Origin of the sequence: Phyllobacterium sp. 1468, from assembly GCF_031455525.1 — a bacterium.
Classification (GTDB): Bacteria; Pseudomonadota; Alphaproteobacteria; order Rhizobiales; family Rhizobiaceae; genus Phyllobacterium.
Genome location: NZ_JAVDSX010000003.1, coordinates 345,621 through 460,963 on the forward strand (window position 1 = coordinate 345,621; position 115,343 = coordinate 460,963).

The window sequence follows — 115,343 nt, forward strand, 5'->3', positions numbered from 1 at the left end:
GTTTCACCTCCGGGCCGGGCGCGACCACGCTGCCAATGCGTATTTACTCGCAGGTCCGGCTTGGCGTAACGCCAGAAATCAACGCCGCCTGTACCATCCTGATTGCTATCGTCGCCGTCGGAGTGATCATTGCTTCCATCGCCAACAAACGCCGCGAGGTTCAGAAGGCACGCGACGAACAGGCCGCTGCACGGAACTGACAACTTAAGCGCCTGATATCTACTGGGAAATGATTGGCGAGATGAACGGATTGTCCCAGGAACCGCCTATGAAAAAGCGCGTGTGATTAACCGTCGGCTCCGGCTTGGGGGCGTCCGGTGCAGCGCCCGCCGCCGGTGCAGGAGCGGAAACCGGGGCGGCGAAATCACCTGTGAGCGCAAGGCTCTTGCCGATCAGCGTCACGATCCCGGCAAAACTCAGCGTGCCCGACTTGGTCTGGATTTGCGCCGTCTCCAATGCCGCCACCCCATCCATGATATTCGCCTTGGCCTCGAATTTGTCGAAGGCGAGCCAGGCATCTGTCTTTTCGTTGAGGCTGAAGAAACGGTCCGTCTTGGCCTTGCCCAGGAGGCCGTTGAAATCCAGGCTGCGGATTTGCCCGCTGCCGAAGCGCATGGAAAGTGTTCCCCTGGCATTGCCGAGTGCTGTCGACCAACGCGATATCGGACCCTTCAAGACAAGGGACATCGTCCCTCTGCCCAATTGGAAGCGGTCGCCAAATCCGAGCAGGGAGGCAATCGAAGCACTGTTCACGTCGGTGCCGTTGAGGCGCAATTCACCGGTCGTTGCGCCATCCCCCTCATCTGCAAGCTGGAAACTGGCGGCAACCGAACCATCGAACGCCGAGGCCTCGCCGATATCGAATATGGCTCGCCCATTGCGGATTTGTGCCGTTGCCGCGACCTTCGAGAGATCGATCGCTCCGATGGTCGCTCTCTGCGTGGAGACGCGCAGATCGAGATTGAGCAGCTTCAGGAAACCACTGTCGATAACCGCATCAGCGTTCGTGGAACCATCCGGCAGGGGCATGAAACCCGAGAACACCGAATGAATGTCGAGCGTTTCGAAGGCAAGCGTACCGGTAACGCTGGGTGTTCCCTGATTAAGCACGACTTCGATGACACCCTTGGCGGGATTGTCGTTCAGTGTTGCCGTCAGCCCGTCCAGTTTCATGCGGGTAGCGGAACCCGAGACGGATGCATCCAGTGCGAAGCTGCCGATGGGCGCACCGGGAATTGTCGCCATTCTTGACCATTCAAGCGTGCGTCGCAGGGATGGTGAGGTCAGTGAAAGCGTGCCTTCGAAAAACTGGTCCTTGGAGACGTTCGCCGATCCGTTGAATGACAGGGTCAGGGGTGTGGAGCTGAGATTGATTTGTACAGGACTGGTGCCGCCAGCCAGAAGCAACAACGCCCGCGTCGCAGAACTGTCGATCTCCGTTTCTTCGCCGTGCCAGATGGCCTTGCCCTGGAAACTGGCAACACCCGAAGTCTGCGGCCAGTCGAAAACGCCGGTGATACTTGAGATCTGTTCTTCGGCGCCGTTGATCGGCCGCTTGAAGGTGACTGCCGCATCTTCGAGCCGCACACGTCCGAACGGTTGTGAGGATACGGTGCTCATATCCGGCTTGGCGGGATTGGCTTCAACCGCAACGCGCGCTTCCCGGACGACATCGCCGATCCGGCCGTCACTCCTGGCGAGGGCTTCACCGATCTCCGACAGACTTTTGATCGGTTCGTCGATAACAAACCTTGGCCGGACAATTTTCGTTTCGGTAAATTCGATATTGCCCATCAGCGCAGAAAGTAACGACAGATCGACTTCGATGCGTTCCGCCTGCATGAATGGTGCGCCTTCGCCCTGCCAGGGATTGCGGATGGTCACATCACCCAGCGAGGCGGCGAATACGGGGAAAAACGATATCTGCGGCGATTGGCGCGACTCGACGCTATAGCCGGTCCAGTTGCTGATTTCCTGAATGAGCCTCGCCCGGATAAGATCCGTGCTGACGAGGTAGGGCAAGGCAGCCAGAACTCCCACGGCGACGAGAGCCAACATCACGATCGTGGCGAGAAGGTTCCTTGGCCTGTACCAGGACATGAGCGTTTCCGATTTCGGTCCTTCCAGTTGCCTGGTGGAAAGATTTTTGCACTGCCATCCACGGTTTAGCGATCATGCAGGGCAATTCAAGCCGGTATAGACCTTTTACGATCGATTTGTTGGAAATGACCTGTTTGTGACTTGGCCGTCTATTCGGCAAGAACACGCGTGGACGGAAATGTTATCTCGACCATTGTCCCGCGACCGGGATTGGAGTCGATCGTGAAATTGGCGCGGTTGGCTTCGGCCATCGCCTTGGTCAGCGGCAGGCCAAGACCGGTGCCATCGCTCCGGGAATGCTTCGGCGTGGTGATCTGCTTGTAGGGCCGCAGGGCCTGTTCGACCTCCTGTCGCGTCATGCCGATGCCCGTGTCGCGCACGCGCAAGAGCACGTCGCCGTTCGCCTCATAACTCGTGGAAACGATAACCTGTCCACCGGGTCCCGTAAATCGGATCGCATTTGACAAAAGATTCAGGGCTATCTGGGTGATTGAACGATGGTCTGCAACGATGTCGGGCAGCCGCGACGTCAAGCTGGAACGGATAATGACCCGTTCGCGGTTCGCCTGCGGCTGCATGATCGCGACGGCTTCAGTCAGCGCCTCATTGAGCGAAACCGCCTCGAAATCCATCTCTACGGCCCCGGCCTCGATCTTCGAAATATCGAGAAGGTCGTTGACCAGCGACAGGACATGATTGCCGGAGCGGCTGATATCATTCAGATAGTCGCGATAGCGTTCGCTGCCGATAGGGCCGAACTTCTCATCCGCCATCAATTCGGAAAAGCCGATGATGGCATTGAGCGGTGTGCGGATTTCATGGCTGATGCGTGCCAGAAATTCGCTCTTCTGGGCTGACGTGCGTTCGGCCTCGCGCCGGGCGTTGACCAGCTCTTCTTCGGCGCGCTTCCAGTGGGTGATGTCGCGCAGGACCACACAGTATCCTTTGGAGGCGTCGAGCTTGCCGATGGTCATGAACAGGGGAATGAAACGGCCTTGTGCTTCGCGGCCGATCACCTCGCGCCCGTCATTGAGCAGGCTGGCAACGCCATTTTCCGAAAGACTGTGCAGATAATCCATCGCCGCGCGCTGGCTTTCGATGGCGAAGAGCATGGAGAAGGCTTTACCGGTCAATTCCTCCGGCTCGTAGCCGAAGAGCGCAGCGGCGGAATGGTTGACGGAGCGGATCGAACCGGCCGAGTCGAGCAGGATCACGCCGTCTGTCGCCGTATCGAGAATGGCGCTGAGCTCATCGATGCGCGTCTGCAAAAGCTGGCGTTCGCTCACCTCGAAATGATCGGCAGCCGGGGGTTGTGGCGACAATGCAAGCAGCAGCGCGCGTTCGCCATTCTCGGTTGCCTCGTCCCAGCGGACCGCCTGCAGATGCGCTTGAACCCGCGTCACCGAGCCATCGCTGCGCCGCAGGTTCATGCCGGCTTCGTCGTCATCGCTGCTCTCGCCGGTTTCATCGGCGAAGAGGATGCTCAAGCCGCCCGCATCATTTATCGCTTCGGCAGACGGATACAATATGCTCTCCAAAAGCGCCGGGTTTGCATAAAGTATCTGGCCCTGGCGGTGAATCAGGACTGGCAAGGGCAGGGCGGCAAGAATGGACGTGTCGACGCCCTGCCGCGCTTGTTCGCGGATGTTGACAGCAAAATCCTCAGGGCGAGCGGGTCCGTTCTTGCTATCGCCATCCGCAACGGCATAGCCCGGACCGACCACCTCCGCATCCGGAACCCTGGGCGTCGCCTTTGGAGGTGGAGCTGCAGCCGGTAGGGGTTCCGCGTTGCCATAGCTTTTCGAGCCGTCGCCCAGCACTTCGCGACGCAGCCTTTCGGCAATTTCGCGAAATGCATTGCGTTCCGCATCGTTGAGCCGTCCGTCGTCGCGTAAAGGCCGCTGCGTCTTGAGCGGAATGATGTTGTCTGCTGTCTCCGGTGTGATCTCCAGCGCGGGCTTTTCGCCGTTGAACACGTCTACGTCCGCCGCCTCATGCACTACCGCTTGTACGTCGTTCAATGTCCTGCCGGCGGCTTTCGGATCGGCTGTGACATCGCCCATGCGGGCTACGCCAAACCCCCGGAAACCAAGGAATGCCCGGTCACGCGAATAAATCGGCAGTGCCGCAAGCTCGATCGGCACGCGCAGATCCGTGCCTTGGATCGGCCATAGCACCGTCCGTCCCGACCATGTGTCCCGGCGCTCGAGAAGCGCGGCGATTTCCTCGTTGTCGTCGAACCCATGGCTCGCAGCCACGGCCCGGAAGGATCTGCCGATGATCGACGCCGATTGCGGTCCGACAGCGGCCGAGAATTCCGGTGATATCTCGCTGAAATTCGCCTGCGCGTCGACCTTCCAGACAAAGCGTACAGGCGCCTTGGATGGCGTGTACTGGAATACGCCCGAGGGCATATTCGTGTCATTGAACGATGGCTCGAGCGCAAGGGATGCCTGAGGCTCTACCGCTGCATGATGCACCTGCGCATCGGGAATGGGCGCCTCGGGCACAACGGCAAGTTCTGGCTGCGCTGCAATCTCGCTTGTCTGCCTGTCCACAATCTCCGGCTCGATCGCAAACAGCAGATGCATTGCGGGGCTGTCCGTCAGTCTCGCAATACCCGCCGGTACAGCGCCCTTCGCTGTCTGTACAGGGCGCTTGACCAGGCGGTTGCGCTCGAGCCGCACCTCCCGTACGAGATCGCCGAGGATCTTGTCATTGAACTCCAGCCTGCCAAAATGCTGCGATGCGGAGATCACGCCACCATTGGCGTCGATCATGGCTGCATGCGTTGTCCGGTCGCCAAAGCCCTTGATAGCCAATGCTGCGACCTGCTTCCCGGAACTTGTCCGATCAGCATTGGCGATGGAGAGAAGAATGGCCTCTTCGCCGCGCGGCAGGGTCAGATCGCTCGCCTGGAACGTCAGGATGCGGCTGGAAAGCCCGAAGGCAACGCGTAACGAAACAGTACGTCCGTGCCCGATGGTTGGAAAACCATCCAGCGCCATGAGCTGCCGCCGCGCCTGTATGCCGAGCACCGCTCCGCCGCCGAGTATCTCGTCGATGGACGCATAGCCAAGCATCGACGCGCCCTGGCCGTTGGCCCAGATGACGTTCTGCAGATCCTGCGATATCACGACCAGCGCATCGCCGTTGGCAAAGTGCTCGCGGATCTCGTCGAGGACGGCGATGTCGATGAATGGATAAGTTCCAGACGCCATATGTTGACCAGCATGCTCCGATAGAACAGTCGCATCCTCGCGATGTTCTTAAGACTTTGTTAATAATGATCCAGCCGTCACTCGTCCACTCGCAGCCCTCTATCTTACATGTCTTTCTCTTGGTTTAGTTAACTTCCGTCGCGCCAATACAACCATCCACATAATAATTTTGATTTAGAACAGGCGTACGATTGTGCACTGCAAAATAAATGTTGCAACGCACCATATTTTGAATTATATAGGGGGCATGAAATCAGCTGCAGAGGCAAATGACCATCTGCACCAAGGAAGGAACCTGTTATGAGCAAGACCACCAAACAGACTGCCGATGCGTTCTCGATCCCTACTTTCGATGCAACCGCTGTAACCGACCAGGTTCGCGAATTCACCGAAAAGGGCGTTGCTCAGTCCAAGGAAGCTTATGCCAAGATCAAGGATCAGGCAGAAGCTGCCCAGAAGACGCTGGAAACCACTTTTGAAACTGCTCAGTCGAATGGCGCCGCTCTCTCGCTCAAGGCATTGGCTGCATTTCGCGCCAACACCGAAGCCGGCTTCGCTCATATCGAAGCGCTGATCGGCGTGAAGTCCTTTGGTGAAGTGATCGAACTGCAGAGCGCGTTCGTTCGCAAGCAGGCTGAAGCCATCTCCGGTCAAGCCAAGGAACTACAGGCTGTTGCTTCGAAGGCCGTTGAAGAAATCTCCGCACCGGTCAAGTCGGCTGTCGAGAAGGCAATCAAGGACGTCAAGGTCGCTTAATCGGCGATTTGACGCTAGCAATACCCCGACGGCACTCCTCCTCCCGGCCGTAGGGGAAGCAAGACTTCACGGCTCCTCCCGCCTGGTCTTGCACTGATGGAAAAAGGCCGGATCCTCCCCCGGCCTTTTTCTTTTTTCGATTTGGGTCTGTCTTTGTTGCATCCAACACTTGCAAAAAGCGTCAATCCTTCGTATGTGACGCCTGTCAAAAATATGACGGTACGCGGTCGTAGCTCAGTTGGTTAGAGCGCAGGATTGTGGCTCCTGAGGTCGGTGGTTCGAATCCACCCGTCCGTACCATTTTTCAGCAATAATCGCCGTCCCATTTGCTCCAGATCCTACCATCCAGGCATGAAAGGCTCTAGCTCCCATGGCCTGTTCGCTTTGCGATGAAGCGGGCAATGGCGGGGCCCGTCAAAAGCACGATGATGAAACGCGATGTTTGCATCGCCATGACGAATGCCACGTCGACATCGCTGGATGCCGCAATGATCGCAACGGAATCGGCCCCGCCGGGACTGGTCGCCAGATAAGCGGTCAGCGGGTCCACGTCGGCGAGCCATACGAGAGTGGCGGCGATTCCTCCGCAAATCGCGATCAAGGTCAGGATGGAGGCGACAACACGCGGCAGAGCACGCGCTGCATGAACAAGAATGGGTCGTGTGAAGCGCGAGCCGATATTCCAGCCAACGAACGCGTAGCTCGCGGCAAGCAGCCAGGGCGGCAATACGATTTCCATCATGCCCGTATTCTGCAGAACCACACCCAGGACAAGCGGCACCAGAAGCGGCCCCGCGGGGATACGCAGCCGAACGGCGAGCAAACTTCCAAGCACTATCAGTATCAAGGTCTGTGCGAGACCAAGCCAGGGAACGGACGGGAACCAGACGATTTCCGGCACCCGAGCCGCTGGAGCTGTGACCCATATGCCGGACACGGCCGAGGCGACGATGGCTACAAAGACCACACGGAGATATTGCATGAATGCTACCAGCCGGATGTCCGCACCAAAAGCCTCGGCCATCAGCGTCATCGCCGAAGCTGCACCGGGAGATGAGCCCCAGATGGCGGTCGTTCCGGGCAAGACCTGCCAGCGTGTCAGCAACCAGCCGAGCGCGTTGCTTGCTATAAGAACAGACGCGATGATCACCAGGAAGAGGGGCCAGTCGTGCAGCATCTCGGCAAGCGCTGCGGGCCGAATACTGAGCGCGATGAGGCAGCCGATCACCCCTTGAGCGATAATGAAGGGGCGCATCGGCAGGCGGATCGAACCGCCCGCTGCAGCCACGACAATGGCCGCGGCCATCGGCCCAAGCAGGAGCGCTGCCGGCAGATGAGTCGCGTGCAAAATCAAGAAGAACAGGATCGACAATCCGAGCAAAATCGCCCATTGCAACCCAATGCCGCGACTGGTCAATCCGCCGCGAAGAATGCCGCCGATCCATTCACGAACATTCATCGGGAACCGTTGGAGAGCCGGGAGAGGCGCTGCGTATTGAGACGACGTTGCCGAAGCGGCATGCATGAGCAGAGCTTTTCGCCTTTGTGGAAGCCATTTGGAAAAGCATCACTAACTATCATCGCGCCAATGTCCCGCCAGCCTCAACAAAGTTGGCCGCAGGATAATCTTCTGTTGCGCGCCGTCCACCCCTGTTTAGCGTATTTGAACCTTGGAAAAATCCGCAGAACTGCTATGTTTGAGCTTGGAGCGGGGACGAACTTTCGTCCGCCCCCATTCCTCATTTCATAAAATGAACCCGGAACGAGACTTGCCAGCCTGTCCGGGTTCTTTTTACGATGAGGGTAACGCTACATGGTCTGAACCACATCGCTTTACCTCCAAGTTGGAAGCAAGGCCGTTGCCGCGGTCGAAGTGGCCGATCGCCTTCGATGCACCGGCTGGCTCGGTGCAGACTGCTTCTGCGTCCAAACTGAATCCTGCCAATTCATCGCTTGGTTGAAGCAACGGCGCCACGAACGCCCGGTTGAAACGCTTCGCAAACAATCGGTTGAGTAGTTGCGTTCGGTATATTGGCAAGGGGCATCAGAAGCATCAAAGCATTTCCAACCTTGGAAAAATCCGCGGAACTGCTATGTTTGAGCTTGGAGCGGGGACGAACTTTTGTCCGCCCCATTCCTCATTTCGTAAAGTGAACCCGGAAAGACATTGACCAGCCTGTCCGGGTTCTTTTTACGATTTCATAAAACGAACCCGGAGGACAACTTGCCAGCTGTTCCGGGTTCTTTTTATGATGAGGGTAACGCTATATGGTCTGAACCACATCGCTTTACCTCCAAGTTGGAAGCAAGGCCGTTGCCGCGATCGAAGTGGCCAATCGCCTTCGATGCACCGGCTGGCTCGGTGCAGACTGCTTCTGCCTCCAAACTGACGCCGTCAATTCATCGCTTTGTTGAAGTGGTCGCGCCACGAACGCCCGGTTGAAACGCATCGCTATTAGTCGGTTGCGCAGTTGTATGAACGGCTGACGCTGTGCCGTTTTTTACTGTTTGCGGCCCTTGATGTTTCATGCGAATGAAACGCCATGCGCATATTGCTCGTAGAAGACACGCACGATGTGGGAGAGGCAATCGCCAGGCGTTTCGAGGCGACAGGGCATGCCGTGGACTGGGAAACCAATGGGCGGGACGCAGCGGAAATCATCGATTTCACCGAATATGCGCTGATCATCCTCGATGTCATGCTGCCAGGCATGGATGGCTTTGAGATCCTCAAACGCATCCGTAAATCCGGCAATGCCGTTCCCGTCCTTATCCTGACCGCGCGTTCTGAAATTGACGACCGGGTAGGGGCGCTTGATCTCGGGGCAGACGACTATTTGGTAAAGCCGTTTGACTTCCGCGAATTGGAGGCGAGGGCCCGCGTCCTGATGCGCCGCCACACGGGTGGCGAGGCGACCAACCTGATCAAATGCGGTGATATTGCCGTCGATCGCGGAACGCGATCCGTGCACGTCGGCAAGCGCGAGGTGCAGTTGAAGCGGCGTGAACTGACCCTGCTCGAAGTTCTCGTTGCACGGCCGGGCCGCGTCTTCAGCAAAGACGAACTGCTCGACCAGATTTTCGGTTTCGACGAAGCGGCGAACGCCAATGCGATCGAACTTTATATAGGCCGCTTGCGCAAGAAGCTGGAGGGCGCTAAAGCGCATATCGTCACCGTGCGCGGGCTCGGTTATCAGCTGGTACCTGGCGATGCGCCCTGAAGCCCTGCAACATGGCCCGTCTCTATTCGGGCGTCTCGCCCGGCGCATTTCATTTGTCCTTTTCATCGGCGCCGCCCTGCTGGTCAGTGCCGCCTGGTATTATGCCGAGACTGCCGCAAACAAGGCCTATGATCGCCTGCTCGTCGGTGCGGCGTTACAGATGGCCGAAAGTCTTTCGGTCGAAGATGGAACACTGACGGCACGTCTGCCGACCTCGGCGTTCGAGCTGCTCGGCCTGGCGGATCGCGACCGGATTTTCTACCGCGTCGTCGATACGCATGGCCAGACTCTGACCGGGTATGACGATCTCAAGACACCAACCCCGCTGGAGCGCGTGCAAGATCCTCTGAGCGTCGAAGAGGGCGTCTACAAGGGTGAGCCTGTTCGCATCGCCCATGCGACCCGGATTCTCGCCGATCCTGCAGTCTCTGGTCGTGCCTATATCATCGTGGCCCAGACGAATGAGGCGCGATTGGCTTTGACCCGTGAGCTCACGCTGCGTGCGACGATCCTCGTCTTGATCATGAGTCTGTTGGCATTCGCTGGTGCCATGCTGGCGATCCGCTATGCGCTGCAGCCGGTGGAACAGTTGGGGACGGAGGTTCGGGGCCGCGATCCGCATGATCTGACGCCGGTCACAGTTGACGTGCCGCGTGAGCTTGATCCCTTTGTCAGCTCGATCAACCATTTCATGGGAAGGCTCAATGAACGTGTCGATCTGTTGCAGCGTTTCATTGCCGATGCCGCACATCAGATACGCACGCCATTGACTGCACTGACGGCCCAGATCGATCTTCTGGGGACCGGCAAGCTCGACAAGGCGGGCCGCCAGCATTTCAATCGGGTCAAGGAAAGGACGAGCGAACTCTCCCGGTTGACCAATCAGTTGCTAAGCCATGCGATGGTGATTCATCGCGCCGATTCCATTCAGCTGGAGCCGATCAGCCTTGTCGATGTGGCGAGGCGCGCCTATCGGGTCGCTATTCCGGTAACGGTCGATCCGGACATCGTCATTTCGTTTGAAGCGCCGGATGATAGGCCTTTCGTTCTCGGCGATGCAGTCAGCCTGCGCGAAGCTATTGTCAATGTCATCGACAACGCGTTGCGGCATGGCACGGATCAGCGCCTGGAGGTGCGCGTACGCGCCAGCGGCACGCAAGCCTTTGTCGAGGTCGAGGATGATGGTCCCGGCATTCCGCCTGAAAGCTGGGAAAAGGCGACACAGCGATTTGCGACGTCGAAATCGCATGAAGGCAGCTCCGGTCTTGGCTTCGCCATTGCCCAGGAAGTGGCAAATGCCCATGGCGGCTCATTGAGCTTTCGGGCGCGCGACGAAAAGGGCTTTACCGTGGTTCTGTCCTTGCCGCTCTACAAGGGAGTGGCGAAATGATCCGGATCAGTTTCGTACTCATGATGCTTGGTTTCAACGCCGTACAAGCTTTGGCTGCCGAGAACAACAAAACGCTGTTTCCGGCCGTCCAGCCGGGCGCAGGCACGCTGACGATCTACTCGACGACAGATCTGGTCGCGATAAAGCCGCTGATCGAGGATTTTCAGAAATCGTCGCCGGATGTGTCGATTGACTATAATGAATATCTGACCAACGAACTCAATGCCCTGGCCAGCGAGGCCTGCCGCAACGGCGAACCGCTTGGCGATCTGCTCTTGTCGTCATCGGTCGACCAACTGCTCAAGCTCGCCAATGACGGTTGCGCCGCGGCGCATACGTCGCCCGAAACCCTCCGCGTTGCAGAGTGGGCCAATTGGCGCGACGAGGTCTTCGGCTTCACCTATGAGCCGGCGGTTTTCGTTTACAACAGGAGCAAGGTTCCGCCCGCTGAAGTACCGCGCACCCATGTCGAACTCGCAGACCTCTTGCGTGAGCGGCTCGACTATTATCGTGGCCGTGTCGGCACCTATGATATCCGCCTGTCCGGGATCGGTTATCTTCTCGCCTTCAATGATGCACGGCAAACCACGACTGTCTTCGGCCGCCTGCTGGAGAGCATGGCGCGTGCCTCCGCCGTTGCCCGTTGCTGCACAGGCGAAATCCTCGAGGAGGTTGCCAAGGGCAATCTCTACATCGGTTACAATATGCTCGGTTCCTATGCCTACGATGCCGCCCAGCGTCACCCGGAATTAGGCGTGGTGGTGCCGCGCGATTATACGCTCGTCCTGAGCCGTGGAGCGCTCATCCCGAAAGGCGCACAACAAGCAGATCTCGGCGCACGGTTCCTCGATTATCTCCTGTCAGAGCGGGGCCAATCCGTGGCCCGCACCAATGCCTTCTATTTCACGGAAAGTGGTGAATTGCCGCCCGGTGTCGATGGTCCGCAAAATTTAAAAGAGTCCGGTGTTGCCCAGCCGATCCGCATTGGCCCAGCCCTCCTCGCGGTGCAGGACAGAGCACAACGTCAACGCTTCATCGAAGACTGGTCACAATCTCTGATTGAATTGAACAGTCCAGCGTGGACGCGAGAATAGCAAACCCGATTTTGACCGGCGGATCGCGACACCAGAACAATTTCTCTGCAAGAATATTCGAATCTCACATAAGAAACCCGGATTCTCTCGCATGAATCATCGAATCTGGAGCGGATTTTTCAACGCTGGCGAGAAAAATGGTTGTGGCGACGCGAACAATCAGAAGAGCGAGCCTTGCGATCCAGCCGGAACAGGAGGCTTTTTGGCAGGAGCTGGACGCTCTGTTTTCGGCTGCGACCGACGTTCTTCTCCATCTTTTGCGACCGCTTGTACGTCACCGTCCTGGAACTTAAGCGTAAGCTCATCGCCGCTTGCAACAGCTCGCGCTCGCTTGATCGGCGTGCCTGAGGGGTCGAGGACAACGGCGAAGCCCCGTTCCAGAACTCCTTGATATGACAGGGTTTTCAGCAGACGCTCAAGTTCGCCGCTGCGCCGTTTCACACTGTCGATCAACAGATTGACCGCTTGGACCTGACGCCGCTCCAGCTGTTGCAGATGTTGCCGGTCTCTTTGTGCCAACCGTGCCGCGGGTTCGATGGAAAGCCGTGCGGCTTGCCTGTCGAAAACTGCGCGTCTTTTGTCTAGAAAAGCCGAAAGACAACGCGGCAGCTGGCCGTCCAAGCGCTTGATTTCAATCCGCTTTTCGCGAATCTTCTGCTGAAGAAGCCGCGGCGATAACTGCCTCGCGCAGCCGTCGAATTCGCCGCGTTTCTTCTGCGTGTTCGCCTGCAGGGCGCGGCCCAGACGACCTGCGGTTTCGTCGAAACGGCGGCGTGGAAGTGCAAGCAACTGGTCCGCCGAGGGCAGGGCGCGGGCAAGTGCCCGCTGCGTCTGGCGACGGCGGTCGAGGTAGCGCGACATGCCGGAGGCAAGCCGGGCGCCAAGCGTCGCGACCTGTGCCCGGAGGTCCGCCTTGACCGGCACAGCCATCTCTGCAGCGCCGGTTGGCGTTGGCGCGCGAACGTCGGCGGCAAGATCGATCAGCGTCCAGTCGGTCTCGTGACCGACAGCAGAAATGATGGGAATTTGCGATGCGGCGACGGCGCGCACAACGGCTTCGTCGTTGAAACCCCAAAGGTCTTCAAGGCTCCCACCGCCACGCGCCACAATCAGGACATCGGGACGAGGAAGAACGCCACCCCGTTCTAACCCATTGAAACCATTGATCGCATTGGCGACTTCAGCGCCGCAGGTCTCGCCCTGCACCCGTACCGGCCAGACCAGAACATGCAGCGGGAAACGGTCGGTGATGCGGTGGATGATGTCGCGGATGACGGCGCCGGTCGGCGATGTGACAACGCCGATAATGCGCGGCATGAAGGGCAGCCGTCGCTTGGCCGCAGGGTCGAAGAGCCCCTCTGAACCCAGCTTTCGCTTGCGTTCCTCCAAGAGCGCCATCAGCGCGCCGGCGCCGGCAGGTTCCATCTGCTCGATGACGATCTGGTATTTGGAAGAGCCAGGATAAGTCGTCAATTTGCCCGTGGCGATGACTTCCATTCCTTCTTCCGGCTGGAAGCGCAAACGGCTCATGGAACTGCGCCAGATTACCGCCTCCATGCGTGCCTTGTCGTCCTTCAGCGAGAAATAGGCATGGCCGGACGAATGCGGGCCGCGATACCCGGAAATCTCGCCGCGGACCCTCACGTGCCCGAAAGTGTCCTCGACCGTGCGCTTCAATGCGCCGGATATTTCAGAGACGGTATATTCGGTAACATTCGATGCAGATTCGGGCTTTTCGCTCATGCGCTATTCCTAGTCCCCCTGCCGTCAGGGTCAAGCCTCGGCAATCCTTGATTGCACCATTGCAAGCTTCAAGAATATCGCCTATCCGCAAGAGTTGGAAAAAGGGGAAATCCATATGCCAACAGATGTTGCTGCCACTTCTAAAGGTTTGAAATTACATCATTATCTGCTGATAGGGGCTCTTTTGATCGCTGTCGCTGCAGCGATCTTGCTATGGATGGGCCGCAACCCGATATGTACCTGCGGGACAATAAAGCTATGGGTTGGCGAGACGAATTCTTCAGACAATTCACAGCATATCGCCGACTGGTACACGCTTTCCCATATTATTCACGGCTTCCTGTTCTACGGTATTTTCTGGCTTGTCGCCCGCAGATTGCCTGTCGGTCAGCGGCTGCTGATGGCCATTGTCGTCGAGGCAGCCTGGGAGATTTTTGAAAACACCGACATGGTCATCAATCGTTACCGCGAAGCCACGATTGCGCTCGGCTACACCGGCGATAGTGTTCTGAATTCCGTCAGCGACATAATATTCATGGTACTAGGCTTCTTCTTCGCCGCCAGGGCTCCTCTGTGGCTGACGATCGCGCTGGCGATCTTTTTCGAGCTGCTGGCTGGCTGGGTCATTCGCGACAACCTAACTCTGAACATCGTCATGTTGCTCTATCCCCTGGACGCAGTGAAGGCATGGCAAGGGGGAATGTGATCACCAGCCAGGAACGAGTTCCGCAGCTCGGACTTGGCGGAGGCGCTGGTTAGCCATGATCGGCGCTGCAGCTTGGCTCACGCTGACAGGAGAGGGCATCGACAGATTGTCGAGACTTTCGACAATGTGTTGGGCCAGCGCATCGACGATCGCGGAGGGCTTGGTATGGCCGCGCATGATGCCGATGCCGAATTCCGGCAAGCGACCAAAACCGTCGGCCTCCGTCAAAACGCGCATTCCCGGGCGTAAAGCACACTCTGGCAGGATCGAGACAGCAAGGCCCGCCAGCACCGCCGCTGCCAAAACGGTGGCCGACCAGCTTGTGAAGAGAATGCGGTAGTCATGGTGCATGCTGTCCAGTACATCCACTGCAGCAGCACGCCAGATACAGGTCGGGCGGCCAACTGCCAGCGGAAGTACTTGTTCTTCATGCACATTATGGTGGGCAGAGGTAACCCAAAGCAGCTGTTCGCTACGCACGACTTCCGAGCGCCGTTGCTCGTCGCACTGCGTGACAAGTGCAATATCGAGTTGCCCTTTGCGGATCATTTCGTCGAGATTGACGGTGGGCTCGCAGACGACCGACAACTCGACGCGGGGATTGGAACGGGAAAATCGCGCCATGATTTCCGGTAAAAACCGGTCGGCATAATCATCTGGTGTGCCGATGCGGATGTGTCCCTGCAGTTGTGTATCATCAAAAGCTGCAATGGTTTCGTTGTTGAGCTGGAGCATCCGCCGTGCATAGGCCAGCAGGCGTTCGCCATCTTCCGTCAGTCGATTGGTGCGGCCATCGCGCTCAAAAAGCGATTTTGAAACGCGCTCTTCCAGCCGGCGCATCTGCATCGAAACGGCGGATTGCGTCTTGTTCACCTTGTCGGCAGCCCTCGTAAAACTGCCCAGGTCGGCAATAGCCGTGAATGTTTGCAACTGGTCGAGATCAAGCGGTGCGTTCATTGCAATGTTCCCGGAATGGTTGATCCATCACTATTATTGAACGTTTACATTAAAAACATTCGTTTGAATAATCAATTATTATGGATCATCCTGCAAATGTTCAGGAAGCGTCGGTGTCCTACGAGTGGTTCAAGGGATAACGCGGCGTGGTGCGCGGAAAATGGTTTTCGCGCGATTTAACTTTCTTGATCGCCCTTCAAAAGGAGTAACGGCGATGACGACGACAACGAGAATGACTGAAGTAACTGGTTTCACCCGCTTGATCGCAGCATTTGCGTCGCAGGCCGCCAACTTTGTCAGGCAAGTAATCGTCGCGCGTCGTAATCGTAAAACGATCATGAGTCTTGGCGAGTGGAATGACGAAATGCTGCATGATATCGGCGTCACCCGTGCCGATCTTCATTCGGCAATTGGCACCTCGCTTCTCGATGACCCGAGTGAACGATTGGGCGCCTTGGCCGATGTAAGGTCGCGTGTTCGCGCTGCCCGCTCTATCATCTAAGACTGACGATTTGACTGTTTAGCAGGCGCCCATTCACGCCGGAATCCCCTCCCGGCGTCCCGCCTGCCTCCTGCCCGGCCCACATTGCATGTGCAAGTGGCCGGGCTTTTTCTTGCCGGTGTCAGCGATAGCGATCCATGCCGCGCTTATACTGGTCAAAAATGGAATCCAGGCCTTTTTGATACTGATCGTTCGCCTGTTTACCCGTATCGAACATCTGGCCGAGAATATCTTTCAGAGGGTTCTCCGAAGGTGCGGAAGGGGCCGTTCTCTGCTGCGCTTGCGGCTGTGGTTGAGGTGACTGCTGCGCACCGCCACCGAATATTTCTCCGAAAATCTGGCCCAAGGGGTTGTCGCCAAACGGATTTTGCCCCTGAGCCGTCTCTTGAGGTGCACTGTCCTGAGGCATGCCACGCGGCGTTGGTGTTTGTGGTGCTGCGGACCCGCCTGCGCCCTTCATCATTTCCTCGAATATTTTCCCCAGCGGATTATCACCGAACGGGTTTTGTCCCTGGGCCGTATCTTGCGGCGCTGCGTCCTGGGGTGCTCTGCCACGCGGGGCCGGAGCTTGTTGCGCCGCGCCGCCAGCACCTTTCATCATCTCCTCGAATATTTTGCCGAGCGGATTGTTTCCCATCGGATTGCCCTGGCCTTGCGGCTGCGTCTGCCCTCCGGTACCTCCGCCGAGCATGCTTTCCAATATCTGTCCCCACGGATTGCCGCCTGCGCCAGGTGCGCTTGGCTGCGGGGCGGACGGTTGACCGCCGCTCTGCCGCATCATCTGCTCGATGAGGTCGCCGATAACATTGCCGCCGCCAAGTCCGGCCGCAGCAAACTGGCCTGTCGATTTCTTGTACAGACCACCCATCATCATGGAGGCAACGACCGGCAGCATCTGTTTCAATGTATCCGCGCCGACCCCGGAGACAGCCGCTGCATGATCGGCGACGGCTCGCGACAGGTCTTTCGACCCGAAGAGCTGGTCGAGAACATTCTTGCCATTGGCGACGCCCATGGGGTCGAAAGCTGCTTGCGGGTTATCAAAATAATTGACCTGTCGGCCCGATGAGAGCGATTGAACAAAGCCGCCAAAGCCCATTGGATCGGCGGCGTTTCTCTGCAAACCTTGGGAAAATGCGGGCATCAACGCCTCAAGGGCGGCGACTGTCTGCTGCTGGGAGAGATTGAACTGATTTGAAAGGGCGTCGACTGCTTGTCCGCCCTGTGCTTTCAAAAACATGTCTACGAGATTCATGGCGCCGATCCTCCTCCGGGCTGATGCGCGAAGGAAGATTAGCGCTGTAGTAACGCCGACATCAATGCTTTTCTGGCGTTAGAAGTATTTCGCCAGATTGTTGCGAATGCGCTGCAGCGGATCGACTGCAGGATCACCGGCCTCGAATTTGCGGTCGGTGATTTTCTCGTAGGCCTGAATGTAGACCTGTGTCGTTGCGTCGATCACGTCTTCCGGAATCTCAGGGATATCGTCCTTATAAGGATCGCAACGTTCCACGACCCAGTTGCGCACGAAATCCTTGTCAAAACTGACCGGCCGCTTCCCTGGTGCATAGCTATCGGCAAACCAATAGCGGCTGGAATCCGGTGTATGGATTTCGTCGGCCAGCACGATGTTGCCTTCGTCGTCAGTGCCGAATTCATACTTCGTATCGGCGAGGATCAAACCACGGCTTGCGGCGATCTCCTGACCCCGCGCGAAAAGTTTCAGCGCGTAGCCGGCGATCGTTTCCCACTGCTCTTCAGTGAGAAGCCGTTGTTTCAGGATATCCTCAACGGTCAGTGGTTCGTCGTGGCCGCCGTCGAAGGCCTTTGAGGTCGGGGTGATAATCGGCGATGGCAGCTTTTCATTGTCCTGCATGCCGTCGGGCAGGGTGAAGCCGTACATTTCACGCTTACCCGCCTTGTAGAGCGTCAGTATCGACGTCCCGGTGGTTCCGGCAAGATAACCGCGCACGACGATTTCGACCGGCAGGATGGTCAGCTTGCGGCAAACCAGAACGTTGGGATCTGGATACTCGATGACGTGATTGGGGCAGATATCCCGCGTCTGTTCAAACTGGAAACGCGCCGCTTGCGTCAGCACCTGGCCCTTCAGTGGTATGGATGCGAGAATGCGGTCAAACGCGCTGATACGGTCCGTGGCGATGATGATGCGCCTACCATCCGGCAGATCGTAATTCTCCCGAACCTTGCCTTTGTAGTAGTTCGGCAATTCTGGAATATAGGCTTCGGACAGCGCTTTGTATTTCGGCATGGTCGAGAAATCCGCGTGAATGATATAGCTCCCGCATAACACAGATAAGGAGCGGCGGGAGTCACAATTGTTAGGCTTGGCTCAACGACCGCCGGTTACGTCAAGGATGGCACCGGTCACATAGGATGACTCGTCACTCAAGAGCCAGACAATGGATTGGCCGACTTCATCCGCAGTACCAGCACGACCGAGTGGAGCGGTAACTCCAAGACGCTGTGCCCGGTCCGGTTGGCCGCCGCTGGCATGAATATCGGTCTCGATCAGTCCCGGCCGGATAGCGTTGACGCGGATACCCTCCGCTCCGACTTCCTTGGACAGGCCGATCGTCAGCGTATCCATGGCACCTTTCGATCCGGCATAATCGACATATTCCCCCGGCCCGCCGAGCCGTGCCGCAGCTGAAGACAAAAGAACGATCGAACCGCCCTTGCCACCACGTGAACGGGCAAGATGGCGTACGCCCTCGCGTGCGCAGACATAGGCGCCAAGCACGTTCACGTCGAAGATGCGGCGCATACGGTCAATATCCATATCCATCAGTCGCGAGCCAGGAGCAACAATACCTGCATTCACCACGACACCGTCGAGTGTGCCGAGCTCGGCGGTCTGTTCGAACATGGAGATGACATCGGTTTCGACAGCAACATCGCCTTGAATGGCTTTTGCCTTGCCACCCGCGGCAATGATGGCCTCAACCACTTCGTCTGCAGCGGCCTTGTTGCCAACATAGTTGACGCCGACCGACCAGCCCCTCTGACCGGCCAGAATTGCCGATGAGCGGCCAATGCCGCGGCTGGCGCCGGTAATCAGAATGGTTTTGGTCATGGCAGATCCTCGCGTTGACTAATAAGCATATTCCAGAAATGCCGGCTCAACGGAACTGCCCCATGCAGTATTATACTGCGACAGCATCTGCTCAGCCGACGTTGTACCACGCGCAACAACTTCGTCCAGCGACGAGAGATAGTGTGTCTCGTCGAAGCCTTCGCTGTTGAGCTTTGCCCGGTTCTTCAGGCCGAGCCGCGAAATCGCCAGCACGTCACGGGATATTTCATGCACAGACCGATTGCGCAGGGTGGCGCGCAGGCCTTGCGCCGGAACCTCGTCGCGCAGCGCCTGTACTTCCGGGTAGGTCCAGTCATAGGTCATGGCTTCTGCTGCATCCAACGCCTCGGCATCGTAGAGCAAACCAACCCAGAAAGCCGGAAGAGCGCAGATACGGCGCCAAGGTCCGCCGTCGGCGCCACGCATTTCCAAGAAGCGCTTGAGCCGCACTTCCGGGAACAGGGTGGACAGGTGATTTGTCCAGTCGCCCATGTTCGGCGTGCCTTCCGGGATGCTATCCTTCAGTGCGCCGTTCATGAATTGACGGAAAGTCACGTGGGTACAATCATGATAGCGGCCGTGACGCATGACGAAATACATGGGTACGTCGAGTGCCCACTCGACATAGTCGGCAAAGCCGAAATTCTCGTTGAAGATAAACGGCAGAACGCCCGAGCGATTGTTGTCCGTATCCCGCCAGATGTTGGAACGCCATGACAGAAGGCCGTTTGGCCTGCCCTCGGTAAACGGCGACATTGCGAAAAGGGCCGTCGCGATAGACTGCAACTTCACCGAAACCTGCATCTTGCGGCGCATATCCGTTTCGGACGAGAAGTCGAGATTTACCTGGATCGTGCAGGTGCGATACATCATGTTCAATCCGTCCTTGCCGACTTTCGGCATATAGTTGGACATGATGTTGTAGCGCGATTTCGGCATGCGCGGCGTTTCGGCGAGCGTCCATTTGGGGCTACCGCCAAGGCCAAGGAAACGAATGCCAAGTGGCTCGGCAATTTCGCGCACCTGCGCCAGATGGGCGTTGGATTCACGGCAGGTCTGGTGAATGGTGAGAAGCGGCGCGCCGGAAAGCTCGAACTGTCCGCCTGGCTCCAGCGAGATTGCGCCTTGGCCGGTAGGCTCCACGAGGCCGATGATATTGCCTTCGTCGATGATCGGCTCCCAGCCAAGCTTGGACTTCATGCCTTCGAGGATCGCGCGAATTCCGCGCGGTCCTTCATAGGGAACCGGGCTGTTGTCTTCCGTGTAAAATGGGAACTTCTCATGCTCCGTGCCGATGCGCCAGTCGGCCTCTGGCCTCGATCCCTGTGCGAGATAGGCAGCCAGTTCTTCGGTGCCGGTGATCGGCGTTTCGTCTGTCGTATCGCGCGCCATGGATGGTGCTTTCCGAGATGATGAGATCGTCGCGCGTGATTGACCGTTTTCGTGCAGGAGCGCAAGCAAATTTCGCTTATGGTCTCATCAAGAGTATTTGTAACTCACCAATCGCCTATCGTCGCCTGAATCAAGGCGAGGGCCGCAACGGCGGCTGTATCTGCACGCAGGATGCGCGGACCCAGTGGAATTGCGGTCACAAACGGCAGCTTTCGCAAGGTCTCGCGTTCCTGGTCGGAAAAGCCTCCTTCCGGACCGATGAGGACACCCAGCGGGCCGCGCGGGAGCGATTGCAGCAGCGGCAGCGGATTATGTGTTTCATGTCCCTCATCACAGAAAATGAGCCGGCGCTGGTCGTCCCAGCCCTCAAGCAGCTTTTCAAGTTTTACAGGCTCCCGCGTTTGCGGGATGGCAAGCACGCCGCACTGTTCTGCTGCTTCGATCGCATTGGCCTCGATTCGCTCGGTCCCTATGCGGGTGACTTGCGTATGCTGGGTTATCACCGGCTGCAGAACGCCTGCGCCAAGCTCCACCGCCTTCTGCACCAGATAGTCGAGTCGGCCCTGTTTCAACAGCGCGAAGCAATAGAGGAGATTGGGCGCGGCGGGCTGTTGGCGGACCTGTTCCAGCGGTTCAAGGAACAGCTTTTTCCTGCTCTCAAACCGCAAGGCCGCACGCCATTCGCCATCCCGCCCGTTGAAGACGAGGATTTCATCGCCGTCCTTCATCCGCAATACATTGGACAGATAATTGACGGCTTCCGGACCCGTCTCCGCGCGCCGCCCGGCAGCAAGATTTGCGGGGACGTATAGCCGCTGCATTTTGTAATTTGCGCGCATCGAATAACCGAAGGTTGGATTTAGCTCAGCGGAGGCAGGCGGCGTTTGACCGGCGACGACTTGACAATGGAAGTGTTTGTCTCGGCCCTTTCCGATAAACGGTCAAGTATCATGTCGAGTTGTTCCATCGTCCTGAATTGTAATTTGCCAACGAAACAATCCTCACCTGTGACCTTGTCGCACTCAGTTATTTCCGGCGTTTCCTGTATCAGCTTTTCGACGATGTGCAGCATGCCCGGCAATGGCCTGACGCGTACGATGGCCGAGAGGCTGTAACCGAGGGCGACGGGATCGATGTCGATCGTAAAGGAGCGGATCACTTTTTTCTCTTCCAGGCGGCGTAAGCGCTCGGAAACGCTGGGCGAAGACAGGCCCACCTGATTGCTAAGTTCCTTAAGCGATATACGCGCATCATGAACAAGAATCTCGATGATAGTTCGGTCAAGATCATCAAGCATAATTTTCTCCTAAGGCCGCTCATTTGTTTCGCCTCAAATAAGAAGGTAAAGAGCGAGTTTTGCCTTTCGTGACATATATCAAATTCGTCGCTTGGCGCATACCCTAGGCAAATCAACAAAAGGTGTTCGACATGGAAAAAGATGTGGTGAGGGGCAGCGCTGAAATGACTGCCGCCATGCTCATTTCGGGGACAATCGGCTGGTTTGTATTGATGTCGGGTCAACCCGTTCTGTCGGTGGTGTTCTGGCGCTGCGCCATTGGTGCTGTGACGTTGCTTGCTATCTGCTGTGCACTCGGGCTGCTGCGGCGAGATGCCATTTCGCTGAAACTCTTCGGGCTTGCCGTTGTTGGCGGAATAGCGATCGTGTTGAACTGGGTTCTACTTTTTGCCGCTTATTCACGAGCATCCATTGCCATCGCCACCACGGTGTATAACGTCCAACCCTTCATGCTGGTTGGTCTGGGAGCGTTGATCTTTAAGGAGAAACTCACAGCCACAAAGCTCTTGTGGCTGGGTTTTGCCTTTGCGGGAATGCTGATGATCGTCCAGGCCAAACCTGGAGGCGCTTATAACGGCTCCGACTATATGGAAGGCATAGCGCTGTCGCTCGGTGCAGCCTTTCTCTATGCAATAGCCGCCATAGTGGCCAAACGCCTGAAAGGCATTCCATCACACCTCATTGCCCTCATTCAGGTCTGCGTTGGCATGCTGATGCTTGCCCCATTCGCCGATTTTGCTCACTTGCCGCAAAGCACGGGCGAATGGAGCAGTCTCGTAACGATAGGCGTGGTTCACACCGGCTTGATGTATATCCTGCTCTACAGCGCCATTCAGAAACTGCCGACGCACATTACGGGCTCGCTTTCCTTCATCTATCCTATTGCTGCGATCTTGGTGGACTACATTGCCTTCGGACACGCCTTGCAGCCAAGCCAGTTGGTCGGGTCTGCTGTCATTCTGCTGGCTGCCGCGGGCACAAGCCTCGGCTGGACGTTGCGCAGGTCGATTCCGGTGAGTGTCAAGGCTTGATTTATAGGCGCACGAGCGGGCTATAGCCCGCGCTCAGCGCCAGGACGGTTGAAGGCGGTGTGAGGAGCATGACATTGCGGCTGGGCGGATCAGATGGTGTGTACCCTTGCCAAGACCACAGATACGTCACTTCTTCTTTTACAACATAGGCATCTTGGCCACTGGCAATCATCGTTCCGTTCGGTAGATCCCTTATTTGACCTTCGATGGGATGTAGCCGTTTGCCACCCTTGGCATCTAGCCGTTCCCGGTGCAGGGCCGCGTCCATTGCAGGCGCAGGCTGGATCGATGTCTTGCTGCCGTCAGCCCATGCTGCCTGAAAGGCTTTCGCCCGTTGCCGCTGGCAATAGAAGCATGGCCGGTGTCCCGCTGCGAGCGCTGTCGCCTCGTCAAAAAAGAACAACTCGGTCCAGCTTCGCCGCGCCATGACTTCGCGCCGCGCACCTTTGAATTCGCAGACGCAGATGATCCAGGCCCGTGTCGTCCATTGACGCTTCAGCAAGGTACGTGTCGCGGGGTCATGGATGATGCCGCGATTCCCCATCAGCGCGCCACGATATGGCGCAGCGACAATATCGCCAAAAGGTGTGACGCGGTTTTGCAGGGTCATTTGACGGCTTTCGACTCTCGAGAGCACATGCTATCCGGGAACTCCCGTTATTGCGATCATCAGGCAGGCTGCATGCACGTTCTCGTCGTTCAGAATTATCAGAATACAGGCCTTGGCCAGGTCGGACGCGCATTGGAGGAAGCAGGGGCCGAAATCGATCTGCGCCAGCCTTATCTTGGGGAAACACTGCCAAAGGACGATTTGGGTCATGATGCGCTGGTCGTGCTCGGTGGAGACCAGAGCGCGCTCGATGATGACGCTTATCCCTATCTCCCAGAACTGGCACGGCTCACCAAACGTTTTGGCGATGCCCGCAAAGCCGTTCTGGGCATTTGTCTCGGCAGTCAGCTCGTTGCGCGTGGCTACGGCGCCGAGAATATTCTTGGCCGTCAAACCGAGTTCGGATGGCATGAGGTAACGAGAAACCTGGAAGCCGCGTCCGACCCCGTGTTGTCTGCTGCCACGCATGCTTTCCCGATCTTTCACTGGCACAGCGATACCTTTACGCTTCCCGAAGGCGCCGTGCATCTTGCCTCAAGTCAGATGACCCGGAACCAGGCATTTCGTATCGGTCGTGCTGTCTATGGCATTCAGTTTCATTTCGAGGCTGACACCAAGCTCGTTGACGAGTGGAAACGGGTTTTTCATCACCAGATCGAAGATATCGATCCTCATTGGCTCGTCAATTACCGTACCTATCTGGAGCGTGACGGTGCTGAAGCAGATGCGGCCGGCCTTGCGCTCGCTCGCGCTTGGGTGGCACTGATTTAGGCGTGCATCGGGATTTCGTTGCAACTTGGCAACAGCCTAATTCCGAATCCAAATGGATGTCGGGATTCAGGTGAAGCGTGTCTCCAATTCACTAGTTGGTAATAATTGCGTCCTTTATTGGCCACACTGGTTAACTGGCATGAAGCCAGAGCCATACAAACCGATGGAAACGCCCGAAATGACCACCAAGAGTGCTGCACTTTTAACTGCCGTGATGCTCTCAGCCATCCTCTTCATGGGCGCAGGTCTGTTCTCGGTAGATGCCGGCGGCCATACCGTTTCCAGCGACGGTTACGGTGTAAGCACCTCTTCCCGCTGACAGCCGGAGTCCTTCACACGGCCTCCAGGAAAAATTTGTTCTCGGCGTCGATTGCGATGGCGCTGAGACGACCGCTGAACACCGCCCCGGTATCGAGGTTGATGCGGTTTGGCCTGATTTCCACGTCAGTGACGGGCGTATGGCCATGGATGATGACTTTCGAATAGAGCCGCGGCTCCCCAAGGAATTTTTCCCTGATCCAGACAAGATCTTCCGGATCCTGACGATCAAGATCGACGCCCGGACGTATCCCCGCATGGCAAAAGAAAAAATCGCCAAAAATCATCGAACGCTTGAGGCCGCGAAGAAACGCTATATGTCCCGGGGGAACGGCGTGTAGGAGCGCCTCCCGTCCTGCTGCTACAGAGCCAAGATCGTTGAAATCGATGACAACGCCATAGGAAAGCGCAGTCTGGCGGCCGCCATTGTGCGCGAACATTCCATTGGGGGCGCCGGTCGCCAGAAACTCCAGAAAGCCGATATCGTGATTTCCTGCGATGGCCAGCATCCGGTGCGTCCTCTTCTGTGCGCTGACCAGAAGATCAAGCACGCCTTTTGAATCGGGCCCGCGATCGACGTAGTCGCCAAGATGAACTATCAGCCAATCGAAAGGTGGTGATTTCTCGTTCGCCGCCTGAATGCGCCGATGCATTTCCTGCAAAAGATCGAGCCGGCCATGCACATCGCCAATAGCGTAGATGCGCAGCCTGTCGGGTCCTCGTGCATGTTTGAAATCGACTGTTTTCATTGCGCAATTGTCTTTCGCGTCGTAGTTGTGCGATATCTCGTCCAAGCGGATAATGTCATAGCGAGACGTGCTGGAATAGCTGTAGCAAGGGAAAGTTCATGTCCGGACTACTGATGCCGAAAGCCGACGACGCAACCATGTCGCGCCGTTCGGACATCGTGACAGCGCTGCGGGCAATAGTTCCGGGCGAGGGCGTCGTCGATGCCACCAATGCGATGAGGGTATTTGAGTCGGATGCTCTGACGGCCTATCGCCAACTGCCGCTGGTGGTGGTCCTGCCGCAAACCGTGGCACAGGTTTCGCGCGTCCTCAAATATTGCCACGAGAACAATGTAAAGGTGGTACCACGCGGCTCCGGAACGTCACTGTCTGGTGGCGCTCTGCCGCTCGAAGACGCGGTATTGCTGGTCATGTCGCGCTTCAATCAGATATTGGAAATCGACTATCCCAATCGGGTCGCTGTCGTGCAGCCCGGTGTAACCAATCTCGGCATCACCAAGGCGGTCGAACATGAGGGCTTCTACTACGCGCCAGACCCTTCGTCGCAAATTGCCTGCTCGATCGGCGGCAATGTTGCCGAAAACTCAGGTGGCGTGCATTGCCTGAAATACGGGCTCACCGCCAACAACGTCCTTGGCCTCGAAATGGTGCTGATCACCGGCGAAGTTGTCCGGCTTGGCGGTAAGCATCTTGATGCGGAAGGCTACGATCTTCTCGGGCTAATGACTGGCTCCGAGGGATTGCTTGGCGTCGTCACTGAAGTCACCGTGCGTATATTGCAGAAACCAGCGACAGCGCGCGCGTTGATGGTAGGCTTTCCGACAAGTGAGCAAGCTGGTAAATGCGTCGCTGACATCATCGCTGGCGGGATCATTCCAGGCGGTATGGAAATGATGGACCGGCCGGCGATTCACGCGGCCGAAGATTTCGTCCATGCCGGTTATCCGCTTGATGTGGAAGCGCTGCTGATCATCGAGCTCGATGGTCCAGTGGTAGAGGTCGATCACCTGATCAGCATGGTCGAGGCCATTTCTTACAAGAATGGTGCTTCGACGTGCGTGATTTCGCAAAGCGAAGAGGAACGCATGGCGTTCTGGGCCGGCCGCAAGGCGGCGTTCCCCGCGGTTGGGCGCATTTCGCCAGACTATCTCTGCATGGACGGTACGATCCCACGTAAGGAGCTGCCGAAAGTGCTGGCCGGTATGCGCGAACTTTCGGAAAAATACGGCCTTCGCGTTGCCAACGTCTTTCATGCTGGCGACGGCAACTTGCATCCGCTCATTCTCTACGATGCCAATATTCCGGAAGAACTGCACAAGGCGGAGGATTTTGGCGCCGATATCCTGCGGTTGTGCGTCAAAGTTGGCGGCGTGTTGACGGGCGAGCACGGCGTGGGTGTCGAGAAACGTGAACTGATGCCGGAAATGTTCAACGAAATAGATCTCAACCAGCAGATCAGGGTCAAATGTGCTTTTGATGACAAGCATCTGCTCAATCCCGGCAAAGTGTTTCCGCAATTGCATCGCTGTGCCGAACTTGGCCGCATGCATGTACATCGGGGGCAGGTGCCATTCCCCGAAATTCCGAGATTCTGAGTGACCATATTTACGCCCAAGACCGAAGACGAGATTGCTGAGGCTGTCCAATGGGCGCTTTCCGAAAACGCGCCGGTTGAAGTCGTCGGCCATGGCTCCAAACGCAACCTCGGCCGTCCACTGCAGACGGAGCATACCATCGCGCTGTCGGAATACTCTGGCGTAACACTCTACGAGCCCGACGAACTCGTGCTGAGCGCAAAAGCAGGCACGTCGATTGCCGAGCTCGAGACACTGCTTGCGGAGAATGGCCAGGCATTTCAGTTCGAACCGATGGATTATGGGCGGCTTCTCGGACAATCCGCGGGACAGGGCAGTCTCGGTGGATTGCTTGCCACGAATTTGTGCGGACCCCGTCGTCTGAAATCAGGTTCGGCACGCGACCATGTTTTGGGAGTGCGCGTCGTTTCAGGCCGCGGCGAACTGTTCAAATCTGGGGGGCGCGTCGTCAAGAACGTGACCGGCTATGACTTGTCGAAAGGCATGGCCAATTCATGGGGTACGCTTGGCATAGCCACTGAAATAACCTTTAAGGTCCTGCCAGCTCCGGAAACCGAAACCACGCTAGTGGTGCGTGGTCTCGCCGATGACGAAGCGGCGCGCGCTATGGCAATTGCCATGGGATCGAGCGGTGAAGTGGCTTCCGCAGCGCATCTTCCTGTCAATGTATCCGGACGCGTCGTCGAGGGCGCTCTCAAGGGTGACGCATCGACGTTGCTACGGCTTGAAGGTTTTGCGCCCTCGGTCAACGATCGCGCGGCAATGCTCAAAGGCTTATTGGCGTCGGCCGGCGCGATTGAGGACCTTTCGGCCGATATTTCGCGTAAGCTCTGGCAGGAGATCCGCGACGTTACACCTTTCGCGGACGGCACGGAGCAACCTGTATGGCGCGTGTCGATGGTGCCGATGGAGGCTTATAAACTCGTCGCATCCTTACGCATGGGCGCCGCTGTCGATGCCTTTTATGATTGGCAGGGCGGGCTCGTGTGGTTGCGCATGGAAGGCGAACCCGAAGCGGAGGCTGTACGTGCTCTTATCAAGAAATATGGCGGAGGTCATGCAACGCTCGTTCGCGCATCGACCAGCGTGCGCGCGGCATTGCCGGTGTTCGAACCGCAACCTGCGCCCTTGGCGGCGTTGTCGAAGCGGCTCAAGCAGCAATTTGACCCGAGCGGAATACTAAACCCGGGCCGCATGGTCGCAGGAGTATAAACGTGCAAACAAATTTCACTCCCGAGCAGTTGCAGGATCCCGGTGTCGAAGAATCCGAGAAGATCCTGCGCAAATGTGTCCATTGTGGCTTCTGCACCGCAACTTGCCCGACTTATGTGACCCTCGGCAACGAACTCGACAGCCCGCGCGGGCGCATCTACTTGATTAAGGACATGCTGGAAAACGGCCGTGCGGCGGATGAGCAGGTTGTCAAGCATATCGACCGCTGCCTGTCATGCCTTGCCTGCATGACAACCTGTCCTTCCGGCGTAAACTACATGCATCTGGTCGATAACGCCCGCGCGCATATCGAGAAGACTTATAAACGCCCGATGATGAACAGGCTGACGCGTGCGCTCCTGGCGTTTGTCTTGCCTTATCCGGGACGCTTTCGCCTTGCTCTCACCGTAGCGAAACTAGGCAGGCCTCTGGTGCCATTGTTCAAATCGATCGCCGCATTGAAGCCAATAGCCGCGATGCTCGAACTCGCCCCCAAATCTGTCCCGGCGAAATCGCGCTTTGCCGCCCCGGGTTCGCATATGCCTGAGACATCGAAAAAGGGCAGGGTTGCCATACTCACTGGCTGCGCTCAGCCGGTGCTGAGGCCCGGTATAAACGAGGCGACAATCCGACTTTTGACCCGGCTTGGTATCGAAGTCGTGGTGCCACGAGGCGAAGGATGCTGCGGCTCGCTTGTGCACCATATGGGCCGTGAAGAAGCGGCACTTGAGAGTGCCCGTCGCAATGTTGATGTGTGGATCCGCGAGCTTGATACAGCTGGCCTCGATGCCATCGTGATTACTGCGTCCGGTTGCGGCACGACGATCAAGGATTATGGCTACATGCTGCGCCTCGATCCCGATTACAAGGTCAAGGCAGCCCGTGTATCAGCCCTGACCAAGGACGTTACCGAATATTTGGCGACCTTGACCCTGCCTGCACCAGAAGAGCCTGCTGGTCTTAGCGTTGCCTATCATTCCGCATGCTCCATGCAGCACGGGCAGAAGATCACGCGCCAACCCAAGGACTTGCTGAGAACCGCCGGCTTTGTCGTCAGGGATCCGGCCGAAGGGCATCTTTGCTGCGGTTCGGCCGGGACGTACAATATCATGCAGCCAGAGATCGCCCGCACGCTGCGGGACCGCAAGGTCAAGAACATTGAAGCGACCGGCGCCAGCATCATTGCTACCGGAAATATCGGGTGCATCACCCAGATTGCCAGCGGTTCGAAATTGCCGATCGTCCACACTGTCGAGTTGCTGGACTGGGCCTATGGCGGACCCCGGCCCGAGGGTGTGCCGGCGCCAAAATCATTCCTCCAAGCGGCAGAATAAATAAAGAGGGCAGGGATTCGAGCGAACCCCTGCCCAATTCCCGGCACCGCCCCCGGTGCCGGCCCCCATAACTCGTTATCTGACAATGACCTTGGTACCGACGTTTACCCGTTCATAGAGTTCGGTGACGTCTTCGTTGCGCATGCGGATGCAACCGCTAGAAACGGAATGACCGATTGTCCAGGGCGCATTGGTGCCATGAATGCGGTAAAGCGTCGAGCCGAGATAGAGCGCGCGTGCTCCGAGTGGATTGGCAACGCCGCCTTCCATGTGCGCCGGGATTATGCGTCCCTTCAATCTCTCGCGCTCGATCATCTGAGCGGGCGGATACCAATCGGGCCATTCGGCCTTGCGGCTGATCGCGTTGGTGCCAGACCAGCCAAAACCTTCCTTGCCGACGCCGACGCCATAGCGCTGAGCGGTTCCACCGGCCTCTACCAGATACAGAAATCGCTGCGATGTATCGATGACGATGGTGCCAGGCTTTTCCGGTCCGTCATAGGCAACCGTTTGCGGCAAAAACTTCGGGTCCATGCCCCGCTGCTTTGGCGGGGTGTCGGAAGCCAGCGGTTCAGGGCGTTGAAACGAGACTTCACGAACGGCCGGATTTGCATCGACGTCCCGGCGAACCGCGCGGCGGTCTCGTTGCTTGACTGCGCGTACTGGTGGGTCGCTAAAGACCACATAACCGCGAGGATTGACTGGTGTGCCGACGGGCCTTTGGCGCAGTTGCATGACCCAGGGCGCCGTGAGGTCGGGGCTCATGACCACAGGCGGCCTTGTTGCGTAGCGCTCGCTGGCTATCGCACCGGGGACCACGGCCACGACCAGGCAGGATGTCAGAAGCAGTAAGGCAGTTCTCATCTTGATTGTTCTCAAAACTCTGCTGACAGGATTTGTCAGCTTTCGGGTTGAGTTTGCCCGCGCGGAGGTAGAAAAAAGTGAATCGCGATCGATAAAATGCGATTTTCTGTCGAAACTATTTGCTGTGGTTACCAGCTGGTTTTCAAAACCGGTTAACGTCCAATGAAACATTCGAAGGGTAGGCAACATGCATGATGATGTCCCGGTCAAGACTGGTCTGATGACGGGCGAGGATGGCGTCACCCGTTGCTTCTGGCCGGGCACTCTTCCCGAATATGTTCACTATCACGATCACGAATGGGGCAGGCCGGTTACGGATGATATGCGCTTGTTCGAGAAAATATGCCTGGAAGGCTTCCAGTCTGGCCTTTCCTGGCTGACCATATTGCGGAAACGCGAAAATTTTCGCGAGGCCTTCGATGGTTTCGACTATCGCCGTATCGCTCGCTATGGCGAGAAGGATGTCGACCGGCTGCTCGCCAATGCAGGTATTATCCGCCATCGCGGCAAGATCAATTCCGCAATCAATAATGCCAACCGCGCGATCGAACTCGTTAAAGAGACGGGGTCGCTTGCTGCCTATTTCTGGACCTTCGAGCCTCCGGCAGACGAGCGTCCCAAGGTGGTCGACTATCCGACGCTTGTTGCAAATCCTACTTCGCCGACTTCCATTCGTTTGTCCAAGGATTTGAAGAAGCGTGGCTGGAGTTTCGTCGGCCCGACGACAATGTATGCGCATATGCAAGCCATGGGTCTCGTTAACGATCATATAGAAGGGTGCCAATGCCGTCAGGAAATTGAAAAGCTGCGTAACGATTTCAAACGCCCCGCCTTAACCTCGTAATCGCTGCGGCTTCATCAATCCTTGCCCTTGATGCACTGATCGGCTAGAGCAAACCCGCTTCAGCAATCAAGAAATTTCAAGGTTCCATCATGGCAACGAAAGCAGATAGAGTTAAGGCACGGCTGCCACGAGGATTTGTGGATCGTGTGCCGGAGGATCTGCGCGCTGCCGAAAAAATGATGGCGGAAATTTGCAAGGTCTACGAACTCTATGGTTTCGAGCCCGTTGAAACGCCGCTCATCGAATACACCGATGCGCTGGGCAAGTTCCTGCCGGATCAGGATCGTCCCAACGAAGGTGTGTTTTCGTTTCAGGACGATGATGAGCAGTGGCTGTCGCTGCGCTACGACCTGACCGCACCGCTGGCACGTTACGTCGCCGAGAATTTCGAGAGCATTCCCAAACCCTACCGCAGTTACCGCGCCGGCTGGGTATTCCGCAACGAGAAGCCCGGTCCTGGCCGCTTCCGCCAGTTCATGCAGTTCGATGCCGACACCGTCGGCGCACCATCCGTCTCGGCGGATGCGGAAATGTGTATGATGATGGCCGATGTCATGGAAGCGTTGGGCATCAAGCGGGGCGATTACGTGATCCGCGTCAACAACCGCAAGGTTTTGGACGGCGTGCTCGACGCGATCGGCCTGGATGGTGAGGAGAACAGCGGCAAGCGTTTGGTCGTATTGCGCGCCATAGACAAGCTGGACAAATTCGGTCGCGATGGCGTGCGCGAATTGCTGGGCAAAGGCCGTCTCGATGAGAGCGGTGATTACACCAAGGGCGCTGGTCTGGACGAGGCTGCTATCGCCAAGGTGATCGATTTCACATCCGCGGGTGGCGCCACGGGCGGCGAGACGATTGCCAACCTCGAACGTGTCGTCACCGGCAATGACAAGGGCGTAGAGGGAGTTGTAGAACTTACAACAATTGAGGCGCTTTGCTCGGCGGCGGGCTATGAAGGCCGTGTCAAGATTGACCCCTCCGTCGTGCGTGGTCTGGAATATTACACGGGCCCTGTATTCGAAGCCGAATTGCTTTTCGACGTTACCAACGAAAAGGGCGAGAAGGTCGTGTTCGGCTCAGTCGGCGGCGGTGGCCGTTATGATGGCCTCGTGTCCCGTTTTCGCAGCGAGCCGGTTCCCGCAACCGGCTTTTCGATTGGTGTTTCGCGCCTGATGACAGCGCTTAAGAACCTTGGCAAGCTCGATACCTCCGACAATATCGGCCCGGTCGTCGTGCTTGTCATGGATAGAGATACGGCTAGCCTTGGCCGCTACCAGAAGATGGTGTCGGACCTTCGCCAGGCCGGCATCCGGGCTGAAATGTATCTGGGCGGGTCCGGCATGAAGCCGCAGATGAAATATGCCGATCGCCGCGGTGCACCTTGCGTGATCATTCAGGGTTCGCAGGAGCGCGACAATGGCGAAGTTCAGATCAAGGACCTGATCGAGGGCGCACGTCTTTCGGCGGAGATCGAGGACAATGTCACTTGGCGTGAAGGCCGTCCTGCGCAGATAACAGCCAAGGAAAGTGATCTGGTCGCCGAGGTGCGCAAAATTCTTGAAGCGCAGGCTGAAGACCGTGCCAATACGGCGAAGGCCGTTTGAAATCGAATGGTTGCCTCCAGAGCCCCAGCGTTTTCCGATGAACTCGCGGCGTTGATTTCAGCGCGGGATGCTGAGCTCGTGGATATTCCTGTGATCCAGCCTGCCGACCAGTTCCTTGACATGGCCGGCGAGGACCTGCGCCGTCGTATCTTCCTGACCGAAAATGAAAAGGGCGAGAGCCTGTGTCTTCGCCCGGAATTCACAATTCCCGTTTGCCGTAATCATATCGAGCGCAATGCCGCGACGCCCAAGCGCTACGCCTATCTCGGCGAGGTGTTCCGCCAGCGCCGCGAGGGCGGTAACGAGTTTTTCCAGGCCGGCATCGAAGATCTTGGTGATGCAAACCGGGCTCGCGCTGATGCGCGTTCGCTGGCCGACGCTATTGCCACGATCCGCCTTGTGGCGCCTGCTGCGCGCCTTGAAACCCTACTCGGCGACCAGGCTATTTTCGAGGCGGTTCTGGCAGCGCTTGGTTTGCCGCGGGGCTGGCAGAAAAAACTTGCGCGCGCCTTCGGTAATCCAAGCCAATTGAAAGGTTTGCTTGAAGATCTTTCGTCGGATCGGCAAAAGCAAACGTTGCCAGATCATCTCGCTGAACTGGTTGCAAAAGGGGACGAAGCCGGATTGGCCATAGCGCTCGAACAGGATATGCGGGTTGCTGGGATTTCACCGGCCGCAGGTCGCGCACCCATCGAGGTTGCGCGCCGCTTGATCGAAAAGGCGACGCTTGCTTCTGTACGGCTGCCCGCCAAAGCGTTCTCTGCTTTGGAGAACTTTCTCGCGATCCGCGTGCCACTGCGATCCGCCCCCGGTGAATTGCTCGGTTTTGCGCGCGCGAACGAGTTTGATCTTGGGCCTGCGCTGGAACAATTCGAGGCGCGGGCCGCTTCGGTCGTCGAAGCGGGCATCGGAGAGGAGACTATTATCTACGACGCCGCCTTCGGACGCCCGCTCGATTACTATACTGGTCTCGTCTATGAAACGCGCGCGCTGAACCATATTGACCTCGGCGCGATCGTGGGTGGCGGGCGTTATGACCGGTTGCTGACGATGCTCGGAGCCGTTGGCTCCATTCCAGGCGTCGGGTTCTCGATCTGGCTCGACAGGCTAGAACAGATCGCGGGAGAGGCAAAATGACGGTTACCTTGGCCCTTCCATCCAAAGGCCGTCTCAAGGATCAGGCGCTCGGTGTGCTTGAAGGCGCCGGTCTCAGCGTGACGCTCCCCAAGGATCAACGCAACTACCGGGCGCAGGTGAAAGGCGAAAGCCAGATCGATATCCTGTTTCTTTCCGCATCGGAGATCGCGCGCGAGCTTGGTTACGGCAGCGTGGATCTGGGCATAACGGGGGAAGATCTGATCCGCGAGACTTTGTCGTCCGCCGACGAGCGTGTTCAGATCGAAGCTCGGCTCGGTTTCGGTCAAGCGGACGTTGTGGTCGCGGTGCCGGAGGTCTGGTACGACGTATCCAGCATGGCCGATCTTGATGACGTTGCCGCTGATTTCCGCCAGCGTCATGGCCGGCGCCTGCGCATTGCCACCAAATACTGGCGTCTCACACAACAGTTTTTTTCGCAAATGCATGGCATTCAGGTCTATCGCATCGTCGAAAGTCTTGGCGCGACCGAGGGCGCCCCGGCTTCCGGCTCCGCTGATATTATCGTCGACATCACATCGACGGGATCGACGCTGCAAGCTAATCATCTCAAGGTTCTTGACGACGGAACAATCCTCAAATCGGAAGCCTGTCTGTTTTCATCACGTCGTACAGCCGAGGCTGGCACAGTCGAAAAATTATCGCGGCGCATCGCGGCCGCTTTGAACAAAGCCTGATTTTCATCAACTCTCCGTGATTCCAGGCGGGTGGTGTAACCTTTCCGGCCGTCCGTGCGTATCTCCCTGCAGAAACCGGTTATTATCGGTACTTGGCACAGGGAGTTCAGCCATGATGACACGTCGAACGCTTTTTGGCGGTGCTGTAGCAGGGCTTGGCGCGTTCGTGGCCACGCGCTTTGCGAGCGCGCCCGCCGCCCATGCAGCCGGCACTTTCGAAGTCGAACACACGGACGCCGAATGGAGAAAGTTGCTTACGCCGGAACAGTATGATGTGCTGCGGCAGGAGGGTACAGAGCGTCCCTTCTCGAGCCCGCTAGATCATGAGAAACGCAAAGGCACGTTCGCATGTGCTGGCTGCGATCTGCCGCTCTTTGATTCAGATACGAAGTTCGACAGCGGCACCGGCTGGCCAAGTTTCTGGATGCCGATAAAGGGCGCCGTCAATGAAGAGACGGATCGTTCGTTTGGCATGGCGCGCACCGCGGTCTCGTGCCATCGCTGCGGCGGTCACCTTGGGCATGTTTTCGATGATGGCCCGAAACCGACGGGCCTGCGCTATTGCATGAATGGCATTGCGTTGAAATTCAAACCTGTTGCTGCCTGAGCAATTCCAGAAAGGTCGGGACCGGTTTTTCCGTCCGGAATTGCGAAAAAGTCAAATAGCTTAGAGGACCAAACCATGAAACTTCGTCAAATTCTGCTCGCCACGGCGGTTCTGTTGGCTCCCGGTTTTGCTCTTGCCGGGGAGGATGTCACCATGGTGCCACCGCCGGCGCTCGATCAAACTACGCCGGCCAAAAGCGAGACCATCGTCCTTGCCGGCGGCTGCTTCTGGGGCGTCCAAGGCGTCTACCAGCACATGAACGGCGTAAGCAGCGCGGTTTCCGGCTACTCCGGCGGCAAGAAGGAAACGGCAAGCTATGAGATTGTCAGCGGTGGCGACACTGGCCATGCCGAATCGGTCAAGGTGACTTTTGACCCGAAGGCGGTCAGCCTTGGCAAAATCCTGCAGGTCTATTTCTCGGTGGTTCACAATCCGACGGAACTCAATCGTCAGGGTCCGGATTCGGGGACGCAGTATCGTTCGGCGATTTTCACAACCAGTGCCGATCAGGAAAAGGTAGCGAGGGCTTATATTGCCCAACTTGATAAGGCGAAAGTCTATTCCGGCCCGATCGTTACCAAAGTCTCGTCGCTCGAAAAGTTTTATCCAGCCGAGGCCTATCATCAGGATTACGCCACGATCAATCCGACCCAGCCCTATATCGCTTACTACGATCTGCCGAAAATCGAAAACCTGAGCAAGTTGTTCCCGCAATATTATCGGGACAAGCCGGTATTGGTCAGCCAAGCGGGAGCTTCGAACTAAATCCTTGTTCTCTCTCATAAAAAAAGGCCGCTATGAGCGGCCTTTTTTGCATTCCGTCGATTAGCCGCGCTTGGCGTCTACCGAGAGAGCACCAGCGCCGTACTGGGCGAGAACGAAGAAGCCTCCAGCTATGGCAAGGTTCTTGAAGAAGTTAGTCTGGTTTGCCATGTCCCATGGGACCAGGTGACCGACAAATGCTGCGGCAATCGTAAACAGGCCAAGCAGGATCGCAGCATAGCGTGTCTGAAAGCCGACGAGTACGGCAAGTCCGCCAAACAACTCAACCAGACCAACGATGACTGCAGTAACTTCGGGCAGAGGAAGGCCCTTGGCAGCGAAGTACCCTCCGGTAGCGCCAATGGCGGTCAGCTTGCCGAAGCCAGCGGGAATGAACAGGATCGAAAGCAGAATACGGCTGATGAGCGTAACGAGGGCATTGTTAGACATAAGAAATCTCTCCGGATTTGGCGTTGATCCCCAATAGCTAAATCCGATTGTCAAACAAAGCCATTATTTTCTCTACAGATTGTTCACAGTAGTTTGGTTTTCCAAACTTATTCCGGCGCGATCATTCGTTCCGGGCGCACGAGGCGATCATAGTCTTCGGCCGAGACGTGACCGCTTGCCAGGGCTTCTTCCCTCAGTGTCGTACCATTCTTGTGTGCTGTCTTGGCTATCTTGGCGGCGTTGTCATAGCCGATAGCCGGGGCCAATGCCGTTACAAGCATCAATGAACGCTCAAGCAGGTCCTTGATGCGGACTTCATCCGCCTCAATACCTTCGACGCAATTATCTGCAAATGAGATCATCGCATCGGAGAGAATGCGGATCGACTGAAGCACGTTCAGTGCAACCACCGGCTTGAAAACATTGAGCTCGAAATGACCCTGGCTGGCTGCGACGGTGACGGTGGCGTTGTTGCCAAAAACCTGTGCGGCCACCATGGTCAGTGCTTCGGCTTGGGTCGGATTGACCTTGCCAGGCATGATTGATGAGCCTGGTTCGTTTTCGGGCAGCTTCAACTCACCGAGGCCGGAGCGAGGACCGGAGCCGAGAAAACGGATGTCATTGGCAATTTTGAACAGATCGGTGGCAAGTGCATTGAGGCTGCCGTGGAAATTTGTGAGTGCACCGTGGCTCGCCAGAGCCTCGAACTTGTTTGGTGCCGTTTTGAAGGGAAGGCCGGTAATATCGGATACGGCCTCGGCAAATCCTGTATCGAAACCAACAGGCGCATTGAGGCCGGTACCAACGGCGGTGCCGCCCTGTGCCAACAGGAACACGTCCGCCAAGCTTTGTTCTATGCGCTTGTGCGCGTATTCCAGCGCAGCCCGGTAACCCGAGAATTCCTGCCCAAGCGTGACTGGGGTTGCATCCTGCGTATGTGTCCGACCGATCTTGATTATGTCTGCAAAGGCCTCTTCTTTTTTGGCCAGCGCCGCCGTCAAATGGTTCAGTGCTGGAAAGAGGCGCTCCGTTGCTTCGACCGCTGTGGCAATGTGGATTGCAGTCGGAAACGTATCGTTCGACGATTGGCTCATATTGACGTGATCATTGGGATGAACCGGCTTTTTCGAGCCTTTTGTTCCACCCAGCATCTCGATAGCGCGATTGGAGATCACCTCGTTGGCATTCATGTTCGACTGCGTGCCTGATCCCGTCTGCCAGACAACGAGCGGGAAATGGTCATCCAGCTTGCCTTCGATGACTTCTTCGGCAGCGACGGTGATGGCACGGCCGATCACTTCATCCAGCTTGCCAAGTGCCATGTTGGTTTCAGCGGCGGCGCGCTTTGCTATACCGAGAGCGCGTACAAGCGGGATCGGCATTCTTTCGCCGCCGATTTTGAAATTGTGCAGTGAGCGTTCGGTTTGCGCGCCCCAATATTTGTCCGAGGCAACTTCAATCGGGCCAAAAGTATCTGTTTCGGTACGCATAGAGCTCATCATGCACTTTCCTGATGGGAGTTGGCAGATCACTACTGCGAAGCTCGACGGGAGGCAAGGTTCCAGCGGCAAATGTTGGCCGGAAAACGATGCCATGCTAAGTTAAAATCGATTAAAGCATGCAGGGAGGACAGGGCATGGCGACGCATGAAGCGCGAACCCTTCAAATTTCCATTCAGCGATCCTGGCGCGACGTTTATGACTACGCAAGCATCCCGGAAAACCTGCCGGAATGGGCCTCGGGGCTAACGTCTGCTTTGCAAAAGTCGGGCGGGGAATGGCTGGCGGACAGTCCTGCCGGTAAGCTCAGGCTACGTTTTGCACCGCCAAACGAGCTCGGCGTTCTCGATCATTGGGTCATCACTGAAACCGGTGAGGAGGTTTATATCCCGTTGCGGGTTGTCGCCAATGGAGACAATTCGGAGGTGACATTCACTTTATTCCGGCTGCCCGGAATGGACGACGAAAAATTCACGGCAGACGCAGCCTGGGTGATGCGTGATCTGCAAAAACTCAAGGACGTGCTCGAAGCACAACTTATAGAGTGAGGCAAAAATGGCCAGTTCAGGTAAAGACATGCGTATCGACTATATCGAATTCAACGTGAAGGATATTGCGCGGGCCCGCAGTTTCTATGGCAATACGTTCGGCTGGTCCTTCACCGACTACGGAGCTGATTATTGCGAATTTTCCGATGGTAATCTCAAAGGCGGATTTGCCAAGGCCGGCGAGGTCAAACCGGGTGGCGGTCCCTTGGTCATCTTCTTCGCCGAAGACCTTGCGGATACATTGAGGCGGGTTGAAAAAGCGGGCGGCAAGATCGTCAAGCCGATCTTCAATTTCCCCGGTGGGCGCCGCTTTCATTTCACCGATCCGGAAGGTTACGAATTGGCTGTCTGGTCCGACAAATGAGCGGCCGCCTCGCGCGACCGCTCTTCAATCGTCAAGCCGCGCGGGCTGTTTTTAGAGCGTTTGCCCACAGGACAAGCTGGTTAAGCTGGTTGTCGGCTGCTTCATTGAGATGTTCATAGTCTGCAAGCTTCTTCTCGCCTTTGACCACAGTGAGATATTCGGGGAAGGAGATGTGGATGCCGGTCTTGACCGATGCGGCACTCATTTCCACAAAGACCAGTCGAAGATGCTCGATTGCACGGGCACCGCCAACGCCGCCATAGCCGACAAATCCAACGGGCTTGTTAATGAACTCGCCAAGATCGATGGCATTCTTCAGAACGGCAGTCGGGCCGTGATTGTATTCCGCAACAGTGACAACAAAACCGTCGAACTCACGCAGTTTCTTTTTCCAGCGCTCCGCCGTCTCGGTTTGAGCAGTCGACGTGCGCTCTTCGCCGAAGAAGTGCATAGGATAGTCGAGCAAATCGAGGATCTCGACTTCGACATCGTCACGTTTGCCGGCTATTTCGGCGATCCATTTGGCTGGAAATTCGGCGAAACGGCCGATTCGCGTGCTACCAACGATGATGCCGATTTTTGCTTTAGCCATATTGAGGAATCCTTTGTCTTGGGATGGTAACTATTTGTGACCGGCGCTATATAAGTGACTGTTCGAAACGACCGCAAGGAGGCACTTTTTTGAAACCAGATCACTTTGAAGTAACCTCTGCCTGCAGCGCCGTCCATCACATTCTGGCGCGGGTGGGCGACAAATGGACGGTGCTGGTCGTCAATTATCTTGGCAATCGCTCAATGCGATTCAACGAGTTGAAGCGAGCGATCAATGGTATCTCGCAAAAGATGCTGACAAGCACATTGCGTAGCCTTGAGCGCGATGGTTTCGTCACGCGGACTGTCTATCCAACCATTCCGCCGCGTGTGGATTACGAGCTGACGGACCTGGGTCGCGATCTGCTGGTGCCCGTGCGTGGGTTGGGCGACTGGGCGATCAAGAATGAGCAACGTGTCAGCGAGGCCCGTGCCCGTTTCGACGCAGCCCACGGGAATGCTCAAGGACCGCGCAGATTCGCTGACGCGGCAGAATAGGGAATCCTGCTGATCCCATTGCACGTTAAGCAGCTGTGATAACAAAAAAGGCGGGTCGAACCCGCCTTTTCCGTATTTGCGTGGATAAGGACTTCTTAGAAGTCCATACCGCCCATGCCGCCCATTCCGCCGCCTGGCATCTGGGGAGCGCCGCCGTTGTCCTTCTTAGGAGCTTCGGCGATCATGGCTTCGGTGGTGACGAGAAGGCCAGCTACCGATGCCGCATCCTGCAGAGCAGTACGGACAACCTTGACCGGGTCGACGATGCCGAGAGCAATCAGATCGCCGTACTCGCCATTAGCGGCGTTGTAGCCGTAGGTGTCCTTCTTGTTCTCAAGGATCTTGCCGACAACGATCGAAGCTTCATCGCCTGCGTTCGTTGCGATCTGACGAGCCGGAGCCTGCAAAGCGCGACGTACGATGTTGATGCCAGCATCCTGATCGGCATTTGAACCCTTGAGGGTAAGACCAGCCGAAGCGCGAAGGAGAGCAACGCCACCGCCAGCAACGATGCCTTCTTCAACAGCCGCACGGGTTGCATTGAGGGCGTCGTCGACGCGGTCCTTCTTTTCCTTCACTTCTACTTCCGTTGCACCGCCAACGCGGATAACGGCAACACCGCCAGCGAGCTTGGCAAGGCGTTCCTGCAGCTTCTCACGGTCGTAGTCGGAGGTGGTTTCGTCGATCTGCTGCTTGATCTGGCCGACGCGAGCGTTGATTTCGCCCTTCTTGCCATGACCGTCAACGATCGTGGTGTTTTCCTTGGTGATCGACACCTTCTTGGCGCGGCCGAGCATGTCGAGCGTAACGCTTTCGAGCTTGATGCCGAGATCTTCGGAAATGACCTGACCACCGGTGAGGATAGCGATGTCTTCGAGCATTGCCTTGCGGCGATCGCCGAAGCCAGGTGCCTTGACAGCAGCAATCTTCAGGCCGCCACGCAGCTTGTTGACGACGAGCGTAGCAAGAGCTTCGCCTTCAACGTCTTCAGAAATGATGACGAGTGGCTTGGAGGTCTGAACAACAGCTTCAAGAACCGGCAGAAGAGCCTGGAGGTTCGAGAGCTTCTTCTCGTGAAGAAGAATGTAGGCGTCTTCGAGATCAGCAACCATCTTTTCAGGGTTGGTTACGAAGTAAGGCGACAAGTAGCCGCGGTCGAACTGCATGCCTTCGACGACTTCAAGCTCGGTGTCAGCGGTCTTGGCTTCTTCAACGGTGATAACACCCTCGTTGCCGACCTTCTGCATCGCCTTGGCGATCATTTCGCCGATTTCAGTCTCGCCATTGGCAGAGATCGTGCCGACCTGCGCAACTTCTTCCGAAGTCTTGATCTTCTTCGCGCTCTTGCCGAGCTGCTTGACAACTTCAGCAACAGCAAGATCGATGCCGCGCTTCAGGTCCATCGGGTTCATACCGGCAGCAACAGCTTTGCCGCCTTCCTGAACGATAGCCTGGGCAAGAACAGTAGCGGTCGTGGTGCCGTCACCGGCAATGTCGTTCGTCTTCGAAGCGACTTCACGCACCATCTGCGCGCCCATGTTTTCGAACTTGTCCGAAAGTTCGATTTCCTTGGCAACGGTCACGCCGTCCTTGGTGATGCGCGGAGCGCCGAAGGACTTGTCGATAACCACGTTGCGGCCTTTCGGGCCGAGCGTTACCTTGACAGCGTCTGCAAGGATGTTCACGCCGTTCAGCATGCGTTCGCGTGCGTCGCGGCCGAATTTTACTTCTTTGGAAGCCATTTTATCTCTCCTGGGATTTCACCCGGTTTGATCGAATTGTGATAGAATTCGGCGATTAGCCGAGAATGCCGAGAATGTCGGATTCCTTCATGATCAGCAGGTCTTCGCCGCCGATCTTGACTTCCGTGCCCGACCACTTGCCGAACAGGATAAGATCGCCTGCCTTGACATCCAGTGGTACGAGCTTGCCGGCCTCGTCACGAGCGCCAGTGCCTACGGAGACGATTTCGCCTTCCTGTGGCTTTTCCTTGGCAGTATCCGGAATGATGATGCCGCCGGCAGTCTTTGCTTCGGATTCGACGCGGCGTACAACAACGCGGTCGTGAAGCGGGCGGAACTTGGTTTTGGCCATGGTTAGAACCCTTGATGTTGGTGTCAAAACGATGTCGCGAACAGCTGCGCCATCCGCGTTATTAGCACTCGACAGAGGTGAGTGCTAATTGCAGCCCGAGATAGGGGAGGGGGCTGAAAGAGTCAAGGAATATCCAGTGAAATTTTCATGACACGGTGGAGTGGCGCTGTGATCCGACGAAGGCTTTTACCGCAACATCATCAATGGTCGATATGTTCTTCGCAGCCATTGCGCCTTGACAACATGCTGCCGGCGAGATCGCCGAAAATCTGCTCGCCCTGCTTCCACGGGGCATCCTGCCGAACAATCAAAGGTCTTGTGGCGCATGCGCGGCATAACGGTATTGGTTTTGATACTAAATGCTATATGTGCATTCTTGTACTTCTATAGCATAAAGCGCATCTCCGGCAGGTCAACTTTCCAGGAGTAACGATCATGCGCGCTGTCGCCTATTTCGAATCACAACCCATCACCGCTGAAACTTCATTGGTCGATATCGAGCTACCCAAGCCCGAAGCAAGTGGCAGAGACCTATTGGTTGAGGTGAGGGCGATATCTGTCAATCCCGTCGACACCAAGATCCGGGTTGGCGTAAGACCGGAAGGGGGAAGCGCCAAGGTGCTTGGCTGGGATGCGTCAGGCGTCGTGGCCGCCGTGGGTCCCGAGGCACAATTCTTCCAGCCGGGTGATGAAGTGTTCTACGCTGGTGTGATCGATCGTCCCGGCACGAACTCAGAATTTCACCTGGTCGATGAGCGTATCGTCGGCAAAAAACCATCGTCGCTGAGCTTCAACGCCGCGGCCGCCTTGCCGCTGACATCGATTACCGCATGGGAAGCGTTGTTTGATCGGCTTCACGTCGAAACACCGGTCCTCGGGGCGGCCAATGCCATCGTTATCATCGGCGGCGCCGGTGGAGTTGGATCGATCGCTATCCAGCTCGCGCGAAAGTTGACCAACCTCACCGTCATCGCCACGGCGTCGCGTCCGGAGACGCAGGCATGGGTCCGGGATCTCGGCGCTCATCACGTCATTGATCATTCAAGACCTATCGCTGCGCAAGTTGAAGCGCTGGGTATAGGCGCTCCGGGATTCGTGTTCTCAACCACCAACTCCGACGCGCATCTTGCTGAAGTCGCCGCGCTGATCGCGCCGCAGGGCCGGTTCGCACTGATTGATGATCCGAAGACGCTCGATGTCATGTTGTTGAAGCGCAAGAGCATATCGCTGCATTGGGAGCTGATGTTTACACGGGCGCTGTTCAAGACACCCGATATGGATGCGCAGCATCGAATTTTGAACAGGGTATCGGAACTCGTTGACGAGGGGACGATCAAAACTACTCTCGCTGATGACTTCGGCCCGATCAACGCCGCCAATCTGAAGAGAGCGCATGCACTCATCGAAAGCGGCCGCGCCAAGGGCAAGATCGTTCTTTCCGGATTCTGATCAGGCCAATTGCGCTGGCTGTATGGGTAGAAGAAGCGGCGACAAGAGCAGCGTCAGTCGTCGGACTGATCTTCACAAACGTGATGCGCCATATCGACGAGCATGTCGCTGACATGCTTGTCGGCGAGCTCATAGAAAATCTGCTTGGCCTGCCGGTTGCCGCGGACCAGCCGGGCCCCGCGCAACAGTCGCAGGTGATGACTTACCAGCGACTGCGACAGATCGAGGCCAGTCGCTATATCGCCGACTGATCTCGGCTCGTCCAGGCAGAAGAACAGGATGCGCAGCCGCGTCGGATCGCCAAGCAGCCGAAACGTCTCTGCGAGGATCGTCGTATCGAGTTGTGACGGGATCGCCAGCTTGTTCAATGCTTATGGCCCTGGTGACGATGGTCATGTTCCGCGTGGTCGTGACCCGTAGGGTCGTGGTCGCCATCAGGCTCCGTCCCCAGGCAACAATCGTCCACCTCACTGTCCGGCCAATCAATGGCGACAGTCGAATGTTCAATATCGAACTTCGTTTTGAGCTCGGCTTCGACCTGCTTGACCAGCAAACGTGGGTTGGCGTCACCGCGCGGCAGCACATGCAACGTCGCGAGCGCTTTTCCTGATGTGATCATCCAGACGTGAACGTGCCGAACATTGGCGCAACCGGGTATGGTTTTCTTCAAATGCTGCTCGATTTCTTCCGGCGAGGCATTTGCCGGTGCGCCCTCGAGAAGAATATGCATTGAATTTCGCAGCAATGCCCAGGCGCTGCGCAGGATCAGCAGGCAGACGAATACCGAGAGGATGGGATCTATCGGCGTCCAATTCGTATAGTAGATGACGATTGCGGCGATGATTGTCGCGACGGAACCAAGCAGATCACCAAGCACATGCAGGATCGCGCCCTTGATATTGACGTGCTCGCTGTCACCGCGCGTAAGGATCCAGAACACAGCTATATTGATCACCAGCCCGATCGTCGCGACGATCAGCATCGGCCCTGCCAGAACCTCACCGGGGTTGCGGAAGCGTTCGATGGCCTCGATGGTAATCCAGATAAGAATAGCGAACAGCGCTATGGCATTCATCAGCCCGGCAATGACTTCAAAGCGCAGATAACCGAACGTACGCCGCTCATCCGCCGCCCGTTTGCCGAAGTGGAATGCGGCGTAAGACAGAGCCAGCGCAGCGGCATCGGTCACCATATGGCCAGCATCAGCGATCAGCGCCAGCGAACCGGACAATACACCGCCGATAACTTCGACGATCATGAAGGCAAATGTGATGAAAAACGCGATCAGCACCTTGCGCTGATTATCCACCGTGATCTTCGGTGCGTGGTCGTGGCCTTCGTGTGAATGTGACATGGCGTGCCCTGATGATAACAAACATATCAATAAGTGTTCATATGTATGCTGTCAATATTTGGAAGCGAAACAATCGCCGACGATCATGGGTGACACATTTCATGCAATCGGGTAAGCGGTGTCGGGCTTTGCGTTCTCGGAAAGGATCGGCATGACCGATATGATACATTTGCAGCGTCTCGACGAATTGATGGATCGTTACGATGTACTCCTGTGCGATGTCTGGGGCGTTCTGCACAATGGCGTGGATTCGTTTGCTTCCGCATCAGCCGCTCTTTCACGTGCGCGGAAAGCCGGTCTGACGGTCGTCCTCATAACAAATGCACCGCGCCGTTTTGATAGCGTCGCGCAGCAGATACACGCGCTTGGCGTGCCGGAATCTTCCTACGATCGCATTGTCACATCGGGGGACGTGACGCGCGAGCTGATCCGCAATGCGCCGCGCCGCGTCTTTCATCTTGGGCCTGAGCGCGATGAAACCCTGTATGAAGGGCTGGACGTCGAACTTGTCGAGGAACGCGAAGCAGAAGTCGTCGTATGCACTGGGTTCTTTGATGATGAGACGGAAGCGCCGGAAGACTATGCCGAAATGCTCATTCGATTCCGCTCACGGGATCTGCCGTTCATCTGCGCCAATCCAGATATTGTCGTCGAGCGCGGCGATCGCCTTATATGGTGCGCAGGCGCACTTGCTCGCGACTATGGCCAACTTGGCGGCCGGACATTGATTGCCGGCAAGCCGCATCGCCCAATTTACGAAGCCGCTGTTGGCGCTGCTGCGGAAGTGCGCGGCGAGCCTGTCGATACCGCGCGCGTCCTCGCTATCGGCGATGGCATGCTGACTGACATCAAGGGCGCCGATCTTTTTGGAATTGACGCTCTTTACATTTCCGGTGGTATCCATGCTGGAGACTACGTCATGGGCGGCGTTCAAGACCTCGAAAAACTCATTGCATTTCTGGCGAAGCACGGCAGCAATCCCGTGGCCACGATGACCATGCTGGCCTGAGGTCAAACATCATGTCGATCCTGCGTTTGACCGAACAGCAGGGCGGGTGCAAAGGTGCTCGATTCCGCAATGTTGAAGGTCAATTTGCAGGTCTCAACTTCCCTCACGTGAGCCTATCGAACCACGTACAGTGCCGATACTCAATATTTGTTAAAGACGTTGAATCGTCACCACGGCCTTGCGTATCATCTTGTCTTGTATAAGCTGGTACGGCTTGGGCTCCAGACCATTTTCACGACCGTGCTGTCCGGGCATTGCACGACAATGTTTTTTCCACTGATATCCGCAAATAATATTTAAAGTTATTTTAAGAGGTCTCTATGAAAGGACTAATCGCCTTATCCCTGTTCGCAGCCACATTCTTCGTCAATACCGCTTTTGCCCAAAATACGTCAGATGATATCTGGCAGGAAACCGAGATTGCGACACCGCGCAGTCTCAACACCAAAATGCCATCAAAATTCCGCTCCTTTAAAGTCAAATTTGGCGCCTTTAAGAAAACGGCATCAGAGGCGGCAGATGCCTCCAGTACCACTACGGCAAACACAAAACCGAACGGAGCAACAGAGGATCATATTATCCTGCCGCTGCCGGAAGGCGGCGAAAGCTCCTTCACCCTTGCCGATTCCGGCGTGATGTCAGAAAAGGCAATGCAGGAATCGCCAGATATCCGCAGCTATATGGGGTCTGACAAGGACGGCCGCCATCTGCGACTGGATATTTCGCCGTTTGGTATCCGGGCCATGGTAACCGATAAGAACGGCACCTGGTACATTGATCCTCTGGAGCGGTACGAGGGCAAAATAAAATTCGCCAAAGGAAAAGATGATCAATATGTGCTCTATAACCGGAAGGATTTGCCACCGGAAAAGGTAAATCTCCGTAAAGATTTGCCAAAAGAGCCAAAAACACAGGACATTCGCGAAAAACCTGTGCCGCTGCCCTCGCCAACAGCGCTGAAAGAAGCAAAACCACAGGACATTCATGAAGATCCTGTGCAGCCCTCGCCAGATCCGGTGACGAAAAAAGATGAGATCGTTAAATTTGGAAAAACATTACGGCAATTTCGCATAGGTTACACCGTTGGTTTTGATTATATTCAACGTTTTAATGTCATTTCTACTAGAAATGATGATGATCTTGAAAAATCGCAGTATAAGGCGGCCTATTCACAAATAATTATGCTGACAAATCGGCTCAATGCAGTATACGAACGTGATGTGGGCGCTCATTTTAATTTGGTGAATAGTAAAAGAATGCTATTTAACATACATGATGACAATTGCGATGCCTGTGTTGACATTATTCTTGATGAATCGCAATCATGGGGCAGCGGACACTACCGTCGATCGGGGAAGATAAAACTAATCGATGTGGGGCTACCAGGTCCGGAGTATAACTTTGTGGAGGAGATCCTGGATCAGGAGGTAGGTCATTATCTGGGTGCGCACCATACGTTCTCTGGTTGTAATTTAGGTGACCCTTATTTCTCTGACAGCAACTACGGTGTCATGGTCGAGCCCAGAAGCGGGACAACCATTATGGGATATGATGGTCAGTGCACTGGTCAGGATATAAATAATAATAGAGATACAAGTTTAAAAGAATATATTGTATATCATTCTGATTTGTATTTCAATGCGTATAGTATTACAGAAATGCAAGACTTCATGTCTAATAACAAATCGTCATCTGACGTTGAGAAAGAAAATCTTAATACGGAAGATATAATGATTGACGGTATTGCATTTTTTGCCAACGGTAAAACAATTCCAGCAAAAACTCCTTTTACGTTGCAAGCGTCTGCTAGAAATTCTGTGAAACCAATTGCATCAATATTGCCATTCAAGTCAGAAAAGGAGGCGTTTAATTATGTTAAAACGAATAAAACGAAAGCTGAATTTGTCCCAGAAGGCGTATCGAAAAATTTAAAACCTGTTATATCCAGCAACGATGCATTGACTTTTACTTGGGATGAAAATGATATTGCGAAAGTAAAAGAAGAAGGTATCACAAGCGACGGGATTGCCCCTCCAGCGGATCGTGGTTTTGGCCCCCTCTTCAGATCGTTTCCTCCAATTTCTGCGGATCCTGATGGAATAGCCAGGCGAACATTTCCAAGTGTTGCCAGAATTTTCGGGTATCCTCCAATGCTAGGTTATGAACCCGTTGATGTATGGGAAAGTGGTGAGAACTTTGCAACGACAACTCGCCATCTGTCATTTCAGCTTACAGTTCGCGATAATGCTCAAACAGACCTGCATCCGAAACCGGAAGATTTTGCCCTGGAGTACTTGGCCGAACCAAGCCATAATTTGTCTTTTGATGATTGGATTGCAAGCAAGGTTGTAGCACCGACAGGGGCGATCGCTCAAATAAGATTTAGTGTTGAAAATACCGGCAGGGCTTTTGCGGTAACAAGCCCGAACAGCAATGTGAGCTGGCTGGCAGGGTCAACTCAAACCATTAAATGGAATGTTGCAGGTACTGATAATAATACAATTGCCTGCAAATATGTGACTATAGAAATGTCCAAAGACGGTGGATATACTTATTTACCCACCCCTCTTGCAGCCCATGTTGCCAATACGCCCGTTGAACTTGACCTTAATGATAAGGCGGCTGTCGATGCGAAGGGCAACCATGTTCCAACAATTGCCAGAACGGATATTCAGATCCCACGGCCTGTGACTGTTGTTAATGGCGTTCAACTCGTTGCAGATGAGTCCCACGCACCCGACACCAAAGTGCGCTATAAAATCAGCTGTGACAATAACATTTTCTTTGCCGTGTCACCGGTCAATTCGACGGTTTCTTATTAGATGAGGCGTTCTACCCGGTTGGAGTGGTGATTAGTCATCACTCCTCTTCTTTAGGATGCTACTTATAAGGTAAGGAATAGCCTTCACACCGGCGGTATTCACGCTACGGACCATGTCACGGACAGCACTCACTGCGTCGAAAAACTGTTGGCTTTTTTGGCAAAGCACGGCAGTAATCCAGTGGCCACGATGACCATGCTGGCCTGAGGAGAGATATGTCCATCCTGCGTTTGACCGATCCGAACCATTTGCCCGAGCACCTCAAAGGTGCTGTGGTCGCGATCGGCAATTTCGATGGTGTACATCGTGGTCACCAGGCTGTGCTGGAACGAGCGCTTGAGGCAGCGCAGGCGGCGCGAAAGCCATCGCTCGTCCTGACTTTCGAACCGCATCCGCGCAGCGTGTTTGTACCGGACCAGCCGGTAGACCGCTTGACCCCTGCCGCCGAGAAAGCCTCCATTCTCGAGGCACTGGGCTTTGATGCGGTGGTCGAGTGCCATTTCACGCGCGCGTTTTCGCAACTGACTGCAGACGTATTTGTGGACCAGATACTGGTCGGCGGCCTGGCGGCGAGCCGCATCGTCACTGGGTTTGATTTTCATTTCGGCAAGAACCGCCAGGGCGGCCCCGCCTTTCTGATGGATGCCGGCGAAAAGCGTGGCTTTGACGTCACTCTGGTCGATGCCTTCCGCGATGAGGGCGGTCACGCGATCTCATCAAGCCGTATTCGCGAGCTTTTCGGCGAAGGGGAGGTGGTGGAGGCGGCGGGTCTACTCGGTTATCGCCACCGTGTCCGGGCCGAGGTCATTGGCGGCAAACAGCTGGGCCGCACCATCGGATTTCCGACAGCCAACATGGTTTTGCCTCCGGAAACACATCTGAAACATGGCATCTATGCTGTGCGTTTCCGCCGGGCTGATGGCACGCTCCAGGATGGCGTTGCCAGCTTCGGCCGGCGGCCGACGGTTGACACGGATGGTGAACCGCTACTCGAAACCTATGTCTTCGATTTCAACGGGGATCTCTATGGTGAAACCTGCGCCGTATCATTCTTTGGTTATCTGCGCGGCGAGGAAAAATTCGACGGCCTGGAACCGATGATGCAGCAGATCAAGCGCGACGAAGAGGAAGCGCGAGCCTTGCTTCAGGGTGTACAGCCATTGTCGGCGCTCGATCAGACGATCAACTTCGATTGAATTGGTAAATTGTTTACCAAGACAATAAAGCCAATTTTATCTATCTTTCGGTAGCGTCGCCGGATAACTTGCCATCTCCCAGGCAGGGTTCCGGAGTGATTTCATGTCTATTCGCCTGATTGGCGCTCTCTCGAGCGCATTGTTTTTTGCGGGATCAACTGCAGTTTTTGCTGATGAGTATTATCCGGACAGCCAGCCAACCAGTAGCACACGCGGAGATCATTGGTGGTCAGGCGACTGGTATCTCACGCTTGGCGCCAAAGGCTTCGTTGCGCCAAAATATGAAGGCGCCAAGGACTATATGCTCAGCGCTGCCCCGGTTATCTCTCTTGGCCGCGCAGGGAAGTCGGTTCGTTTTTCCTCGCTCAACGACAATGCCTCCCTCGGTTTCATCGACACCGGCGTTTTCCGCGCTGGTATCACCGGTAAACTGATTACCGGGCGCGACGATGGTGACTCTGACGATCTCAAAGGCCTTCACGATGTCGACTGGGGATTCGAGCTCGGTGGCTTTGCGGAATTCTATCCGACGGACAATATTCGCGGCCGGGTCGAGGTGCGGCGCGGTATCGGCGCTCATGACGGCGTCGTTGCCGATTTTGCCATCGATGCTTTCAAGGACATAACGCCAACAGTGCGCGTGTCCGCGGGTCCGCGTGCAACCGTTGCCTCCAAGGACTATTTTGAAGAATATTATGGTGTGACGGCCAGCGAGTCTGTGGCGTCGGGCCTCGCACGGTATTCTCCGGGCGGTGGCCTAAAATCGCTTGGGGTCGGCGGTCAGATCACTTGGCAGACCACCGACAAAATCACGACGAGCGCTTATGCCGAGTATAGCCGGCTGATGGGGCCGGCGGCAGATTCAAGCCTGGTCAGGGAACGTGGTTCGGCCAATCAGGCGACATTGGGCGTGCAGGCAACCTACCGGTTCGACTTCGCGCTTTAAAGGGCTGAAGCGGCGCACGCGAAGTTTATTGCGCCTCCCTCTTTATTCTATGAGCGGTGGTTGCTAAAAGCGCGGCATGAAAACCGTTTGCAGGACTGGCGCGCAGTCCATACCTATTCACGCGATACGAATTACTGGCCCGGCCTTGCCGCGTTCCTGAAGCTTCGGCTTTGCGGTGCGGAAGGTCCGGGGCGGCGCCTTTGCGCTCTAATATGATTTCTTCGAATCCTGCCCGCTGCGATAACGCGCGGGCCCCATCACAAGCTGGTAAAATGACCGATACGTCCACGACACTCGACTATTCGAAAACACTCTATCTGCCGCAAACGGACTTTCCGATGCGCGCGGGGCTGCCCGCCAAGGAACCGGAATTCGTCGCGCGCTGGCAGGAGATGAATCTCTACAAGAAGCTGCGCGAGGACGCGAATGGGCGTCCGCTCTACGTCCTGCATGACGGCCCGCCCTATGCCAACGGCAACATCCATATCGGCCACGCGCTGAATAAGATCCTCAAGGACGTCATCACCCGCTCGTTCCAGATGCGCGGCTATGACTCCAATTATGTGCCCGGCTGGGATTGTCACGGCCTGCCGATCGAATGGAAGATCGAGGAGCAGTACCGCGCCAAGGGCAAGGACAAGGACGAGGTGCCGATCAACGAGTTCCGCAAGGAGTGTCGTGAGTTCGCCACGCATTGGATCAAGGTCCAGTCGGCGGAGTTCAAGCGCCTCGGCATCGAAGGCGATTTCGAAAACCCCTACACGACGATGGCCTTCCATGCGGAAAGCCGCATTGCCGGTGAATTATTGAAATTCGCAATGTCAGGTCAGCTTTATCGCGGCTCAAAGCCCGTTATGTGGTCCGTGGTCGAGCGCACCGCGCTCGCCGAGGCTGAAGTTGAATATGCGGATATCGAAAGCGATACGATCTGGGTGAAGTTTCCTGTTGCTGAAGGACCTCAGGATTTATTGTCTGCGTCAGTCGTCATCTGGACCACTACGCCCTGGACAATCCCCGGCAACCGAGCGGTGAGCTATTCGCCGCGCGTTGCGTATGGGCTGTACGAGGTTGAGTCTGCAGAGAATGATTTCGGTCCGCGTCCTGGCGAGACGTTGAGTTTCGCTGATGCGCTTGCCGAAGAATCGGCAACGAAAGCCAAGCTGACCTTCAAGCGCATCAGGACCGTTTCGGCTGATGAACTTGCGGCGATCACGCTTGCCCATCCCTTCAAAGGCCTTAACGGCGGCTATGAATTCGACGTTCCCATGCTGCCCGGCGATCATGTCACCGACGATGCCGGCACAGGCTTTGTCCACACGGCGCCCGGCCATGGCCGCGAGGACTTCGATGCCTGGACGGATGCGGCGCGCGAACTTGAGGCAAAGGGCATTTCGTCAGCGATCCCCTTCACCGTGGACGATGCCGGCTATTATACAAAGGACGCGCCGGGCTTCGGCCCCGACCGTGAAGGCGGTGCTGCGCGCGTTATCGATGACAATGGCAAAAAGGGCGACGCCAACAAGGCCGTCATCGACGAGCTCATCGCACGTGGCGCGTTGTTCGCGCGTGGTCGCCTGAAACATTCTTATCCGCATTCCTGGCGCTCGAAGAAGCCGGTGATCTTCCGCAATACACCGCAATGGTTCGTCTATATGGACAAGGACCTCGGCGATCAGACGACGCTGCGTTCGCGCGCACTTGCCGCGATCGACGAGACGCGTTTCGTCCCTGCCGGTGGCCAGAACCGTTTGCGTGCGATGATCGAGGATCGCCCTGATTGGGTGTTGTCGCGCCAGCGCGCCTGGGGTGTGCCGATTTGCGTCTTTGCCGACGAAAACGGTAATGTCCTGAAGGACGATGGTGTCAACGCTCGCATCCTCGAAGCATTCGAGCAGGAAGGAGCCGATGCCTGGTTCGCAGAAGGTGCGCGCGAGCGGTTCCTTGGTGAAAAGGCCAATGAGCCGTGGACGCAGGTCCGCGATATTCTCGATGTCTGGTTCGATTCCGGTTCAACCCATGTGTTTACGCTGGAGGACCGCCCTGACCTGAAGTGGCCTGCCGACGTCTATCTCGAAGGTTCGGATCAGCATCGCGGCTGGTTCCATTCCTCGCTGCTGGAAAGCTGCGGTACGCGTGGTCGCGCGCCCTACGACACCCTTGTCACCCATGGATTTACCATGGATGAGGAAGGGCGAAAGATGTCGAAATCGCTCGGCAATACGGTGACTCCGCAGGATGTCATCAAGGATTCCGGTGCGGATATCCTGCGGCTTTGGGTCATGACGACCGATTACTGGGAAGACCAGCGTCTCGGCAAGAACATTATCCAGACCAACATCGACGCCTATCGCAAATTGCGTAACACGATCCGCTGGATGCTCGGCACGCTTGCTCATGATGAGGGCGATGAGATCGCCTATCAGGATATGCCAGAGCTCGAGAAGCTGATGCTGCACCGGCTTGCGGAACTCGATGAAGTTGTACGCACGGGCTATGACGCTTTCGAGTTCAAACGTATCACCCGCGCGCTGGTCGACTTCATGAATGTCGAACTCTCGGCCTTCTATTTCGATATCCGCAAGGACTCGCTTTATTGCGATGCGCCGTCGAGCATCAGACGCAAAGCCTCGCTTCAAGTCGTTCGCTATCTCTTTGACCGCATCGTCACATGGCTGGCTCCGATGCTGCCGTTCACGATGGAGGAAGCTTGGCTGGACCTCCACAAGGACGCAGTATCGGTGCATCTGGAGCAGTTTCGCGAAGCGCCAAAGGAATGGAAGAATGATGAACTTGCCGCCAAATGGCGCAAGGTGAAAGATGTCCGCCGTGTCGTAACCGGTGCGCTTGAACTGGAGAGGGCAAAGAAAACCATCGGCTCGTCCCTTGAGGCGGCGCCCGTGGTCTACATTACGGATCCGGAATTGCTTGCTGCGGTAAAAGGTCTGGATATGGCGGAGATCTGCATCACCAGCGACATCACGATAAAAGGCGAAACAGCACCAGCGGATGCGTTTGTCTCCGATGATGTGAAGGGCGTTGCGGTTATATCTCAACGTGCGACGGGGACGAAGTGTGCCCGTTCGTGGCGATATACGCACGATGTCGGCTTGGACCCGGCATTTCCTGATGTTTCAGCCCGTGATGCCGAGGCTCTCCACGAGCTGGAAAAACTTGGAAAGTTGGCTGTTTAGAGAAGAAATGCGGATTGCTGGATAAAGTGATCCGCATATGCCTCTGTAAAAACATGCACAGACTTGCTTAATCTATTTGGCCTCATGTAAAAGGCTTGCCATTGAGTTGCCTGATTTTAGAGGCAGGGCATAGATCAAGCAGAATTGATCGGCAGTCGGAACTGCCCAGACATGGGTTGGAAATAGCGAGTTATGGATTTGAACGGACGCATTACGGTTTTCGGTGCACTGGTCGCGTCACTGGCCCTTGGCGGTTGCATGTCGTCGCCCACCTATGGGACGGACAAGACTGCTGGCAGCCAGCTCCTTGACGACGTATCGAACATGGCCTCCTTCGGATCATCCAAGAAGAAGAACCAGATCGCTTACAACCCGCGTCCCGAACTCGTCCGTCCGGCCGAGGGCAAGGTAGCACAGCTACCAGCACCGCAGAACGATGTCGTGAAAACCGACAGCGCAAACTGGCCGGAATCGCCCGAGGCGCGGCGCAAGCGCATACGCGACACAGCTACCGCGAACCAGAACAATCCGAATTTCGTGCCGGAAGTCGAGAATGACATGCCTCTTGCCCAGCAATCTGCAGGCAAGCCGGAATATGGCTTCTTCAACGACAAGTCTCCTGCCAATCAGGGATCGAAAAGCAGTGCGGGGGCAGATTTTCGCGCTCGCAAGCTTGCGTCGACAGCCGGCTCGCCAACAACGCGCCGTTACCTGAGCGAGCCGCCACTTGAATACCGCGCGCCAGCCCCAACCGCTGCAGCCAATGAGCTGGGCGAAGATGAGGCCAAGAAAGAGCGGGAACGTAAAGCCGCTGCCAAAAAAGACAAAGGCTTCAGTTGGAGAAATCTCATTCCTTGGGAATAAAGATTTAACAGCCGCGCGCAGTCTGCAAGGTCACACAATAGTTGAGCTATTATTCCCTGAACGATCGTGAAGGTCGTCAAGACCGACAAAAATCGCAACTAGGACGATGTTATCGCACCCTAATACTCAAGGGTGACTATTTCTGGCACTAGAAGCGGCAGTCGATCGCTCCAGGCATCGCCGATCAGTCAGCTGCTGCGCTGATCGAGTTGGGTTTTGACCCTGATCTTGGGCCCGGCCACCACGTTTGGCTCTTCCTATAGCGATTCTAGCAACGAGAATTGTGGAACGGATTGACGCTTTCGTTTACAAGGGGACCGCGTCGCTTCCATCTTCCCATCGAGGACCGCAACAATTGTTCATCCTGCGATTTCTTGGCCTGATCATCCTTATAATTTTGACGCTTATCGGCTTTCTGTGGGGAGGGTTTGCACTCTGGTATCAATTGCCGTTCGGCATTGCCGGTAATATTGGTTGCCTGTTGCTCTGGGCGGCTATCGTTTTCGCCGTCCTTTGGCTGGAGTTCAAGGGTCGTGCCTGGCGCGCGCTTATCGTGCTGGTCCCGGTCATGGTTGGCCTCGGCTATTGGTGGAGCACTATCACACCCTCGTTGAATCGCATTTGGGCCGATGATGTTGCGCAGACTGTGACTGGCTCACTCAACGGAAACTATGTGACGCTATCCAACATTCGCAACTTTGAATGGCGAACGCCGGCTGACTACACACCGCGCTGGGAAGTTCGGACTTATGATCTTCAAGATCTGGAGTCCGTCGACTTGTTTCTGTCCTATTGGTCGAATCCCGCCATCGCCCATACGCTTGTCAGCTTTGGCTTCAATAACGGCGATCACGTTGTTTTCTCTGCAGAGATTCGCAAGGAGCGTCATGAAGAGTTCTCCGAAATCGGAGGGTTCTTCAAGGAATTTGAGCTGGCGATGATTGCCGCCGACGAGCGCGATATCATTCGATTGCGTACCAATATCCGCAAGGAGGATGTTTATCGCTATCGCATCAATCTCAGGCCGGAGATGCGACAGGCACTCTTCCTGTCCTATATTGACAACGCCAATCATCTGGCGACCACAGCAAAATTCTACAATACGATAACCGCCAACTGCACGACGGTCATTTTCGACATGGCCCGTGCTATCACGGCGGAACTACCGCTCGATTACCGGGTCATTCTGTCAGGCTATTTGCCCGGCTATCTTTATGACATCGGCGCCATCGATCATCAGAAACCGTTGGACGCGACGATAAAAGCAGCTTCGATCAACCAGCGTGCTCAGAATGCTGACGCAGATGCGGATTTTTCCGCGAAAATCAGGGCAGAAAATTAAAGTCTTTTTGTGCGGAAGAATTCCTTGAGCATGACTTCAACCTCCTGTTCCTGAAAGCCGGAATATACCTCCGGTGCGTGGTGGCAAGTGGGCTGAGCAAAAAACCGCGCACCGTTTTCCACGCCGCCGCCTTTGACGTCCTGTGCGCCGTAGTAGAGCCGCCTTATGCGGGCGAAAGAAATTGCCGCCGCACACATGGTGCAGGGCTCCAAGGTCACGTAGAGATCGCAACCGGTGAGGCGTTCGTCATCCAGGATCTGGCAGGCTTCGCGGATGACGAGGATTTCCGCATGTGCCGTTGGATCCTTGAGTTCGCGTGTGCGATTGCCCGCCTGCGCCACGATTGTCCCATCTTTGACCAGGACCGCGCCGATCGGCACCTCGCTGCGCGTCGCGGCGTCATGCGCTTCGGCAAGGGCCACACTCATTGGATCAGTTTTTTGGTTCACGCGGCGCTCATCGTCCAGAATTTACTCGCAAGAAAACCTCATAGCTGTTAGTGAGCGCTGCTGAAAGGCAAACATTCCATGACAAGTTCAAATGATGACGGGAAGGGCGGCAAACGTCCCTTTGAAAAGCGCAGCTTCGACAAGCGGGGCAATGAAGGCGACCGCGCCAGAGGCCCGCGCAAGTTCGATGACGCTCCCGCCAAACGTGGGGCCGACCAGCGCAAGCCCTCGCGTGACGAAGCTCCGGCCGAAGAAGGCGAACGTATCGCCAAGCGCTTGGCTCGCGCCGGCATAGCTTCTCGGCGAGAGGCCGAAACGATGATCGCTGCGGGCCGCGTTTCCGTCAATGGCAAGCGGCTCGAAAGCCCGGCCATCAACGTCATGCCTGCTGATCGCATCGAAGTCGATGGCAAGCCTTTACCACAAAAGGAACGCACGCGTCTTTGGCTTTACCACAAGCCTGCAGGTCTTGTAACGACCAACCGTGACCCGGAGGGGCGCCAGACCGTCTTTGAATCCTTGCCAAAGGATATGCCGCGCGTTCTTTCGGTCGGCCGCCTTGACATCAACACGGAAGGATTGCTGCTTCTCACCAATGATGGCGGGCTATCCCGCGCTCTTGAACTTCCTTCTACCGGCTGGCTCCGCCGCTACAGGGTACGTGCTCATGGCAGCATTACCCAGGAAAAGCTGGATACGCTGAAGGATGGCATTGCAGTCGATGGCGTCTTCTACGGTGCGATCGAAGCGACCCTGGAGCGCGAACAGGGCTCGAACGTGTGGATCATGGTTGGCTTGCGCGAAGGTAAAAACCGCGAAGTCAAAAATGTACTTGGCGCACTTGGACTTTCAGTCAACCGGCTGATCCGCATTTCCTATGGACCGTTCCAGCTCAGCGATCTGCCGGAGGGCTCGGTGCGCGAAATGAATGGCCGAACCTTGCGCGACCAGCTTGGGGAACGGCTGATCGAAGAATCCGGGGCGGATTTCGATGCGCCAATAATCAACGAGTTCTCAAATGATGCGGTGAAGGGTGAGGCGGTCCAGCAGCCAAGCGAGCGTCCGGAGCGCCGCTCATCCGAGTGGATATCCAGTGCACCGGTTGCCAAGGCCCGGGGACCGCGCAAATCCAAGGACGAAAAGCGCGAGCAAACGTTGTCCCGCTGGACTACCGATCGGAACGATCGTCCTGCCGTACCACGCAGTGGTCGCGATGAACGCCCCGCTCGGGCCCCGCGTGACGGCGATCAAAAACCGCGCAAGCCGCTGGGCGTGAATTCGAAAGCAGATCGAGAACGCAAGGAAGATGAGGCGCTTGCTCCGCGCAAGTCTCGCGGCGCCAATGTCTGGATGGCTCCTGGCGCGCGTCCGATGGGCAAGGCACGGGCGAAGGCCTTGGCAGCGCGAGAAGAGCAAGACCGTTCGGACAGCCCTCGTGCCGACAAGCCCAAGCGCTTCGGCGAAGGCTCGGCTCGGCCAGCCCGTGATCGTGCTGCCGGTGATCGCCCTGCCCGTGATCGTTCTGCCGGTGATCGCCCCACAGGCAGCCGTTCTTCCGCTGGTTATGCCGGCGACAAGCCGCGCAGTTTTTCGCCCCGCCCTCCACGGAGCGAAGGCGGCACCGATGACAGACCAAAGCGGGCATTCGGAGCTGCGCGACCTGAGGGTTCGAGGGACGGATCTCGTCCGGATCGTCCGCCACGCGTCGGCAAGCGAGAGCGCGCCGAATTGAAGGAGCGGGAAGCGAGGGGTGAGCGTCCGGCTCACGGTGATCGCCCGGCGCGTGCCGAACGTCCGTATGGGGCGAGCGGCAAGCCAACCCGAGCGCCCGGCCGCCAAGACGGCAAAACGGCAGACCGGCCATATGGCGGGCCCAAAGGTCCGCCGAGAGGCCGGTCCGGCGGCGGTGGCGCAAGTCGTCCTCCGCGTGGCGATAAACCCAAATCCTAGGACCTGAAGCCATGCGAATTGTCGGTGGCAGATTTCGCGGGCGTGCCTTGGCGACGCCCGCCTCCAACGCAATACGGCCGACAACTGACCGTACGCGCGAAAGCCTTTTCAATATTCTGGTGCACAACTATCCCGAGAAGTTTGAATCGACCCGCGTACTCGACCTGTTCGCCGGTACAGGCGCACTCGGCCTTGAGGCATTGTCACGCGGCGCTCGCTATGGTGTGTTCATTGAAGAATCGACGGAAGGGCGCGGACTGATCCGCACCAACGTCGAGGCATTTGGTCTGCTCGGCAACACCAAGATATTCCGCCGTGATGCAACGAAACTTGGCGACGCCGGCACCATCGAGCCATTTGATCTGGTCTTTGCCGATCCCCCCTATGGAAGAGGCCTCGGCGAGATGGCATTTAAATCCGCGCTTGACGGCGGTTGGCTCAATCCAGACACACTTCTGGTGCTTGAGGAAGAGGCTGAAGCTGTGGTCGAACTCGATCCGCGATTTTCGGTTGTCGAAGAACGTCCATACGGCGGAACGGTTATACGGCTTGTCACATTGAAGTCGTAAAGACCGCGATTGTATCGCTATTCGTGAAACAGAACTGGATCGATTTTTATGTCCTTCGTTTTAAGCCGCGCACTTGCGGTATTTGTCCTGGTCGGCGCGTCGACCCTTGCGGTTGTTTCTTTCCTTCCAGCACGCGCAGATACTGTTCCGCAAACCGCGAAGGCGATCGAGACGACCAATAAGGATGACGTTTCGTCGTTCTATCTGGACAACGGACTCGAGGTTGTCGTTATTCCGGATCATCGCGCGCCTGTCGTCACACACATGATGTGGTACCACGTGGGTTCAGCGGATGAAGAACCCGGCAAATCTGGCATCGCACATTTCTTTGAACACCTTATGTTCAAAGCCACCAAGACCTATCCAGCGGGTGAATTTTCCCGCAAGGTCGCCGAGATTGGCGGGCAGGAAAACGCTTTTACCTCCTACGACTACACTGCGTTCTATCAGCAGGTCGCTCCATCGGCTCTCGAAATGGTCATGACCTATGAGGCCGACCGGATGGAAAACCTCATCTTGAATGACGATGTGGTCAAGACCGAGCGCGATGTCGTGCTTGAGGAGCGCCGCTCGCGGACCGACAGCAACCCTTCGGCCTTGCTTGCGGAAGAGGTCAATGCAACGCTCTACCAGAACCATCCCTACCGGATGCCGGTGATTGGCTGGCTGCACGAAATGCAGCGGTTGAATCTCAAGGACGCGCTTGCATTTTACACCAAATATTACACCCCGAATAACGCGACGCTTGTCGTCTCGGGTGATGTCGATCTGGCTACGGTGAAGGCGCTTGCCGAAAAGACTTATGGCAAGGTTCCGCGCCGGGCAGAGCCTGGAAAACGCGAGCGTCCGCAAGAGCCGGAGCAGAATACCAAGCGTACCGTCTCACTGGCCGACCCGCGGGTCTCGCAACCGAGTTTCCAGAAGATGTGGCTTGCTCCTTCCTATACCAGTGCCAAACCGGGGGAGGCTGAAGCCTTGGATCTTTTGAGCGAAATTCTGGGTGGATCCAACCGCAGCCGCATCTACCAATCATTGGTCATCACCGACGGAACTGCTGCAAGCGCCGGCGCCTATTATCAAGGCGGGTCGCTGGATACCGGCAGTTTCGGTGTCTACGGTTCGCCACGCGGTACAGCCACCCTGACCGAAGTCGAAGCTGGTATCGACGCTCAGATCGCCAGAATCATCAAGGACGGCGTAACGGAAGATGAACTCGAGAAGGCGCGCAATCGTTTCCTGAAAAGCGTCATTTTCGCCCGTGACAGTCAGGCTGGCATGGCGCGCATCTATGGCTCGACGCTCTCGACTGGACAAACCATTCAGGACATTCAGGAATGGCCAGATCGCATCCGCGCGGTAAAGGTTCAGGATATCCAGATGGTGGCGCAGCGCTATCTTGTCGATAGCCGTTCGGTTACGAGTTATCTCATGCCGGAGGACGGCAAACCCGATCAGAAATCGGACAACGAGCCCGCAGAAGCACAACAACCAGAAGCGCCTGCAGAAGGGGCCGTCCAATGACCGCGCCAATCATGAAGCGATTTGCCGCCCTGTTTTTCCTGATCCTGTTCTCCGCTGCTCCAAGTTATGCGGTCGAGATAAAGGAAGTCGTCTCGCCGAAAGGCGTCAAGGCCTGGCTGGTGCAGGACGATTTCGTCCCGCTGATTTCCATGCGCTTTTCGTTCAAGGGCGGATCGACCCAGGATCCTGACGGCAAGGAAGGTCTTGCCAATTTGATGACCGGCCTTTTCGATGAAGGTGCTGGTGATTTCGATTCGCAAACTTTTCAGGAGAAGCTGGACGACGTCGGCGCCGAGATGAGCTTCAACGCCGACGATGACGACGTTACGGGATCCATTCGTATGCTCGCCGAGAAACGGGATCAGGCCGTTGATCTTCTGACACTGGCAGTCAACAAGCCTCGTTTCGATCAAGCGCCGATTGACCGGATTCGTCAGCAGATTGTTGCAGGGATCAAGTCGTCTGAACGTGATCCCAACACGATAGCCGGACGTAAATTCGCGGAAGCGCTTTATGGCGATCATCCCTATGGGCGTCGTTCAGAAGGCACGGAAGCGAGCCTGAATTCGATCACCCATGATGATCTGGCAACCTTTCACAAACACAATTTCGCCCGCGATAATCTGATTGTTGCCGTGGTCGGTTCGATCAGTCCCGAAGAGTTAAGTCCACTGCTTGACAAGGTGTTTGGCGACCTTCCGGAGAAAGCTGAACTTGAGACCGTCAGCGAGGCCAAGCTTGCGTTTGGTCAAATTACGCGCGTTGATTACGTCCTGCCGCAGACGTCGATCTCCATGGTTTATCCCGGTGTTCGTCGTCAGGATCCCGATTTCTTTCCCGCCTATATCATGAACCATATTCTTGGCGGCGGCACATTCTCTTCCCGGATTTACAACGAGGTGCGCGAAAAGCGCGGTCTTGCTTATTCGGCGGGCTCGAACCTCGTGACACGCGATCATATGGCGGCGCTGATGGTGAACACGGCCACCCGGGCTGATCGCGCCAACGAAACCCTGCAGATATTGAAAACCGAGATCGCCAAAATGGCCAAGGACGGCCCGACGGAAGACGAGCTTGACGAGGCCAAGAAATATCTTGTCGGGTCCTATGCCGTGAACAATCTCGACTCGTCGTCGGCTGTCGCCAGTACGCTTATCGGCTTGCAGGACGAAAATCTCGGCCGGGACTATATCGACAAGCGCGCCGAGCTGATCAACCGGGTAACGCTCGATCAGGTCAAGGAAGCGGCCAAAAAATTGCTTGAAACGGATCCGGCTATTCTCATCGTCGGGTCGCCACAATCCTGAGAAGAATGGGAGCGCCATGATCGCTCGCGATCTGCAAGAGATGGATGAGCAGAGCGGCGCGGGTAGCCCCGCCGACGTACCGACTTTCGCCATTGCACTCGGCGGCGGTGGTGCGCGAGGGCTGGCTCACATCAATGTCATTGAGGCACTGGACGAGCTTGGCATACGGCCGACTGCAATATCCGGTTCCTCTATAGGTGCCATCATGGGTGCAGGCATGGCGGCGGGCATGTCCGGCCGTGACATCCGCGAGTACGCGATCGCCACCTTGTCGCGGCGCGGTGAAATTGCGGCAAGGCTGTGGCGTATGCGTCCTGCCAGTTTTGGCGAAATTCTGGGCGGTGGTATCCGCTTCAGCCAGTTCAATATCGAAAAGGTGCTCAAGACTTTTCTTCCCGATCGTATTCCGGACACGTTCGAAGAATTGACTATTCCACTGAGCGTAACCGCCACCGACTTCTACGGTCAAAGAGAGGTGCCGATCGCCGAGGGTGATCTCTATAGCGCCATCGCCGCTTCAGCAGCCATACCGGCATTGTTCCGCCCCGTGCTCCGGGACGATTGCATTCTCATCGATGGTGGCATCTACAACCCCGTTCCATTCGATCACGTGAAGGACAAGGCACAGTTCGTGATCGCCATCGATGTCGTTGGAGGACCGGAAGGGAATATCGGCAAGTTTCCGTCGTCCATCGATGCGATGTTCGGGGCCAGTCAGTTGATGATGCAGTCGATCATCGCGACACGCTTGCGTACGGATCCGCCGGCAATTTTCCTCCGCCCAAACGTCGCACGGTTCGGTGTCCTCGATTTTCTCCGGGTCGAGCAGGTATTGCGCGACTCGGCCGGCATCAAGGAAGAATTGAAACGCGCGGTGGATGCCGCCATCACCTATGTCGAGCATCGCGAACTTGAATGAACACGCCTGCTCAGCCGGAGTGGCGTCGGACTCATTTATTCATCAGGGAGCGTATCGATACGCTTGCCCTCCGCGAGATGTGCCAGTGCCTGAAAATGCTGGTTGCCGCCTTGCGAGAACCTATATTTGTGACCTCGGCTGTGAGATTCTTGCGTTAGAGCAAATTTTGTTTATTCAGAGCCATTCTGCCGGAGGGAATTTGGTCCAAGGTCAAGGGATTTGGCGAGGCCGATGTTTATCCATCGGACGAAGCCGAAGCCCGAAGGAATTGGGCCAAATTCACCCGGCCCTTTTGGTTTCCGGCTGGCGGCCAACCACTTTGTCAGGCGGCGTCGGACGATGGATAAACATCGGCCTCGCCACCTTCCGCGTGGATTGTCTCGCCATCCGGGAAACAGAACTGGCTTTGAATAGACAAAACTTGCTCTAGCTTGCCTTGATAGACCCCAATTTGCACCATATAGGAAGGAATGCGTCTGACCTTCGTCAGATAAGTCCTTGCATCCTATCATGCATTCAACGGTAGAGACGAAAATGACCGAGCCGGTAAATTCCCGCGAATTCGTAGACAATGCGGCGGCACTTGTGGAAGCTGCAAAGCGTGCGGGGGCGGATGCCGCCGATGCGGTTGTGGTACGTTCGCGCTCGACGGGCGTGACTGTTCGGCTCGGAAAAATCGAATCGACAGAATCCTCGGAAAGCGATGAGTTTTCATTGCGCGTATTCGTGGGTCGCAAGGTTGCGAGCGTTTCGGCCAATGCCGGCGTTGATCCGAAAGTTTTGGCGGAGCGCGCCGTCGCCATGGCCAAAGTTTCACCGGACGACGCGTTCGAAGGGCTTGCCGCCCCGGAGAATCTCGTGCGCAACATCCGTGACCTCGATCTTTATGATTCGACAGTGGTCGACGCAGAACAATTGGCCGACGCAGCCCTGACCGCAGAAGAAGCCGCTCTTGCAGTCGAAGGCGTTACCAATTCCGGGGGCGGATCGGCGTCGGCTGGTATGGGCGGCCTTGTGCTCGTTACGTCTGGCGGCTTTGCCGGGCAGTATATGGGATCGCGCTTTTCGCGTTCGGTCAGCGCCATTGCCGGAAGCGGCACTGCCATGGAACGCGATTATGATTTTTCGTCGCGCATCTATTTCGAGGCTTTGGAAGATGCTGAAGCCATTGGTCGCTCCGCCGGCGAGCGGGCCGTCAGGCGCCTTGGTGCACGTCAGGCAAAGACCGGCCGCGTAAACGTCGTCTTCGATCCGCGCGTTGCCCGTGGCATTGCCGGCCATATCGCCAGCGCGATCAATGGCGCATCGGTTGCGCGCAAGACCAGTTTTCTCAAGGATCGCATGGGGACGAAAATTCTCTCTGACGCGATCAATGTTACCGACGATCCATTGCGGGTTCGCGGCCCTTCCTCGCGACCGTTCGACGGTGAAGGCATGGAGGGTGTGCCGCTTACCATGATTGAGGATGGTGTCCTCAAGCACTGGTTCCTGTCGACCTCGACGGCCAAGGAATTGGGATTGACCACAAATGGCCGGGGTGTGCGTTCTGGTTCGACTGTTGTCCCATCTTCGACCAACTTCGCTATAGAACCCGGAGACAGGACCCCCGAAGAAATCATCCGTTCTGTCGGGACAGGCTTCTACGTTACAGAGCTGTTTGGCCATGGCGTGGATATGGTCACCGGCGAGTACAGTCGAGGTGCTTCGGGATTCTGGATCGAGAACGGCGAACTTGCTTACCCTGTGAGCGAAGTGACGATCGCATCCAACCTGAAAGAGATGTTTCTCAATCTCGTTGCCGCCAACGATATTGATCGTAATTTCGGTATTGCCAGCCCGACTCTCCTGATTGAAGGCATGACTCTTGCCGGCAAATAAACAAAACCGCGAAGATCTCGAACTGATACGTGAGGCTGCAGAGGGCGCAGGTCGAATAGCGCTCTCGTATTTCAAGCAAGCGCCGCAGATCTGGATGAAGACGGGCAATTCCCCGGTCACAGAAGCAGACCTTGCTGCAGACAAGTATCTGAAGGACATGTTGCTGACGGCCCGGCCCGACTATGGCTGGATATCGGAAGAGACCCTCGATGAACGGGTAGCCACACCGAGACAACGGTTCTTTGTGGTCGATCCGATCGATGGAACTCGAGCGTTTATCGAAGGGCAGGACGTCTGGTGTGTCAGCGTTGCCGTCATTGAAAATGGCCGCCCCGTCGCCGGTGTACTCGACTGCCCTGCGCGCGAGGAAATATTCACGGCATTGCCGGGTTTCGGCGCGGTACAGAACGGCAATGCTATTCGCGTTCAGGCCGAGAACCAGCCATTCAAGGTAGCGGGTCCTGGTGCATTTTTGAAAAGACTGCCGGAGCGTTTCCTTGCGTCCATCGAACACGCTCCTTATGTGGCCTCACTGGCTTATCGCATCGCCATGGTGGCGCGTGGGGATATTGCTGGAACTTTTGTGCGCCCCAACTCGCATGACTGGGATTTGGCCGCGGCGGACCTCATCCTTTCGGAGGCCGGCGGTAACGTTTTGACAGCTGACGGCAAGCCGCTCACCTACGGCTTACGCAACACCAGCACCGGCGACTACCGGCATGAGGCGCTCGTCGCCGCAAGCGGTCTACTATTGGATAACATGTTGGCCGTTGTCGCCGAAACCGCCTTCGGATAAACAGGCAATAACTTCAATTCGATCATCTGGATGGGCAACCATGGGCGAAAACACATCAGATCAAAAGCAACTGCTTCATCTCGTCTTTGGCGGCGAGCTGAAGAAATTGGGCGGTGTTGAGTTTCGCGATCTCGACAAGCTCGATATTGTCGGCATCTACCCAAATTTTGAAACCGCTCAGCGTGCGTGGAAATCCAAAGCACAGCAGACCGTCGATAATGCGCACATGCGTTATTTCATCGTGCACATGCATAAGCTGCTGGATCCAGTCACAGGCAAGGTGGACTGATCGCTGGTGCGGTCACGACCGGCATGAGTGAACACATCCCAGTGGCAAGCAAGTCTCCCCGGCGAAAAAGCGGGATGCTGAAACGTTTTTGGCGAAGGGTGCGTGGCCCCTTGGCAAACTCGCCCATGGTCCGCTCGATGATTGCTTTTCTGATCACGCAGTTTTTCCGGCTGGTCAATGCTACCAACCCTAGGCTTCCCGGTTCCTCCGATCTTGAGGAAATGAAGCGCGGCGGCGAACCTTTCATCGCGGTTGCCTGGCACGGGCAGCACCTGATGGCGCCGTTTCTGATGCCGCGTGGTGTTCGCTTTGTTGCCATGTTCTCGAAAAGCAAGGACGCGGAACTCAATGCACGCGTCGCTGAACGCTTTGGCGTCGAGATCGTGCGCGGTTCCGGTGGAAGGGATCGGGCCAGGGGAACGGTAAAAGGTGGTGCGCGCGCTTTGCTTGCCTTGAAAAAAGCACTCAAGGAAGGTAAGACCGCTGCCATGATTGCTGATATCCCGCACGGGACGCCGCGCGAATCCGGGATTGGCGTCGTCCTCCTTGCCAAGCTGTCTGGCCGTCCAATTCTCCCGATTTGCTACCTGACGTCTAAACGGAAAGTCTTGGAGAAGAGCTGGGACAAGACCACCATTCCCTTGCCCTTTGGCAAGTCGGGGCTGATTATTGGCGACCCTATTTTCGTGCCGGAGGATGCCGACGATGCAATGCTTGAAGCCAAACGTGTCGAATTGACCAACAGTTTGAATGCGAACACCGTTCGGGTGCATGAGTTGGTGGATGGTAAAGCATGAGTGAACGTTGGGCTCGATTTGTCCTGAGCACCTATCGATGGGTCGGTGCAGCAGCCTTCCCGATCGTTGGCGCCTATGTGGCTTTCCGCGCGAGCAAAGGCAAGGAAGAGCGTGGCCGTCATGGCGAGCGTTACGGCAATGCGAGCGTTGCCCGCCCTTCGGGTCCACTCGTCTGGGTTCATGCGGCCAGTGTCGGCGAGACGTCGGCTGTCACGCCGCTTGTGGAAGCGATCATCGATACAGGCATCCATGTGGTGCTGACGACAGGCACCGTCACATCTGCGAAGATGGTGCAGGAGCGCCTCGGCGACCGCGTCATTCATCAATACGTACCGCTTGACCTGAAACCGGCAGTCGATCGTTTTCTAACCCACTGGCAGCCAGATCTCGCAGTCATCTGCGAATCCGAGATCTGGCCGATGACGATCCTCGAACTCGGGACGCGCCGCGTCCCGCAAGTTCTCGTTAACGGCCGTTTATCGGATCGCTCTTTCGCATCGTGGCACAGGCGCGCGTCAATCGCCGAAGCCTTGTTCGAGAACCTGGCGCATGTCGTGGCCCAATCCGAAGTCGATGGCGAACGGTTCCGCGCGCTGGGTGCAAGACCGGTGACGGTTTCAGGCAATCTGAAGGTCGACACGGCCGTGCCGCCAGTCAATACGGCAGAGCTTGCTTCGCTCCAACGTATGATCGGATCGCGCAAGATATGGGCAGCCATTTCAACCCACCAGGGGGAAGAGGCGGTCGTTGCGCAGGTGCACCATATGCTGAAGGCCAGGCATCGCGACTTGCTGACCATCATCGTTCCCCGCCATCCGGATCGTGCAGCGCAGATTGCAGCCGAGATTGAGAAACTGGGCATGAAGGTCGCGATGCGTAGCCGCGGTGACCAGATTGAGCCCGATACCGACATTTATCTTGGCGATACTATAGGCGACATGGGCCTTTATCTGCGGCTGACGGAAATCGCCTTTGTTGGTCGTTCGTTGACCGCGCAGGGTGGGCAAAACCCTCTTGAACCTGCGATGCTGAAGTCCGCTATTCTTTCCGGCCGAAATGTCCAGAATTTCCGCGATTCCTATCAACGTCTGATCAAAAATGGCGCCGCCAAGCTTGTACGCGACAAGGACATGCTGGCGGGCGCGGTGAACTATCTCTTCAACAACCCCGCAGAACGCCAAATCATGATTGATGCAGGTTTGAAAACCGTCGAAGACATGCGCGGTTCGCTGACCCGCACCATGACGGCGCTTGAGCCTTTTATTCAGCCGCTGGTTCTTCAGGCACGTCTGAGCAATCGCGAAGGCGGCTGGAAATGACGAGTGAGGCGCCTCCGTTCTGGTGGGAGAAACCGGACTGGCGCGCTCGGGCTTTGAGTCCCCTGTCAAAAATATATGGAATGGTTGCCGGACGGCGTATGCGGCGGGCCAAACCGCCATCCATACCCGTGCCTGTGTTGTGCATCGGTAACTTTACTTTGGGCGGAGCAGGCAAAACGCCGACATCAATTGCGTTCGCCCAGGCGGCGACTGCAGCAGGTCTCAAGCCGGGCATTGTTTCCCGTGGCTATGGCGGCGGGTTCTCCGGCCTGCACCGCGTTGATCTGGAACACGACAGTGCCCGCCATGTCGGAGACGAGCCGATGCTGCTCGCACGGCACGCGCCGGTCGTCGTATGCACAGACCGTCTCGCCGGTGCAAAGTCCCTGCTGGACGGTGGATGCGACTTCATCATCATGGACGATGGCTTCCAGAGCGCCCGCCTTCACTTCGACTATGCTCTGCTCGTGGTCGACGCCGGACGAGGTATCGGCAATGGCCACGTTTTCCCGGGAGGCCCCTTGCGTGCGCCCTTGATCGACCAGTTGGTTCGTACCGACGCCTTGCTGAAGATCGGCACTGCGAACGGCGCTGACAAACTGGTCCGGAACGCTGCGCGTGCGGCAAAGCCAGTTTACGAGGCCGTCCTCAAACCCAAACCATTGGAAGGCATAACAGATAGACCGTTACTTGCTTTTGCAGGCATTGGCGATCCATCCAAATTCTTCAGGACGCTTGAAGAGGCGGGTGCCAGGGTCGAGCAAACAAGATCTTTCCCCGACCATCACCCCTATAAGGACGACGACGTTGCCGATCTTCTGAGGGACGCCGCGAAGGATGACCTTACTTTGATCACAACGGCAAAGGACCAGGTGCGGTTGCTCGACGGTAGCACGGCCGTGAAACAGTTCGCGTCGCGGGTCCTGGTTCTGGAAGTGGAGCTCGTCTTCAGTCATCCTCAGACAGCGTCACGCGTCATTCGGGAAACCCGAGATCGTGCCCGGATGCGTTCTCTGAAACGCTTATAACCGCCCGCGGAAATTCCGGATTCTCGGCGGCGCTTCGCGCATGGGTATATCGAGATTGCGCCCGGTCGTCTGGCTGAAGTTGCGGTCATTCGAAAAAAGAATATTGCCCCCACGCCGAATTTCGACGGAAAGCGCAACACGCGGTGCCGATGCGCTCGCCGGAATCTCGATCTCATATGCGACAGGAAAATAGCCGTTGCGGTTGAGCGTGAAGCTGGTCCCGCCGATCTTGGGCATGTGGGAGGAATTCCCTCCCGTGGCGTCATAGGCATTGATGTATACGACGGAACTTGCCGTAAGCCACGTGTAAGGAGACCCGCGCAGATAGCCGCGTATGGTTTTCGTTGGTCCGCTATAGGGGGGTTCGCGGCTCGCGCTGTTTGTGGTGCAGCCGCTTGCCAGCGTAGCGGCAGCAACAAGCGTAAGTAGTACCGCGCGCCTCGATCGCATCTCAGGTCTTGCTGCGTTGACGCAGAGCGGGGTTCATCTCGATCTCGCGCTCCAATGAAATGCGTGCGTCGGCGTAGGCTTCCTGCCGCGCGACGCTCCAATACTTCAGTTCGTCAAGCGGGATCTTTTCGGAGGTAACGGAACACAAGACGTAGGAGCCCGGCGACAGGACCTGGAAATCACCGTCGAGATAGCGGATTTTGGCTTCGCGCGAGCCAGGGCCTTCAAATCTGTTCATAAATGCGTTCCGGTTTTATCAACTCATTTCATTTAGGCGCCCGTAGTCGTGCCGGTCAAGACTCACCTGCGGCCAAACAAGCGCTCAATGTCTGTCAACTTCAATTCAATATAGGTGGGGCGGCCGTGATTACAGGTACCGGAGCCTGGAGTTTCCTCCATCTGGCGAAGCAGGGCATTCATTTCGTCGGGTTTCAAGCGGCGTCCTGCGCGGACAGAGCCATGGCAAGCCATGGTTGCAGCGACGTGATCGAGAATGGCTTTCAGACCGTCCGACGTATCGTGTTCGGCAATTTCATCAGCGAGATCGCGGATCAGTTTCTGCGTATCGATCTCTCCCAGCATGGAGGGCGTTTCACGCACGGCGATCGCACCCGGCCCGAAAGATTCGATACCAAGGCCGAAGCGCGCCAGCGTAGCCGCGTGGGCTGTCAGCCGCTCAACGTCTTCTTCCGGCAAATCGACGATTTCGGGGATGAGCAGCAGCTGCGCGGGCAGGGGCTTAGCATGAAGCGCATTTTTCAGTGCTTCATAGACCAGCCGCTCGTGGGCCGCATGCTGATCGACAATGACCAGGCTGTCTTCGGTCTGCGAGACGATATAATTGGCATGGATCTGCGCTCTTGCCGCCCCGAGCGGCGCGGATAGCAGCTCCTGCGGCGCCTCAGCCATCCCGGCCCGAGTGTCTGCCGCAAGCGCCGCAGCGCCATCATATAGAAACGCCTGGACCGTTTCCGCAAAACCGCCCTCGTGCGAGGCGGCGGGTTCCGTTTCGAACGGACGATAGGGCGATCGCTGGACATTGTAGTTCTGATTGACCGCGGCTGCGGCCGGCCAGCGCTGTCCTGCTGGCCGAACTGGTTCTATGCCCCCACGCCGGAACGAGTTCAGCATCGCCTCGGCGCCGCTGGTCGCGGCGCGGATGCCGGATTGACCGAGGGCTTCGCGAATGGCCCCGACGATCAAACCCCGCACGAGCCCAGGATCACGGAAGCGCACATCGGCTTTGGCCGGATGCACATTGACGTCAACAAGCGCCGGATCAAGATTGAGGAAAAGCACGACGACCGGATGCCGGTCGCGCGAAATCACATCGGCATAGGCGCCGCGTATCGCGCCCCAGATTTGCTTGTCGCGGACGGGGCGTCCGTTCACATAGGCAAATTGCTGCAGGCTGTTGGCGCGGTTGAATGCAGGAATGCCGGCAAAGCCGGACAGGCGCACGCCATCGCGCATTGCATCGATAGCGATGGCGTTTTCGGGAAACTCCTTGCCGAGCACCTGCGAAATACGCTCCAGCATGCCCGTCGATCCCCTGCCGGTTGCGGCAAGATCCAAAGGTGTGCGGTCGCTTCCAGCAATTGAAAAGCGAATATGTGGAAAAGCGATTGCGACGCGTTTGACCACATCACTTATAGCCGCAGCTTCGGCGCGATCCGTTTTCATGAACTTCAGTCGTGCCGGCGTCGCAAAAAACAGATCGCGCACTTCTGCAATCGTTCCGCCATTCATTGGCGTTGGCCGCGGTCCGTCCAGGCGTCCGCCGTGAACATTGACTTCAAATCCGGAATCCGCCTCGGCTATCCGCGATTTCATGGAAAGCCGCGATACCGATCCAATCGATGGCAGTGCTTCACCGCGAAAGCCGAGCGCACGGATGTCATGAACGTTGTCGGTAAGCTTTGAAGTACAGTGACGCGCGACGGCGACGGTCAGCTCGTCCGAAGGAATACCCGACCCGTTGTCCGTGACGCGGATCAAATTCTTACCGCCGCCTGCGGTAACGATATCGATGCGGGTTGCGCCGGCATCGATGGCATTCTCGACGAGTTCTTTCACTACGCTCGCCGGGCGTTCGATGACTTCGCCTGCGGCGATCTGGTTTATGATGGTTTCGGTCAGCTGCTTGATAGCCATCGAAAACCTATAATGGATTCGTCCTTCGACGGAAATCCGCCGAGATGGCTGTCCTCAGGAAACATTTGGACGTCCATCTGGCTTTGGACACAAATTTGATGATAGGTCTTTTCCACAATCAAGGAGGAAACCTCATGGGCAATTCGAAGCCGTCCTTTGTCTGGACGGACCCCTTTCTCTTGGAAGATCAATTGACCGAAGATGAGCGGATGATCCGCGACAGCGCCCGTGCCTTCGCGCAAAGCGAGCTGCTGCCGCGTATCGAAGAGGCCTATCTGGAGGAGAAGACCGATCCCGGCCTCTTCAGACTGATGGGTGAATCCGGACTTCTCGGTGTCACCTTGCCTGAGGAATACGGCACTGCCGGAGCATCCTATGTGGCATACGGTCTTGTGGCCCGGGAAGTCGAACGCGTCGACAGCGGTTATCGCTCCATGATGAGCGTCCAGTCGTCGCTGGTCATGTATCCGATCTATGCCTACGGCTCCGAGGAACAGCGCAAGAAATACCTGCCAAAGCTTGCCTCCGGAGAGTGGATTGGCTGCTTTGGCCTGACCGAGCCCGACGCCGGTTCCGATCCGGCGGGCATGAAGACACGCGCGACAAAAGTCGCGGATGGCTACCGGTTGTCCGGCTCGAAGATGTGGATTTCCAATTCACCCATAGCTGACGTTTTTGTCGTCTGGGCGAAATCTGACGCGCACGATGGCCAGATCAGGGGATTCGTGCTGGAAAAGGGCATGAAGGGTCTTTCCGCGCCGAAGATCGGCGGGAAGCTGTCGCTGCGTGCATCGATAACGGGTGAAATCGTCATGGATGGTGTCGTCGTCGGTGAGGAGCATCTGCTGCCGAATGTTGCTGGCCTGAAAGGGCCGTTCGGTTGTCTCAATCGTGCTCGCTACGGCATCTCGTGGGGTGTTATGGGTGCTGCGGAGGATTGCTGGCAACGCACTGTGCAGTACGGGCTTGATCGCAAGCAGTTCGGACGGCCGCTCGCCGCCACACAGCTCTTTCAGAAGAAATTCGCTGACATGCAGACGGAAATCGCGCTCGGGCTGCAGGCTTCGTTGCGGGTTGGCCGACTGATGGACGAAGACAAGGTCGCGCCGGAGATGATCAGTCTGATCAAGCGAAACAATTGCGGCAAGGCGCTGGATATCGCCCGCGTCGCCCGCGACATGCACGGCGGCAATGGAATCCAGATCGGCTATCACGTCATGCGGCACGCGCAGAACCTCGAGACCGTCAATACCTATGAGGGCACACACGACGTGCATGCCCTCATTCTGGGCCGCGCCCAGACCGGCATTCAGGCGTTCTTCTAGCTAGCCCTTCTGCTGTTGGACGATGCCATAAATATTGGTTGAGCGTGCGCCGGAGCGACAATAGGCGAGGACCGGTCCTTCCGCTTCCTCCAGCGCTTCGGCCATGGCGTCGACGTCGTCCTGGGTCAGTTGACCGGAGATCACCGGAACATAATAAATCGGAATGCCTGCTTTTTCGGCAACTTGAGAAATTTCAGCGAAATCTGGCTGGTCCGGGGATTCGCCGTCCGGACGGTTGCAAATCACCGCCTGATAGCCTGCGGCAACGATATCGCGCACGTCATCCGGTGAAATCTGGCCGGTCACAGCAAAATTCTCGTCAATTTGACGGATGTCCATTTTTTGTCCTTGGAAGAGTTGGTGTTGAAGTACCATACATCAAACGGAGGCCAATGCTATATCAAAGCATCTTTAGTCCCTATCCATGCCTATTAAATGATCATCTAAGGCTATGTGACTAAAGTATAAGCTAAAAGGGGGTGCGATAGGATCGGAACCCAACATCTTGCAAAAAATGCCCCAATTGTAAAAACCCATAATATGCTGATAATTTTGAATAATTCAGATGTCTTTAACCGCCTAACACGACTTGGCACGCTCGTTGCTTTGAACTCCTTCGGTACCAACAACCAAAAGAGGGGTTCACCTGAATGTTCAATTTACAAGCCAAATTTATCGGGGCTTTGGCGGCCGCCGCCATGGGTGCGTCCCTGGCCATGTCGCCCGCGAGCGCCGCGGACGACACGATCAAGGTCGGCATTCTGCATTCGCTGTCCGGGACGATGGCTATTTCCGAAACGACCCTCAAGGATACGATGCTGTTCCTGATTGACGAACAGAACAAGAAGGGCGGCGTGCTTGGCAAGAAACTTGAGGCTGTGGTGGTTGATCCTGCGTCTGACTGGCCGCTCTTCGCCGAAAAGGCACGCCAGCTGATCGAGCAGGACAAGGTCGCCGCCGTATTCGGCTGCTGGACATCCTCCTCGCGTAAATCGGTTCTGCCGGTTTTCGAAGAGCTGAATTCGATGCTGTTCTACCCTGTCCAGTACGAGGGTGAAGAAAGCTCGCGGAATGTGTTCTATACGGGCGCCGCTCCAAACCAGCAGGCTATTCCGGCAGTCGATTATCTCGCCAAAGAAGAGGGGGTCGAGCGCTGGGTTCTCGCCGGCACCGACTACGTTTACCCGCAGACCACCAACAAGATCCTGAAAGCCTACCTCAACGCCAAAGGCGTCAAGGATGAGGACATCATGATCAACTACACGCCATTCGGCCAGTCCGATTGGCAGACGATCGTCTCCGATATCAAGAAGTTCGGCTCGACCGGCAAGAAGACCGCCGTGGTTTCGACGATCAACGGCGATGCGAACGTCCCCTTCTATAAGGAACTCGCCAACCAGGGAATCAAGGCCGAAGACATTCCGGTCGTTGCCTTTTCGGTCGGCGAAGAAGAGTTGGCTGGTCTCGATACCAAGCCGCTCGTCGGCCACCTCGCAGCCTGGAACTATTTCCAGTCGGTTGATGCGGACGCCAATGCCGAGTTCATCAAGGAGTGGCATGCCTATACAAAGAACGACAAGCGCGTGACCAACGATCCGATGGAAGCAACCTATATCGGTTTCAACATGTGGGTTAAGGCGGTTGAGGCTGCGGGTACCACCGATTCCAATGCGGTTATCGATTCAATCGTCGGTACCTCCGTTCCAAACCTTTCCGGTGGCTACGCGACGATGATGCCGAACCATCACATCACCAAGCCTGTGCTGATCGGTGAAGTGCAGGACGACGGCCAGTTCGACATCGTCTACCAGACGCCCGGCCTCGTCGTCGGGGACGAATGGTCCGATTATCTTCCGGGCTCCAAAGACCTGATCTCTGACTGGCGCAAGCCCATGTCGTGCGGCAATTTCAACATTGTCAGCGGCAAGTGCGGCGGCGTTACCAACTAGGATTCGAACTCCCAGGCTTCGGGTCCGGGGCACATCCGAAGCTGGCTCCATCCCCACCTTTCGCGTGGGGATGGAGTTTCCGCCGAAATTTCAACACAGGATTGATTGATGCGATTGAACCGCCTGCTGTCCGTATTCGTTTTGATGCTTGGCGTCTGTTGTCATATTGTCCAGTCCAATGCGCAGACTGTTGATGACGCGAAACTGCGGCCGCTTGTTCAGGCGCTCGCTGGTGACAATTTCGAAAACACGACCAAGGCCATCTCGGACTTGGTCAAGACCGGCGATTCCCGCGTCTCCAAAATCCTCGATGCGCTCAGTGCCGGTGATCTCTACGTGGCCAAAGCCGACAAGACTGTCTTTCTTGGCAAACGCGACGGTTCTGACTACGCCGCAACCGATCCGCTGACCGGGGCAAAACTCGATCCCGTATCGCGGTCATCCGCCGAAAAGATCAAGGTCAACAATCGCTTGCGTCGTGATATCGCTGCCGCAATCGGCGGCCTGACGCTGATGAGTGACAATATCTCTGAGCGCCGTTCAGCCGCAGAAGCTATCCTGAAGACCCGCGATCCGGAGTCGATCCCGCTATTGGATCAAGCCATCGCCGCGGAAAAGGACGCGGGCGTTAAAGTGCTCATGCAACAGGCCAAAGCTGCTGCTGTTCTGAATTCCGACGCGGCGGACGATGTGAAAATTGCCGCCATTACGGAAGTGAGTGCCGGCAACAGCCGCGATGCTTTGGGTTTGCTCACTCCACTTGAGAGCGTGCAGGGTCCTGTTGGCGAAGCGGCGAAGGCGGCTATCGGCAGCATCAATACCAAGCTCGCATTCTGGAACGCCATCCAGAATGTCGTGTACGGCTTGTCACTGGGTTCGGTCCTGCTGCTGGCGGCCATAGGACTTGCCATTACGTTCGGTGTCATGGGTGTCATCAACATGGCACACGGCGAGATGGTCATGATCGGCGCTTATACGACATTCGTCGTGCAGCAGATCATTCGAGCTTCGGCACCCGGCCTATTCGACTATTCGCTGCTCATCGCGCTTCCTGCCGCTTTTGTCGTTGCCGGGGGGATAGGCGTGGTCATCGAGCGCGGCGTTATCCGCTTTCTCTACGGACGTCCTCTTGAAACGCTGCTGGCGACCTGGGGCATCTCGCTGGTACTGCAACAGGCAATTCGCTCCTGGTTCGGGGCGTCCAATGTGCAGGTCGGAAATCCCTCCTGGATGGCCGGGTCCTTCGATCTCGGCCTGCTTACGCTCACATGGTCACGCCTGTGGATCATCGTTTTTGCCCTATCCGTTTTCGCCATCCTGCAACTGGTCCTGAAGAAGACCATGCTTGGTCTGCGCATGCGGGCAGTTACCCAAAATCGCCGTATGGCCTCGTCGATGGGTATCAGGACGCCTTGGGTCGATGCGCTCACCTTTGGTCTCGGTTCCGGCATCGCTGGTATCGCAGGCGTGGCGCTTAGCCAGATCGACAATGTCAGTCCCAATCTCGGCCAGGGCTATATCATCGACAGCTTCATGGTTGTTGTCTTTGGCGGTGTGGGCAACCTTTGGGGCACATTGGTTGGTGCCATGTCGCTGGGCATCGCCAACAAGTTCCTTGAGCCTTTCGCCGGTGCTGTCCTCGGCAAGATCGTCGTGCTGGTGCTTATCATCCTGTTCATTCAGAAGCGCCCGCGTGGTCTCTTCGCACTCAAGGGAAGGGCGATAGAAGCATGATTACCCAATGGTTTTTCACCCACGTTGACCGGCGCGGCGGGATTGCCATTGCGCTGCTTGTCGCCATCGCGTTTCTCGTACCCCTTTCAAATCTCCTGTTGCCGGAAACTTCGCCCCTGCACATCCCGACCTATCTGGTTTCGCTGATCGGCAAGTACCTGACTTACGCGCTGCTCGCAGTCGCGCTCGATCTGGTCTGGGGTTTCTGCGGTATCCTTTCACTCGGTCACGGCGCGTTTTTTGCGTTGGGTGGCTACGCGATGGGGATGTATCTGATGCGCCAGATCGGCCCGCGCGGCGTCTATGCCGATCCAGTGCTTCCGGATTTCATGGTCTTTCTCAACTGGAAGGAATTGCCCTGGTTCTGGCACGGCTTCGATAATTTCTGGTTCGCGGCGCTGATGGTCGTGCTGGTGCCGGGCGCTCTTGCCTTTGGCTTCGGCTGGCTTGCCTTTCGCTCCCGCGTCACCGGCGTTTACCTGTCGATCATTACCCAGGCGCTGACCTATGCCCTGCTTCTCGCATTCTTCCGCAACGACATGGGTTTTGGCGGCAATAACGGCCTGACGGATTTCAAGGATATCCTCGGCTTCAACATCCAGGCCGGAACCACCCGGTCCATGCTGTTCGCGGCGACCGCTCTGTTTCTCGCGCTGGGCGTCTTCGTGTCGAGTTTCATCATTCGATCCAAGCTCGGCAAGGTTCTCGTCGGTGTCCGCGACGCGGAAAGCCGCATGCGCTTTCTTGGCTATCGTGTCGATCGCTACAAGCTGTTCGTCTGGACCATTTCGGCAATGATGGCTGGCATAGCCGGGGCGCTCTACGTGCCCCAGGTCGGTATTATCAATCCCTCCGAGTTCGAGCCGGCCAATTCTATCGAAGCCGTCATATGGGTCGCCGTGGGCGGCCGTGGCACAATTATCGGACCAATCATCGGCGCTGTACTGGTCAATTTTGGCAAGACCTATTTCACGGCCGCATTCCCGGAAATCTGGCTGTTCGCGCTGGGCGCGCTGTTCATCATCGTCACCCTCTTCCTGCCAAAGGGCATCCTCGGTCTCTATGGCTCGTGGAGAACAAAACTGGCTGACCGCGCCGCGCGAAAGCAGGACAGCGCGCCCCCGCCGGTAGCCGCCGAGAACGTGCACCTTCCCGAACCTCAGGCAGCGGAATAGATCATGAAAGCCCAGGATACCCTCCTCTATCTCGATGGCGTTTCGGTCTCGTTCGATGGTTTCCGCGCCATCAATAATCTGTCGCTTGTGCTGCAGACCGGGGAAATGCGCGCCATCATCGGCCCGAATGGTGCAGGCAAGACGACGATGATGGATATCATCACAGGCAAGACAAAACCGGATGCTGGCGACGTTTATTTCAACGGCGAAGTGGATTTGACCAGGCACGACGAGGCGGAAATCGCTTTGCTCGGCATCGGCCGCAAATTCCAGAAACCGACTGTTTTCGAAAGCCACACGGTTGAAGACAATCTGGTGCTGGCCCTCTCGGGTCCGCGTTCGGCGTTCTCAGCGCTCTTCCATCGACAGAGCGCGAATGAGGCCGAACGGATCGAGGATATTCTTTATACGATCCGCCTGAATGGAAAACGCGACTGGCTTGCGGCGAACCTTTCGCACGGCCAGAAACAATGGCTCGAGATTGGGATGTTGCTGGCGCAGGACCCGAAGCTGTTGCTGGTCGATGAGCCGGTGGCGGGTATGACCGATGCCGAGACCGCCGAAACAGCCAAGCTGTTGCGCGAAATCGCCAAGACGCGGTCGGTGCTCGTGGTCGAGCACGACATGCATTTCGTTCGCGAACTCGATGTAAAGGTGACGTGTCTGCACGAGGGCTCGGTGCTGGCTGAAGGCTCGCTTGATTTCGTCAGTAATGATCAGCGTGTGATCGAGGTCTATCTTGGCCGATAAAGCCCTGGTCCAAAGAAGTGGCTCCGTCCGGAATTTGCGTCAAAAGAGCAAGGAATTCTCCCATGCTGACAATTGAAAATGCGTCTCTGCACTATGGTGCCGCGCAAGCGCTGCGCGGTGTTTCCTTGCAAGTGGAACCGAAATCGATCACCTGTATCCTTGGGCGCAATGGCGTCGGCAAGACCAGCATGCTCAGAGCCATCGTCGGTCAGCACCCGCTTTCTTCCGGTTCGATCAGCTTTGAAGGATCGGTTCTGGGAAGGAAACCGCCCTATGATCGTGCCCGCGCGGGCATTGCTTTCGTTCCGCAGGGGCGCGAGATTTTCCCGTTGCTAACAGTCCGCGAAAACCTCGCAACAGGATTTGCTGCGGCGACGCGCGGCAATCGCAATGTCCCCCCGGAAGTTTTCGAACTGTTTCCGGTGTTGAAGACGATGCTCGGACGGCGCGGTGGCGATCTCTCCGGTGGTCAGCAGCAACAGCTTGCTATCGGCCGGGCGCTGGTGACGCGGCCCAAACTGTTGGTTCTCGATGAGCCGACCGAAGGTATCCAGCCTTCGATCATCAAGGATATCGGCCGGGCGATCCAGTTCCTGCGTGATCAGGCCGGCCTCGCAATTCTTCTTGTCGAGCAGTACCTCGATTTCTGCCGCGAACTTGCTGATCACGTCTACATTATGGATCGCGGCGAGATCGTTCATTCCGGCAATGCTGCGAGCCTCGATAGACCGGAAGTGCGCAAGTTCCTGACCGTTTGAAAAACTTGGCTTGCTGATTGTACAGGATCATCGCTAGGGTCGCTTCAAGAGGAGCAACCCTGCATGATCGACAAGCTGGAATTTTTCATCGCTTTGGCGCACCACCAGCATTTCGGCCGGGCGGCAGAAGAATGCGGCGTCACCCAGCCCACGCTTTCTGCAGCGATCCGCCAGCTTGAAGATACGCTCGGTGTTGTACTCGTGCAGCGCGCCTCACGCTTCAATGGCCTGACATCGGAAGGTCAGCGCGTGCTTGAGTGGGCCCGCCGCATTGTTGGCGATACCCGTACGATGCGCGAGGAAATCCGCGCCGCCCGCTTCGGCCTTGCCGGGCACGTAAAGATCGCCGCCATTCCGACAGCGCTCGCCATGGTATCGCGGCTGACAACGCCTTTCCGCGAAAAGCACCCGGACGTTACATTCTCCGTGACCTCGCGAACATCGCTTGAAGTTTTGACACTGCTTAGCAATTTCGAAATCGATATCGGTATCAGCTACCTGGATAATGAGCCGCTCGGACGCGTGACGTCCGTGCCGCTTTACACCGAGCGCTACCAGCTGATTACTTCGTCGGGCAACACCTACTCCGATCGGAAGTCGGTCACATGGGCGGAGGTGGGACAATTGCCGCTTTGCCTCCTCACCATGGACATGCAGAATCGCCGCCTCATTAACAAGCATTTGCAGGAGGCGGGGGTCGAGGTTCACCCGACACTCGAGTCTAATTCGATGATTGTGCTATTCTCGCACATAAGAACCGGAAAATGGGCGAGCATCATGCCCCTCAACCTTGCCGAGACGCTGGGATTTGCCGAACCGATCCGTGCGATACCCATCGTCGAGCCTGACGCGCGCCACCTCGTTGGACTGGTTGCTGCGGATCGCGAACCCCATACACCATTGGTTTCGGCGCTGTTGCACGAGGCCCGCGCATTGGCTCTGAGCATGAATATGGTTTGATAGAAAATTTCTATCGCTCAACGAGACTGAGGTATTGATAATACCACACATCTTTGATCTATTTGCGGACGTGGGGAAAAACAAGGGAGGGCGTTGCACGATATGCAAAGCGCAAGTACCGATATCGCCAGCAGAGCGATAGGCATTATCGATCAATTAAAGGGCAAAGAAGGCCCGCTGCTTCCGATTTTGCACGAGTTGCAAGGCGAGTTCGGCTTTGTTCCACCCGAGACGCTGCCGTTGATTGCGCAGGCCCTCAACATTTCCCGCGCCGAAGTACACGGCGTTTTTACGTTCTATCACGATTACCGCGATCATCCCGCTGGCAGGCATGTTCTGAAGCTTTGCCGCGCTGAAGCGTGTCAATCCATGGGCGGCGATGCGCTTGCCGACCGGACGCGCCAGCTTCTCGGGATCGATTGGCACGGGACGACCGCCGATGGCGCGGTGACGCTTGAGCCGGTCTATTGCCTCGGCCTTTGTGCATGCGCACCTACCGCGATGCTTGACGGCAAGGTGATTGGGCGTCTTGACGCTGAGCAGCTCGAAGAAATCGCGGCGGAGGTGCGGCTATGACAGTCACGTTTTACGTGCCGCGCGATTCCGGCGCCTTGGCGCTTGGCGCCGAGAAAGTCGCCAGATCCCTGCAGGCTGAAATCGACACACGCAACCTCGATGCGCGAATCGTTCGCAACGGCTCGCGCGGCATGTATTGGCTGGAGCCGATGGTCGAGGTTGAAACGCCAAACGGCCGTATCGCCTATGGCCCGGTCAAGGCCTCCGACGTGGCGGCACTGCTTGATAATGGCATGGCCGAGGGCGGGGTGCATCCTCTCTGGCTCGGCCTCATCGATCATCACCCCTTCCTTGCCAAACAGACGCGCCTGACCTTTGCCCGTTGCGGCATCACGGACCCCGTCTCCCTTGAAGATTATCGTGTCAATGCTGGTCTGAGGGGCTTGGAAAACGCCCTCAAACTGACGCCTGCCGAAATCGTGGCACAGGTGACGGAGTCCGGCCTGCGCGGTCGCGGCGGCGCGGGTTTTCCGACCGGCATCAAATGGAAGACCGTTCTCGAAACCGCGGGTTCGCAGAAATATATCGTGTGCAACGCCGATGAAGGGGATAGCGGTACTTTTGCCGACCGCATGATCATGGAAGGCGATCCGTTCGTATTGATCGAGGGCATGACCATCGCTGGCATCGCCGTCGGTGCAACGAAGGGTTACATCTACACGCGTTCTGAATATCCGCATGCCATTGCCGTCATGAACGAAGCGCTGCAGATCGCTCGTGAGGGCGGCGTGCTTGGTTCGTCTGTGTTGGGATCGTCCTATGCGTTTGACATCGAAGTCCGCGTCGGGGCGGGGGCTTATGTCTGCGGCGAGGAAACCGCGTTGCTGGAAAGCCTCGAAGGCCGCCGCGGCATTGTTCGCGCCAAGCCACCTCTGCCAGCGCATAAAGGCCTTTTCGGCAAGCCAACCGTCATCAACAATGTCATCTCGCTGGCTTCCGTACCTGTTATCCTGGATAAGGGCGCTCCTTTCTACAAGGATTTCGGCATGGGCCGTTCTCGAGGCACCATCCCGCTGCAAATTGCCGGCAACGTCAAATATGGCGGCCTCTTTGAAGCTGCCTTCGGTCTCACGCTCGGCGAAATCGTCGACGATATCGGTGGCGGCACGGCAACAGGCCGTCCGGTCAAAGCTGTGCAGGTCGGTGGCCCGCTCGGCGCCTATTTTCCGCGCGAACTCTTCGATACGCCCTTTGACTACGAAGCCTTCGCCGCAAGGGACGGCCTGATCGGTCATGCCGGTTTGGTGGTTTTCGATGACAGCGTGGACATGCTGAAGCAGGCGCGTTTCGCCATGGAATTCTGCGCAATCGAATCCTGCGGCAAATGCACTCCCTGCCGCATCGGTTCAACACGTGGCGTCGAAGTCGTCGATCGCCTCTCGGCCAACATCGAGCCCGATAAGCAGATCGAGGTTTTGACCGCCCTGTGCAACACGATGAAGTTTGGCTCGCTCTGTGCCTTGGGTGGCTTCACGCCCTATCCGGTCATGAGCGCTCTCACCCATTTTCCTGAAGATTTCCGCCCCGCGCCAATCGCCGTAGCGGCGGAATAGGAGCTGTTTCATGTCTCTCATCGAAGAAATCGACTACGGTACGCCGAAATCTCTTTCCGAAAAGATGATCACGCTGACCATTGATGGCAACGAGGTCACTGTGCCCGAAGGCACGTCGATCATGCGTGCTTCCATGGAAGCTGGCATCAAGGTTCCCAAGCTCTGCGCGACCGATATGGTGGATGCGTTCGGCTCTTGTCGCCTCTGCCTGATCGAGATTGAAGGCCGCAATGGCACGCCAGCCTCCTGCACGACACCGGCCATGGAAGGGCTGGTCGTCCATACGCAGACGCAGCGTCTGAAGAATATCCGTAAAGGCGTCATGGAGCTCTATATTTCCGATCACCCGCTTGATTGCCTTACCTGCGCAGCCAATGGCGATTGCGAACTGCAGGACATGGCAGGTGCGGTTGGCCTTCGCGATGTGCGTTATGGCTATGAAGGCGATAACCACGTTTTCGCCAAGGCAAATGACGTTGCCAATGATCGCTGGATGCCGAAGGATGAGTCCAATCCCTATTTCACCTACGATCCGGCCAAGTGCATTGTCTGCTCCCGCTGCGTGCGTGCCTGCGAGGAAGTGCAGGGGACCTTTGCACTGACCATCGAAGGCCGTGGTTTTTCCAGCCGCGTTTCGCCCGGCATGCATGAGAGTTTCGTCGATAGCGAATGTGTTTCCTGCGGCGCCTGTGTCCAGGCTTGTCCGACAGCAACATTGACCGAAAAATCCGTCATCGAAATTGGTCAGCCGGAACATTCGAAAGTGACGACCTGCGCCTATTGCGGCGTCGGCTGCTCGTTCAAGGCAGAGATGCGCGGCGAAGAACTGGTTCGCATGGTGCCCTGGAAGGACGGCAAGGCCAACCGTGGCCATTCCTGCGTCAAGGGTCGCTTTGCCTACGGCTATTCAACCCACAAGGACCGCATTCTCAACCCGATGATCCGCGAGAAGATTTCGGACCCATGGCGGGAAGTCACGTGGGAAGAAGCCTACAAACACGTCGCAAACGAATTCCGCCGCATCCAGTATCAGTACGGGCGTAATTCCATTGGTGGCATCACATCTTCCCGCTGCACCAATGAAGAAACATATCTTGTCCAGAAACTGGTGCGCGCGGGCTTCGGTAACAACAATGTCGATACTTGTGCCCGCGTTTGCCATTCGCCAACGGGCTATGGCCTCAGAACGACGTTCGGTACTTCTGCAGGCACCCAGGATTTCGACAGTGTCGAGCACACCGACGTCGTCATGATCATCGGTGCCAATCCTACGGATGGTCATCCCGTCTTTGCTTCCCGCTTGAAGAAGCGGCTGCGCAAGGGTGCAAAACTGATCGTCGTCGATCCGCGCCGCATCGATCTGGTGCGATCACCCCATGTTGAAGCTGCACAACACCTCCCCTTGCGTCCCGGTACCAACGTTGCCGTCGTCACCTCGATGGCCCATGTGATCGTTACCGAAGGGCTGTTCAACGAGAAGTTTATCCGCGAACGTTGCGATTGGGACGAGTTCCAGGATTGGGCAGCCTTCGTTTCTTCTCCGGAGCATAGCCCGGAAGCCATCGAACAGCTGTCGGGCGTTGATCCCCAGGCTTTGCGCGAGGCCGCACGGCTTTTCGCAACGGGCGGCAATGGCGCGATATACTATGGGCTTGGTGTTACAGAGCATAGCCAGGGTTCGACAACCGTTATGGCTATTGCAAACCTCGCCATGGCGACCGGCAATATCGGCCGCGAGGGCGTCGGCGTGAACCCGCTGCGCGGCCAGAACAACGTGCAGGGGTCCTGTGATATGGGTTCCTTCCCGCACGAACTTCCCGGTTACCGGCATATCTCCGACGAATCGACGCGCGACGTCTTCGACAAGCTCTGGGGCGTGAAGCTGCAGGACGAGCCCGGCCTTCGCATTCCGAATATGCTGGACGCAGCTGTTGATGGCACCTTCAAGGGCATCTACATTCAGGGCGAGGACATCCTTCAGTCAGACCCTGATACCAAGCACGTTGCAGCTGGTCTCGCCGCCATGGAATGCGTCGTCGTTCACGACCTCTTCCTCAATGAAACCGCCAATTACGCCCATGTCTTCCTGCCCGGATCCACCTTCCTTGAAAAGGATGGAACATTCACCAATGCCGAGCGCCGGATCAATCGCGTGCGCAAGGTTATGAGCCCGCTCAACGGCTACGCCGATTGGGAAGTCACGCAGAACCTTGCAAATGCCATGGGACTTGGCTGGAACTACAACCATCCTTCCGAGATCATGGACGAAGTCGCGCTGACCACTCCGAGTTTCGCAGGCGTTACCTACGACCTTCTGGAGAAGGAAGGATCAGTGCAATGGCCCTGCAATGAAAAGGCGCCCTTGGGCACGCCGATCATGCATATCGACAGCTTCGCGCGCGGAAAGGGCAAGTTCATCCGCACCGAATATGTCGCGACGGACGAGCGAACCGGACCGCGCTTCCCGCTGCTTCTCACGACGGGCCGCATCCTGTCGCAATATAATGTCGGGGCGCAGACACGCCGAACGCACAACGTCGTCTGGCATGAAGAGGATCGGCTGGAGATCCACGCTCATGATGCTGAGCAGCGCGGCATTCGCGATGGCGATTGGGTGAAGATCACCAGCCGGGCGGGCGAGACCACTCTGCGGGCGCTGATCACCGATCGCGTATCGCCGGGTGTGGTTTATACGACCTTCCATCACCCGACGACGCAGGCCAATGTCATCACGACCGATTTCTCCGATTGGGCGACAAATTGTCCGGAATACAAGGTCACGGCGGTGCAGGTCGGCGCTTCGAACGGTCCGAGTGACTGGCAGATCGAATATGACGAGCAGGCACGTCAGAGCAGACGTATTGCTCCCGTGCTGGACGCCGCGGAGTAGCCATGTCCGAGGAGCGCTCCACGCTGCTTGTCGTTCCGCGCATCACCCGCCGCCGCAAGGGTGCGGGTGATGTTTACGCGACAGACAACAGGATGGTGCCCGAAGAAACGCCGGTCGCTTTCAGTTACAATGGCACGACCCATGCGGTCATGATGGCGACGCCAGCCGACATGGAGGATTTCGCCGTCGGCTTCAGCCTGTCGGAGGGCATCGTTTCGCAGCTCGACGAAATCAGCGAAATTACCGTCGAGGAGCATGACGAGGGTGTCGATGTCCAGATCGTGCTCGCAGGTGAAGCGGGCCAGGAACTCACGGATCGCCGCCGCCGCATGGCCGGACCTGTCGGCTGCGGCCTCTGCGGCATCGAGTCGATCGAGCAGGCTCTGAAACCCGTCGCGTCGGTCGATAGAGCCAGGCTCAAGCTGACGCCGGATGAAATCGCGGAGGCGGTCAAGCTGCTCTCGCAGGTTCAGCCGCTGCATAGTGAAACCGGCGCTGTCCACGCCGCCGGGTTCTATGTTCCGGGCAAGGGAGTCGTTGCGGCGCGCGAAGATGTTGGCCGCCACAATGCACTGGACAAGCTGGCTGGGGCTCTCTGCCGCTCCGGTGTCAAGGGCAAGACTGGCGCGGTTGTCGTTACGAGCCGCGTGTCTATCGAAATGGTGCAAAAAGCGGCGATTATCGGTGCTCCGATTCTGATTGCCGTATCGGCGCCGACAGCCTTGGCGATCCGCACAGCGCATGCCGCGGGCATGACGCTTGTTGCACTTGTGCGCGGTGATGAATTCGATGTATTTACTCGCCCTGAGCGCGTCCCGGCCGCTTTGGCCCAGCTGGATGCAAAAGCGGCGGATGTGCTTCCCAAGCCGAATCCCGACTCCGCCGCATCGACTCTCGTTCAAAGTCCCACTGTAAGATTGGTGCAATATGGATAGTGAAAGCCACAAATCGACGGCGACCAAGCTCGTCTACATGGCCAACCAGATAGCGGCGTTCTTCCATACGCAGCCGAAGGACGAGGCGGTGGCAGGTGTTGCTGACCACATCAACCACTTCTGGGAGCCACGCATGCGCGAGCAGTTTTTCGCGATCCTCGAACAAGAGGATAACGGCTTTGATCCGCTGGTGGTTGAAGCCGCAAAACATATCCGCAAGCCTGGGCCGGTTCCGGCCTGACCAATTGCCTGGTGCTTGGGCGGTCTTGGGAGTTCGGACACTTTCGGTGTCTGGATGAGTTTTGCAGCTGCCGATAGTCTAATTCAAATTACACCGATGTCTGCAGGCGGCGCCTAGGTGGCCATTCTTGATCATTGACTGCCGAATAGCCTGCCTACGACAAGAACAAACGGGAGCCACAAAAGCAGGAATACGACATAGGGTGCAGAGCGAGTAATATAAGGCTCGTAGTCGGCCTTGGTATTTTTGTCGTCCCTCAGCATTTTCCCCCCTGCAACATTCATCTGTTCAGGCCAAAATGTTAATACGGCCAAGCAACTATGCAGCAAGCGGTGTTGGGCAACAATAGCTCCGCGGTCGTCAAAATTCATTATGAAGCAAGGTGTTACGTCCAATATGCTTTAGGGGCGCGCTGCTCAAAATCATTAGAGTTTTACCTATAAAGTTAATGTTTTCCGAATGCAGTTGTAATCAGTTTGTCTTCTTGATAGGCGAAACAGCAGCACCGCCTACCCTCCGCAAGGTCCCAATGCTTCGTCGATTTATCGGGCAAGAACCCAGTCCGCTCACCGGCATTGCCCTGGCGGCGCTCGGCTATTCGCTTTTTGCTATTCAGGATGCGCTGGTGAAGTGGCTGGTGTCAGACTATTCGGTGCCGCAGATCCTGTTCATGCGCAGTGTGATTATCGTCATGTTTGCTGCAATCATGGTGCGGCATGAGCGGCATCCGTCGATCCTGAAGAGTCCGCACAAGCGATCGCTCGCTATTCGCGCGGCACTGATGCTCGGCGCATGGCTTTCGTACTATTCCGCGGCGCGCCACCTTGGGCTGGCCGAAATCACCACCATGTATTTCTCCGCCCCGGTGATGGTTGTCATCCTGTCGATCTTTGTTCTGAAGGAGAAGGTGGGGCCGGTGCGCTGGATCGCGTCCATCGCGGGTTTCGTGGGGGTGATTCTCGCAGCAAATCCTGCGGAAACGCCTGATCTCCTGCCTGCCGGGATGGTCCTGTTTGCCGGTTTTTGCTGGGCGTGGAGCGTCATTCTCGTGCGCCTCGTCAGCCGTAGCGAAAGCACCTTCAACCAGATGATGGCCACGAGTTTCCTTTTCGCCGTTGTCTGTGGGGCGATGCTTCCATGGTTATGGAAAACACCGAATTTCAACGGCTGGATGTTGATGATCAGCCTGGGCCTGGTCGGCTCAGCCGGACAATATTTCCTCTATGAAGGGTTCCGTTACGCGCCGGCGTCGGCTCTTGCGCCCATCGAATATAGCGGTCTCATCTGGGCGTTTCTTTACGGTTATCTCATCTGGCATGAGGTGCCGCAAATCAACGTCTTCCTTGGCGCAATCCTCATAGTGGCCTCAAGCCTATCGCTCGTCTGGTGGGAGCGGCGCATGGCAATGGCAGCACGACGCCTGACTGTCTAGAGGCTCTATTGCCTGCATACCGTGCGTGGATCGAAGGGTAGATCGGCCAGCTGATCGAGGTCCATGGCCTGTAATGTCGGGTGCGCAAGTGGATCCCTTTGCCAGCTGGATTCGGGATCATCTCCGGACTCTGATTGCCGGCCGCAGAACCGTGCCGTCAGGGCTTGGAGCAGAAAGAAAATCTTCATAGTCTGACTCCCTTGCGTTCAAATATGCGCTATTCTGTCCGGGAAATGCAATTCACGCCATCCAGATTGGCGAAACCCTCGTAAAGAAAATCTTCATGAAGAATTTGAACAAGGTCCATCTCAACGGTTTGAAGGCAGTAGAGGCGATCGGACGTTTGGGCTCATTGCCCAAGGCGGCGGAGGAACTCGGCGTATCGGTCAGCGCGGTCAGCCAGCAATTGATACGCACCGAGGGCCAAATCGGACATGCCATCTTTGAGCGTACGCGTGGCGGGCTGGTGGCGACGCCATTCGGCAAAGGCTTTCTTGCCCGGCTGGAAGAAGGCTTTCAATCCCTGTCAAAGGCTGTCGCAATGGCTGATGCGACGGATCAGACGCTGATGCTGTCCGTCGCCCCTACCTTCGCCTCAAAATGGCTTGTTCCACGTCTTGGCCGTTTGCGCAGTGCCCATCCGGACCTCAAAATCCGTATCGATCCGTCACCAGGCATCGTCGATCTGAAGAGTTCGGACATCGATCTTGCCATCCGGCTTGGAAAGGGCGATTGGCGGGATGGGATTCCGGAACGGCTTCTGCCGCAAAGGATGTTTCCGGTCTGCACGCGGAATGTGGCTCTCAAGCTGAAGGGACCTGCCGACATCTTCGATCAACCGATCATCTGTTATGACAATCCGATGTTCAGTTGGGATGATTGGCAGGCCGCCGCCGGTCTCGAAGGACCGCTGCCTTTCGACGGGACAACTTTTTCCGATCCTTGGCTTGGGCTTGAAGCCGCAATCAGCGGGCAGGGCATCATGCTCGCCTGGGATCTGTTTGTCGAAGATGCCCTGGCGGACGGCAGGCTGGTTGCCCCCTTTCCCACGCGCGTACCGTCTTCCGTGGGGTATTGGCTGATCACACCAAACAACCGCAAACCAAGCCAACAGACGCTGCACTTCCAACGTTGGATTCGAAGCGAAATCGAGCGAGAGAATGCCACCGGATCGCATGATCTGTTGACAAGTTATTCCGAAGTTTGAACAGTGCCCCCACACCAAAATAGTGGCAGTGGGAGGACTTTATGTCTCTGCGTTCGGTCATCGGCTTTTCGGCCTTCCTTCTCACTCTTTTTGCTCTTTCCGCGCCGGTCGGCGCGGCGGAAATGAATCGCGATGTCGTCACGACGAAGGACGGCGATTACTTCGGTTTTGACCTGCGTACGGAACAGAATGTGACCCAGGATCAGTGCGAGCTGGTCTGTCTTGCTGACCAGTCCTGCAAGGCATTTACCTACAACCCCAAGGTGAAGTGGTGCTTTCTCAAATCCGATTTCAATCAGCTGAAAACGGCGCCGGGGTCTGTTGCCGGCAAGGTCGTGGAGACCGCCGATGAGCCCGATATCGGCGCCCCGCCAAAGCTGCAATTTGTATCGGACCAACTTGCGCAGGATGCACGGCAGGTCAGAGCGAGCCTGAGCCTCACCGACGATCAGAAGGCATTAGGTGCCCAAGGTCTCGTCGCGGTCGGACGGGCTGAGGTTGCCAAGGGCAACATCGAGAACGCTCTCAAGGCGTTTAGAGGTGCGTTGGCGATTACCCCCGACGATGGCCCGCTCTGGATCGAGACGGCACGCGCAGCCAATCGTGCCGAAAAAAATACCTATATCGCCGGACAGGCAGCGCTAGCTGCGCTCAACGGCTATCAGTTGACGCGAACGACCCAGAGCCGCGCAGACGCTCTGGCAGTACTCGGCGATGCGTTGCAAAACGCCGAGAATTACCGCGCCTCGCTTGAGGCGTACAAGGCCAGTCTCGCGCTCGTCAACGCCAAGCCGGTTGAGGCTGCCTATCTGGATCTGAGGTCGCGGCAGGGCTTCCGCGTCACCAATCATACCATCGACGCGGATAGCGTTAATCCCCGTGCTTGTGTCCAGTTCTCTGATCCTCTGGTGAAAATGGGCACGGATTATACGCCCTTCGTGACATTGAACGGAACTGCCCCGAAAGCGCTGGAGGCCAAGGGCAGCGAGATCTGTGTCGAGGGCCTTGAACATGGCCAGCGTTACAAGCTCGCCCTGCGTCCCGGGCTGCCCTCGGCGGTGGGTGAATCGCTTGAAGCGCCCGTCGATCTTGATATCTACATCAAGGATCGCTCCGCCATGGTGCGCTTTACCGGCGATAGTTTTGTTCTGCCGAGCACCGCGCGTCGCGGCATACCCATCGTTTCGGTCAACACGACCAGCGCCAATCTCAAGCTCTATCGCATCGGTGATCGAGGGCTGGCCCCGCTTCTGACCAGTTCGCAATTCCTGACGCAGATGGATGGCTACAGCGCCCAGCGCCTGCAGGACGAATCGGGTGAGCTCGTCTGGCAGGGCACGATCGATCTTCAGTCCGACCTCAACAAGGATGTCGTTACCAGTTTTCCAGTCGATGAAGCCTTGCCGCAACGCAAGCCCGGAGTTTATGTCCTGACTGCCGTCTCGCCTGATGCAAAGAGCAATGAATGGGATGCCCAGGCGACCCAGTGGTTCGTCGTCTCGGATATCGGCCTCACCACCTATGCTGGCAATGACGGCCTCAATGTTTTTGCGCGCTCGTTGGCGTCGGCCCAGCCGCTCATCGGTGTCGAGCTTCAGCTTCTTGCCAAGAACAACGAGATACTAGGCACTGCCGTCACCGATACAGAAGGTCGCGCTACATTTACCGCCGGGCTGATGCGTGGCACTGCAGCCACCGCTCCTGCAGTCATCACCGCCAAGAATGGCGACGCGGATTATGTCTTCCTCGACATGACACGGGCGGGCTTCGACCTTTCGGACCGGGGTGTCACCGGCCGTCCCGCGCCAGGCGCTATCGATATTCTGGCATGGACGGAACGCGGCATCTATCGCGCCGGCGAAACGGTGCATGCGTCCGCGCTCGCCCGGGATAACGCCGCAAATGCCGTGGAAAAACTGCCCCTGACATTTGTGTTCAAGCGGCCGGACGGCGTCGAGGATCGCCGTATGGTCAGTGACGGCGCAAATCTCGGCGGACATACGCTCGATCTGGAGCTGCAAGCCAACTCCATGCGCGGCACCTGGACGATGCAGATATTTACCGATCCGAAAGGGTCGCCAATTGCGGAAAAGCAATTCCTGGTTGAAGATTTCGTGCCAGACCGGGTTGAGTTCGATCTGACCAGCGACGCCAAATTCATTGAGATCGGCAAGCCAACGCCCGTCAGGGTCGACGGGCGCTTTCTCTATGGCGCTCCCGCTGCAGGGCTGGAACTGGAAGGCGAAGTCGCGCTGAAGCCGACACATGAACGCGCGGATTTCAAGGGTTATCTCTTTGGGCTCGCCGATGAGGAGGCGAGTGAAAATACGAGCATGCCACTTGAAGATTTGCAGCCACTCGACGAAAACGGCAAGGCGACGTTCGATGTCTCGGTGGCAGATGCTCCGTCCACCACGCAGCTCCTCAACGCAAATGTGGTCGTTCGCATGCAGGAAGCAGGCGGCCGTGCCGTAGAGCGCACACTGACGCTGCCGGTTAAGCAGCAGGGCTCAATGATCGGCATCAAACCGGAGTTCTCAGGTGCGCTCGCCGAAAACTCCATTGGCAAATTTCATGTCATTGCCGTCGATGAGAATGGCCAGAAACAGGCCATGCAGGGGCTCCAGTGGAAACTTATCAACGTTGAGCGCAACTATCAGTGGTACCGTGATGGCAGTTCATGGAAATACGAGCCGATCCTTTCGACCAAGCAGGTTGCGAATGGCGTGATCGATGCAACCGCCGATGGCGCTGATATTTCCGTCCCGGTCACGTGGGGTCAGTTCCGTTTGGAAGTCGAAACCGCGGCCGCCGATGGCCCCGCCTCCAGCGTTGAATTCGATGCCGGCTACTATGTCGCGGCCACTTCTACCGAAACGCCCGATGGACTTCAGATCGCTCTCGACAAGGAAAACTATGCTCCCGGTGAGACAGCGAAGCTGAAGGTTTCGCCGCGTTTCGCCGGCGAACTGCTGGTGACTGTCGGTGCCGAGAATTTGCTGGTGACGAAGCGCGCCAGCATTCCGGCCGAGGGTGGCGAAATTGATATTCCTGTCACCGCTGACTGGGGTGCAGGGGCATACGTCACGGCCACGTTGTTTCGTCCGGGCGACGCGCAGGAAACCCATATGCCGATGCGCGCCATCGGCGTGAAATGGCTCAACGTCAATCCGGGCGATCGCAAGCTCGCCGTAAAACTGGACACGCCGCCGAAGACCGAACCGCGCAAGCCGCTGAACATCGCCCTTCAGGTCACTGGTGCCGGTGCCAACGAGGGCGCTTTCGTCACCGTGGCCGCAGTGGACGTCGGTATCCTCAATCTTACCCGCTATGAAGCACCCAATCCGGATGGCTGGTATTTCGGTCAGCGCCAGCTCGGTCTCGAGATTCGCGACCTTTACGGCCGCCTGATCGATGGCTCGCAGGGTGCAACGGGCAAGCTGCGCACTGGCGGCGATGGTGCGCAGATGCCGATGCAAGGCAGCCCGCCCACCGAAAAGCTGATCGCCTTCTTCTCGGGGCCGGTCAAGCTGGATGCACAGGGTAGGGCCAATATTAGCTTCGATATTCCGCAATTCAACGGCACGGCGCGTGTCATGGCTGTCGCGTGGTCGAAATCGGGTGTCGGGCATGCTACATCCGACGTGGTCATTCGCGATCCCGTGGTCGTCACGGCCAGCTTGCCGAAATTTCTTGCCCCCGGCGACAAGGCCGCGCTACGGCTCGATATCGCCAATACCGACGCGCCGGCGGGCGACTACCAGGTGCAGGTCACCAGCAATCCTGCGGTGAAGGTTGAGCAACCGGCCGCGTCACAATCCGTCAATCTGGCTGCGGGTGGTAAGGCGAACCTTACCTTGCCATTGACGGGCAATCAGCCGGGCGACGGGGTCGTGTCAATCAAATTGTCCAACGCCGCTGGTCTCTCGCTCGAGCAGACTTTGAACGTTCCGGTCAGGCCGGCGACCCTGCCGATGACCGTGCGCCGGCCGATCAAGCTCGGACCCAACAGCAGTCTCAAGGTGGACAGCGAGTTGCTGGCTGGCAGCGTCCTGCACGGGGCTTCCGTCAGTCTCAATGTCACCCGCTCGGCCGCCTTCGATATTCCGGCCTTGCTGATGACGCTCGATCGCTACCCCTATGGTTGCGCCGAACAGACGACCAGCCGTGCCCTGCCGTTGCTCTATATGAGCGAACTCGCGAGGCAGTCTGGAATTGCCGACGACGGCGAGGTGCAGAAACGCGTGCAGGAAGCGATCTACCGTGTCCTGTCGTATCAATCCTCTGCCGGCAGCTTCGGTCTTTGGGCGCCGGGCTCCGGGGATCTCTGGCTTGATGCCTATGTCACGGACTTCCTCACGCGCGCTCGCGAACAGAAATACAGCGTCCCGGAACAGGCCCTGGTACAGGCGCTTGAAAACTTGCAAAACTCGCTGAGCTACGACGTGAACGTCAAGGATCAGGGCAATGAAATTGCCTATGGGCTCTATGTCCTGGCCCGCAATCGCAAGGCGGCCATCAGCGATCTGCGCTACTACGCTGACACGAAACTCGGCGAGTTCCCGACGCCATTGTCACGCGCGCATCTGGCCGCCGCCTTGTCGCTTTATGGTGATGCCCAGCGTTCGCAAAGCATTTTCACCAATGCCCTGCAACAGGCGACCACCGTGACCAATGTCAGCCTGGTCCGTTCGGATTATGGTTCATCCCTGCGGGACGATGCCGCAGTTCTGGCACTTGCTGCCGAGAGCCGGCCGGTCCCGCCCATCATCCCGCAACTGTCCAAGATCGTCGCCAACGAATGGGAACACAAGACCTATACGAGCACGCAGGAGCAAACATGGATGCTGCTTGCGGCGCGCGCCGTTCAGGATGGCGACAGGGATCTGCAACTCGATATCAATGGCGCCGCCCATAGCGGAGGCTATGCGGCACGATTGACCGGCGATGAACTGCTTGCCCAACCGGTGACCATCACCAATGCGACCGCCGAACCTGTGTCGGCGGTGGTGACGACGGTGGCATCCCCGTCGCAGCCGCTGCCTGCCGGCGGCGATGGTTTCAACATCGAGCGCACCTACTACACGCTCGATGGCAAGGAGGCCAATGTCAGCCAGGCCAGGCAGAACGAGCGCTATGTGGTCGTTCTGAAAGTGACCGAGAACAACAACTGGCCGTCACGAGTGCTGATCACTGATCTCTTGCCCGCCGGTTTCGAAATCGACAATCCCGGTCTCGTCAACAGCGCCAGCCTGTCGAATTTCGACTGGATCGGCGAAGTGGAGGCAGCGCACACGGAGTTCCGCAGCGATCGCTTTGTTGCCGCCTTTGACCGGGCGACGGGGGACAATGGCGAAATCACGCTGGCCTATGTGGTTCGTGCAGTAACACCCGGCACCTATGATCATCCGGCAGCCAGCGTCGAGGACATGTATCGTCCTCAGTTCTCCGCGCGCACGGCGACCGGTCGCATGGAGGTTATGGCAGCGCAGTGATGGAATTTGAATTGTGATGCAATGACGCTGTGCGTGGTAGAGGGAGGATAAATGAAAAGACTAATATTCTATCTCTCCTCCAATCTCCTTACCGCCGCCGTTCTTGCGTTTGGCCTCGACCTGGCTGACCGCGCCTTTCCACCGCCTCTGGAAAAGGCGCGGGAGGTCTCGACCGAGGTACTGGATGCGGAGGGCCAGCTGCTGCGTGCCTTTGCAACGTCCGAAGGCCGCTGGCGGCTCACCACGACAGCAAAGGATGTCGATCCGCAATTCGTTCGCATGCTCATCGCCTATGAAGATCAGCGCTTCTGGCAGCACCGAGGCATCGACCCCGTGGCGCTTGCCCGTGCCGCCGTGCAGTTTGTCAGCAATGGACGCATTGTTTCCGGCGCCTCGACGCTGTCCATGCAGGTTGCCCGGCTGATTGAGCCGCGTGAGGGCAGATCACTCACGGCGAAGTTTCAGCAACTGGTTCGCGCCCTGCAAATCGAGCGACGTTTGAACAAGGCCGAAATCCTCGACCTCTATCTTTCACTCGCGCCCTATGGCGGCAATCTCGAAGGCGTTCGCGCCGCAAGTCTTGCCTATTTTGGCAAGGAGCCGCGCCGCTTGACTGTTGCGCAGTCTGCTCTGCTCGTCGCCCTGCCGCAATTGCCGGAAAAACGCAGGCCCGACCGCAATCTCGCTCTGGCAGAAGCTGCGCGTGGGCGCGTTCTACACCGAATGGCGGTTGAGAAAGTTGTGGGTGAGGGCGAAGCCGAGCGGGCTGGTCTTGCGCCAATTCCGTCGCGGCGTTTGCAGTTGCCAACCTATGCAGCGCATTTGGCGGAGGCGGCCCAGCGCAAGGAGCCGTCCGTCAGACGGCATCTGACAACGCTGCATCGGCGCATCCAACAAGGATTGGAAGCAGTCGCACGGGACTCAGCGGGCAAGCTTGGTCCCAAGGTGTCGGTCGCCATGATCATGGCGGACGTGCGCACCGGGGAGATCGTCGGCGAGGTCGGATCGGCGGATTATTTCGATGCGAGTCGCTCGGGCTGGATTGACATGAGCCGGATCAATCGCTCACCAGGCTCAACACTCAAGCCCTTTATCTATGGCTTGGCCTTCGAGGATGGCCTGGTCAGCCAGGAAACCATCATCGAGGATAGGCCCGCCGATTTCTTCGGCTACCGGCCGCGCAATTTCGATATGAGCTATCAGGGCGATGTCAGCATTCGGCAGGCGTTGCAATTGTCGCTCAACGTACCGGCTGTCCGCTTGCTCGATGCCGTAGGACCGGCACGGCTGATGATTCGGTTCCGCCGCTCGGAAGTCCGGCCGGTGTTGCCGCCGAATGAAACCCCGGGTCTTGCCATTGGTCTCGGCGGTGTTGGCATTACCCTGAAGGATCTCGTGCAGCTCTATGCGGGTCTTGCTAATCGCGGCAGGCCGATGCAACTCGGCGATGGAATTCAGGACAAGCCCAATCCTATCGAAGGCGAGCCGCTGCTTGAACCGGTGGCGGCGTGGAACGTTGCCGATATTCTCTCCGGGGTCATGCCACCTCTCGGGTCGGGTCAGCGTGGCATCGCCTACAAGACCGGCACGAGCTATGGGTACCGTGACGCGTGGTCGGTTGGTTTCGATGGCAATTATGTTCTCGGCGTCTGGGTCGGCCGGCCAGACAATGGCGCGGTACCGGGTCTGACTGGCTTTGGGTCGGCCGCGCCGATCCTGTTCGAAGGTTTCGCCAAATCCGGTGTCGCCATTACGCCTCTGCAGCCCGCTCCAGCTGGTGCTACCCGCATAGCGCAGGCCCAGTTGCCGATAAGCCAGCGCCGGTTTTCGATGAATTCGAACGGCTTGCTTGCCTCTTCGACGCGGGAACCAGCACCGCAGATCGTCTATCCGCCTGAAGGCGCCCGCATAGAACTTGGGGCAACAACAGGCGGTGAAATCATGCCGCTGGCGCTGAAACTGCAGGGCGGTCGCGCGCCCTTCCGATGGCTCGCCAACGGTAAACCCCTACCGGAAACCTCACGCCGGCGCGTCAACCAATGGGTGCCGGACGGTGGTGGATATTCGACGTTGACAGTTATCGATTCAGTTGGCCGCGCGGCTAGCGTTCGGGTGTTTGTCGATTGATATGAAAAGGCGGCGCCATGGCGCCGCCTTTTCAAAATAGCTTCCGATCAGCGCGCCTGTACAAGTGCCGAAATGATACCCGACGTGATGCTGATCAAGGCGTAATCATTGTCGGCCCTGACCCACTGGTAGCCGCGCGGCGGCGTCTTCAAATGATAGCGGTGATAATCGCGCACGACATTGCGGCGGTAAGTCGAGGGGAGTGCGTGGCCGCGCGACCAGCGGGTCTTCTTCACCACCACGGTTTTCGTAACGACCTGCTTCTTTACCACGCGGTCCTGCTGATGACCGTAATGGCCACCCTTGTAATTCTGTTGTTGGGCGAACGCGGCAGGGGTCGCGATCAGGGAGATGGCAAGTGCTGCCAGAGCGATCTTTTTCATTTCGTTTCCTCGTCAGTAGCGCGGCTTGATCTAAACCACGGGTTGTCTTGGGACACCCCGGTTTTAGGCCTGACGAGATGAACGAAAACTGAATATCAATCTAAACAATTTGTAATGTTTTAAATAGCTTATCGACGGTTTCTGAAGCCAGCAAATGAATATCAGCCGTAGCGGCTGATATTCAGTGGCAGCGGGTCCACATCCGGCGATTTACCGGAAATTATATCGGCAAGCACGCGGCTAGAGCCGCAGGACATCGTCCAGCCAAGCGTTCCGTGGCCGGTGTTGAGATATAGATTCGAATATCTCGTACCGCCACCGATTATGGGCGGACCATCCGGCGTCATCGGTCGCAAGCCCGCCCAAAAGCTTGCCTTGCTCAAATCGCCACCTTTCGGAAACAAATCACCGACCGAATGTTTCAGCGTCGCCTGTCTTGCATCCCGCAAGGCGAGATCATAGCCCGAAATCTCTGCGGTACCGCCAGCGCGAATCCGGTCGCCGAGCCGCGTGATGGCAACCTTGTAGGTTTCATCCATGATGGTTGAAACCGGAGCCGCGTCCTCATCGGCGATCGGAACCGTGATCGAGTAGCCCTTCACCGGATAGACCGGAATATGCACATCGATGCGCCGCAGCAAGAATGGCGAGTAGCTGCCGAACGCAACGACATAGGCGTCTGCCGTCAGTTCCTCGGTCTCGGTCGATACGCTGGCGATCCGACTAGTGCTGGTGTTGATGGACGTGATCGTGGTGTTGAACCGGAATTTTACTCCGGCGTCGGCGCAGAGAGCCGCGAGCCTCTCGGTAAACATCTGGCAGTCGCCGGTTTCATCGCCGGGCAGGCGCAAACCGCCGACAAATTTGCCTTTGACATGTGCCAGTGCCGGTTCGGCCGCAACACATCCCGCAGGATCCAGAAGCTCGTAAGGTACGCCAAATCCTTTCAGCACTTCGATGTCGCTGGCACTTCCGTCATACTGCTTCTGCGTGCGGAAGAGCTGCAAGGTTCCCTGGGTGCGTTCATCATAGGGAATCGAGACTTCCGAACGCAACGCCTTGAGGCAGTCGCGGCTGTATTCAGCGATGGGGACCATGCGTGACTTGTTTCGCGCATAACGCGCAGACGTGCAATTGCGCAACATCTTGGCCAGCCAAAGCGCCATGTAGGGGTCGAATTTTGGCCGCACGACAAGTGGGCCGAAATGCATCAGCATCCATTTGATTGCTTTGACCGGTACACCGGGTCCGGCCCATGGCGAGGAATATCCCGGCGATATTTCTCCGGCATTGGCAAAGCTCGTCTCGCGCGCCGGTCCGGGCTGCCGGTCGATGACAGTGACCTCATGGCCGGCCTGCGCCAGATACCAGGCCGATGTGACGCCGACGACGCCACTGCCAAGGACGAGAACTTTCATAACCGGGGAACTCCTTCGAAAAATTCAAAACCTGAAGACGACTCGCACTGTGTGTTGGTGAATTGTTTCTTTCCAGACATTTCTTTCGTCATGTGCGGAAATGTCATGGTTCTCATGCCGGCGCCAGAATCTGGACAAAATAAAAGGCCGGGAAAACCCGACCTTCTCAAATTCGTCTCTGCTATCAGTGCCAGTACATCCGTGGTCAAAGACCGCGAAGACGAATTATTTATCAGCCAGCCTGAAGCTGATCAGCAGTCATCTTGCCGGACTTGTTGTCACGGACCAATTCGAAGCTGATCTTCTGACCGTCATTGAGGCTGCGCATACCAGCGCGCTCAACGGCAGAGATGTGTACGAATACATCTGCTGAACCATCATCTGGTTGAATGAAGCCGAAGCCCTTTGTGGAATTGAACCACTTTACTGTTCCAGTGCTCATGATGAACCCTTTCAATGGAAATATTTCAATACAGGGCACGACGCGCCATGCAGTTTTTAGCTCGATTTTTGAAGAAGGATCTTTCAGAGCGCCTGTGGCGCAATAAAACTAATTACAAACTACCAAATACCGATAGGCGATACATAGGGCTAAGCGCTTGTTTCGTCAATGCCAGAGCCTGAGAAATAATCGCGAAAGACTGAACTAAAGTCTATTTCCCAGTCTTTTCGGGACTTTTTTATTTCGAAATATTTTCGCCAGCCGGCATTGGTACGCGAATATAAGACGGCAACCGATTCGTCATTGCGCGCAATCGAGTGACGCCCAGGGCTTGGATAGTAACCGCTACCTGGCTTTGACAGCTGGCCGGCTTGTTTTCTTTGCTTTTGGAGCAGCCGGTGGGCGGGCAGCGGTTTCCGCTTGGTCCTCAGCTTCCTTCGCAAGCCGCAAAGCCTTGAGGCGTGCCGTCTTGCTTTCCCACTTATGTGTTTCATCATTGATGATTGCGGAAGCCGCAGCGGTGGTTGCCAGACTTTTCTGTTCCGAAGGGCTCAGGATCCGTTTCGGGTGGACGCCAACTTCAGGCATCTGTTTTGGACTATGTTTCATTGCATCTCGCATTATTGGATATACAACCATCGCACGCGAAACCTTCCAAGTCTATCGTGCTGTCGTTTGACGCGTCGAACCTGTTCCGGGTTTCCAGCCCCGGGCAAACCCATAGGACATGGCGAGGGAGGCATACTCGATTTCCCGCAAAAGGAATTCCCGCTCCGCCAGCAGGGCGGCGATTGTCGCTCGTGCGTCGCCTTGATGATACGCAAGAGCCTCTTCGATTTCGTCTTCCGGTTGTTGCGACATAGCGTTCATCAGAATCTCCTTTTTCAGGAAGATTGCCACAACCTTGCATATATGAAAAGGAATTTGTTCCTGTTTTGTTCGCATTTATGCCGAGCCCGCATCAACGCGAATTCAGGGCTGTGTTGCAAAGCTGGACTCGGTTGATGTGCACGACATGCTAAGTTAGCTTTTATTCGCTTTTGCGGGAGGGAGTTGCATGGGAAAAGTAATTGTCTCGTTTACGATGTCACTCGACGGCTTCATCGCCGGACCGAATATCAGCCCCGAAGATGCCATGGGTGAGGGCGGCGAACGGTTGCATGAGTGGTTGTTCGACGGAAGCTCTGAAGTCGACCGCGACATGGCACGGGAGATGCCTGCCAACGTCGGTGCGGTGATCCTCGGGAAGCGAACTTTCGATCTCGGGCTGCCGCACTGGGAAGACACGCCGTTTCCCGCCCCGAGCTTCGTGCTCACCCATGAAAAACGTGCCCCGCTGAAGATGAAGAGCGCGGCATTTACTTTCGTCAACGACGGTGTCGAAAGCGCTGTAGAGCAGGCGAAAGCAGCTGCAGGTGCAAAGGACATCGTTGTTATGGGAGCAAATGCTGCCCAGCAGCTGTTGCGAGCGCAGCTGGTGGATGAAATCGCTCTCCAACTCGCGCCGGTTTTGCTCGGGCGGGGGACACGCCTGTTCGACGAGATTGATGAAACGATCGAGCTGAAAAGCACGAGAACTGTCCAGTCGCCGCTGGTCACCCACTTGCGTTATCAGATCCTGTAAGAGTCCGCTTGGACCGCGGCTGCGGCGATACGTAGGGCATGATTTTTCGAGAACCGGTGAGCACCGGAAGCGCAGAAATCGCGCCAGATGGCCGCCGCAGCAAATCTTCAAGACCGGCTCTAGGCTGAAGCCCCGATTGTAGCCGGGGCTTTATGCTAAATCAGCCCTTTGACTTTGCCTTGGGCGCTGGGCTTTCGGCTTTTTTTATCATTGAGCTGAAAGGAACGTCGGCCTTCGGCGCGACCTTCTCTTTCTTGGGTTTTCGCACTTCGCGATTGCTTTTCTGTTGTCCTTTGGCCATGGCGGCTCTCCTACAAAGTTACAAACTGGACTGCTGGACGAGGCTTTTTCGATTACCGGCCGCTTGCATAACAACAACCAAAATCGAGTGCGTACAGAATCGGTCATTTGGAATGAGATTGGCGGGTCGAGAACCTCTGACGCCGCGAAGAGCCAAGCTTTGGCCAAAAGACGATTCGTAATTGTAGGTCGTCATTTGCGGCTTAATTGCGGCTTCTGATAGTTCTGGCGCCCCCGTTAGAATGGTGCTAAAATTTCGTTCTATTGCCTCAAAAGTCGAAGTTTTTCCGCTGGATTCCTGGTCCACTGCGGCTTTATGGGCGTTTGGAGGATATCCACCATGTTGAACCGCACCATTACCTTCCTGAAAAGGCTGAAAACCACTAGAACCGCATCGCCTGACCCCGTCGTGCAGACCGCAAAACCGGCCGCCAAGAAGCCGCGCCGTGTAAACCCCGACAGCGATGGATCGCAGCGCCGCCTGCGCCAGCTCGTCGAGCACAATCGGCTGATCTGATTGCATCCCTAAGCCGGTTGATGAGAGAACTGCATCGGCTTTTTCCATGTCGCTAGGGCCAGATGGCCTCGCGTATTGATTGGCGGCCTCGATCTCGAGTCGCTTACCGCTTGTCTAAGTTCCCGGCGCCTTCGCCGGTCGCAATCTCGTCCAGTTCGATGGAAACCCTTACCGGAGCAGGTGAGGCTTGGCACCGCCCCGGGGAGGGCATAACAGGCTTAAGTCGGTGCCAAGCCTCCGCTGACGGAAATGGGGTCAGCGTCACACAACGCTGAAATAGGTCATTCGTTCCTTTGCCGTGCTCCCATCATAAGCAATTGTTGTCCGGGCGAATGCGGTCCCAAGCAGCCAGATCACAGCGAGAAATACCAGTGCAACGGCAGCGAGTAGCAAGACGCCGGTCAACTTCACCGGTTGATGATCGTTCTCAGACATGGAGTGGACATCTCAAAATTGTGCTGGCGCACCAATACAACTTATGCGAGAATTTTCAACGGGAACATGTGTTAATGTGAGAGATCAAAAGATCGGAAACGTACCTGCCAGACGTGGTCTGAGTCCACCAAACCCGGAGGCGGCAGGCTTTGATCAGGCGTTCAGGTAATCCGGTGTGATGCTGGACTGGGGGCCATTTGCATTGCTGGATCTGGCCAGTATCGTTCCAGCTTCCCAGCATCCCCAAAGAATGGCCACCATGATCGCGGCCAGTATCAGGAAGTCTTTCGTCTCGAGCGGCCGAAAATCAGGCTGACGCATAGGGGTTACTCCATAACGATAGTGATCGCGGTCCCTGATCCACCGCTTACCATAGCTATGCAACGAGCCCTATTGCTCCCCGTTAGTCCTTTCGATTTAGTCCGCGACGCCGCATTGATGTGGAAACGTCTCTGTTGATATGAGTGACAACTGTTGGAAGGATTCAATCATATGGTAGCGGGCGTTGTTCTCGTAACGGGAGCCTCGGGTTTCATCGGTGTGGAGTTGGTCAAACACTTGGAAGCGTCCGGCTATCGGGTGATAAGTGCCACGCGAAATGCTGGACGCTCCGACGCCGAAAGCCGGCGGTTGCCTGCACCGGACGAACCTGTCGCAGCATTCGAGCGCCTCCTCGAGAATGTCGATGATGTCGTGCATCTGGCCGCCATCGCCCACACGCAACTGGTCGACGCCACCCATACCTATCATGCAGTCAACTGCGTGCTGGCGGCAAAGCTTGCTCAGGCCGCGCACAAAAACATCTCCGGCAAGTTTGTCTTCGTCTCCTCGATACGTGCGCAATGTGCAAACGTTCACGAAGGCGTCGCGTTGGAAAGCGATCTGCCGCGACCAACCGACGATTACGGTCGTTCCAAGCTTGCAGCCGAGGCCGAAATCGCCGCAGCGATGAGCCGTGGAAATTATACGATCCTGCGGCCCGTGCTCGTTTATGGCGCGGGTGTGAAGGGTAATATGGCGATGCTCGCGAAACTCGCGGCATTGCCTGTCCCCTTGCCGCTCAAGTCGTTGACCGGTCGACGATCCTTGCTCGATCGCGCTGCGCTCTGCCGTGCCATCATCCATGGTCTGGACGAACCGAAAACCGATCGCGGCACATTCATTGTATCGGACAGAAATCCGGTAACGGTGCCGCAGATGCTGGCCGCCATGCGACGCCGGCGTGGCCGCAATCCTGGGTTGTTTTCATGCCCGCCATGGATAGTGAACATTGCCGCGCGGATAACAGGTCAGAGCGATCGCTGGAAAACGCTCAACGGCGACTTGATTGCAAGTTCGGCCAAGCTGCAATCGACTGGCTGGAAGGCTGTCGACGATCCTGCGGGGCACATTGCGGAACTATCCTGACCCTGGAGTCTCGGCTCTCGGCCCTGTGCCGTCCTATGCCCGTTGCGATACGGATATCAAATGGTCTCTTGGATATTCGGCAAATGATGTTACATTGTATCCAACGTTAATTGAAAAGCGTCCTGCTTGCGTCCTTATGGGTTCGCGCGGCGCTCGAAGGATAAGACTTTGAAAGACCCCGAGAGAGGCGCGCCAATCGCGCCGAATGGAGGGGCGTCTGGTGGTGACATGGTGCTGAACGGCACTAAAGGTCACACCAAGAATGGGCCCGGACCGCATGGGGATCCTGCACATCACAGGCAGGAAAGCCAATCCGATTCCCCGGAAGGACGCTTCGACAAGAACCACAAGAAACGTGCGCGTCGCAGAAAGCGCGGCAAGTCGAAACAGGCGCCTGCTTCGACCGAGCCAGTCGTTGTCTCGAGCGTTTCGGCTCCCCCTGCCAATACTTCGGCCAAAGCCGCCAAGAAGCGGCGGCCCAATCGCTTTCGCCGCCGGGGCCGCGCCGGGATCAAGCCTGCCGATACGATACCGCCAGTCGTGACAGCAAAGCCGTCTCCGGCGGCCCCGGTTCAAGCCACCCAGCGGCGCGAATCCAGGCATTTCGGCGGACCGCTTTATGCCGCACTCGATCTCGGCACCAACAATTGCCGGCTTCTGGTGGCGTCGCCCACCCGCCCCGGCCAGTTTCGCGTCGTCGATGCCTTCTCCCGTATCGTCCGCCTCGGTGAAGGCCTGGGCGCGACGGGACGCCTGAACGACAATGCCATGGATCGCGCTATTGAGGCGTTGAAGATCTGTCGCGACAAACTTGAGAGCCACGATGTGCGTCGCGCCCGGCTTATCGCCACCGAAGCCTGTCGTCAGGCGTCGAACGGCGAGGAGTTCTTGGCGCGGGTGAAAAGTGAAACCGGCCTGGAGCTCGAGATCATCAACCGCCAGACCGAAGCTCGCCTTGCGGTATCCGGCTGTGGCACGCTGGTCGAGCGGGAGACCGACGCTGTCGTGTTATTCGATATCGGCGGCGGTTCCTCGGAGATCGCACTGATCGATGTTTCTGAACGCCGTTCGCCGCGGCTTGCGGAACATATCATTGCCTGGACGTCGCTTCCCGTCGGCGTGGTCACCTTGGCCGAACGCTTTGGCGGGCGTGATGTGACCTCCGATAATTTCGCGGTCATGGTCGATCATGTTGCTGAATTGATCAACGATTTCTCCGAGCGTCACAAGCTCGGTGATCTCGTCAAGAGCCAGAACTTTCATCTGCTCGGCACGTCCGGCACGGTCACGACGCTCGCCGGCATTCATCTCGGTCTCGAGCGCTATGATCGCCGCCGCATCGATGGTATCTGGATGCAGAACGACGATGTCACGGAAATGACCAGCAAGCTGCTGTCGTGGAGTTTCGATGAGCGGGTTGCCAATCCGTGCATTGGCGCTGATCGCGCCGATCTCGTTCTTGCCGGTTGTGCCATCCTTGATGCTATCCGCAACGTCTGGCCCAGCCAGAAATTGCGCGTTGCCGATCGCGGGCTGCGCGAAGGTATTTTGACTGAACTCATGTCGCGTGATGGCGCGTGGCGCAATCGCTGGTTGCGTGCAACCGCATGACCCAGAAATAGGGGCCCTTATGGCTAAGACGACGACAGGGGGACGCGGCGGCACAGGCACGCGCGGTCTGCATACCAAGATCAAGAAAAAGGCCGGCACGATCAAGGAATCGTCACGTCGTTGGCTTGAGCGCCATATCAACGATCCCTATGTGCAGCGCTCCAAAGCGGACGGCTATCGTTCGCGCGCCGCCTATAAACTGATCGAGATCAACGACCGCTATAAGATCCTGAAAAAAGGCCAGCGCATTATCGATCTTGGCGCGGCTCCGGGTGGCTGGAGCCAGATCGCGGCTTCGATCGTAGGCTCCCCGGAAGACGTTCCAACTGTCGTTGGCATTGACTACCTGCATATCGATCCATTGCCGGGGGTCACCTTGCTCGAGATGGATTTTCTCGATGACGCAGCGCCGGACAGGCTTATGGAAGCGCTGGGCGGCCAACCGGACATCGTCCTGTCGGACATGGCTGCGCCGACGACCGGCCACCGCCGAACCGACCACATTCGCACGACCCACCTTTGCGAAGTCGCTGCGGATTTTGCCGTCTCCGTACTGCGTCCGGGCGGACATTTCCTTACCAAGACGTTTCAGGGCGGGACTGAAAATGAAGTGCTCACACTGCTGAAGAAGCATTTCAAGTCCGTCCACCATGTGAAGCCGCCCGCGTCACGGGCGGAATCCGTCGAGCTTTATTTGCTGGCGAGAGACTTCAAGGGATTACCTGATGACCGGGATTCGATTGACTAACTCGTTCCGCTACTCCGCCGGTGCTGCCACCTTGATCAGCGGTCGGTGACCTGAAACCTCCGAACCCGCGTCAGGCTGCAGACCCCTGAATGACAGGCACGCCAAGCCCGAAATAGCCGCTACCATAAAGAAGGCGATGTGGAAATCGGAGAGCTGCAGCGGCCCGCCATGTATCTTTGTCGTAAGCTCGAGGATGCCGCCAGCAACGGCCACACCAAGCGCGATCGAAATCTGCTGTGCGACTGAACTGATCGGCGTTGCCTGGCTCGTCTGCTCGTTGGGAATATCCGCATAGGCGAGAGCGTTTGTCCCCGTAAAGAACAGCGAACGGAAAAATCCGCCCACAAGAAGCAGCAGGATCATCAGCCAATAGGGCGTTTCCGGTGTGAAGAACCCGTTGACCGCGACGAATATCGCTGCGACGACCGATCCATACATCAGCGAGTTGCGGAAGCCGGTTTTCCGGTAGAACCATTTTGTTACGAGCTTCATGCTCATGGCGCCGAGTGCGGATACGAAAGTGATCATTCCGGATTGGAATGGCGTCAGGCCGAAGCCGATCTGAAGCATCAACGGCAGCAGGAACGGGATTGCTCCGACGCCGATCCGGAACAGACTGCCGCCCACGATTGACGCTCTGAATATCGGATTGTCCAGAAGATTGAGAGAAAGCAACGGCTCCGAAGTTCGGCGCGCATGGACAAGATAAAGAACAGCAGAAACGATGCCGGTCAGAAGCGTCGCCATGCCCACCCATGCCGGAAGCGCTGGAAGACTGACCACCGACAGGCCGAAGACGATGCCCGAGGCGGCGATGCCGCTTAAAAAGAAACCTGGGATATCCAGCGGCCGCTGCACCAGAGTTTCGATTGACGGCAGATAGCGGGTGGCGATGATGATTCCAAGGATGCCGATCGGAACGTTGATGAGGAAAATCCAGTGCCAGCTGAAATAGGTCGTCAGGAAACCGCCAACCGGTGGCCCAATCAGCGGGCCGATCAGTGCCGGCATTGTCAGCCATGCCATCGCGCTGACGAGTTCGTTGCGCGGCGTCGAACGCACCAGTACGAGACGGCCAACGGGCGTCATCATTGCACCGCCTACGCCTTGCAAAAAGCGAGATAAGACGAATTCGAGCAGTGACCCCGAGACTGCGCAGGCGATGGATCCGAGAACGAAAACAACGATAGCAGCGCGGAAAACGTTCTTGGCACCAAACCTGTCGGCCATCCAGCCACTGACTGGAATGAAAACCGCGAGAGAGACCAGATATGCGGTGAGTGCGAGTTTTAAAGCGATCGGACTGGTGCCGATATCAGCAGCGATTGCTGGCAGCGACGTCGCGATGACGGTGGAGTCCATGTTCTCCATGAAAAGGGCGACGGCGAGGACGAGCGGAACGATACGGTTCAAGTTGAATTCCAGTTCTCAGGAGGTGAGAAAGCAGGCGTGAATCTCGTTTTATGAGACTCAAGAGGCCTTGCGGGTTCCGATAGCACTCGCGATGCCGGCGCTCAAGCGGCGATCAATCAGAAGTGATCCGGACGCCACGATTTTTGGTCTATTCAGCAGGAACGGAGCGGCAGCGCCGACGTTGCCCCGCATAATGGTGCCTGAAGGAGATAATCCTATGTCTGCATTCGAGATTTCCCGCCGCAACCTTTTTCTCGCGTCAAGCGCCATGGCCGGCGGATTGGCCATGTCACAGATGATCTCTGACATTGCGCAGGCGGCTGTTCCGCAATCGGAGACCAAGTCTCCGGGCTTCAAACGCTTCAAGCTGGGCGATTTCGAAATCACCGCTTTGCTTGACGGACTTCGTCCCGGGGATGGTCCGTTTCCAACCTTCGGTGCCAATCAGAGCCAGGAGGCCGTTGCCGAATTGATGCGCGCCAATTTCCTGCCTGAAACGAAATTCGTCAACGGCTTCACCCCGGTTCTCATCAACACCGGATCTGAACTGGTGCTCGTCGACACAGGCTTTGGTGCCGGCGGCCGCGAGAATGGTCTTGGTCAGCTTGAAGCGAATATGAAGGACGCGGGCTACACCCCCGATCAGGTGACGCTTGTTGTCATCACGCATATGCACGGCGACCACATCGGCGGCCTGATGAATGGCGAAACACCCGGCTTTCCCAATGCGCGCTATGTTGGCGGGCAGATCGAATATGACTTCTGGACTGACGCTGCACGCGCGGGTACTCCGGCCGAAACCAATGCCAAGGCCGTCAACGCCAAGGTCAAGCCGCTTGCTGAAAAGTTCACCTTCATCAAGGCGGGCGATGCGGTGGTCCCCGGCATCACCAGCGAAGCGGCCTATGGCCATACGCCTGGCCATATGATTTTCCACGTCGAATCGGCCGGCAAGCGTCTCGTCCTGACTGCGGATACAGCCAATCACTACGTCGCCTCGTTGCAGCGCCCCGATTGGGAAGTCGCCTTCGATACCGACAAGGCCATGGGCGTTGCAACACGCAAGAAGGTGTTCGACATGATAGCGGCCGACAAGGTCCCGTTCATTGGCTACCACATGCCATTCCCTGGTGTGGGTTTTGTCGAAAAGCAGGAAACCGGCTATCGATTCGTGCCAGCAACCTATCAGTTCGACGTTTGAATGAATTGACCCCTTAAGTGCAATTCCGGCGCGCCTGCGTCGGATATTGCTACAATATGTGGGCCTGGTGGCTGTTGGAATGCCAGTAATTGCGTTTTGAGCTTTTCAAACCGACATATCCATGTTACCAGCCCGTGCCAATTCACTTGAACAGAACTTGATCGGCGCTCCACCACCGTGGTGCGCCCTTTAGTCGTATTACCCGTATTGCAAGGAAATTGGTCATGGCAAAAATCGTTGAATCCGCGACAGGCGCGCTGGCACTGACATTTGATGATGTTCTGCTCCAGCCAGGTCATTCCGAGGTTATGCCCGGCCAGACCGACATTCGCACCCGCATAGCTCCCGATATCGAGCTCAACCTGCCGTTGCTATCAGCGGCGATGGATACAGTTACCGAATCGCGTCTCGCCATCGCCATGGCGCAGGCGGGCGGCATGGGCGTCATTCACCGCAATCTCACCCCGGAACTGCAGGCCGAGGAAGTCCGGCAGGTCAAGAAGTTCGAATCGGGCATGGTCGTCAATCCCGTTACCATAGGGCCGGACGCAACCCTTGCCGATGCGCAAGCGTTGATGCGCGCCCACGGTATCTCCGGCATTCCTGTGGTCGAGAACTCCGGCGAGGGTAGCCGCAAGCCGGGCCGCCTTGTCGGCATCCTTACCAACCGCGATGTGCGCTTTGCCTCCGATCCTGACCAAAAAATCTACGAACTGATGACGCGCGAGAACCTCATCACCGTTCGAGAAAACAACGTCCAGCACGAAGAAGCCAAGCGCCTGTTGCATCAGCATCGCATCGAAAAATTGCTGGTCGTCGACGAAAAGGGTTATTGCGTCGGCCTGATCACCGTCAAGGACATGGAGAAGTCCCGGCTTAATCCTAACGCCGCCAAAGACGCGCAAGGACGGCTTCGTGTCGCCGCCGCATCCAGCGTCGGTGAAGATGGTTTTGAGCGGGCTGAGCGGCTCATTGCCGCCGGCGTCGATGTCCTCGTCATCGATACCGCCCACGGCCATTCGCAGCGCGTTCTCGATGCTGTCACCCGGGCCAAGAAAATGTCAAATGCGGTGCGTATCATTGCCGGCAATGTCGCCACAGCAGCCGGAACGCAAGCCCTGATCGATGCGGGCGCCGATGCCGTCAAGGTCGGTATTGGACCAGGCTCGATCTGCACCACACGGATCGTCGCGGGTGTCGGCGTCCCACAGCTTTCCGCAATCATGTCTGCGGTTGAAGCAGCACATAAATCGAACGTGCCAGTCATTGCCGACGGCGGCATCAAATATTCCGGTGATTTCGCCAAGGCTCTTGCTGCAGGTGCGTCCGCTGCCATGGCAGGTTCGGCACTTGCCGGCACGGAGGAAAGCCCCGGCGAGGTCTATCTTTATCAGGGACGCTCGTTCAAGGCCTACCGCGGCATGGGCTCTGTCGGCGCCATGGCGCGGGGATCGGCTGATCGCTATTTCCAGGCCGAAGTACGCGACGAACTGAAGCTCGTGCCAGAAGGCATCGAAGGCCAGGTCGCCTACAAGGGTCCGGTTTCCGGCGTATTGCATCAGCTTGCCGGCGGTCTCAGAGCATCCATGGGCTATGTCGGTGCAAAGAATTTGGAAGAATTCCGCGAAAAGGCTACATTCGTTCGCATCACCAATGCAGGTCTGCGCGAAAGCCACACCCATGATGTCACCATCACCCGCGAAAGCCCGAACTATCCGGGCGGCAACTGATCAAAGGTGAAGGGCAATGTCTGATATTGCCCTTCGCAATCATTTTTCGGCCATGGCGCGCAACAGCGCCTGGTCGAATTTCCGGCTGCTCAGCGCGTGTGAGCAACTCACCGACGCCGAGTTTGCTCAGGAGCGCACCAGCTTCTTCCCATCCATCCAGTTGACGCTGAACCACAATCTCATCGTCGATCACATTTACATGGCCGATATGATCGGCAAAGGCCGGAGGAATATCGACCTCGTCGGCGACATACCTTATCCCAGGGCTTCGGACCTGAAGCAGGCGCAGACCGAGTTCGATAGCAGCCTCATCGGCTTCTGCGATGATATGGAGCCCGAAGATCTCGACAGGATCGTCTCGATCACATGGGGGACTGGCGATACGTCGCAAGAACCGGTCTACCTCCTGCTATCGCACCTTTTTGTCCACCAGATCCATCATCGCGGGCAGGCGCATGCCATGCTGGCAGGTACCAATGTTCCGCCGCCCCAGCTCGACGAGTTCTTCCTGAACTATGACAGACCACGACGCCAGGGCGATCCCTACACCGAACCAGGTCTGCCTGCTGACAAGGCATGGTAACCAGCGCGGCATCACGGAATGATCTTGCGCTCACGCAAATCACTGAACACACGCATGAACATCTCCTCCGTGTCGACATATTCATGAAATCCGGCTCGCCGCAGCTTCGTACCGTCGGCAAAGAAATCATAGTTCCAGCCAAAGACCGCATCGCCGAAGCTCCAGGACGACACGTCGCTGTACGGCGTCTTGGCAAGACCGTGCTTCTCGATCATGCGATTCCACAAATCGTCCTTGTCCGCCATGACGACGTTCAGCGACATCGGTAGCGGCGGCGCGACCTCCAGATCGAAAAACCGCGCAATCTTCGGCCACATCTCGCTCCAGCGGAACAGATCGCCATTGTTGATATTGAACGTCTGATTGCCGCAATGCCGGTTCGTCGCGATGAAAACGGTAGCCCGCGCCAAAAGCCCCGCATCCGTCATTTCCAGCAGACTGTCATAGGCGCCGGGTTTGCCGGGAAAGCGCAGCGGAATGCCGAGTTCCTTCGACATCGAGGCATAGACGGCGATTACCGAAGCAAGGTTCATAGGATTGCCGAGCGCAAAGCCCACGACGACGGACGGCCGTAGTGCTGACCACGTCCAGCGCTTTCCCGTCTGCAACGCCTGCAAAAATTCCTGTTGATCGATATTGAATTCCGGCGGCATGTGGTTGGCGTCAGTCTCGTGCGCTGGTGTCTTGAACGGCCCAAGATGTGCGCCATAGACCTTGTAACCCTGCATCAGGCTTATGTGTTCGAGATCGGGTGCGATCGGTTCGATCGCGTTCACTGCATTCATCAGCATTGCGAGGTTTGGCGGCACAAGCTCAGCCCAGTTCGGCCGATCCTGATAGGCCGCGTAAAAGATGTGGGTCACGTCGGTGAGATGGGCGAGCTTGTCGCCGGCGTCCCTCGCATCGAGCAGATCGACAGCGATATGTTGGAGTTTGCCACTTGCCACTCCGCCACGGCGTGACAGACCAATAATTTCCCAATCGCCCAGTTCGACAAGATGCGAAATCAGATTGCCACCGATGATGCCATTGGCACCAACAACAACTGCTTTTTTGGCCATTTCAAAATCTCCGTTTCAAAGTCTGAAACAGATATGTTCCATTCGCAGAACTTTGCGTAGTTGTCAAAAAGTGATAACACTCATAAGCAATTCTTTGAGGTGGTCATGGATAGGTTCGCTGTGATGAAAACGTTTGTTCGTGTCGCGGAGCTTGGCACTCTGTCTGCAGCGGCGCGCGAACTTGGTCTGACCCAGCCGGCCGTCAGCCAGCAGGTCGCAGCTTTGGAGCGGCATCTGGACGTGCGTCTGTTTCACAGGTCTACGCGCCAGCTGGCGCTTACCGGAGGCGGCGAAACCTATTACCAGCATGCGCGGCAAATCCTGCAGGCGGTGGAAGAGGCTGAAGAGAGCACTGGCGAACTATCCACGACGCTGCGCGGAAACCTCCGCGTTCATGGTCCTGTCGGTTTTGGCCAGATGCATCTTTCACCCATAGTCATCGAATTTCAGCGTCTGCATCCGGACCTCACGACTGAACTTGTGCTCGATGATCGTCTTGCCGATCTGATTGCGGAGGGCGTCGACGTGGCGATCCGCTTCGGCGATCTGAAATCCTCCGATCTGATCGCCAGAAAACTTGCCACATTCGACCGCATTCTCGTGGCTTCTCCGGACTATATCGCTGTCCACGGCAAGCCCCTTACACCGGACGACCTTATCAGGCATCGCTACATCCGGTTCGCATGGTCACCGCAGGGCGAATCGATTCCCCTGATCGGCCCTCGTGGCGCTTTCGCAGCGCCAATCCGCTCCACGTTCCTCGCCAACAACGCCTTCGTCCTGAATGAAGCACTGTGCGCTGGTCTGGGCATCGGCGGGGCGCAAGTTCCGCTGATCCAGCCACAGCTTGATTCGGGCACGCTCGTTCGGATTCTTCCCGATTATGCCTATGCGCCGATGGATGTGCACGTGGTCTATGCGACCGCTCGCTTCCTGCCACGCAAGGTGCGGGCCTTCATCGATCATCTGGCGACCGGTCTGCATGCAATACCGGGCTTGCGTATCAATCGCATCCCTGAAAAGAACGTATAAAACGAACAACAGGAGGGACCATGTCACAAACCGCAATTTTCTGGCCGATGATCGCGCTGACTTTCCTGATCTATTGTGTCTATGCCGTCCTGATGCTGCGCCGTCGGCAAGCCGTTCTCAGCGGCCAGGCAAGCGCCAGGGATTTCAAGCTCCCGCTCAAAGAGCCGGAGGCCAGCGTTGCGACGGTCCGCAATTTGATCAATCTCTATGAATTGCCGATGCTGTTCTATGTCGTCTGCCTCGCGCTCTATGCGGTCAACGGCGCCACGTTGCTTGCCGTCATCATAGCCTGGTGTTTTGTGGCAATGCGTGTGGTCCACACCTGTGTGCATATAACATCCAACCGGCTTGCCTTTCGCCAGCCGATCTTCGTCCTCGGCTTTATCCTCAATGGGGCATTGTGGGTCATGCTGGCGTTGCACCTCGCCGTTCCACCTGTCGTCTAGAGCAATTGTGCCATCGCTCTAGGCCGCCAGATCATCCAGTTCATCCGCCGAAATCATCAACCGGCGGCTGCAATCGACGATTGTAATCGCCAGCGCTTCGAAGTCCTCGCGCCGCTCGCTCTGCTTGCGCCAGATCAAGCCGATTTCGCGTGATGGTTCCGGATCGGCAAAAGCCACGATGCGTACATTATTGCGGCCGGCCTCGGTGCGCACGGCAATCTCGGGGATCAGCGTCAGTCCCATGCCGTGACCGACCATCTGCAACAGCGTCGCCATGCTGGTCGCGCCATAATTGACCAATTGACGTTGCTTGACATTGCTGCACACGGCAAGGGCCTGATCGCGCAGGCAATGACCCTCCTCCAGCAGAAGCAGCCGCTCAAGCGCCACATCTTCCTGAGTCATGGGCGAGGTGAGAACGTCGATATCATTGTTCGATGTAGCGATGAGGAAGCGATCGCGAAACAACGATTTGGCGACCGTACCTTCCCCTTCTATAGGCAGGGCGGCGATGATGGCGTCCAGGTCGCCCAGGCGCAGATCCTCGACCAGCTTCGAGGTAACGGCTTCTCGCAGCTCGATCGCAAGTTCGGGATAGGCCTCGCGGAGGTCCGGGATCAGCAGCGGCAGCAGATAAGGCGCAATCGTCGGAATAATGCCAAGCCGCAGCCGTCCTCTCAAGGTGCCACGCCTCTGTCCCGCAAGTTCCTCAAGCGAGCGAATTTCACCGAGAATGCCGCGTATGCGCGGCAGCAGACGCCTGCCCATCTCGGTGAGCACGACCGTCCGCCGCGTCCGCTCGAACAGCGTGGCTCCGAGAAGCAGTTCCATTTCCGCGATCTGAGCCGAGAGGGCAGGCTGGGATATCCGTGCCATCTCCGCAGCTTTGCGGAAATGCAGCGTGTTGGCGAGAATGTCGAAATAGCGCATTTGGCGAACTGAAAACATGATAAGTAAATCCTATCAATAATCATTCCAAAATCAATTGGAAACTATGATTAGAAAGGTTCTATGGTGCAGTGGAGAACGCGACTGCGCTAGCGCGCCTGCGGTTCCTATTGTCAAAACGCGAGATTCGAGGAGAAGCCAATGGCTGACCGTCCAACATTGACGACAACCGCCGGTGCACCGGTATCCGACAACCAGAATTCCAGAACCGCCGGCGAGCGCGGTCCTGTTCTGCTGGACGATTATCAGCTCCTGGAGAAGCTTGCGCATCAGAATCGCGAGCGTATCCCTGAGCGTGTTGTTCACGCCAAGGGCTGGGGCGCCTTCGGCACACTCAAAATCACTGGTGACATTTCCAGATACACCAAGGCAAAGGCCTTGCAGCCCGGCACCGAGACGCCGCTGCTTCTGCGCTTTTCCACGGTGGCCGGTGAACTTGGTGCAGCCGATGCGGAGCGTGACGTGCGCGGTTTCGCGCTGAAGTTCTATACAAGCGAAGGCAACTGGGATCTCGTCGGCAACAACACGCCGGTCTTCTTCGTGCGCGATCCGCTGAAGTTCCCCGATTTCATCCACACGCAGAAGCGTCATCCGCGCACCAATATGCGTTCCACCACTGCCATGTGGGATTTCTGGTCGCTGTCGCCGGAAAGCCTACATCAAGTCACGATCCTGATGTCGGACCGCGGTCTGCCCGTCGCGCCTATGTTCATGAACGGCTACGGCTCGCACACCTATTCGTTCTGGAACGACGCCGGCGAGCGCTTCTGGGTGAAGTTCCACTTCAAGACGCAGCAGGGCCACAAGTTCTACACCAATGCCGAGGCCGAGACGCTCATCGGCAAGTCGCGCGAAACTTATCAGGAAGAACTCTTTGGCGGCATTGAACGCGGTGAATTCCCGAAATGGACGGTCCAGGTCCAGATCATGACCGAGACGCAGGCGCAACAAACGTCATACAATCCATTCGACCTGACCAAGGTTTGGCCGCACGGGGAATTCCCGCCGCTCGAAATCGGTGTCATCGAACTCAACCGCAACGCCGATAACTACTTCGCCGAGATCGAGCAGGCCGCGTTTTCGCCTTCCAATGTCGTGCCCGGCATCGGTCATTCGCCGGACAAGATGTTGCAAGCCCGCGTCTTCTCCTATGCAGATGCGCATCGCTATCGCCTCGGCACGCATTATGAAGCGCTCCCCGTCAATCAGCCGAAATGCCCGGTCCACCACTACCACAAGGATGGCCAGATGAATTTCTTCGGCCAGAAGTCCGGCAATGTCGACGCCTATTACGAACCGAACAGCTTCTCCGGCGCTGTCGAACAGCCTTCGGCAAAAGAGCCGCCGCTACAGCTTTCGGGCGATGCGGACCGCTACAACCACCGTATCGGCAATGACGATTACGGCCAGGTGACGGCCTTGTTCAACCTGTTCGACGCCGGTCAGCGCTCGCGCCTGTTCTCCAACATTGCCGCAGCGATGGAAGGCGTGCCGGGGGCCATCATCGAGCGCCAGCTTGTGCATTTCCAGAGGGTTCATCCGGAATATGAGGCAGGTGTTCGCGCCGCCCTGAAGGAAGCACACGGCTATGAGGCGAGCACTATCTCGCAGGAAGAAAAAGGCGTCGCTGCCGAGTAATCGCCGCTCGACTATCTTCAGAGCAAATCAGAAAGCCGGAGTTCACG

Annotated in this window: 104 protein-coding genes and 1 tRNA gene (1 of these 105 only partly in view); 68 read left to right on the plus strand and 37 right to left on the minus strand. The window is 56.9% G+C overall.

Annotated elements, in window-relative coordinates; all coding sequences use genetic code 11:
• Positions 1-200 carry the final stretch of an ABC transporter permease subunit gene (locus J2X72_RS10835; protein WP_310071734.1) on the plus strand. Its footprint begins 619 nt before the window's first position, so 200 of the gene's 819 nt are visible here — the last part of the coding sequence; its start codon lies off the left edge, out of view; its stop codon occupies positions 198-200.
• A 19-nt stretch (positions 201-219) separates the two neighbouring features.
• On the opposite strand, the gene J2X72_RS10840 is transcribed toward J2X72_RS10835, so the two are convergent.
• Both J2X72_RS10840 and J2X72_RS10845 read right to left on the minus strand, forming a co-directional pair.
• On the minus strand, positions 220-2,100 hold the full coding sequence (locus J2X72_RS10840) for an AsmA-like C-terminal region-containing protein (RefSeq protein ID WP_310071736.1): 1,881 nt from the start codon (positions 2,098-2,100) through the stop codon (positions 220-222).
• Between the two features lie 149 nt (positions 2,101-2,249).
• Complete coding sequence (locus J2X72_RS10845; protein WP_310071739.1) at positions 2,250-5,321, minus strand: PAS domain S-box protein; 3,072 nt, start codon at positions 5,319-5,321, stop codon at positions 2,250-2,252.
• Positions 5,322-5,621: 300 nt separating this feature from the next.
• Here J2X72_RS10845 and J2X72_RS10850 point away from each other — a divergent pair, with 300 nt between their 5' ends.
• The gene (locus J2X72_RS10850) at positions 5,622-6,077 is read left to right on the plus strand and encodes a phasin (RefSeq protein WP_209997910.1); all 456 of its coding nucleotides are present in this window, start codon (positions 5,622-5,624) and stop codon (positions 6,075-6,077) included.
• Between the two features lie 223 nt (positions 6,078-6,300).
• Positions 6,301-6,377, plus strand: a tRNA-His gene (locus J2X72_RS10855).
• A gap of 61 nt (positions 6,378-6,438) precedes the next feature.
• On the opposite strand, the gene J2X72_RS10860 is transcribed toward J2X72_RS10855, so the two are convergent.
• Positions 6,439-7,536 (minus strand): AbrB family transcriptional regulator, encoded by a 1,098-nt coding sequence (locus J2X72_RS10860; RefSeq protein ID WP_310071743.1) that lies wholly within the window; start codon positions 7,534-7,536, stop codon positions 6,439-6,441.
• A 1,084-nt stretch (positions 7,537-8,620) separates the two neighbouring features.
• On the opposite strand from J2X72_RS10860, the gene J2X72_RS10865 reads away from it, so the two are divergent.
• Genes J2X72_RS10865 through J2X72_RS10875 form a run of 3 tightly spaced genes read left to right on the plus strand, consistent with a single transcriptional unit; the run spans position 8,621 to position 11,782 of the window.
• Positions 8,621-9,298, plus strand: a complete 678-nt coding sequence (locus J2X72_RS10865; RefSeq protein WP_112526047.1) for a response regulator transcription factor — start codon at positions 8,621-8,623, stop codon at positions 9,296-9,298.
• Positions 9,288-10,688, plus strand: a complete 1,401-nt coding sequence (locus J2X72_RS10870; RefSeq protein ID WP_209997906.1) for a sensor histidine kinase — start codon at positions 9,288-9,290, stop codon at positions 10,686-10,688. Before J2X72_RS10865 ends, J2X72_RS10870 begins: the two co-directional genes overlap by 11 nt.
• A complete protein-coding gene (locus J2X72_RS10875; protein WP_310071746.1) occupies positions 10,685-11,782 on the plus strand; it encodes an ABC transporter substrate-binding protein in 1,098 nt (365 codons plus the stop codon). The genes J2X72_RS10870 and J2X72_RS10875 overlap by 4 nt, the downstream gene beginning before the upstream one ends.
• A gap of 159 nt (positions 11,783-11,941) precedes the next feature.
• Here J2X72_RS10875 and xseA read toward each other — a convergent pair whose 3' ends face one another.
• Positions 11,942-13,525: an exodeoxyribonuclease VII large subunit gene (gene xseA, locus J2X72_RS10880; RefSeq protein ID WP_310071748.1), complete on the minus strand. Its 1,584-nt coding sequence runs from the start codon at positions 13,523-13,525 to the stop codon at positions 11,942-11,944.
• Between the two features lie 115 nt (positions 13,526-13,640).
• On the opposite strand from xseA, the gene J2X72_RS10885 reads away from it, so the two are divergent.
• Positions 13,641-14,231 (plus strand): DUF2585 domain-containing protein, encoded by a 591-nt coding sequence (locus tag J2X72_RS10885; protein ID WP_310071751.1) that lies wholly within the window; start codon positions 13,641-13,643, stop codon positions 14,229-14,231.
• Here the strand turns inward: J2X72_RS10885 and J2X72_RS10890 are convergent, their stop codons facing one another.
• The gene (locus J2X72_RS10890; RefSeq protein ID WP_209997898.1) at positions 14,232-15,188 is read right to left on the minus strand and encodes a LysR substrate-binding domain-containing protein; all 957 of its coding nucleotides are present in this window, start codon (positions 15,186-15,188) and stop codon (positions 14,232-14,234) included.
• A 214-nt stretch (positions 15,189-15,402) separates the two neighbouring features.
• Here J2X72_RS10890 and J2X72_RS10895 point away from each other — a divergent pair, with 214 nt between their 5' ends.
• Positions 15,403-15,690: a DUF1127 domain-containing protein gene (locus tag J2X72_RS10895; protein WP_310071754.1), complete on the plus strand. Its 288-nt coding sequence runs from the start codon at positions 15,403-15,405 to the stop codon at positions 15,688-15,690.
• 121 nt (positions 15,691-15,811) lie between these two features.
• Here J2X72_RS10895 and J2X72_RS10900 read toward each other — a convergent pair whose 3' ends face one another.
• The 6 genes from J2X72_RS10900 to J2X72_RS10925 form a co-directional block, all read right to left on the minus strand.
• Positions 15,812-16,945, minus strand: a complete 1,134-nt coding sequence (locus J2X72_RS10900; RefSeq protein ID WP_310071756.1) for a DUF937 domain-containing protein — start codon at positions 16,943-16,945, stop codon at positions 15,812-15,814.
• A gap of 78 nt (positions 16,946-17,023) precedes the next feature.
• Positions 17,024-17,962, minus strand: a complete 939-nt coding sequence (locus tag J2X72_RS10905) for a phosphoribosylaminoimidazolesuccinocarboxamide synthase (protein ID WP_310071759.1) — start codon at positions 17,960-17,962, stop codon at positions 17,024-17,026.
• Positions 17,963-18,043: 81 nt separating this feature from the next.
• On the minus strand, positions 18,044-18,787 hold the full coding sequence (locus J2X72_RS10910) for an SDR family oxidoreductase (protein WP_209997893.1): 744 nt from the start codon (positions 18,785-18,787) through the stop codon (positions 18,044-18,046).
• A gap of 18 nt (positions 18,788-18,805) precedes the next feature.
• Entirely contained in the window at positions 18,806-20,179 is a 1,374-nt protein-coding gene (locus J2X72_RS10915; RefSeq protein WP_310071761.1) for a glutamate--cysteine ligase, read from the minus strand.
• A 104-nt stretch (positions 20,180-20,283) separates the two neighbouring features.
• Positions 20,284-21,018 carry a 16S rRNA (uracil(1498)-N(3))-methyltransferase gene (locus tag J2X72_RS10920; protein ID WP_310071763.1) on the minus strand — a complete coding sequence of 245 codons (735 nt, stop codon included), beginning with the start codon at positions 21,016-21,018 and terminating at the stop codon, positions 20,284-20,286.
• Between the two features lie 20 nt (positions 21,019-21,038).
• Positions 21,039-21,476, minus strand: coding sequence for an Lrp/AsnC family transcriptional regulator (locus J2X72_RS10925; RefSeq protein ID WP_310071765.1), 438 nt, complete (start codon positions 21,474-21,476; stop codon positions 21,039-21,041).
• Positions 21,477-21,607: 131 nt separating this feature from the next.
• On the opposite strand from J2X72_RS10925, the gene J2X72_RS10930 reads away from it, so the two are divergent.
• Positions 21,608-22,507 (plus strand): DMT family transporter, encoded by a 900-nt coding sequence (locus J2X72_RS10930; protein WP_310071767.1) that lies wholly within the window; start codon positions 21,608-21,610, stop codon positions 22,505-22,507.
• Between the two features lies 1 nt (position 22,508).
• On the opposite strand, the gene J2X72_RS10935 is transcribed toward J2X72_RS10930, so the two are convergent.
• Complete coding sequence (locus J2X72_RS10935) at positions 22,509-23,117, minus strand: hypothetical protein (RefSeq protein ID WP_310071769.1); 609 nt, start codon at positions 23,115-23,117, stop codon at positions 22,509-22,511.
• A gap of 72 nt (positions 23,118-23,189) precedes the next feature.
• Between J2X72_RS10935 and J2X72_RS10940 the strand changes: the two genes are divergently transcribed.
• Both J2X72_RS10940 and J2X72_RS10945 read left to right on the plus strand, forming a co-directional pair.
• Positions 23,190-23,888: a type 1 glutamine amidotransferase gene (locus J2X72_RS10940; RefSeq protein ID WP_310071771.1), complete on the plus strand. Its 699-nt coding sequence runs from the start codon at positions 23,190-23,192 to the stop codon at positions 23,886-23,888.
• Positions 23,889-24,066: 178 nt separating this feature from the next.
• Positions 24,067-24,207: a hypothetical protein gene (locus J2X72_RS10945; protein ID WP_310071773.1), complete on the plus strand. Its 141-nt coding sequence runs from the start codon at positions 24,067-24,069 to the stop codon at positions 24,205-24,207.
• A 13-nt stretch (positions 24,208-24,220) separates the two neighbouring features.
• On the opposite strand, the gene J2X72_RS10950 is transcribed toward J2X72_RS10945, so the two are convergent.
• On the minus strand, positions 24,221-24,955 hold the full coding sequence (locus tag J2X72_RS10950; RefSeq protein WP_310071775.1) for a metallophosphoesterase family protein: 735 nt from the start codon (positions 24,953-24,955) through the stop codon (positions 24,221-24,223).
• A gap of 98 nt (positions 24,956-25,053) precedes the next feature.
• Between J2X72_RS10950 and J2X72_RS10955 the strand changes: the two genes are divergently transcribed.
• The 3 genes from J2X72_RS10955 to glcF are packed head-to-tail and all read left to right on the plus strand — an operon-like array spanning position 25,054 to position 29,096.
• Complete coding sequence (locus J2X72_RS10955; RefSeq protein WP_310071778.1) at positions 25,054-26,550, plus strand: FAD-linked oxidase C-terminal domain-containing protein; 1,497 nt, start codon at positions 25,054-25,056, stop codon at positions 26,548-26,550.
• Positions 26,551-27,762, plus strand: a complete 1,212-nt coding sequence (gene glcE / locus J2X72_RS10960) for a glycolate oxidase subunit GlcE (protein ID WP_310071780.1) — start codon at positions 26,551-26,553, stop codon at positions 27,760-27,762.
• Between the two features lie 2 nt (positions 27,763-27,764).
• Positions 27,765-29,096, plus strand: coding sequence for a glycolate oxidase subunit GlcF (glcF, locus tag J2X72_RS10965; protein ID WP_310071782.1), 1,332 nt, complete (start codon positions 27,765-27,767; stop codon positions 29,094-29,096).
• Positions 29,097-29,171: 75 nt separating this feature from the next.
• On the opposite strand, the gene J2X72_RS10970 is transcribed toward glcF, so the two are convergent.
• Positions 29,172-29,960, minus strand: coding sequence for a L,D-transpeptidase (locus J2X72_RS10970; protein WP_310071785.1), 789 nt, complete (start codon positions 29,958-29,960; stop codon positions 29,172-29,174).
• 187 nt (positions 29,961-30,147) lie between these two features.
• Here J2X72_RS10970 and J2X72_RS10975 point away from each other — a divergent pair, with 187 nt between their 5' ends.
• The 6 genes from J2X72_RS10975 (at position 30,148) to msrA (ending at position 35,612) form a co-directional block, all read left to right on the plus strand.
• Positions 30,148-30,804: a DNA-3-methyladenine glycosylase I gene (locus J2X72_RS10975; protein WP_310071787.1), complete on the plus strand. Its 657-nt coding sequence runs from the start codon at positions 30,148-30,150 to the stop codon at positions 30,802-30,804.
• A gap of 89 nt (positions 30,805-30,893) precedes the next feature.
• Positions 30,894-32,408: a histidine--tRNA ligase gene (gene hisS / locus J2X72_RS10980; RefSeq protein ID WP_310071790.1), complete on the plus strand. Its 1,515-nt coding sequence runs from the start codon at positions 30,894-30,896 to the stop codon at positions 32,406-32,408.
• Positions 32,409-32,414: 6 nt separating this feature from the next.
• A complete protein-coding gene (locus J2X72_RS10985) occupies positions 32,415-33,545 on the plus strand; it encodes an ATP phosphoribosyltransferase regulatory subunit (RefSeq protein WP_310071793.1) in 1,131 nt (376 codons plus the stop codon).
• Positions 33,542-34,240: an ATP phosphoribosyltransferase gene (gene hisG, locus J2X72_RS10990; protein ID WP_209997875.1), complete on the plus strand. Its 699-nt coding sequence runs from the start codon at positions 33,542-33,544 to the stop codon at positions 34,238-34,240. The genes J2X72_RS10985 and hisG overlap by 4 nt, the downstream gene beginning before the upstream one ends.
• A 112-nt stretch (positions 34,241-34,352) precedes the next feature.
• Positions 34,353-34,847: a peptide-methionine (R)-S-oxide reductase MsrB gene (msrB, locus tag J2X72_RS10995; protein WP_209997873.1), complete on the plus strand. Its 495-nt coding sequence runs from the start codon at positions 34,353-34,355 to the stop codon at positions 34,845-34,847.
• Positions 34,848-34,922: 75 nt separating this feature from the next.
• Positions 34,923-35,612: a peptide-methionine (S)-S-oxide reductase MsrA gene (msrA, locus tag J2X72_RS11000; RefSeq protein WP_310071796.1), complete on the plus strand. Its 690-nt coding sequence runs from the start codon at positions 34,923-34,925 to the stop codon at positions 35,610-35,612.
• A gap of 60 nt (positions 35,613-35,672) precedes the next feature.
• Here the strand turns inward: msrA and J2X72_RS11005 are convergent, their stop codons facing one another.
• Positions 35,673-36,059: a DoxX family protein gene (locus J2X72_RS11005; RefSeq protein ID WP_310071798.1), complete on the minus strand. Its 387-nt coding sequence runs from the start codon at positions 36,057-36,059 to the stop codon at positions 35,673-35,675.
• Between the two features lie 107 nt (positions 36,060-36,166).
• Entirely contained in the window at positions 36,167-37,558 is a 1,392-nt protein-coding gene (gene fumC, locus J2X72_RS11010) for a class II fumarate hydratase (RefSeq protein WP_209999675.1), read from the minus strand.
• 137 nt (positions 37,559-37,695) lie between these two features.
• Between fumC and J2X72_RS11015 the strand changes: the two genes are divergently transcribed.
• Together J2X72_RS11015 and J2X72_RS11020 are read left to right on the plus strand one after the other, a co-directional pair.
• Positions 37,696-38,106, plus strand: a complete 411-nt coding sequence (locus tag J2X72_RS11015) for an SRPBCC family protein (RefSeq protein WP_310071801.1) — start codon at positions 37,696-37,698, stop codon at positions 38,104-38,106.
• 7 nt (positions 38,107-38,113) lie between these two features.
• Positions 38,114-38,470: a VOC family protein gene (locus J2X72_RS11020; RefSeq protein ID WP_310071805.1), complete on the plus strand. Its 357-nt coding sequence runs from the start codon at positions 38,114-38,116 to the stop codon at positions 38,468-38,470.
• Positions 38,471-38,501: 31 nt separating this feature from the next.
• Here the strand turns inward: J2X72_RS11020 and J2X72_RS11025 are convergent, their stop codons facing one another.
• Positions 38,502-39,062: an NADPH-dependent FMN reductase gene (locus tag J2X72_RS11025; protein WP_209997864.1), complete on the minus strand. Its 561-nt coding sequence runs from the start codon at positions 39,060-39,062 to the stop codon at positions 38,502-38,504.
• Positions 39,063-39,151: 89 nt separating this feature from the next.
• Here J2X72_RS11025 and J2X72_RS11030 point away from each other — a divergent pair, with 89 nt between their 5' ends.
• The gene (locus tag J2X72_RS11030) at positions 39,152-39,559 is read left to right on the plus strand and encodes a helix-turn-helix domain-containing protein (RefSeq protein ID WP_310071808.1); all 408 of its coding nucleotides are present in this window, start codon (positions 39,152-39,154) and stop codon (positions 39,557-39,559) included.
• 95 nt (positions 39,560-39,654) lie between these two features.
• On the opposite strand, the gene groL is transcribed toward J2X72_RS11030, so the two are convergent.
• Both groL and groES read right to left on the minus strand, forming a co-directional pair.
• Positions 39,655-41,301, minus strand: a complete 1,647-nt coding sequence (gene groL / locus J2X72_RS11035; RefSeq protein ID WP_209997860.1) for a chaperonin GroEL — start codon at positions 41,299-41,301, stop codon at positions 39,655-39,657.
• 55 nt (positions 41,302-41,356) lie between these two features.
• Entirely contained in the window at positions 41,357-41,653 is a 297-nt protein-coding gene (gene groES, locus J2X72_RS11040; RefSeq protein WP_106715529.1) for a co-chaperone GroES, read from the minus strand.
• Positions 41,654-42,088: 435 nt separating this feature from the next.
• On the opposite strand from groES, the gene J2X72_RS11045 reads away from it, so the two are divergent.
• Positions 42,089-43,102 (plus strand): zinc-binding alcohol dehydrogenase family protein, encoded by a 1,014-nt coding sequence (locus tag J2X72_RS11045; RefSeq protein ID WP_209997859.1) that lies wholly within the window; start codon positions 42,089-42,091, stop codon positions 43,100-43,102.
• A 53-nt stretch (positions 43,103-43,155) separates the two neighbouring features.
• Here the strand turns inward: J2X72_RS11045 and J2X72_RS11050 are convergent, their stop codons facing one another.
• Together J2X72_RS11050 and J2X72_RS11055 are read right to left on the minus strand one after the other, a co-directional pair.
• Positions 43,156-43,470: a metalloregulator ArsR/SmtB family transcription factor gene (locus J2X72_RS11050; protein ID WP_209997858.1), complete on the minus strand. Its 315-nt coding sequence runs from the start codon at positions 43,468-43,470 to the stop codon at positions 43,156-43,158.
• Positions 43,467-44,456, minus strand: coding sequence for a cation diffusion facilitator family transporter (locus J2X72_RS11055; protein WP_310071818.1), 990 nt, complete (start codon positions 44,454-44,456; stop codon positions 43,467-43,469). Before J2X72_RS11055 ends, J2X72_RS11050 begins: the two co-directional genes overlap by 4 nt.
• 160 nt (positions 44,457-44,616) lie before the next feature.
• On the opposite strand from J2X72_RS11055, the gene J2X72_RS11060 reads away from it, so the two are divergent.
• The 7 genes from J2X72_RS11060 to J2X72_RS11090 all read left to right on the plus strand — a co-directional run bounded on the left by J2X72_RS11060 (position 44,617) and on the right by J2X72_RS11090 (position 55,826).
• A complete protein-coding gene (locus J2X72_RS11060; RefSeq protein WP_310072206.1) occupies positions 44,617-45,465 on the plus strand; it encodes a TIGR01459 family HAD-type hydrolase in 849 nt (282 codons plus the stop codon).
• A 320-nt stretch (positions 45,466-45,785) separates the two neighbouring features.
• Entirely contained in the window at positions 45,786-48,287 is a 2,502-nt protein-coding gene (locus tag J2X72_RS11065; protein ID WP_310071820.1) for a hypothetical protein, read from the plus strand.
• Between the two features lie 215 nt (positions 48,288-48,502).
• Positions 48,503-49,483, plus strand: a complete 981-nt coding sequence (locus J2X72_RS11070) for a bifunctional riboflavin kinase/FAD synthetase (protein WP_310071821.1) — start codon at positions 48,503-48,505, stop codon at positions 49,481-49,483.
• Between the two features lie 103 nt (positions 49,484-49,586).
• Complete coding sequence (locus J2X72_RS11075; protein ID WP_310071823.1) at positions 49,587-50,429, plus strand: MipA/OmpV family protein; 843 nt, start codon at positions 49,587-49,589, stop codon at positions 50,427-50,429.
• Positions 50,430-50,701: 272 nt separating this feature from the next.
• The gene (ileS, locus tag J2X72_RS11080; RefSeq protein WP_310071825.1) at positions 50,702-53,620 is read left to right on the plus strand and encodes an isoleucine--tRNA ligase; all 2,919 of its coding nucleotides are present in this window, start codon (positions 50,702-50,704) and stop codon (positions 53,618-53,620) included.
• 192 nt (positions 53,621-53,812) lie between these two features.
• Positions 53,813-54,484: a hypothetical protein gene (locus tag J2X72_RS11085; protein ID WP_310071827.1), complete on the plus strand. Its 672-nt coding sequence runs from the start codon at positions 53,813-53,815 to the stop codon at positions 54,482-54,484.
• Between the two features lie 355 nt (positions 54,485-54,839).
• A complete protein-coding gene (locus tag J2X72_RS11090) occupies positions 54,840-55,826 on the plus strand; it encodes a DUF4105 domain-containing protein (RefSeq protein ID WP_310071830.1) in 987 nt (328 codons plus the stop codon).
• On the opposite strand, the gene J2X72_RS11095 is transcribed toward J2X72_RS11090, so the two are convergent.
• Positions 55,823-56,254, minus strand: coding sequence for a nucleoside deaminase (locus J2X72_RS11095; protein WP_405044697.1), 432 nt, complete (start codon positions 56,252-56,254; stop codon positions 55,823-55,825). The two genes, J2X72_RS11090 and J2X72_RS11095, sit on opposite strands and share 4 nt — an antisense overlap.
• A gap of 99 nt (positions 56,255-56,353) precedes the next feature.
• On the opposite strand from J2X72_RS11095, the gene J2X72_RS11100 reads away from it, so the two are divergent.
• The 11 genes from J2X72_RS11100 (at position 56,354) to lpxK (ending at position 68,648) form a co-directional block, all read left to right on the plus strand.
• Positions 56,354-58,225, plus strand: coding sequence for a pseudouridine synthase (locus J2X72_RS11100; protein ID WP_310071834.1), 1,872 nt, complete (start codon positions 56,354-56,356; stop codon positions 58,223-58,225).
• Positions 58,226-58,236: 11 nt separating this feature from the next.
• Positions 58,237-58,794, plus strand: a complete 558-nt coding sequence (gene rsmD, locus J2X72_RS11105) for a 16S rRNA (guanine(966)-N(2))-methyltransferase RsmD (protein WP_310071836.1) — start codon at positions 58,237-58,239, stop codon at positions 58,792-58,794.
• 48 nt (positions 58,795-58,842) lie between these two features.
• Positions 58,843-60,315 (plus strand): pitrilysin family protein, encoded by a 1,473-nt coding sequence (locus tag J2X72_RS11110; RefSeq protein ID WP_310071838.1) that lies wholly within the window; start codon positions 58,843-58,845, stop codon positions 60,313-60,315.
• On the plus strand, positions 60,312-61,622 hold the full coding sequence (locus J2X72_RS11115) for a M16 family metallopeptidase (RefSeq protein ID WP_405044692.1): 1,311 nt from the start codon (positions 60,312-60,314) through the stop codon (positions 61,620-61,622). The genes J2X72_RS11110 and J2X72_RS11115 overlap by 4 nt, the downstream gene beginning before the upstream one ends.
• A gap of 40 nt (positions 61,623-61,662) precedes the next feature.
• Positions 61,663-62,541: a patatin-like phospholipase family protein gene (locus J2X72_RS11120; protein WP_310072211.1), complete on the plus strand. Its 879-nt coding sequence runs from the start codon at positions 61,663-61,665 to the stop codon at positions 62,539-62,541.
• Positions 62,542-63,075: 534 nt separating this feature from the next.
• Positions 63,076-64,419, plus strand: a complete 1,344-nt coding sequence (locus tag J2X72_RS11125) for a TldD/PmbA family protein (RefSeq protein ID WP_310071841.1) — start codon at positions 63,076-63,078, stop codon at positions 64,417-64,419.
• Positions 64,406-65,215, plus strand: a complete 810-nt coding sequence (locus J2X72_RS11130; RefSeq protein WP_209997842.1) for a 3'(2'),5'-bisphosphate nucleotidase CysQ — start codon at positions 64,406-64,408, stop codon at positions 65,213-65,215. The genes J2X72_RS11125 and J2X72_RS11130 overlap by 14 nt, the downstream gene beginning before the upstream one ends.
• A 40-nt stretch (positions 65,216-65,255) precedes the next feature.
• A complete protein-coding gene (locus tag J2X72_RS11135; protein WP_209997841.1) occupies positions 65,256-65,504 on the plus strand; it encodes a DUF4170 domain-containing protein in 249 nt (82 codons plus the stop codon).
• A gap of 23 nt (positions 65,505-65,527) precedes the next feature.
• The gene (locus J2X72_RS11140) at positions 65,528-66,301 is read left to right on the plus strand and encodes a lysophospholipid acyltransferase family protein (RefSeq protein WP_209997840.1); all 774 of its coding nucleotides are present in this window, start codon (positions 65,528-65,530) and stop codon (positions 66,299-66,301) included.
• Positions 66,298-67,620 (plus strand): lipid IV(A) 3-deoxy-D-manno-octulosonic acid transferase, encoded by a 1,323-nt coding sequence (waaA, locus tag J2X72_RS11145; protein ID WP_209997839.1) that lies wholly within the window; start codon positions 66,298-66,300, stop codon positions 67,618-67,620. Before J2X72_RS11140 ends, waaA begins: the two co-directional genes overlap by 4 nt.
• The gene (lpxK, locus tag J2X72_RS11150) at positions 67,617-68,648 is read left to right on the plus strand and encodes a tetraacyldisaccharide 4'-kinase (RefSeq protein WP_310071848.1); all 1,032 of its coding nucleotides are present in this window, start codon (positions 67,617-67,619) and stop codon (positions 68,646-68,648) included. Before waaA ends, lpxK begins: the two co-directional genes overlap by 4 nt.
• Here lpxK and J2X72_RS11155 read toward each other — a convergent pair.
• The 3 genes from J2X72_RS11155 to mutL form a co-directional block, all read right to left on the minus strand.
• Positions 68,643-69,098 (minus strand): hypothetical protein, encoded by a 456-nt coding sequence (locus tag J2X72_RS11155; RefSeq protein WP_310071850.1) that lies wholly within the window; start codon positions 69,096-69,098, stop codon positions 68,643-68,645. The genes lpxK and J2X72_RS11155 overlap by 6 nt on opposite strands.
• Before the next feature lies 1 nt (position 69,099).
• Positions 69,100-69,336 carry a DUF2093 domain-containing protein gene (locus J2X72_RS11160; RefSeq protein ID WP_310071853.1) on the minus strand — a complete coding sequence of 79 codons (237 nt, stop codon included), beginning with the start codon at positions 69,334-69,336 and terminating at the stop codon, positions 69,100-69,102.
• 62 nt (positions 69,337-69,398) lie between these two features.
• A complete protein-coding gene (gene mutL / locus J2X72_RS11165; protein WP_310071855.1) occupies positions 69,399-71,252 on the minus strand; it encodes a DNA mismatch repair endonuclease MutL in 1,854 nt (617 codons plus the stop codon).
• A 134-nt stretch (positions 71,253-71,386) separates the two neighbouring features.
• Between mutL and J2X72_RS11170 the strand changes: the two genes are divergently transcribed.
• On the plus strand, positions 71,387-72,577 hold the full coding sequence (locus J2X72_RS11170) for an acyl-CoA dehydrogenase (protein ID WP_310071857.1): 1,191 nt from the start codon (positions 71,387-71,389) through the stop codon (positions 72,575-72,577).
• On the opposite strand, the gene J2X72_RS11175 is transcribed toward J2X72_RS11170, so the two are convergent.
• Positions 72,578-72,916, minus strand: coding sequence for a TIGR01244 family sulfur transferase (locus tag J2X72_RS11175; RefSeq protein ID WP_310071859.1), 339 nt, complete (start codon positions 72,914-72,916; stop codon positions 72,578-72,580). It lies immediately after the preceding gene.
• A 359-nt stretch (positions 72,917-73,275) separates the two neighbouring features.
• On the opposite strand from J2X72_RS11175, the gene urtA reads away from it, so the two are divergent.
• The 15 genes from urtA to pbpC all read left to right on the plus strand — a co-directional run bounded on the left by urtA (position 73,276) and on the right by pbpC (position 96,359).
• Positions 73,276-74,526, plus strand: coding sequence for an urea ABC transporter substrate-binding protein (gene urtA, locus J2X72_RS11180; RefSeq protein ID WP_370637266.1), 1,251 nt, complete (start codon positions 73,276-73,278; stop codon positions 74,524-74,526).
• Positions 74,527-74,634: 108 nt separating this feature from the next.
• On the plus strand, positions 74,635-76,260 hold the full coding sequence (urtB, locus tag J2X72_RS11185) for an urea ABC transporter permease subunit UrtB (protein WP_310071865.1): 1,626 nt from the start codon (positions 74,635-74,637) through the stop codon (positions 76,258-76,260).
• Complete coding sequence (urtC, locus tag J2X72_RS11190) at positions 76,257-77,435, plus strand: urea ABC transporter permease subunit UrtC (protein WP_310071868.1); 1,179 nt, start codon at positions 76,257-76,259, stop codon at positions 77,433-77,435. The genes urtB and urtC overlap by 4 nt, the downstream gene beginning before the upstream one ends.
• A 3-nt stretch (positions 77,436-77,438) precedes the next feature.
• Positions 77,439-78,185, plus strand: coding sequence for an urea ABC transporter ATP-binding protein UrtD (urtD, locus tag J2X72_RS11195; protein ID WP_112525931.1), 747 nt, complete (start codon positions 77,439-77,441; stop codon positions 78,183-78,185).
• Positions 78,186-78,247: 62 nt separating this feature from the next.
• Positions 78,248-78,943: an urea ABC transporter ATP-binding subunit UrtE gene (gene urtE / locus J2X72_RS11200; protein ID WP_310071870.1), complete on the plus strand. Its 696-nt coding sequence runs from the start codon at positions 78,248-78,250 to the stop codon at positions 78,941-78,943.
• A 63-nt stretch (positions 78,944-79,006) separates the two neighbouring features.
• A complete protein-coding gene (locus J2X72_RS11205) occupies positions 79,007-79,903 on the plus strand; it encodes a LysR family transcriptional regulator (protein ID WP_209997822.1) in 897 nt (298 codons plus the stop codon).
• Positions 79,904-80,005: 102 nt separating this feature from the next.
• Positions 80,006-80,479, plus strand: a complete 474-nt coding sequence (locus J2X72_RS11210; RefSeq protein WP_310071873.1) for a formate dehydrogenase subunit gamma — start codon at positions 80,006-80,008, stop codon at positions 80,477-80,479.
• A complete protein-coding gene (locus J2X72_RS11215) occupies positions 80,476-82,032 on the plus strand; it encodes an NADH-quinone oxidoreductase subunit NuoF (RefSeq protein WP_310071877.1) in 1,557 nt (518 codons plus the stop codon). The genes J2X72_RS11210 and J2X72_RS11215 overlap by 4 nt, the downstream gene beginning before the upstream one ends.
• Before the next feature lie 10 nt (positions 82,033-82,042).
• On the plus strand, positions 82,043-84,922 hold the full coding sequence (gene fdhF / locus J2X72_RS11220; RefSeq protein ID WP_310071880.1) for a formate dehydrogenase subunit alpha: 2,880 nt from the start codon (positions 82,043-82,045) through the stop codon (positions 84,920-84,922).
• A gap of 2 nt (positions 84,923-84,924) precedes the next feature.
• A complete protein-coding gene (gene fdhD / locus J2X72_RS11225) occupies positions 84,925-85,857 on the plus strand; it encodes a formate dehydrogenase accessory sulfurtransferase FdhD (RefSeq protein WP_310071883.1) in 933 nt (310 codons plus the stop codon).
• Positions 85,850-86,098: a formate dehydrogenase subunit delta gene (locus J2X72_RS11230; protein WP_112525917.1), complete on the plus strand. Its 249-nt coding sequence runs from the start codon at positions 85,850-85,852 to the stop codon at positions 86,096-86,098. The genes fdhD and J2X72_RS11230 overlap by 8 nt, the downstream gene beginning before the upstream one ends.
• Before the next feature lie 529 nt (positions 86,099-86,627).
• Positions 86,628-87,530, plus strand: coding sequence for a DMT family transporter (locus tag J2X72_RS11235; protein ID WP_310071888.1), 903 nt, complete (start codon positions 86,628-86,630; stop codon positions 87,528-87,530).
• Between the two features lie 283 nt (positions 87,531-87,813).
• Positions 87,814-88,737: a LysR substrate-binding domain-containing protein gene (locus J2X72_RS11240; RefSeq protein WP_209997816.1), complete on the plus strand. Its 924-nt coding sequence runs from the start codon at positions 87,814-87,816 to the stop codon at positions 88,735-88,737.
• A 41-nt stretch (positions 88,738-88,778) separates the two neighbouring features.
• Positions 88,779-94,232, plus strand: a complete 5,454-nt coding sequence (locus tag J2X72_RS11245) for an MG2 domain-containing protein (protein ID WP_405044693.1) — start codon at positions 88,779-88,781, stop codon at positions 94,230-94,232.
• Positions 94,233-94,283: 51 nt separating this feature from the next.
• Positions 94,284-96,359 carry a penicillin-binding protein 1C gene (gene pbpC / locus J2X72_RS11250; protein WP_310071893.1) on the plus strand — a complete coding sequence of 692 codons (2,076 nt, stop codon included), beginning with the start codon at positions 94,284-94,286 and terminating at the stop codon, positions 96,357-96,359.
• 47 nt (positions 96,360-96,406) lie between these two features.
• On the opposite strand, the gene J2X72_RS11255 is transcribed toward pbpC, so the two are convergent.
• The 5 genes from J2X72_RS11255 to J2X72_RS11275 all read right to left on the minus strand — a co-directional run bounded on the left by J2X72_RS11255 (position 96,407) and on the right by J2X72_RS11275 (position 99,472).
• Entirely contained in the window at positions 96,407-96,742 is a 336-nt protein-coding gene (locus tag J2X72_RS11255) for an RcnB family protein (protein ID WP_209997812.1), read from the minus strand.
• A gap of 161 nt (positions 96,743-96,903) precedes the next feature.
• Positions 96,904-98,160, minus strand: a complete 1,257-nt coding sequence (locus J2X72_RS11260; RefSeq protein WP_310071898.1) for a D-amino acid dehydrogenase — start codon at positions 98,158-98,160, stop codon at positions 96,904-96,906.
• Positions 98,161-98,392: 232 nt separating this feature from the next.
• Positions 98,393-98,602, minus strand: coding sequence for a cold-shock protein (locus J2X72_RS11265; RefSeq protein ID WP_091881096.1), 210 nt, complete (start codon positions 98,600-98,602; stop codon positions 98,393-98,395).
• A gap of 345 nt (positions 98,603-98,947) precedes the next feature.
• Positions 98,948-99,211, minus strand: a complete 264-nt coding sequence (locus tag J2X72_RS11270) for a hypothetical protein (RefSeq protein ID WP_310071910.1) — start codon at positions 99,209-99,211, stop codon at positions 98,948-98,950.
• Positions 99,212-99,262: 51 nt separating this feature from the next.
• Positions 99,263-99,472: a hypothetical protein gene (locus J2X72_RS11275; RefSeq protein ID WP_310071912.1), complete on the minus strand. Its 210-nt coding sequence runs from the start codon at positions 99,470-99,472 to the stop codon at positions 99,263-99,265.
• A gap of 187 nt (positions 99,473-99,659) precedes the next feature.
• Here J2X72_RS11275 and J2X72_RS11280 point away from each other — a divergent pair, with 187 nt between their 5' ends.
• Complete coding sequence (locus J2X72_RS11280) at positions 99,660-100,226, plus strand: dihydrofolate reductase family protein (protein ID WP_310071914.1); 567 nt, start codon at positions 99,660-99,662, stop codon at positions 100,224-100,226.
• Between the two features lie 319 nt (positions 100,227-100,545).
• Here the strand turns inward: J2X72_RS11280 and J2X72_RS11285 are convergent, their stop codons facing one another.
• The 3 genes from J2X72_RS11285 to J2X72_RS11295 form a co-directional block, all read right to left on the minus strand.
• On the minus strand, positions 100,546-101,091 hold the full coding sequence (locus J2X72_RS11285) for a hypothetical protein (RefSeq protein WP_310071916.1): 546 nt from the start codon (positions 101,089-101,091) through the stop codon (positions 100,546-100,548).
• Between the two features lie 213 nt (positions 101,092-101,304).
• The gene (locus J2X72_RS11290; protein ID WP_310071919.1) at positions 101,305-101,478 is read right to left on the minus strand and encodes a hypothetical protein; all 174 of its coding nucleotides are present in this window, start codon (positions 101,476-101,478) and stop codon (positions 101,305-101,307) included.
• A 153-nt stretch (positions 101,479-101,631) separates the two neighbouring features.
• Positions 101,632-101,799 (minus strand): hypothetical protein, encoded by a 168-nt coding sequence (locus J2X72_RS11295; protein ID WP_209997802.1) that lies wholly within the window; start codon positions 101,797-101,799, stop codon positions 101,632-101,634.
• Between the two features lie 171 nt (positions 101,800-101,970).
• Between J2X72_RS11295 and J2X72_RS11300 the strand changes: the two genes are divergently transcribed.
• The 3 genes from J2X72_RS11300 (at position 101,971) to J2X72_RS11310 (ending at position 105,244) form a co-directional block, all read left to right on the plus strand.
• Positions 101,971-102,885, plus strand: a complete 915-nt coding sequence (locus J2X72_RS11300; RefSeq protein WP_310071921.1) for an NAD-dependent epimerase/dehydratase family protein — start codon at positions 101,971-101,973, stop codon at positions 102,883-102,885.
• A 168-nt stretch (positions 102,886-103,053) separates the two neighbouring features.
• Positions 103,054-104,496 carry a Ppx/GppA phosphatase family protein gene (locus J2X72_RS11305; RefSeq protein ID WP_310071923.1) on the plus strand — a complete coding sequence of 481 codons (1,443 nt, stop codon included), beginning with the start codon at positions 103,054-103,056 and terminating at the stop codon, positions 104,494-104,496.
• Between the two features lie 19 nt (positions 104,497-104,515).
• Positions 104,516-105,244: an RlmE family RNA methyltransferase gene (locus J2X72_RS11310; RefSeq protein ID WP_262294039.1), complete on the plus strand. Its 729-nt coding sequence runs from the start codon at positions 104,516-104,518 to the stop codon at positions 105,242-105,244.
• Between the two features lie 9 nt (positions 105,245-105,253).
• On the opposite strand, the gene J2X72_RS11315 is transcribed toward J2X72_RS11310, so the two are convergent.
• Positions 105,254-106,657 (minus strand): DHA2 family efflux MFS transporter permease subunit, encoded by a 1,404-nt coding sequence (locus J2X72_RS11315; protein WP_310071925.1) that lies wholly within the window; start codon positions 106,655-106,657, stop codon positions 105,254-105,256.
• 217 nt (positions 106,658-106,874) lie between these two features.
• Here J2X72_RS11315 and J2X72_RS11320 point away from each other — a divergent pair, with 217 nt between their 5' ends.
• The 3 genes from J2X72_RS11320 to J2X72_RS11330 all read left to right on the plus strand — a co-directional run bounded on the left by J2X72_RS11320 (position 106,875) and on the right by J2X72_RS11330 (position 110,171).
• Positions 106,875-107,858 carry an MBL fold metallo-hydrolase gene (locus tag J2X72_RS11320; protein ID WP_310071927.1) on the plus strand — a complete coding sequence of 328 codons (984 nt, stop codon included), beginning with the start codon at positions 106,875-106,877 and terminating at the stop codon, positions 107,856-107,858.
• 224 nt (positions 107,859-108,082) lie between these two features.
• A complete protein-coding gene (gene guaB, locus J2X72_RS11325) occupies positions 108,083-109,588 on the plus strand; it encodes an IMP dehydrogenase (protein WP_209997797.1) in 1,506 nt (501 codons plus the stop codon).
• Between the two features lie 16 nt (positions 109,589-109,604).
• Complete coding sequence (locus tag J2X72_RS11330) at positions 109,605-110,171, plus strand: DinB family protein (RefSeq protein WP_310071929.1); 567 nt, start codon at positions 109,605-109,607, stop codon at positions 110,169-110,171.
• A gap of 11 nt (positions 110,172-110,182) precedes the next feature.
• Here the strand turns inward: J2X72_RS11330 and J2X72_RS11335 are convergent, their stop codons facing one another.
• Positions 110,183-111,232, minus strand: coding sequence for an SDR family oxidoreductase (locus J2X72_RS11335; RefSeq protein WP_310071931.1), 1,050 nt, complete (start codon positions 111,230-111,232; stop codon positions 110,183-110,185).
• 123 nt (positions 111,233-111,355) lie between these two features.
• Between J2X72_RS11335 and J2X72_RS11340 the strand changes: the two genes are divergently transcribed.
• Both J2X72_RS11340 and J2X72_RS11345 read left to right on the plus strand, forming a co-directional pair.
• Positions 111,356-112,264 (plus strand): LysR family transcriptional regulator, encoded by a 909-nt coding sequence (locus J2X72_RS11340; protein ID WP_310071933.1) that lies wholly within the window; start codon positions 111,356-111,358, stop codon positions 112,262-112,264.
• 20 nt (positions 112,265-112,284) lie between these two features.
• Entirely contained in the window at positions 112,285-112,710 is a 426-nt protein-coding gene (locus J2X72_RS11345) for an MAPEG family protein (protein WP_310071935.1), read from the plus strand.
• An 18-nt stretch (positions 112,711-112,728) separates the two neighbouring features.
• On the opposite strand, the gene J2X72_RS11350 is transcribed toward J2X72_RS11345, so the two are convergent.
• Positions 112,729-113,658, minus strand: coding sequence for a hydrogen peroxide-inducible genes activator (locus J2X72_RS11350; RefSeq protein ID WP_209997787.1), 930 nt, complete (start codon positions 113,656-113,658; stop codon positions 112,729-112,731).
• 141 nt (positions 113,659-113,799) lie between these two features.
• On the opposite strand from J2X72_RS11350, the gene katA reads away from it, so the two are divergent.
• A complete protein-coding gene (katA, locus tag J2X72_RS11355) occupies positions 113,800-115,296 on the plus strand; it encodes a catalase KatA (protein ID WP_209997786.1) in 1,497 nt (498 codons plus the stop codon).
• The last annotated feature ends 47 nt before the right edge of the window (positions 115,297-115,343 follow it).

Coding starts and splice junctions, on each gene's coding strand:
- J2X72_RS11340 (WP_310071933.1), top strand. CDS start 111,356: ATGAAAACGTTTGTTCGTGTCGCGGAGCTTGGCACTCTGTCTGCAGCG.
- J2X72_RS11245 (WP_405044693.1), top strand. CDS start 88,779: ATGTCTCTGCGTTCGGTCATCGGCTTTTCGGCCTTCCTTCTCACTCTT.
- groL (WP_209997860.1), bottom strand. CDS start 41,301: ATGGCTTCCAAAGAAGTAAAATTCGGCCGCGACGCACGCGAACGCATG.
- J2X72_RS11085 (WP_310071827.1), top strand. CDS start 53,813: ATGGATTTGAACGGACGCATTACGGTTTTCGGTGCACTGGTCGCGTCA.
- J2X72_RS10875 (WP_310071746.1), top strand. CDS start 10,685: ATGATCCGGATCAGTTTCGTACTCATGATGCTTGGTTTCAACGCCGTA.
- J2X72_RS10950 (WP_310071775.1), bottom strand. CDS start 24,955: ATGAAAACAGTCGATTTCAAACATGCACGAGGACCCGACAGGCTGCGC.
- J2X72_RS11115 (WP_405044692.1), top strand. CDS start 60,312: ATGACCGCGCCAATCATGAAGCGATTTGCCGCCCTGTTTTTCCTGATC.
- J2X72_RS11140 (WP_209997840.1), top strand. CDS start 65,528: ATGAGTGAACACATCCCAGTGGCAAGCAAGTCTCCCCGGCGAAAAAGC.
- J2X72_RS11120 (WP_310072211.1), top strand. CDS start 61,663: ATGGATGAGCAGAGCGGCGCGGGTAGCCCCGCCGACGTACCGACTTTC.
- J2X72_RS10915 (WP_310071761.1), bottom strand. CDS start 20,179: ATGGCGCGCGATACGACAGACGAAACGCCGATCACCGGCACCGAAGAA.
- msrA (WP_310071796.1), top strand. CDS start 34,923: ATGAAACTTCGTCAAATTCTGCTCGCCACGGCGGTTCTGTTGGCTCCC.
- J2X72_RS11230 (WP_112525917.1), top strand. CDS start 85,850: ATGGATAGTGAAAGCCACAAATCGACGGCGACCAAGCTCGTCTACATG.
- J2X72_RS11285 (WP_310071916.1), bottom strand. CDS start 101,091: ATGGAAAAAGCCGATGCAGTTCTCTCATCAACCGGCTTAGGGATGCAA.
- J2X72_RS11255 (WP_209997812.1), bottom strand. CDS start 96,742: ATGAAAAAGATCGCTCTGGCAGCACTTGCCATCTCCCTGATCGCGACC.
- hisS (WP_310071790.1), top strand. CDS start 30,894: ATGGCAACGAAAGCAGATAGAGTTAAGGCACGGCTGCCACGAGGATTT.
- J2X72_RS11240 (WP_209997816.1), top strand. CDS start 87,814: ATGAAGAATTTGAACAAGGTCCATCTCAACGGTTTGAAGGCAGTAGAG.
- J2X72_RS11065 (WP_310071820.1), top strand. CDS start 45,786: ATGAAAGGACTAATCGCCTTATCCCTGTTCGCAGCCACATTCTTCGTC.
- rsmD (WP_310071836.1), top strand. CDS start 58,237: ATGCGAATTGTCGGTGGCAGATTTCGCGGGCGTGCCTTGGCGACGCCC.
- J2X72_RS11275 (WP_310071912.1), bottom strand. CDS start 99,472: ATGAACGCTATGTCGCAACAACCGGAAGACGAAATCGAAGAGGCTCTT.
- J2X72_RS11100 (WP_310071834.1), top strand. CDS start 56,354: ATGACAAGTTCAAATGATGACGGGAAGGGCGGCAAACGTCCCTTTGAA.
- lpxK (WP_310071848.1), top strand. CDS start 67,617: ATGACGAGTGAGGCGCCTCCGTTCTGGTGGGAGAAACCGGACTGGCGC.
- J2X72_RS11320 (WP_310071927.1), top strand. CDS start 106,875: ATGTCTGCATTCGAGATTTCCCGCCGCAACCTTTTTCTCGCGTCAAGC.
- J2X72_RS11110 (WP_310071838.1), top strand. CDS start 58,843: ATGTCCTTCGTTTTAAGCCGCGCACTTGCGGTATTTGTCCTGGTCGGC.
- J2X72_RS10840 (WP_310071736.1), bottom strand. CDS start 2,100: ATGTCCTGGTACAGGCCAAGGAACCTTCTCGCCACGATCGTGATGTTG.
- J2X72_RS11135 (WP_209997841.1), top strand. CDS start 65,256: ATGGGCGAAAACACATCAGATCAAAAGCAACTGCTTCATCTCGTCTTT.
- J2X72_RS11025 (WP_209997864.1), bottom strand. CDS start 39,062: ATGGCTAAAGCAAAAATCGGCATCATCGTTGGTAGCACGCGAATCGGC.
- J2X72_RS11335 (WP_310071931.1), bottom strand. CDS start 111,232: ATGGCCAAAAAAGCAGTTGTTGTTGGTGCCAATGGCATCATCGGTGGC.
- J2X72_RS11350 (WP_209997787.1), bottom strand. CDS start 113,658: ATGTTTTCAGTTCGCCAAATGCGCTATTTCGACATTCTCGCCAACACG.
- urtC (WP_310071868.1), top strand. CDS start 76,257: ATGATTACCCAATGGTTTTTCACCCACGTTGACCGGCGCGGCGGGATT.
- J2X72_RS11290 (WP_310071919.1), bottom strand. CDS start 101,478: ATGTCTGAGAACGATCATCAACCGGTGAAGTTGACCGGCGTCTTGCTA.
- ileS (WP_310071825.1), top strand. CDS start 50,702: ATGACCGATACGTCCACGACACTCGACTATTCGAAAACACTCTATCTG.
- J2X72_RS10910 (WP_209997893.1), bottom strand. CDS start 18,787: ATGACCAAAACCATTCTGATTACCGGCGCCAGCCGCGGCATTGGCCGC.
- fumC (WP_209999675.1), bottom strand. CDS start 37,558: ATGAGCTCTATGCGTACCGAAACAGATACTTTTGGCCCGATTGAAGTT.
- J2X72_RS10970 (WP_310071785.1), bottom strand. CDS start 29,960: ATGAGAACTGCCTTACTGCTTCTGACATCCTGCCTGGTCGTGGCCGTG.
- J2X72_RS10930 (WP_310071767.1), top strand. CDS start 21,608: ATGGAAAAAGATGTGGTGAGGGGCAGCGCTGAAATGACTGCCGCCATG.
- J2X72_RS10850 (WP_209997910.1), top strand. CDS start 5,622: ATGAGCAAGACCACCAAACAGACTGCCGATGCGTTCTCGATCCCTACT.
- J2X72_RS10845 (WP_310071739.1), bottom strand. CDS start 5,321: ATGGCGTCTGGAACTTATCCATTCATCGACATCGCCGTCCTCGACGAG.
- J2X72_RS11005 (WP_310071798.1), bottom strand. CDS start 36,059: ATGTCTAACAATGCCCTCGTTACGCTCATCAGCCGTATTCTGCTTTCG.
- J2X72_RS11170 (WP_310071857.1), top strand. CDS start 71,387: ATGGGCAATTCGAAGCCGTCCTTTGTCTGGACGGACCCCTTTCTCTTG.
- urtB (WP_310071865.1), top strand. CDS start 74,635: ATGCGATTGAACCGCCTGCTGTCCGTATTCGTTTTGATGCTTGGCGTC.
- fdhF (WP_310071880.1), top strand. CDS start 82,043: ATGTCTCTCATCGAAGAAATCGACTACGGTACGCCGAAATCTCTTTCC.
- J2X72_RS11215 (WP_310071877.1), top strand. CDS start 80,476: ATGACAGTCACGTTTTACGTGCCGCGCGATTCCGGCGCCTTGGCGCTT.
- J2X72_RS11295 (WP_209997802.1), bottom strand. CDS start 101,799: ATGCGTCAGCCTGATTTTCGGCCGCTCGAGACGAAAGACTTCCTGATA.
- J2X72_RS11345 (WP_310071935.1), top strand. CDS start 112,285: ATGTCACAAACCGCAATTTTCTGGCCGATGATCGCGCTGACTTTCCTG.
- J2X72_RS11015 (WP_310071801.1), top strand. CDS start 37,696: ATGGCGACGCATGAAGCGCGAACCCTTCAAATTTCCATTCAGCGATCC.
- J2X72_RS11205 (WP_209997822.1), top strand. CDS start 79,007: ATGATCGACAAGCTGGAATTTTTCATCGCTTTGGCGCACCACCAGCAT.
- J2X72_RS10900 (WP_310071756.1), bottom strand. CDS start 16,945: ATGAATCTCGTAGACATGTTTTTGAAAGCACAGGGCGGACAAGCAGTC.
- J2X72_RS11125 (WP_310071841.1), top strand. CDS start 63,076: ATGACCGAGCCGGTAAATTCCCGCGAATTCGTAGACAATGCGGCGGCA.
- J2X72_RS10985 (WP_310071793.1), top strand. CDS start 32,415: ATGGTTGCCTCCAGAGCCCCAGCGTTTTCCGATGAACTCGCGGCGTTG.
- J2X72_RS11060 (WP_310072206.1), top strand. CDS start 44,617: ATGATACATTTGCAGCGTCTCGACGAATTGATGGATCGTTACGATGTA.
- J2X72_RS11160 (WP_310071853.1), bottom strand. CDS start 69,336: ATGAACAGATTTGAAGGCCCTGGCTCGCGCGAAGCCAAAATCCGCTAT.
- urtA (WP_370637266.1), top strand. CDS start 73,276: ATGGGTGCGTCCCTGGCCATGTCGCCCGCGAGCGCCGCGGACGACACG.
- J2X72_RS10865 (WP_112526047.1), top strand. CDS start 8,621: ATGCGCATATTGCTCGTAGAAGACACGCACGATGTGGGAGAGGCAATC.
- mutL (WP_310071855.1), bottom strand. CDS start 71,252: ATGGCTATCAAGCAGCTGACCGAAACCATCATAAACCAGATCGCCGCA.
- J2X72_RS11310 (WP_262294039.1), top strand. CDS start 104,516: ATGGCTAAGACGACGACAGGGGGACGCGGCGGCACAGGCACGCGCGGT.
- J2X72_RS10860 (WP_310071743.1), bottom strand. CDS start 7,536: ATGAATGTTCGTGAATGGATCGGCGGCATTCTTCGCGGCGGATTGACC.
- hisG (WP_209997875.1), top strand. CDS start 33,542: ATGACGGTTACCTTGGCCCTTCCATCCAAAGGCCGTCTCAAGGATCAG.
- J2X72_RS11155 (WP_310071850.1), bottom strand. CDS start 69,098: ATGCGATCGAGGCGCGCGGTACTACTTACGCTTGTTGCTGCCGCTACG.
- J2X72_RS11235 (WP_310071888.1), top strand. CDS start 86,628: ATGCTTCGTCGATTTATCGGGCAAGAACCCAGTCCGCTCACCGGCATT.
- J2X72_RS10925 (WP_310071765.1), bottom strand. CDS start 21,476: ATGCTTGATGATCTTGACCGAACTATCATCGAGATTCTTGTTCATGAT.
- msrB (WP_209997873.1), top strand. CDS start 34,353: ATGATGACACGTCGAACGCTTTTTGGCGGTGCTGTAGCAGGGCTTGGC.
- J2X72_RS10905 (WP_310071759.1), bottom strand. CDS start 17,962: ATGCCGAAATACAAAGCGCTGTCCGAAGCCTATATTCCAGAATTGCCG.
- J2X72_RS10975 (WP_310071787.1), top strand. CDS start 30,148: ATGCATGATGATGTCCCGGTCAAGACTGGTCTGATGACGGGCGAGGAT.
- J2X72_RS10935 (WP_310071769.1), bottom strand. CDS start 23,117: ATGACCCTGCAAAACCGCGTCACACCTTTTGGCGATATTGTCGCTGCG.
- J2X72_RS10945 (WP_310071773.1), top strand. CDS start 24,067: ATGACCACCAAGAGTGCTGCACTTTTAACTGCCGTGATGCTCTCAGCC.
- waaA (WP_209997839.1), top strand. CDS start 66,298: ATGAGTGAACGTTGGGCTCGATTTGTCCTGAGCACCTATCGATGGGTC.
- J2X72_RS11055 (WP_310071818.1), bottom strand. CDS start 44,456: ATGTCACATTCACACGAAGGCCACGACCACGCACCGAAGATCACGGTG.
- pbpC (WP_310071893.1), top strand. CDS start 94,284: ATGAAAAGACTAATATTCTATCTCTCCTCCAATCTCCTTACCGCCGCC.
- J2X72_RS11280 (WP_310071914.1), top strand. CDS start 99,660: ATGGGAAAAGTAATTGTCTCGTTTACGATGTCACTCGACGGCTTCATC.
- J2X72_RS10890 (WP_209997898.1), bottom strand. CDS start 15,188: ATGAACGCACCGCTTGATCTCGACCAGTTGCAAACATTCACGGCTATT.
- J2X72_RS10895 (WP_310071754.1), top strand. CDS start 15,403: ATGACGACGACAACGAGAATGACTGAAGTAACTGGTTTCACCCGCTTG.
- J2X72_RS11270 (WP_310071910.1), bottom strand. CDS start 99,211: ATGAAACATAGTCCAAAACAGATGCCTGAAGTTGGCGTCCACCCGAAA.
- J2X72_RS11300 (WP_310071921.1), top strand. CDS start 101,971: ATGGTAGCGGGCGTTGTTCTCGTAACGGGAGCCTCGGGTTTCATCGGT.
- J2X72_RS11175 (WP_310071859.1), bottom strand. CDS start 72,916: ATGGACATCCGTCAAATTGACGAGAATTTTGCTGTGACCGGCCAGATT.
- fdhD (WP_310071883.1), top strand. CDS start 84,925: ATGTCCGAGGAGCGCTCCACGCTGCTTGTCGTTCCGCGCATCACCCGC.
- katA (WP_209997786.1), top strand. CDS start 113,800: ATGGCTGACCGTCCAACATTGACGACAACCGCCGGTGCACCGGTATCC.
- J2X72_RS11260 (WP_310071898.1), bottom strand. CDS start 98,160: ATGAAAGTTCTCGTCCTTGGCAGTGGCGTCGTCGGCGTCACATCGGCC.
- J2X72_RS11075 (WP_310071823.1), top strand. CDS start 49,587: ATGTCTATTCGCCTGATTGGCGCTCTCTCGAGCGCATTGTTTTTTGCG.
- guaB (WP_209997797.1), top strand. CDS start 108,083: ATGGCAAAAATCGTTGAATCCGCGACAGGCGCGCTGGCACTGACATTT.
- xseA (WP_310071748.1), bottom strand. CDS start 13,525: ATGAGCGAAAAGCCCGAATCTGCATCGAATGTTACCGAATATACCGTC.
- J2X72_RS11020 (WP_310071805.1), top strand. CDS start 38,114: ATGGCCAGTTCAGGTAAAGACATGCGTATCGACTATATCGAATTCAAC.
- J2X72_RS10940 (WP_310071771.1), top strand. CDS start 23,190: ATGCACGTTCTCGTCGTTCAGAATTATCAGAATACAGGCCTTGGCCAG.
- J2X72_RS11265 (WP_091881096.1), bottom strand. CDS start 98,602: ATGAGCACTGGAACAGTAAAGTGGTTCAATTCCACAAAGGGCTTCGGC.
- urtE (WP_310071870.1), top strand. CDS start 78,248: ATGCTGACAATTGAAAATGCGTCTCTGCACTATGGTGCCGCGCAAGCG.
- J2X72_RS10870 (WP_209997906.1), top strand. CDS start 9,288: ATGCGCCCTGAAGCCCTGCAACATGGCCCGTCTCTATTCGGGCGTCTC.
- J2X72_RS10920 (WP_310071763.1), bottom strand. CDS start 21,018: ATGCGCGCAAATTACAAAATGCAGCGGCTATACGTCCCCGCAAATCTT.
- J2X72_RS10955 (WP_310071778.1), top strand. CDS start 25,054: ATGTCCGGACTACTGATGCCGAAAGCCGACGACGCAACCATGTCGCGC.
- J2X72_RS10885 (WP_310071751.1), top strand. CDS start 13,641: ATGCCAACAGATGTTGCTGCCACTTCTAAAGGTTTGAAATTACATCAT.
- J2X72_RS11070 (WP_310071821.1), top strand. CDS start 48,503: ATGTCCATCCTGCGTTTGACCGATCCGAACCATTTGCCCGAGCACCTC.
- J2X72_RS11330 (WP_310071929.1), top strand. CDS start 109,605: ATGTCTGATATTGCCCTTCGCAATCATTTTTCGGCCATGGCGCGCAAC.
- urtD (WP_112525931.1), top strand. CDS start 77,439: ATGAAAGCCCAGGATACCCTCCTCTATCTCGATGGCGTTTCGGTCTCG.
- J2X72_RS11095 (WP_405044697.1), bottom strand. CDS start 56,254: ATGAGTGTGGCCCTTGCCGAAGCGCATGACGCCGCGACGCGCAGCGAG.
- J2X72_RS11210 (WP_310071873.1), top strand. CDS start 80,006: ATGCAAAGCGCAAGTACCGATATCGCCAGCAGAGCGATAGGCATTATC.
- J2X72_RS11045 (WP_209997859.1), top strand. CDS start 42,089: ATGCGCGCTGTCGCCTATTTCGAATCACAACCCATCACCGCTGAAACT.
- groES (WP_106715529.1), bottom strand. CDS start 41,653: ATGGCCAAAACCAAGTTCCGCCCGCTTCACGACCGCGTTGTTGTACGC.